A 96,730-nucleotide genomic window follows, 5' to 3' on the forward strand; every position below is an offset into this window, starting at 1 on the left:
GGGCGAGCTCGCCGTACGGCAGGTCGTCCAGCTCTCGCTCACCTTCGACCACCGGGTGTGCGACGGCGGCACAGCAGGCGGCTTCCTGCGGTACGTGGCGGACTGCGTGGAACAGCCGGCGGTCCTGCTGCGCACACTGTGACGACGAGGACGCCCGCACGGTCCGGGTGACGCCCATGCGTTCCCTGTGATCGTGAGGGCACGCATACTCGGTGGATGACCTCGCACGAGCCCTCCGGCGGCCGCGGCGCCGTCCCGGCACACGACGCGTACGACGCCGTCGTGCTCGCCGGGGGCGCCGCCCGGCGGCTCGGCGGCGCCGACAAGCCCGGTGTGCACGTCGGCGGCCGGGCGCTGCTCGACCGGGTGCTGACCGCCTGCGCCGACGCCCGCACGACCGTCGTCGTCGCCGGCTCCAGGCCCACCGCCCGGCCCGTGCTGTGGGCCCGCGAGGAGCCGCCCGGCGGGGGGCCCCTCGCCGCGCTCGGCGCCGGGCTGCACCACACCACCGCCGGGCAGACCGTGGTCCTCTCCGCCGACCTGCCGTTCCTCGGGGCGGCCACCGTGCGACGACTGCTGGGCGCACTGCACGCGAGCGACACCGAAGGCGTCCTGCTCACCGACGCCGACGGCCGCGACCAGCCCCTGGTGGCCGCCTACCGCACGCACGCGCTGCGCCGCGGACTGGCCGCGCTCGCCACCGAGCACGGCAGCCTCACCGGGCTGCCGCTGCGCCGGCTGACCGCCGCACTCCACCTCACCCGCGTCCCGGACCCCGTCGCTTCCTTCGACTGCGACACCTGGGACGACATCGCCGCCGCCAGGGCACGCATCAGGGAGCATGGGCACGTGTTGGATGAATGGATTTCCGCAGCCAAGGACGAGCTCGGCATCGACCTCGACGTCGACACCGGTGTCCTGCTCGACCTCGCCCGCGACGCCGCCCACGGGGTGGCCAGGCCCGCGGCGCCGCTGACCACCTTCCTCGTCGGCTACGCGGCCGCCCAGGCCGGCGGCGGCCCGGACGCCGTCGCCGAAGCCGCCCGCAGGGCCGAGGCACTCGCTCTGCGCTGGGCCGACGAGGCCGACGAGACGGACAAGACCGCGGGCGCCGAGCCCGACGTCGCTCCCGATGCCACCCCCGACACCCGCCCGGACGCCGGATGACCGCCCGCTCCGCCCGGCCCGGCGAGGACGTCGAGGACCTCGATGTCGAGGAGGTGCTCGCCCTGGTGAAGGAACCCGACCACCGCACCCCCGACCACCGCACCTCCGGCGACTCCGTACCCGCGCCGGCCCCGCAGGCTGCCGAACCCACCGTGCCGCACAAGCCCGACGCCCACCACAGGGCCACCCCCTGGCCCGAGGCCCGGTCCACCGCCGCCCGCGCCGCCCGGTCCGGCGCCCGCCGCCCCCTCGTCTCGGTCCCCCTCGAAGCCACCCTCGGCCTCACCCTGGCCGCCCCCCTCACCGCCCTCACCGACCTGCCCTCCTTCGACACCTCGGCGATGGACGGCTGGGCGGTCGCGGGACCCGGCCCCTGGGACGTACGGGACGAGGGCGTCCTGGCCGGACACGCCGAGCCCGAAGCCCTCACCGACGGCGAGGCCGTCCGTATCGCCACCGGCGCCCGCATCCCCCCGGACACCACCGCCGTGATCCGCAGCGAACACGGCCGCACCGACGACAAGGGCCGCCTGCACGCCACCCGGGAGGTGCAGCACGGCCAGGACATCCGTCCCCGCGGCCAGGAGTGCCGCACCGGCGACCAGCTCCTGCCCGTCGGCGCCCTCGTGACCCCCGCCGTCCTCGGCCTGGCCGCGGCCGCCGGCTACGACACCCTCACCGCCGTCCCCCGCCCTCGCGTCGAGGTCCTCGTCCTGGGCGACGAACTGCTCACCGAGGGACGGCCGCACGACGGCCTGATCCGGGACGCCCTCGGCCCGATGCTGCCGCCCTGGCTGCGTGCGCTGGGCGCCGAGGTGACCTCCGTACGAAGGCTCGGCGACGACGCAAAAGCCCTGCGCAAGGCCGTCACGGGCTCCGAGGCCGACCTGATCGTCACCACCGGCGGCACCGCCTCCGGCCCCGTCGACCACGTCCACCCGACCCTGCAGCGCATCGGCGCCGAACTCCTCGTGGACGGTGTGAAGGTACGGCCCGGCCACCCCATGCTGCTGGCCCGCACCAAGGAGAACCAGCACCTCGTCGGCCTGCCCGGCAACCCCCTCGCCGCCGTCTCCGGGCTGCTCACCCTCGCCGAACCCCTGCTGCGCACGCTCGCCGCACGCCCCGCCCCGGAGCCGTACGCCCTGCCGCTCCAGGACGGGGTCCACGGGCATCCGCACGACACCCGGCTCATCCCCATCGTGCTGCGCGGCGACAGCGCCGTACCGCTGCACTACAACGGTCCGGCCATGCTGCGCGGCATCGCCGCGGCCGACGCCCTCGCGGTCGTACCACCGGGCGGCGCCCGCCCGGGTCAGGAGCTGGAACTCCTCGACCTGCCCTGGGCGTCCGCCGGAATCGGGGTGTGTTTCACGTGAAACTGCCGGGCCATGACGCGATAGCCCGCCAGGCAGACGAACATCTCGTGACCCATCGGGTGAGACTGCCGAGGAAGGTGGTCGAACGGCCCATCCGCCAGGTCGCCAAACGGCTGTTACTGGCCCTGGCGGTCCTGGTCGCGACCGCCCTGATCGTCTACGCCGACCACGACGGCTACAACGACAACTCCGACCGCGCGGTCGACCTGCTCGACGCCTTCTACTACGCGACCGTCACCCTCTCCACCACCGGATACGGCGACATCACCCCGGTCAGCGACGCCGCCCGGTTCACCAACATCTTCGTCATCACGCCGCTGCGCGTGCTCTTCCTGATCATCCTGGTCGGCACCACGCTCGAAGTCCTCACCGAACGCACCCGGGAGGAATGGCGACTGAACCGCTGGAGGTCCACCTTGCGCGACCACACCGTCGTCGTCGGCTTCGGGACCAAGGGGCGCTCGGCCATCCAGACCGTGTGTGCGACGGGACTGAAGAAGGAGCAGGTCGTCGTGGTCGACCCCAGCTCCAAGGTGATCGAGGCGGCGACGGCCGAGGGCTACGTCGGTGTGGTCGGCGACGCGACGCGCAGCGAGGTGCTGAAGCGGGCCGAGGTGCACCGGGCGCGGCAGATCATCATCGCCACCCAGCGCGACGACACGGCCGTCCTGGTCACGCTGACGGCCCGGCAGCTCAACCGCGGGGCGAAGATCGTGGCCGCGGTGCGCGAGGAGGAGAACGCCCCGCTGCTCCAGCAGTCCGGCGCCGACGCGGTGATCACCAGCGCCAGCGCGGCCGGCCGCCTGCTCGGCCTGTCCGTGCTCAGTCCGGCGGCCGCCATGGTCATGGAGGACCTCATCCAGCAGGGCAGCGGGCTCGACATGATCGAGCGGCCGGTCGTGAAGGCCGAGGTGGGCAAGACACCGCGGGAGACCGAGGACCTGGTCGTGAGCGTCGTACGCGGGCACCGGGTGCTCGGATACGACGATCAGGCCGTCGGGACACTGCAGTTGACGGACCGGCTGATCACCATCGTGCGGGCCTCGCCCGGCGCACAGGTCGCACCCGACGTCCGGCCCCTGCGCCCGGAGTGATCACCCGGGGTGGCGGCGCCGCATCGTGACCGGCCCGAGGACCGGCACGCCCGCGCACCGCCGACGGCAGGGAGTAGCGTCCCCTTCATGCATGCGATCACGATTCCCGAACCTGGTGGGCCCGAGGCGCTGGTGTGGGACGAGGTCCCGGATCCGGTGGCCGGCGAGGGCGAGGTCCTGGTCGAGGTGGTGGCCAGCGCCGTCAACCGCGCCGACATCCTGCAGCGGCAGGGCTTCTACGACCCGCCGCCCGGCGCGTCCCGCCACCCCGGTCTGGAGTGCTCCGGCCGGGTCGCAGCCCTCGGCCCCGGAGTCTCCGGCTGGGCGGTCGGCGACGAGGTGTGCGCGCTGCTCGCGGGCGGCGGCTACGCCGAGAAGGTCGCCGTCCCGGCGGGACAGCTGCTGCCCGTCCCCAAGGGCGTCGACCTGAAGCAGGCGGCCGCGCTGCCCGAGGTGGTCTGCACCGTCTGGTCCAACGTCTTCATGGTCGCCCACCTGCGCCCCGGCGAGACGCTGCTCGTGCACGGCGGCTCCAGCGGCATCGGCACCATGGCCATCCAGCTCGCCAAGGCCGTCGGCGCCAAGGTCGCCGTCACGGCAGGCACCGAGGAGAAGCTGCAGCAGTGCGCCGCACTGGGCGCCGACATCCTGATCAACTATCGGGAGCAGGACTTCGTCGCCGAGGTCAAGAAGGCCACGGACGGCGCGGGCGCCGACGTCATCCTCGACAACATGGGCGCCAAGTACCTCGACCGCAACGTCCAGGCCCTCGCCGTCAACGGCCGTCTCGCGATCATCGGCATGCAGGGCGGCATCAAGGGCGAGCTGAACATCGCCATGCTCCTGAACAAGCGGGCCGCCGTCAGTGCCACCTCGCTGCGGGCCCGGCCGCTCACCGAGAAGGCGGCCATCGTCGCGGCCGTACGCGAGCACGTGTGGCCCCTGCTCGACGCCGGCCACGTCCGCCCCGTCGTCGACCGCGAACTCCCGATGGACGATGCACCGGCCGCCCACCGGGTCGTCGAGGAGAGCGGCCACGTGGGCAAGGTGCTGCTCGTCGTGCCCTGAATTCCCGCCTCCTCCGGACCGTCGTCATCCAAGAGACACGCCTCTACGCCCGCCGCATCCGCAGGCCGATGAAGGCGAGGCCCAGACCGAGGCCGATCAGGACCAGACCGCTGCCCAGGGGCAGGATTCGCAGGACGGGCTCGGTGGGCTGTTCGGCGGCTTGGTCGCGGGGGCGCTGCGCGGGCTTGGAGGGCACCAGGCCCGCCTCCGCGGGCGGCGACGCCGAGGCGGCCTGCCCCGTGTCCGCCTCGCCGTCCTGGGACGAGTCCTCGTCGCCCTCGTCCGAAGGGGCGGCCGCGGACTCGTCCGCCGTCTCCCGCCGCCCCGGCCGCTCCCGGCCCTCGCCCGCACGGCTTCCGGCGCGGGAGGGCTCCGGGGAGGCAGTGGAGGAGGGGGAAGCAGACGCCGAGGCAGTTCGGGTAGCAGCCGCAGGGGCTCCCTCAGCAGCCATGCGGCCGGCGTCGTGCGTCCCGTGCGTCGAAACGGCCCCGTGCGTCGAAACGCTCCCGTGTGTCGCCGCACCGCCGTAGGACGCAACAGCCCCGTACGACGCACCACCCCCGTGCGGAAACACCAGTACGCCCGCCCCCGCCCCCACCACCAGTCCGGCCCCCTTCAAAGCACGCAACCATGGATTCACGCCCCAAGCGTCACATTCGCCACTACTTCCGGCATTCCGGGTTCCGCCAAAAAACCGAACCCGCTGCGCAATCCGGGTATGTCGATTCGTCACGGGCTGCCGGCGCTCACGCTGACCGGGACGGGCCTCTGTGCGACGAACTGGCGATCAGGGCCGGTGCTGGCGGTCCGGGCAACCGGCGTCGAGGTACGGAACGCCGTCGAGGCGGAGCGCCGGCACGTGCTGCGGGCCTGGTTCGCGCGTCCCGTGCGTACTCGTGCAGCTCATCTGCCACACGGAGGCCGAGATCCGCCGGCTGGACTTCCCCCGGTTCTCGAGGACGGAAAGCCACGCGCCGTGAGGGAAACTCCCGCACTGTAAACGGTGGATCACCCTCCACAGGGGGCACCACGGTGATGAGATGCACACGTGCGAGAGAATGGCGGCATGGAGATGCCGAGGAACGACAGGTCACCGGAGAACCCCCAGATCCTGGTTGTGGGCCAGGACGGCATGGCGATCGGCGGCGGGGACGAGGACTCCCGCGAGATCCCGGTGACGGAGCAGGTCGAGCAGCCGGCCAAGGTGATGCGGATCGGCAGCATGATCAAGCAGCTCCTGGAGGAGGTGCGCGCCGCTCCCCTGGACGAGGCGAGCCGGGCCCGGCTCAAGGAGATCCACCGCAGCTCGGTGAAGGAGCTGGAGGACGGGCTGGCGCCGGAGCTGGTCGAGGAACTGGAGCGGATCTCGCTGCCCTTCACGGACGACGGAACGCCCAGCGACGCCGAACTGCGCATCGCGCAGGCCCAGTTGGTCGGCTGGCTGGAGGGCCTCTTCCACGGCATCCAGACCACGCTGTTCGCCCAGCAGATGGCCGCGCGGGCCCAGCTGGAGCAGATGCGGCGCGCGCTGCCGCCGGGCGTCGGCCACGAGCTGGGCGAGGACGGCCCCACGGCCGGCCGCTCGGGCGGACCGTACCTGTAGTCGCGCGGACGACCTGTAGTGACGTGGGCGAAAGGGCCCGGCGGCCGAAGCCGTCGGGCCCTTCGTCATGAGGGCGTCTGCGCGCCGGGGGTCAGGACGGGTTGCCCGTCGAGACGTCGAGCGTGATCTTGACCTTGTCCGGGTCGACGTCCGAGCCGGCCTCGGGAGTCTGGTCGATCACCGCGCCTTCGCCGTACGTGTTCTCGTTGTAGTCGTTGACCACCAGCGACCAGCCCGCGGCCTTCGCGCACTCCTTGACCGACTCGATGTACTTGAACCGGAAGTCGGGCACCTGGATCTTGTTCGCGTCGGTGTACGACTCCTGCGGCTCCGTGCACTCCGTCGAGTCGATCACCTTGGTGGTGTCCGGTCCGCGCCAGTCCGCCGCGTGCGTCGTCGTGGGGTCCGGGCTGCTGCCGCCGCTGCCCTCGCCGCCGCCTCCGCCGCCCCCACCGCCGTTGAGCGCCAGGGCCGCGATCAGGCCGCCGACGGCGATGATCGAGACAACGATCGTGCCGATGACCACCGACTTGTTGTTCTTGCCGCCGCCCGGGGGACCGGAGGGCCGCTGCTGGGGCGTGAGGTTGTACGGCGGTGGGGTCTGCGGCTGCGCATACGGGGACGGCGTCCGGTAGCCGCCCTGCTGCGGGTAGCCGTACGCCGGAGAAGGAGGCGGCGTCGGCGCGCTGTACGGATTCGGGGTCGGCGGCTGGGGCGCCTGGTACGGCGCCTGCACGGGGCCCGGCGGCGCCTGGGGCGCCTGAGGGACCGGCGGGAACACCGCGGAGCCGACGCCGGAGCCGCTCTGGGGGCGCGTGCCCGGCACGATGCTCGGCGGGGCGGCCTGCACGGACGCGGCCACCCGCAGGCACTCGTCGCGCATCGACTCGGAGCTCGGGAAACGCTCGTTCGGGTTCTTCTTCAGCGCGCGGGCAACCAGCGCGTCCACCGCGGGAGGCAGCGCCCGGTTGATCGACGAAGGAGCCACCGGCTCCTCCTGCACATGCGCGTACGCGATCGCCAGCGGCGAGTCCGCCTCGAACGGCAGCCGCCCGGTGACCAGTTGGAACAGCATGATGCCGACCGAGTAGAGATCGGACCGGGCGTCCACGCTCCGCCCCAGAGCCTGCTCCGGCGACAGGTACTGCGGAGTGCCGACGACCATGCCGGTCTGTGTCATGGACGTCACACCGGACTGCATGGCGCGCGCGATGCCGAAGTCCATCACCTTGACGACGCCGCGCTTGGTGACCATCACGTTGCCCGGCTTGATGTCCCGGTGGACCAGGCCCATCTCGTGGCTGATCTCCAGCGCCGCGAGAACGTCCGCGGTGATCTTCAACGCCTTGTCGGCGGGCATCGCGCCGAACTGCCGTACGTCCTCGTCGAGCACCGAGCCCAGCGGGCGGCCCTCGACGTACTCCATCACGATGTACGGCGTGGTCATGCCATCCAGGCTGTCCTCGCCGGTGTCGAAGACCGAGACGATATTGGTGTGCGTGAGCTTCGCCACGGCCTGGGCCTCGCGGCGGAAGCGCTCGCGGAAGGCCTGTTCGCGGCCGAGCTCGGTGTGCAGCGTCTTGATCGCGACCTGGCGGTCGAGCACGGAGTCGTAGGCCAGGTGCACGGAGGCCATGCCGCCCTCGCCGAGCAGGTCGCGCAGTTGATAGCGGCCGCCGGCGAGCGCCCGCCCCGCATACCAGCCCTGTGCGCCGTCCTGGCTCATGTTCCGCTTCCCCCGTGGGCCTTGAGGCGCCGTTGACTGCCGATGATCCAAAGTGCTATTCCCGGCCAAGTCTGCCCCAGGGCACTGACACGTCAAGCTCGGTGCCCGATCCGTGACCGTACGCGATAGAAGCGTCGCGCGAGCGTTACAGAGGCTGTACGGGCGGTACACAGAACTTGCACGGACTGGCGGGGTGACGGTTTGATGGCCGGTCCGTCCTGTGCCGGTTCCGGCCCCCTTCTCGGACCGGCGGCTTGCGTTGAGGCTGTAGCGTGGCCGACGGAGACCGTAACAACACCGCGCGCACCGCGGGCAGAAACGACGGCGAGGACTGATGGCACAGCAGCAGCGCGCCCAGGGCCCGTCCGACCCCGAGGCGACTGGCGGCGGTATGTCAGATGCGCCGGAAATGTGGGGGAACGGCGGATTGGTCGGGGACGGCCGGTACCGGCTGACCCGCAGACTCGGCCGGGGCGGCATGGCAGAGGTTTTCGCCGCGGAGGACGTGCGCCTCGGGCGCACCGTCGCGGTCAAGCTACTCCGTGCCGACCTCGCCGAGGACCCGGTCTCCAAGGCCCGCTTCACGCGCGAGGCCCAGTCGGTGGCCGGCCTCAACCACCACGCGATCGTCGCCGTGTACGACTCGGGCGAGGACACGGTGCCGGGCGGCTACGGCACCGGGGGCGCCCAGAGCGTCCCGTACATCGTGATGGAGATCGTCGAGGGCCGCACCATCCGCGACCTGCTGATCAACGCCGAGGCGCCCGGTCCCGAGCAGGCCCTGATCATCGTCTCCGGTGTGCTGGAGGCGCTCGCCTACTCGCACCAGCACGGCATCGTGCACCGCGACATCAAGCCGGCGAACGTGATCATCACGCACACCGGTGCGGTGAAGGTGATGGACTTCGGCATCGCCCGTGCCCTGCACGGCGCGCAGTCGACGATGACGCAGACCGGCATGGTCATGGGCACGCCGCAGTACCTCTCCCCGGAGCAGGCGCTCGGCAAGGCCGTCGACCACCGCTCCGACCTGTATGCGACGGGCTGCCTCCTCTACGAACTCCTCGCGCTGCGGCCCCCGTTCACGGGTGAGACCCCGCTGTCGGTGGTCTACCAGCACGTCCAGGACATCCCGACGCCGCCCTCCGAGGTCCTGGACACCGTGCCGCCGGAGCTCGACGGCCTCGTCATGCGCTCGCTCGCCAAGGAGCCGGACGACCGCTTCCAGACCGCCGAGGAGATGCGCGGCCTCGTCCAGTACGGGCTGCAGATGCTGTACGACCAGGGCGGCCACACCGGCACCTGGAACACCGGCCCGGTCGCCGTGCACGAGGGCCGGCACACGCCTGCGGCGGGCTTCGCCGGCACGACGGTGCTGCCGCACCCCGGCGGCTCCTCCGGTACGACGCAGATCCCGCAGCCGATCCTGCCCGCCGGCTACGGCGGCGGGGACGACGGCGGCTTCGAGGGGCGCGGCAACAAGGGCAGCGGCCGCGGCAAGCTGTGGATCCTCGCGGTGCTCGCGATCATCGCCATCGCGGCGGGTGTGGCGCTGGCGCTGAAGACCACCGGTGGCGGCAATGGCGGCGGCGGTACCACGCACTCGCCGACCACCTCGCAGAGCACCAAGGACGACACGGCCACCGAGTCCCCGACCGACCAGGCGACCGACCAGCCGACGGACACGTCCACGGACAACGGCACCGGCGCCGGCTCCGGGACCGGGAACTACACGCCGTCGCGCACGCCGTCGTACAGCCCGTCCCACACCCCGAGCAGCCGGCCGAGCACCCAGCCGACGGACCAGCCGACCACCGCGGACCCGACGGACGACTCGCCCCCGTCGACCCCGCCGTCGGTCCAACCGACGGACCCGGGGACGGACGCGGGCACCGGAAACGGCGGCACCACAGGGGTCACGTCGGGCGTCGGCGGCTGATCAGTCGCCCGGGCTCGCCCGAGGTGAAGTCTTCCCGTGACGTGGGTCACCGGGATAACGTGCCGTTGTTCCGGCCCCCTGCAAGGCTGTGACCAGGAGATGTTCCCGACTTTCGCGATTTACTTGGAAATCCAAGCAAAATTGCAGGTCAGGAGGGGTTTCACAGAAATGTGGAGCACTGGGTAACGTGCCTTTTGCAGGGCGCTCGCCGGGGCACCTGTCACGCCTGTCCCCGACCGGGCCGCACCCACCCCGTGCGCCCGTAGGGCTTCAGGCGAGCCGCACTGGCATCCCGGCGAACCCGGGATGCCGGACCGACGGAGGAGCACACGTGACCGTGGAGAGCACTGCCGCGCGCAAGCCGCGACGCAGCGCCGGTACCAAGAGCACGGCCGGCAAGACGACCACCGCAAGGAAATCGCCGAGCACCGACCCCGAGCTCGTACAGCTGCTGACGCCCGAGGGCGAGCGCGTCAAGCACGCAGAAAACGCTGTGTACGACGAGTACGTCGCCGGCATCACCCCCGATGAGCTCCGCGGCCTGTACCGCGACATGGTGCTCACCCGCCGGTTCGACGCCGAGGCCACCTCCCTGCAGCGCCAGGGCGAGCTGGGCCTGTGGGCCTCGCTGCTCGGCCAGGAGGCCGCCCAGATCGGATCGGGGCGGGCCACCCGCGAGGACGACTACGTCTTCCCGACCTACCGCGAGCACGGCGTCGCCTGGTGCCGCGGGGTCGATCCGACCAACCTGCTGGGCATGTTCCGCGGCGTGAACAACGGCGGCTGGGACCCCAACAGCAACAACTTCCACCTGTACACGATCGTCATCGGCTCCCAGACGCTGCATGCCACCGGCTACGCCATGGGCGTCGCCAAGGACGGCGCGGACAGCGCGGTGATCGCCTACTTCGGTGACGGCGCCTCCAGCCAGGGCGACGTGGCCGAGTCGTTCACCTTCTCCGCGGTCTACAACGCGCCCGTGGTGTTCTTCTGCCAGAACAACCAGTGGGCGATCTCCGAGCCGACCGAGAAGCAGACCCGCGTCCCGCTCTACCAGCGCGCGCAGGGCTACGGCTTCCCCGGCGTCCGGGTCGACGGCAACGACGTGCTGGCCTGCCTCGCGGTGACGAAGTGGGCCCTGGAGCGGGCCCGCCGCGGTGAGGGACCCACGCTCGTCGAGGCGTACACGTACCGCATGGGCGCCCACACCACCTCCGACGACCCGACGAAGTACCGGGCCGACGAGGAGCGCGAGGCCTGGGAGGCGAAGGACCCGATCCTGCGCCTCCGCCGGTACCTGGAGGCTTCAAACCACGCGGACGAGGGATTCTTCGCGGAACTCGAGGGCGAGAGCGAGGCGTTGGGCAAACGAGTGCGTGAGGCGGTCCGCGCCATGCCGGACCCGGACCACTTCGCCATCTTCGAGAACGTGTACGCGGACGGGCATGCGCTCGTCGACGAGGAGCGAGCCCAGTTCGCCGCCTACCAGGCGTCGTTCGCGGATGAGGGGGGCAACTGAGATGGCCGAAAAGATGGCTCTCGCCAAGGCGATCAACGAGTCGCTGCGCCGCGCCCTGGAGTCCGACCCCAAGGTCCTGATCATGGGTGAGGACGTCGGCAAGCTCGGCGGTGTCTTCCGTGTGACGGACGGCCTGCAGAAGGACTTCGGCGAGAGCCGGGTCGTCGACACCCCGCTCGCCGAGTCCGGAATCGTCGGTACGGCCATCGGTCTGGCCCTGCGCGGCTACCGTCCGGTCGTGGAGATCCAGTTCGACGGCTTCGTCTTCCCCGCCTACGACCAGATCGTCACGCAGCTCGCGAAGATGCACGCGCGCTCGCTCGGCAAGGTCAAGCTCCCGGTCGTCGTCCGCATCCCCTACGGCGGCGGCATCGGCGCGGTGGAGCACCACTCCGAGTCCCCCGAGGCGCTCTTCGCACATGTGGCGGGCCTGAAGGTGGTCTCTCCCTCGAACGCCTCGGATGCGTTCTGGATGATGCAGCAAGCCATCCAGTGCGACGACCCGGTGATCTTCTTCGAGCCCAAGCGCCGCTACTGGGACAAGGCCGAGGTCACGTGGTCCACCAGCGGCTCCGCCGCGGGCGAGGCCATCCCCGGTCCGCTGCACAAGGCCCAGGTCGTCCGTGAGGGCACCGACCTGACGCTCGTCGCGTACGGCCCGATGGTGAAGCTCTGCCTGGAGGTCGCCGCCGCGGCCGCCGAGGAGGGCAAGTCCCTCGAGGTCCTGGACCTGCGCTCGATCTCCCCGCTGGACTTCGACTCGATCCAGACGTCCGTGCAGAAGACGCGCCGCCTGGTCGTCGTCCACGAGGCGCCGGTGTTCCTCGGCTCGGGCGCGGAGATCGCCGCCCGCATCACGGAGCGCTGCTTCTACCACCTGGAGGCACCGGTCCTCAGGGTCGGCGGCTACCACGCCCCGTACCCGCCGGCCCGCCTGGAGGAGGAGTACCTGCCGGGCCTGGACCGGGTGCTCGACACCGTCGACCGCGCCCTGGCGTACTGAGGAGAGGGTCGTGACGACGATGACGGAAGCGTCCGTACGCGAGTTCAAGATGCCGGACGTCGGCGAGGGCCTCACCGAGGCCGAGATCCTCAAGTGGTACGTCCAGCCCGGCGACCAGGTCACCGACGGGCAGGTGGTGTGCGAGGTCGAGACCGCGAAGGCGGCGGTGGAGCTGCCCATCCCGTACGACGGGGTGGTCCGCGACCTGCACTTCCCCGAGGGCTCCACGGTGGACGTGGGCACGCCGATCATCGCTGTGGACGTGTCGGGAGGGGCCGCGGTGCCCGCCCCGGCCCAGGCCGCAGCTCCGGCTGCCCCCGTCGAGGAGAAGAAGCCGGAGGGCTCCGGCCGCCAGCCGGTCCTGGTGGGCTACGGCGTCGCCGCGTCCTCCACCAAGCGCCGCCCGCGCAAGGGCCCCGAGGTCGCGGTCCCGGAGGCCTCGACGGCGATCCACAAGGAGCTCAACGGCCATGGGCCGGCCGCCGCGGCCGCTTCGGCGGGTACGGCAGACAAGCCGCGCCCTCTGGCCAAGCCGCCGGTGCGCAAGCTGGCGAAGGACCTGGGTGTCGACCTCGCGACCGTGGTCCCGTCCGGCCCGGACGGCATCATCACGCGCGAGGACGTCCACGCGGCGGTGGCACCGCCGGCCGCTGAGCCGGTGACGGCTCCCGCTGTTTCCGCACCCCCGGCGCCGGTCCCGGTGTACGACACGGCCCGTGAGACCCGTGTCCCGGTCAAGGGCGTGCGCAAGGCGACGGCGGCGGCGATGGTGGGCTCGGCGTTCACGGCGCCGCATGTCACGGAGTTCGTGACGATCGACGTGACCCGCACGATGAAGCTGGTCGAGGAGCTGAAGCAGGACAAGGACCTGCAGGGACTGCGCGTCAACCCGCTGCTCCTGATCGCCAAGGCCCTCCTGGTCGCCATCAAGCGCAACCCGGAGATCAACGCGTCCTGGGACGAGGCGAACCAGGAGATCGTGCTCAAGCACTACGTCAACCTGGGCATCGCCGCGGCCACCCCGCGCGGCCTGATCGTCCCGAACATCAAGGACGCCCACGACAAGACGCTCCCGCAACTGGCCGAGGCCCTCGGCGAGCTGGTGTCGACGGCGAGGGAGGGCAGGACCTCCCCGGCGGCCATGCAGGGCGGCACGGTGACGATCACCAATGTCGGCGTCTTCGGCGTCGACACCGGCACCCCCATCCTCAACCCCGGCGAATCCGCGATCCTCGCCATCGGTGCGATCAAACTCCAGCCCTGGGTCCACAAGGGCAAGGTGAAACCACGTCAGGTCACGACGCTGGCCCTGAGCTTCGACCATCGCCTGGTGGACGGCGAGTTGGGCTCGAAGGTGCTGGCCGATGTGGCGGCGATCCTGGAGCAGCCGAAGCGGCTGATCACCTGGGCCTAGCCGCTCCGCCGGCTGTACCGATGTGCGGCTCCGCCGCGGGGCGGAGCCGCATGGTCGACAGCCCGGCGCCCTTTCGGGACGCCGGCGAACCGCGGCGGACTTCGCCGCCGGCCCGGCCCGGCTCGGCGGGCGCAGCCGTCAGGAGCCGTGTGCCCGTCCCGGGTGCGCGGCTCCTTCGGTCACAGGGGGCGGCGGCACAGCAGCGTGGCGATCTGTGGCCTTCCGCTCCCCTCGGGCTCCTGCACCACCCGTGCCGTGACGACCAGCCCGGCCCGCTCCAGGAGTTCCACGAGCTGTTCCGGTGGGAGCCGATGGGACTCGTACGAGACCGGATGCCCGCCGTAGGCCTGCGCCCGCCGGACACACTCGCCTGCTCCCACATGACCGGCCAGCATGAGCAGGCCACCGGGCCTGAGGGTCCGCTGGAACTCGCCGTAGACGAGCGGGAGCAGGTCCGGCGGGGTGTGGTGGGTGGAGTAGTAGGCGAGGATGCCGGCGACGGAGCCGTCCTCGATGTCCAGTGCCGTCATCGAGCCCACCGTGAAGGTCAGGCCGGGATGGTTCTGTCGGGCCAGTTCGATCATCCGCGGGGACAGGTCGACGCCGAAGGCGGACAGCCCCAGCCCGGCGAGGTGCGCCGTCACCAGGCCCGGGCCGCAGCCCAGGTCCGCGACGGGTCCGCCGCCGTCCTCCCGCACGGCCTCGGCGAACGCGGTCAGCAACGAGCGTGACAGCGGATCCAGTTCGGCTGGTCGCTTGACCTGCTTCAGGTAGTCGGCGGCGACGGTGTCGTAGGACTCCCGGACCGCGGTGAGGTAGGAGGGCTCGGTCATCCGGCGACTCTAGACGGGGCGAAGGGCCCCTCGCCGTCGGCGAGGGGCCCTCCCTGTTCCTGTCGTGATCCGGGTCAGCCGAGCTGCGCGAACCCGTAGGTCATCAGCTTCTTCGCGTCCGCCTCGCGCTGCGGGATGGACGTGGAGGAGAGGACGGTGCCGATGACCGTCCTGCCGCCCCGGGTGGCGGCGAAGACGAGGCAGTACCCCGCCTCGGGGCCGGAGCCGGTCTTCACGCCGATGGTGCCGCTGTAGCTGCTGAGGAGCCCGTTGGTGTTGGTCCACGGGTTCATCGTGCGGATGCTGCCCGTCTTGGTGACGGTCTTCGCCGTGTACGACTTCGTCTTCACGACCGCACGGAACGTGGAGTTCTTCATCGCACTGCTGGCGATCTTCGTCAGGTCGCGCGGCGTCGAGTAGTTGTTGCCATTCCCTATGCCGTCGAACGAGTCGAAGTGCGTGTTCGTCAGGTGCAGGTCCGACGCGGCCTTGTTCATCTTGCCGATGAACGACTTCACGCGCGCGTCCCGGGTGGTGCCCGAGCCGAACTTGTCGGCCAGCGCGTACGCGGCGTCGCAGCCGGACGGCAGCATCAGGCCGTACAGCAGCTGACGGACGGTCACCTTGTCGCCGACGATCAGGTGGGCCTGCGAGGCGTTGTTGGCGACGACGTAGTCGCTGTACGCCTTCTGGATCGTGACCTTGGCGTCGAGGTTCAGGTTCGGCTGCGCGAGCACGACCTTCGCGGTCATGATCTTCGTGGTGGAGCCGGTGGACCGCTTGGTGTCCGCTGCCTTCGTGTACAGCGTCTTGGCGTTCGCGTCGTTCATCACGTAGCCGCCCTTGGCGACGATCGTGGGCGCGGTGACGGCCTGCGCGGGCGCAGCGGTGAGGGCGGCGGTCGCGAGCATGGCGCCGGCCGTCACGGTGACGGCGGCGGCTCTGCGGACACGGCTGCCCGGAATGCCGGTAATCAAGTGTTTACCCCGATTGTGTCGAATGCCCCTGGCGTGCGGCCGAGTTGAGCGTGCAAGGAAGCTGGGGCCGCACGTGTGTGACACGTAAGTAGCACAGAAGGTTGTGTGGCTGCAGAGGCGGGTTCCCGTAAGCAGTAATCCGCCGACGGCGATCCGTCCGCATGGTGGACGAGCCCTCTCATGGGTACGTGTTGTATCTATCCTGTTCGCATGAGCAGCCCGGGGACCCTGACCGCCAAGCAACCACCCGCCGCCGACCGCGTCTACGCCCACGTCAAGCAGGGCGTCCTGGAGCGCCGCTACGAGGGTGGGAGCCTTCTCACCGAGGGTGAACTCGCCGAGGCCGTAGGGGTGTCCCGCACCCCGGTGCGCGAGGCGCTGCTGCGTCTTGAGGTGGAAGGGCTGATCAAGCTCTACCCGAAGAAGGGCGCCCTGGTCCAGCCCGTGTCCGCGCAGGAGATCGCGGACGTGGTGGAGACCCGGCTGCTGGTGGAGGAGCATGCGGCGCGCAAGGCCGTGCCCGCCCCCGCCGGACTCGTCGAGCGGCTGGAGGAACTGCTGGCGAAGCAGAAGGCGCAGGCCGCCGCCGGTGACCTCGCCGGGGCGGCCGTCACCGACCGCTGCTTCCACGCCGAGATCGTCCGCAGCGGGGGCAACGAGATCCTCTCCCGGCTCTACGACCAGCTCAGGGACCGGCAGTTGCGCATGGGCGTCGCCATCATGCACTCCCATCCCGACCGGATCGCCAAGAGCCTCGCCGAGCACGAGGAGATCCTTCAGGCGCTGCGCTCGGGGGACGCGGAGCAGGCGGTCGGGGTCGTGCACCGGCACGTCAGCTGGTTCTCGCACCTGGCGCGAGGTGAGGTCCGATGAGGTCCTCGTCCGCCACGACCACCCTGCCGGGTGACCCGCCGGGCGGCCGGCGCGCGATGGCCGTCTGGGGCATCGGCGTCTCCGTCTACTTCGTCGCCGTCATCTTCCGTACGTCCCTCGGGGTAGCCGGCCTCGACGCCGCCGACCGCTTCCACGTCAACGCCTCCGCGCTGTCGACCTTCTCGATCCTGCAACTCCTCGTCTACGCCGGCATGCAGATACCCGTCGGCCTGCTGGTGGACCGGCTCGGCACCAAGAAGGTGCTGACCATCGGGGTCGTGCTCTTCACGGCCGGTCAGCTCGGCTTCGCGTTCTCGCCCTCGTACGGCATGGCCCTCGCCTCGCGTGCGCTGCTCGGCTGCGGTGACGCGATGACGTTCATCAGCGTGCTGCGGCTGGGCACCCGCTGGTTCCCGGCGCGGCGCGGGCCGCTGGTCGCGCAGCTCGCGGGACTGGCCGGGATGGCGGGCAACCTGGTCTCCACACTGGTGCTGGCCCGGCTGCTGCACGGCGTCGGCTGGACGGCCGCCTTCGCGGGCAGCGCGCTGGCCGGAGTCGCCGTCCTCGTCCTGCTCCTGCTGTTCCTGAAGGACCACCCCGAGGGATACGAGCCGGAGCCGTTCCCGCACCAGGGCGCCGCGTACGTACGGCGGCAGATCGCGGCCTCCTGGCGGGAGCCGGGAACACGGCTCGGGCTGTGGGTGCACTTCACGACCCAGTTCCCGGCGATGGTGTTCCTGCTGCTGTGGGGGCTGCCCTTCCTGGTGCAGGCGCAGGGCCTGTCGCGGGCCACGGCCGGTGAACTCCTCACCCTGGTCGTCCTGTCGAACATGGTCGTGGGACTCGTCTACGGCCAGATCATCGCCCGGCACCACGCGGCGCGGCTGCCGCTTGCGCTCGGGACCGTGGCGGCCACGGCGGTGGTGTGGGCGGCGACGCTGGCCTACCCGGCCGACCGGGCGCCGATGTGGCTCCTGATCGTGCTGTGCACGGTGCTCGGCTCGTGCGGTCCGGCGTCGATGATCGGCTTCGACTTCGCCCGGCCGGCCAACCCGGCGGAGCGGCAGGGCACGGCTTCCGGGATCACCAACATGGGCGGCTTCGTCGCCTCGATGACGACACTGTTCGCGATCGGCGTGCTGCTGGACGCCACCGGCGACGACTACACGGTCGCGTTCTCCGCGGTGTTCGTGCTCCAGACGCTCGGGGTCAGCCAGATCCTGCGGCTGCGGGGGCGGGTCGCCCGGCGGGAGCGGGAGCGGCTGGTGGCGAGCCGGGTGGAGACGGTGCATGTGCCCGCGTGAAGCGGGCGGTTCACTGCGACGGACCTTCACAGCCCAGGTGTTGCCGTGTCATGGGCGTGTGACAGCGGTGTCGTGAAGCGAGGACGGACGTGACCCCGGGGGCCGGCGGTCCCTCATAGTCAGCGAGTGCATCGAACGCCTCGAACGCAGTCCTCGCTCTTGAAGGGAACCTCCTGATGAACCGCCGCCTGCGCAAGACCGCCCTCGTCACCGCCGCGATCACGGCCGGCCTGCTGATGACGGCTTGTCAGAACGGTTCCACCGGCAAGGGCAGCTCCGCGGACACCTCGGCGTCCACGACGGCCACGCCACAGGGGAGCTCGAAGACCTCGGGGACGTCCGGCCCCTCCGGCTCCTCGGGCACCGCCGGGAACGCGTCGAAGTCCCAGCAGGGCGTGAACGCAACCATCACCGGGGGCACGGTCAGCTATCTCGCCCCGGGCAAGTACCTCGTGGCCGTGCCCGGAAAGACCGACCGGGCGTTCTTCGTCGCCACCGACACCCAGGTCCACGGCGCCGGCACGATCTGCGGCGGCTCGCACTGCACCCTGGACCAGCTGGAGACGGCCACCAGGAAGGCGGCCGTCCCCGCCGATGTGACGATCAGGAAGGGCGTCGCCACGGTCGTCCGCGAACGTCACGGCGCAGGCAGTGGCACCGGCACCAAGGGCGTCAGCGGCACCTGGCTCGGCAACGTCGGCTATCTGGCGCCGGGCAAGTTCACCGTGTCCGACATGAAGGGCGTCGAGCAGGCGTTCTTCGTCGCCGACAGCACCAAGGTGTACGGCGCGGGCACCATCTGCGGCGCCCCGGGGTCGTCGGGGTCGTCGCGCTGCACCCTGGACCAGCTGGAGGCCGCCGCCAAGAAGGGTGTCTCCGCGAAGGTCGTGATCAGCGGCGGTGTCGCCACGACCGTCACCGAGGACCGCTGATCACCGGATCCCCGGAGGCGCTACGGCGTCACCGTGAAGTTCCGCAGGATCGCCGCCGTGAGCTCCGGGTCACCCTCCGCCTTCACCCGGTCCGCGACCCCCTGCGGGGTCACCCGGCCGCAGGCCAGGCGTACGTACGTCTCCCAGTCGAGGGTGAGGGTGGCGGCGGGGCCGAGGGCGGGGGCGGTTTCGAGGGTGCCGCGGCCCTGGATGTCGACGCGGATGGTGCGCAGGAACTCGACCGGGCCGTGCACGTCGAAGACGATCGCCGAACTGCGCGGCGCGTCCGACTTCTCGGCCACGACAGCAGGCAGCTCGGCGAGGAGCACGTCACGGGCGATGTGCGCGCCGGGGGAGTCGAGGTTGCCGGGGCGGCCCAGGGCCGCCCTCAGGTCCTGCTCGTGCACCCAGACGTTGAACGCGTGGGCGCGCATGGACTCTTCGAGGGTGAGCTCGGTGCTGAGGTGCCCGCGCACCTTGGTGCCCGGGTCGCGCGACTCGTTGCGCAGCTGGCGGTTGCGGCGGATGATCACGTACTCCAGCTCGGACGTCATCTCCGGCGCCGTGTGGTGACGGCGGACGTCGACCTGCATCTCCATGTAGCGCTGGTGGTCGTTGGTGACGTGGAAGAGGTCGCGCGGCAGGGTGTGGATGGGGCGCGGGTCGCCGAGCATCTCGCAGTCCAGGCCGATGACATGGGAGACGACGTCACGGACCGACCACCCGGGGCACGGCGTCCGCCGGTTCCACTCCCCCTCCACAAGCGGTCCCACCAGCTCGGATATCGCTTCGATGGAGTGGGTCCAGGCGTCGGCGTAGGGCTGGAGGGTGGGATGCAGACTCACGGAACGGGACCCCTCGGTCGGTACACGGGCGGTTGGTGGCAGCGTTGCCAGCGGGAGGTGGCTGCACTCGGCGGGTGTCTTGAAACGCTAAGTTACGCTGCTGTGAGGCACCCCGGCAGTGCTTTCGTGTGACGATCGTAGGCCCGAGTGGACGGCTCGAATGCCAGGACGGTGGTAGTGTGCGCGCTTCTCTGATCCAGATCGCCGTAGACGAGGGCGAATCGGTCGAATCGCGTCGGCGGCGGGTGGCTTCGCTGGTACGGGAGCAGGCCGGGGCCGATCTGGTCGTGCTGCCGGAGCTGTGGACGACCGGCGCTTTCGCCTACGAGGAGTTCGGCACCGAGGCCGAGCCGCTCGAGGGGCCGACGTACGAGGCGATGGCGAAGGCCGCGAGCGACGCGGGCGTGTGGCTGCACGCGGGCTCGATCCCCGAGCGGGCTGCATCCGAAAGCGGCTCCGCCGCGGGTTCGGGGCCGCTCTACAACACTTCTCTCGTCTTCTCCCCCTCCGGTGATCTGGCCGCCGCCTACCGCAAGATCCACCGCTTCGGCTTCGACAAGGGCGAGGCCGTGCTGATGGGCGCGGGGCGGGAACTGGTGACGGTCCGTCTGCCCGAGACGACCGTGGGCGTCGCCACCTGCTACGACCTCCGTTTCCCCGAGCTCTTCCGCGGTCTCGTCGACGCCGGTGCCGAGACCCTGGTCGTCCCGGCGGGCTGGCCGGAGCGCCGCCGGGCGCACTGGACGCTGCTGGCCCAGGCGCGGGCGGTCGAGAACCAGGCGTTCGTGCTTGCCTGTGGAACGGCCGGGACGCATGCGGGAGTTCCGCAGGCGGGTCACTCGATCGTGGTGGATCCGTGGGGCGAGGTCCTCGCGGAGGCCGGGGCGGACGAGGAGATCCTCACCGTGGAGTTCGATCCGGCGAAGGTCGCGACGACGCGGGAGCAGTTCCCGGCCTTGAAGGACCGGGTCCTCTAGCCCCGGGCGGCCGCGGGCGTCAGTCGTCCTCCCGTTCCTTCTCCGCCAGGTGGATCACGCAGACCGTCACCGCGATCAGCAGCGCCGGGTCCGCGTCCTCCCGTACGACGTCGACGCCGTAGGTCTCCCGGATGTGCAGCCAGCGGCGGGAGACGACGGCGAGGAGTTCGCCGTCGTACTCGATGGCGAACTCGCGGTCGAGGATCTTGCCGCTGACGTCGAGTTCCGTGCCGTCGACCATGGAGACCCGGTAGTGGTGGCGCAGCAGGGACAGGCGTTTGCGCTTGATGCGGGCGAGGGCTTCGCCGTCCCGTTCGATCACCATGGTGTCCCGCAGGGCGAACATCTTCTGGTGGATGTCGATCAGGACGCGCCCCTGGGTGTCCTTCAGCTCGAAGGTGTCCCTCAGCCGCATGGCCTTGCCGTCGACGAGGAACACCTTGTTGCCGTGCTCGTCCTCGATCCAGTAGTCGTCACCGATGCCGAGGAGCCGGTCGCGTACGAGGAATCTCATACCGTCACCGATTCCCCGGTGGCCGGTCCGAAACGCCGCCGGTAGGCCGACGGACTGAGTCCCGTCTCGCGCCGCACGAGCGCGCGCAGGTTGGCGGCGGTCCCCAGGCCGCTCCGGGCGGCCACCACGTCCAGCCGCTCCTCCCCGCGCTCGATCAGCCGGCAGGCGAGCGCCACCCGCTCCCCCGTCAGCCAGGCCAGTGGAGTCGTACCGAGTTCCGCCCGGAAGCGGCGATGGAGCGTGGCGGGGGAGACGGCCGCGCGGGCCGCGAGACCGGCCACCGTCAGCGGCTCCCCCAACCGCTCCTGCGCCCACGCCAGCAGCGGGCCGAGCGACTCGTCCGGCACGTCCGGCACCGGCCGCTCCACGAACTGCCGCTGCCCGCCGTCCCGGTGGGCGGCGAAGACCAGCCGCCGCGAGACGGCGTTGGCGATCTCGGCGCCGTGGTCCCGGCGTACGAGGTGCAGGCCGAGGTCGAGGGCGGCCGCGCTGCCGGCCGCGGTGAGGACCTCGCCCTCGTCGACGAAGAGCACGTCCGGCTCCATGCGGACCTGTGGGTGCAGCTCGCGGAAGACGTCGGCCCACATCCAGTGCGTCGTGGCCCGGCGGCCGTCCAGCAGCCCGGCCTCCGCGAGGGCGAAGCTGCCGGTGCACAGGCTCAGGACGCGGGCGCCACGCGCATGCGTGCGGCGGATCGCGTCCAGTACGGCGGCGCCGCGCGGTACGACGTTGTCGGGGCGGCCTGGCACGACGAGCGTGTCCGCGTCGTCCACGGCGTCCAGGCCGGGCACCCCGGTCAGGGTGAAGAAGCCGTGGTTCATGCGCACCTCGGGGGTGGGCGTGCACAACGTCACCTCGTAGAGCGGGCCGGGGAGCCCCAGTTCGGGCCGCGGCAGCCCGAAGAGTTCGGTGGCGACGCCGACTTCGAAGGGGTTGGTGCCCTCATCGACGATCACGGCGACCTTGTGCGGGCGTGAGTGGGGACGGCGCTGCGAGGATCCTTGCGGCATATGCGATTTCTAGCACTCGTGCGACCGCCGGGCCACCGCCGACGATGACGTGCATGAGCAGCGAACCCATCTCCCTGGACCAGGCCCTCGCCTCCTTCACCGAGCGGTGGAGCCCGCGCATCGTCGCGGCTGTCAACGACTACGACGTACGCGTCGCGAAGGTCGAGGGCGAGCACGTGTGGCACGTCCACGAGCACACCGACGAGTTCTTCCTGGTACTGGACGGCGAACTCCACATCTTGCTGCGGGAGCCGGCCGGCGAGCGCACGGTGACGCTCCCCAAGGGCTCGGTCTTCACCGTCCCGCGCGGCACCGAACACAAGCCGTACGCGCGCGTGCCCAGCGAGATCCTGGTCTTCGAACCCACCGGCACCCTCTCGGTGGGCGACCGGCACGACGAGGTCCCCTCACACATGGACGCCACGACGGGCCACGCTCTGACCCGGCGGTCCTGAGGAATCGGCTGGGCCGACGGGGGCGGGTCCGTCCGCCTCGTCGCCGAGGGGACGGACCGCCTTCCGTCGGTCCTTGCGGGCACGGACGATCAGACGCCGTAACCGTCGGTGTAGCCGTCCCGCCGGTGGTGGTGGGTCCCCTCCTCGTCGATGACGGGCGTGGGTGGCACCACCACACGGCGGCGGCGGGCGATGCTGCTGAAGGTGCTGACGCCGATCAGTCCGACGATCATGAGGATGATGCCGACCAGGTCGAGGTTGACCCCCTGCATGTGCCAGTCGGTCGCGAACGTGAGGATGGCTCCCACGGCGATGAGGATGATGCATCCGCCGAGGCCCATGAGTTGTCGCCTCCCTGTGCGGTCCGGAGCTGCCGGTCTTCCGGCCGACTCCGGGTACCCGCAGGGCCGTTGCCCATGCGGAGCCCGCCGCTCACATCGCAGCGACCCTCGTCACGTCACGTCGACGTAGTCCTCCCGGCCGGAACTCCCACGCGGGGACCGGCGACCGGGAGCTACCCCTCCAGGAACGCCACCAGGGCGTTGGCCAGCAGATACGGGTCGTCCGCGCCGCACAGTTCGCGGGCGCTGTGCATCGACAGGATCGCCACGCCGATGTCGACGGTCTTGATGCCGTGCCGGGCCGCGGTGATCGGGCCGATCGTGGTGCCGCAGGGCATGGAGTTGTTGGAGACGAAGGACTGGAAGGGGACGTTCGCCTTCTCGCAGGCGGCGGCGAAGACCGCGCGGCCCGAACCGTCCGTGGCGTAGCGGTTGTTGACGTTGACCTTGAGGATCGGGCCGCCGTTGACCCGCGGGTGATGCGTCGGGTCGTGCCGCTCCGCGTAGTTGGGGTGCACCGCGTGACCGGTGTCCGACGACAGGCACACCGTGCCCGCGAAGGCTCTCGCCCGGTCCTCGAACGAGCCGCCGCGCGCGAACACCGAACGCTCCAGCACGCTGCCGAGCAGCGGCCCGTCCGCGCCCGTGTCCGACTGCGAGCCGTTCTCCTCGTGGTCGAAGGCGGCCAGCACCGGGATGTACGGCAGGTCCGCGCCGCCGGAGGACACCGCCGTCAGCGCGGCCACCGCCGCGTGCACGGACAGCAGGTTGTCCATGCGCGGTCCCGCGAGCAGCTCCTTGTCGCGGCCCAGGTAGGCGGACGGCTCCACGGAGTGCGTCATCAGGTCCCAGCCGGTGACCTCGCCCGTAGGCAGCCCCGCGGTCTCCTCCAGGAAGGCGATCAGGTCACCGTCGCGCACATCGCTGCCCAGACCCCAGATGGGCGTCAAATGGCGCTGCTTGTCGAGCTTGAGGCCCTCCGCCGACACCGAACGGTCCAGGTGGATGGCGAGCTGGGGCACCCTCAGCAGCGGGCGGTCGACGTTCACCAGCCGCGTCGACCCATTGCGCAGTGTCAGCCGGCCGGCCAGGCCCAGGTCGCGGTCCAGCCAGGAGTTGAGCAGCGGCCCGCCGTAGATCTCCACCGCCACCTGGCGCCAGCCGTGCGCCCCGGTGTCGGGCAGCGGCTTGACCCGCAGGTTCGGGGAGTCGGTGTGTGCGCCGACGATACGGAACGGCGTGTGGGGCGCCGCGCCCTCGGGGACGTACCAGGCCACGATCGCGCCGCCGCGCAGCACATACCTGCCGCCGCTCGTCCCGTCCCAGGCGTCCGTCTCCGCGACCTGCCGGAACCCTGCCTTCTCCAGCCGCTCGGCGGCGCTCGCCACCGCGTGGTACGGCGACGGGCTGGCCGTCAGGAAGGACATGAGGTCGTCGGTGTGGCCGCGGTCGAAGCGGTGGGGTTCGCTCATGGGGTTCACCTTAACGACGTACGAGGGCCCACTCCTCGCGATGAGGAGCGGGCCCTCGTGAGGGCGATGTGGAGTTCTGGCTACCCAGAACCGGAGAGGTTAGAACGCCGCCTCGTCCAGCTCCATCAGGTCCAACTCGACGTTCTCGGCGAGCTTGCGGGCGCCCGTGACCCCCGGCAGGACGTTGGCCGCGAAGAACTTTGCCGCCGCGATCTTGCCCGTGTAGAACGCCTTGTCCTTGGCGGAGGCCGTCGGAAGCTTCTCGGCGGCGACCGCGGCACCCTTGAGCAGCAGGTATCCGACGACCACGTCACCGGAGGCCAGCAGCAGGCGGGTGGTGTTCAGGCCCACCTTGTAGATGTTCTTGACGTCCTGCTCGGTGGCCGCGAGGTCCGTCAGCATCAGGCCGACGATGGCCTCCAGCTCGACGGCGGCCTTCGCGAGGTGCTCGCGGGCGCCGGCCAGCTCCTCGCCGCCCTCGCCGAGCGCCAGGAACTTCTTGATCTCCTCCGCGAGGGAGTTCAGCGCCGCGCCCTGGTTGCGGACGATCTTCCGGAAGAAGTAGTCCTGGCCCTGGATCGCGGTGGTGCCCTCGTACAGGGTGTCGATCTTGGCGTCCCGGATGTACTGCTCGATCGGGTACTCCTGCAGGAAGCCGGAGCCGCCGAAGGTCTGCAGCGACTGCGCGAGCTGCTCGTAGCCCTTCTCGGAGCCGTAGCCCTTGACGATCGGCAGCAGCAGGTCGTTCAGGGCCTCCAGCGCCTTGGTGTCCTCGCCCGCAGCTTCCTTGACCTGGATCTCGTCCTGGAGGGAGGCCGTGTAGAGCACCAGGGCGCGCATGCCCTCGGCGTACGCCTTCTGCGTCATCAGCGAGCGGCGGACGTCCGGGTGGTGCGTGATGGTGACCTTGGGCGCGGTCTTGTCCATGAAGTTCGCCAGGTCGGGGCCCTGGACGCGCTCCTTGGCGTACTCCAGCGCGTTCAGGTAGCCCGTCGACAGCGTGGAGATCGCCTTCGTGCCGACCATCATGCGGGCGAACTCGATGATGCGGAACATCTGGCGGATGCCGTCGTGCTTGTCGCCGATCAGCCAGCCCTTGGCGGGGTGCTGGTCGCCGAAGGTCATCTCGCAGGTGTTGGAGGCCTTCAGGCCCATCTTGTGCTCGACGTTCGTCGCGTACACGCCGTTGCGCTCGCCCAGCTCGCCGGTCTCGAAGTCGAAGAGGTACTTCGGGACGAGGAAGAGGGACAGGCCCTTGGTGCCGGGGCCGGCGCCCTCGGGGCGGGCGAGGACGTAGTGGAGGATGTTCTCCTCCATGTCGTGCTCACCGGAGGTGATGAAGCGCTTCACGCCCTCGATGTGCCAGGAGCCGTCCTCCTGCTGGATCGCCTTGGTGCGGCCGGCGCCGACGTCGGAGCCCGCGTCGGGCTCGGTGAGGACCATCGTGGAGCCCCACTGCTTCTCCACGGCGACCTTGGCTATGTGCTTCTGGACCTCGTTGCCCTCCTCGAAGAGGATGCCGGCGAACGCGGGGCCCGAGGAGTACATCCAGACGGCCGGGTTGGCGCCCAGGATCAGCTCGGCGAAGGCCCAGATCAGGGAGCGGGGCGAGGTGGTGCCGCCGATCTCCTCGGGCAGGCCGAGGCGCCAGTACTCGGAGTCCATGAAGGCCTTGTAGCTCTTCTTGAAGGACGCCGGGACCGGGGCGGTGTTCGTCTCCGGGTCGAAGACGGGCGGGTTGCGGTCGGCGTCCGCGAAGGACTCCGCCAGCTCGTTCTCCGCGAGGCGGGTCAGCTCCTCGAGGATGCTCTTGGCGGTGTCGACGTCCGTCTCCTCGAACGGGCCGGTGCCGTACAGCTTGTCCCGACCGAGGACTTCGAAGAGGTTGAACTCGATGTCGCGCAGATTCGACTTGTAGTGCCCCATGGCGACGGCTCCGTTAGAGAAATCGGCGAGGCACCGGGTGTAGCTCCTCGCGCTAGTTCACGTACCAACAAGTAGCTACGATGATGCTACCCGCCGGTAATAAGAAGCAACCCCGAATGGGTTTCTGTGACTCAGTACTCTTGCGTCCATGTACGGCTACGACCAGAACGTGGGTGCGGGGGCGCAGCAGCAGTATGCCCAGCCGCAGCAGGGCCCCGGCGGTTACGGGCAGCAGCCACCGCTGTATCCCGAGCCGTCCCCGCCGTCGCTGGCGGACGCGGTACGGGCCTTCACCACCGGCCAGCTGTCCGCGGAGGACTTCCAGCAGGTCTTCGCCACGTCGAAGGTCTACTGCCCGCGCGGCGACAACCCCGGGTTCCTCGCCCTGCACAACACCCAGCAGCCGGTGATCCCGATGTTCACCTCGCTCAAGGAGCTGCGCCGGTACGCGGGCAAGGAGTCCAAGTACTTCGTGATCACGGGGGCCGAGGTCATCGATCTGCTCCCCACCGGCTACGGCTTCGTCCTCGACATGGAGGGCGAGCACCGCATGGTCTTCGACGCGAAGGCCGTGGAGCAGATGGTCGAGTTCGCGATGCGCAGGATGTACGGCTGACACCTGTCTGCCGGAGCCCGGAGGGAATGCCCTCCGGGCTTTCTCTGTTACGGGTGGCAGAAAGTTCAATGCTCAACTAAACTGGCCGCACAAGGAGGTACCGACATGCCTGCAGTGACCGTCGAGAACCCGCTGACCCTGCCCCGCGTGGCCGCTCCGGCCGAAGCCGTGGCCCGTCCCGTGCTCGCTGTCACGACCGCGCCGAGCGGTTTCGAGGGCGAGGGCTTCCCGGTGCGCCGGGCGTTCGCCGGGATCAACTACAAGTACCTCGACCCGTTCATCATGATGGACCAGATGGGCGAGGTGGAGTACGCGCCGGGCGAGCCCAAGGGCACCCCCTGGCACCCGCACCGCGGCTTCGAGACCGTCACCTACATCATCGACGGGATCTTCGACCACCAGGACTCGCAGGGCGGTGGCGGCACCATCACCAACGGCGACACCCAGTGGATGACCGCGGGCTCGGGCCTGCTGCACATCGAGGCCCCGCCGGAGTCCCTCGTCATGTCCGGTGGGCTCTTCCACGGTCTGCAGCTGTGGGTGAACCTGCCGGCCAGGGACAAGATGATGGCCCCCCGCTACCAGGACATCCGCGGCGGAAACGTTCAGCTGCTGACGACCCCGGACGGCGGCGCGCTTCTGCGGGTCATCGCGGGTGAGCTCGACGGCCACCAGGGCCCCGGCATCACACACACCCCGATCACGATGATCCACGCGACGCTGGCGCCGGGTGCGGAGCTCACCCTGCCCTGGCGCGAGGACTTCAACGGCCTCGCGTACGTCCTCGCCGGCCGGGGCGCGGTCGGTGCCGAGCGCCGGCCGATCGAGCTGGGCCAGACCGCCGTCTTCGGTGCGGGCTCCACGCTGACCGTCCGCGCGGACGAGAAGCAGGACTCGCACACCCCGGACCTGGAGGTCGTCCTCCTGGGCGGACAGCCCATACGGGAGCCCATGGCCCACTACGGCCCGTTCGTCATGAACACCCGCGAGGAACTCCAGCAGGCCTTCGAGGACTTCCAGAAGGGCCGACTGGGCACCATCCCGGCCGTGCACGGGATGACCGAGGGCGGCCTGTAAGGCTCGCTGGGACCGTGCGCGGGCGGACCACCGGGATCTCACCCGGGTGGGCCGTCCGCGCAGGACACGGCACCGGCGGGCGTGATCCGCTGGACGGGTGCAGCTTCTCCCGACCCCGTTCGGCGGCTCGCCGCCTGGTCAGGGCCCTCAACCGGTCCGTCGCCGCCGGGCTCACCTGTGTCGCGGTCGTGGCCGTCGTCGGCGGAGCCCTGTACATCGTCGTCGCCGCGTTCATCGGCACCGGTGACCGGATCGTCGCCTCACTGAAGGACGCGGCCCAGGGCGTCGCCGATCATTTCGGGGCCGCGGGAACCTCCCTGGACGACCTCGCCACGAACGCCAGGAAACTCCTCACCGCGCTGTTCCTCGTCTTCTTCCTGCGGGACTCGCACAAGGCCGCCGACCTGATCCGGGGCATCGCCTCCGGGAAGAGCGGCGACACGCAGGAGGCCATGGCCCGCCGCGCCTACGAGGCCGTCGAGGGCTTCATACGCGGCACCAGCTTCATCACGCTCATCGACGCCTTCCTCTCCGGTGCCATCGCCGTACTGGTCGCGCTCGCCCACCGCGGGTTCGTGATCGCGCTGTGGGTGCTCGGGGTCGTCCTCGCCGTGCAGGTGCTGGAGGGGCATGTGCTCACGCCCATGATCCAGAGCCGGACCGTGCAGATGCACCCGGCGGTGGTCATGGTGGCGATCACGGCGGGGGCCTCCGTCGCCGGAGTGCTCGGGATGCTGCTCGCCGTGCCGCTCACCGCCGCCGCCTACGGCGTCGTACACGAACTGCGGGCCAGGTATCAGGTGCCCGAGCCGTCCGACTCGTAGAGCTCGAACCAGATGCTCTTGCCCTCGCCCTGCGGATCCACGCCCCATGCGTCCGCGAGCAGCTCGATGAGCATCAACCCGCGCCCCGATGAGGCCAGTTCGCCGGGGCGACGCTTGTGCGGGAGGGCGTCGCTGGTGTCCGTGACGGTGATGCGCATCCGGCGGCCGCCGTGCTCGCCCCGCACCTCCGCCAGCAGCAGCGCGTCGGCGTCGGTGTGCACGAGGACGTTGGTGAGCATCTCGGAGACCAGCAGCACCGCCGAGTCGACCTGGTCCGACGAGGGCCAGTCGTGCAGCAGCTCCCGCAGGTGCTGCCGGGCCACCGCCACCCGCTCCGGTTCCGCCTGTGCGACGGACAGCATGGTGCGGCGGACCTTCGGCGGCACGAGCAGCGTCTCGCCGAAGCCCTCCTCGGGCCGGGACAGCAGCAGTACGGCTATGTCGTCCTCGCGCCGGTCCGCGAGGGGGCCGGTGGTGTGGTGGGAGGAAGGGCCGTGGACCCCCTGGACCAGGGCGTCGGCCAGTTCCTCCAGGTCGCCCTTGTGGTCCTCCAGGATCGCGCGGATCCGCTGCCAGCCGCTCTCCAGGTCGTGCCCGCCGGTCTCGATCAGACCGTCGGTGCAGATCAGCATGGTCTCGCCGGGTTCGAGGATGATCCGGGTGGTCGGGTAGTCGGCGTCCGGGTCGATGCCGAGCGGCAGACCGCCCGCCGTCGGACGGGCCAGCACCGTGCCGTCCGCCATCCGGATCGCCGGGTCCGGGTGCCCGGCGCGAGCGATGTCTAGGGTCCCGGTCGCCGGGTCGGCCTCGACGTACAGACAGGTCGCGAAGCGCAGGTCCGCCAGGTCGTCCTCGTCGGGGGCGCCGGGTCGGGTGGCGCCGTCCGACAGGCCGTGCAGGAAGCGGGAGGCGCGGGAGAGCACCGCGTCGGGGCGGTGGCCCTCGGAGGCGTAGGCGCGCAGGGCGATACGGAGCTGGCCCATCAGACCGGCCGCCCGCACGTCATGGCCCTGGACGTCGCCGATGACCAGGGCGATCCGACCTCCCCCAGTGGGGGGACCCCCAGGCAGCGGAATCATGTCGTACCAGTCGCCGCCGACCTGGAGGCCGCCGCCGGTGGGGACATAGCGGGCGGCGACGCTCATGCCCGGTATCTGCGGGCCGAGGGTCGGCAGCATCGAGCGCTGCAGACCGTCGGTCAGTGCGCGCTCGGTCTCGGCCGCGCCCGCCCGGGACAGCGCCTGGGCGAGCATGCGGGCCACCGTTGTCAGCACCGACCGCTCGTCCGGATTGAAGGTGACCGGGTAGGCGAAGGCCGCCATCCAGGCGCCCATCGTGCGGCCCGCCACGGTCAGCGGCAGGAACGCCCAGGAATGGCGATTGAAGGACGCGGCGAGCGGCCAGGCGGCCGGGTAGCGCGACTTGTACTGCTCGGGGGTGGAGAGGTAGACGGCACGGCCGGTGCGGACCACCTCGGCGGCCGGGTAGTCCGTGTCCAGGGACATGTGGGAGAAGGGGCCGTCGTCGTTGGGCTGGTGTCCGTGGTGGCCGATGATCGTCAGCCGGTCACCCTCGACGCCGAACACCGCGAGCCCGTCCGGGGTGAACCCCGGCATCGACAGGCCCGCCGCGACCCGCAGCACCTCTTCCGTGGACCGCGCCTCGGCCAGCGCCCGGCCCGCGTCCAGCAGGAACGCCTCCCTGGAGCGCCGCCAGTCGCCGGTGACGGCGCTGCGTCCGGCCGGCGTGCCCGGGGTCGGCTCGGTGACCTCCTGAAGGGTGCCGATCAGCTGGAACGACTTCTTCTCGGGGTCGAAGGACGGCTTGGAGCGGGAGCGCACGACACGGATCACCCGGCCGTGCTCGTCCATGATCCGGATCCGCACCTCGGCGAGCGTGCCCTCGGCGACGGCGAGCCCGACGACGGCGATGATCTCGTTCCAGTCGACCGGATGGAGCCGGGCCCGGGCCTTGGCCTCCGTGAGAGTGGTCTGCTCGGCGGGCAGGCCCAGCAGCCGAGCCGCTTCGGCGTCGACCGTGACGAGTTCGGTGGCGGTGTCCCAGTGCCACAGACCGGTCGCGAGGGCGGCGAGAACCTCCCCCACGGCGGGCAGAGGCTCACCAGTGCGCATTGCCCCACTTTATGGAGTGGTGATCGAGGAGTGCCACCGATTGCCCACTCTTAATGGTGGGGAGCCGATCTTGGGGTGCCCGGTACCCTGGGGGTTGTTTCACGTGAAACACCCTGAAACACAGCCCCCGATCCGCGAAGACTGGATGAACGACGATGCATCGGTACAGGTCCCACACCTGCGGCGAGCTCCGCTCCTCTGACGTCGGCACCGACGTCCGGCTGAGTGGCTGGCTGCACAATCGGCGCGACCTGGGCGGCATCCTCTTCATCGATCTGCGCGATCACTACGGCATCACGCAGCTCGTCGCCCGTCCTGGCACCCCGGCGTACGAGGCCCTCGACAAGCTGACCAAGGAGTCGACGGTCCGCGTCGACGGCAAGGTCGTCTCCCGGGGCACCGAGAACGTCAACCCCGACCTGCCGACCGGTGAGATCGAGGTCGAGGTCGGCGAGGTCGAGCTGCTCGGCGCGGCCGCCCCGCTCCCGTTCACGATCAACACCGAGGACGGGGTCAACGAGGAGCGGCGCCTGGAGTACCGCTTCCTGGATCTGCGTCGCGAGCGCATGCACAAGAACATCATGCTGCGGTCGTCGGTGATCGCCTCGATCCGCTCGAAGATGGTCGCCCTCGGCTTCAACGAGATGGCGACGCCGATCCTGTCGGCGACCTCCCCCGAGGGCGCGCGTGACTTCGTGGTGCCCTCCCGCCTCAACCCGGGCAAGTTCTACGCCCTGCCGCAGGCGCCGCAGCAGTTCAAGCAGCTGCTGATGATCTCCGGCTTCGACCGCTACTTCCAGATCGCGCCCTGCTTCCGTGACGAGGACGCGCGTGCGGACCGTTCGCCGGGCGAGTTCTACCAGCTCGACGTCGAGATGAGCTTCGTCGAGCAGGAGGACGTCTTCCAGCCGATCGAGCAGCTGATGACGGAGCTGTTCGAGGAGTTCGGCGGCGGCCGCCATGTCACCTCGCCCTTCCCGCGGATCCCGTTCCGCGAGGCGATGCTGAAGTACGGCTCCGACAAGCCGGACCTGCGGGCCCAGCTGGAGCTCGTCGACATCACCGACATCTTCGAGGGCTCGGAGTTCAAGGCCTTCGCCGGCAAGCACGTGCGTGCGCTGCCGGTGCCGGACGTCTCCGCGCAGCCCCGGAAGTTCTTCGACCAGCTCGGTGACTTCGCGGTCTCCCAGGGTGCCAAGGGCCTGGCCTGGGTGCGCGTGGCCGAGGACGGTTCGCTGTCCGGCCCGATCGCGAAGTTCCTCACCGAGGAGAACGTCGCCGAGCTGACCAAGCGCCTGTCGCTGGCCGCCGGTCACGCCGTGTTCTTCGGCGCGGGCGAGTTCGACGAGGTCTCCAAGATCATGGGCGCGGTCCGCGTCGAGGCCGCCAAGCGTGCCGGGCACTTCGAGGAGGGCGTCTTCCGGTTCTGCTGGATCGTCGACTTCCCGATGTACGAGAAGGACGAGGACACCGGCGCGATCGACTTCTCGCACAACCCCTTCTCCATGCCGCAGGGCGGTCTGGAGGCCCTTCAGACGCAGGACCCGCTGGACATCCTCGGCTGGCAGTACGACATCGTCTGCAACGGCGTCGAGCTGTCCTCCGGTGCGATCCGGAACCACGAGCCGGAGATCATGCTCAAGGCCTTCGAGATCGCGGGCTACGACCGTGACACCGTCGAGGAGAAGTTCGCCGGCATGCTGCGCGCCTTCCGCTTCGGTGCCCCGCCGCACGGCGGCATCGCCCCCGGCGTCGACCGCATCGTCATGCTGCTGGCCGACGAGCCGAACATCCGCGAGACGATCGCCTTCCCGCTCAACGGCAACGCCCAGGACCTGATGATGGGCGCGCCGACGGAGCTGGAGGAGGCGCGGCTGAAGGAGCTGCACCTGTCGGTGCGCAAGCCGCAGCCGAAGTAGCAGGCGGTGAGGAAGGGCTCGAAACCGACGCCGGTTTCGAGCCCTTTCGCTTGCGCACCCTTTGCCGCCCGGCGGCGGAGTACGCGCGGGTGACGCGGACGGCGCAGGAGGGCTGCGGCACTAGGTGTCGTACGAGCCGTCCCAGGGCGAGGTGAAGAACAGGCGGTCCGGGTGGAGCTCGGCCCAGCCGCCCTCCTCGTCCTGGCCGGTCACCAGGCCGAACAGCACGCCGTCCACGGTGAGTTGGAACGGCCGTATCGCGATGTCCGTGTAGGAGCGCCGGGGCAGGCTGCGCAGCAGTTTCGCCAGGTGCACCCGGGCGCGGGTGAGCACCGAGTCGTCACCGTGCGGGTTGCGCTGCTGCTCGGCCCAGGTGCCGGCACACCAGATCTCCGAGTCGCGGTACTCGCCCTCGGCGTCGAAGGTGTGGAGCACCGCGAAGAGACGTTTTTCGTTTTCCCAGCCGTCGTCCGGACGGTACCCGCGCGGAAAGGCGTACGTGACCGTTCCCAGGAACTGGCCGTCCGCATAGCGGCCGATGGCCTCGGCCCGGCCGTGCGGTTCGTAGGAGATCGGTATGACCTCGGGGACTGCCATGGCGCACACCCTACGTATGTGGCGTGGCAATATCCCCCAGTCGTCGATGAGGACACCATTGGCCTCGCCGAAGATTCACGAGACGTCGGTCGATCTCCACAGAACGGAACGGAACCGCCCTGCTCGGGGTCGCGCCACGCAAAGGGCCCGGCACCGTTCGGTCCCGGGCCCTTCTGGTCTTGTGCGGTTACGCGGGCTCGCCGCCGAAGCGCTCCTTGTACGTCTCCAGGTCCTCGTCCGTCAGCTTGGCGAACAGGACCGGCGGGACCGTGAAGGGCGTGCCGGCGGGGACCGCGGTGAGGGACTTCGCCTCGGTCGGGGAGACCCAGGTTGCACGCTTTTGATCAGATGCAGTCTCCGGGAGGGCGAAGGCCTGGCGCATGGCGGCCGAGGTCGTCGGGATGAAGGGTTCCGAGACCACCGCGTAGAGGTGGATCAGGTTCATCGCGGTGCGCAGGGTCAGGGCCGCGCCGTCCTGGTTCGTCTTGATCTCCAGCCAGGGGGCCTTCTCCTCCAGGTAGGAGTTGCCCGCGGACCACAGGGCGCGCAGGGCCGCGGCCGCCTTGCGGAACTGGAGGGCCTCCAGCTGGGACTCGTACTCCGCGAGGAGCTCCGCGATCTGCTCGCCCAGCTTCCGCTCCGCCTCCCCCGGCTCACCGCCCGCCGGGACCTCCTCGCCGAAGCGCTTCTTGGAGAACGACAGCACGCGGTTGACGAAGTTGCCGAGGGTGTCGGCCAGGTCCTTGTTCACCGTGGCCGTGAAGTGCTCCCAGGTGAAGGACGAGTCGTCCGACTCAGGAGCGTTGGCGATCAGGAAGTAGCGCCAGTAGTCCGCCGGGAGGATGTCCAGGGCCTGGTCGGTGAAGACGCCCCGCTTCTGGGACGTGGAGAACTTCCCGCCGTAGTACGTCAGCCAGTTGAAGGCCTTGACGTAGTCGACCTTCTTCCACGGCTCGCGGACGCCGAGTTCGGTGGCCGGGAACATCACGGTGTGGAAGGGGACGTTGTCCTTCGCCATGAACTCCGTGTAGCGGACGTCGTTGTCGACGTCGTACCACCACGACTTCCAGTCGCGGGTCGAGGGGTCCTGGTCCGACCACTCCTTCGTCGCGCCGATGTACTCGATCGGGGCGTCGAACCAGACGTAGAAGACCTTGCCCTCCGCGGCCAGCTCCGGCCAGGTGTCGGCCGGGACCGGGACGCCCCAGTCCAGGTCGCGGGTGATCGCGCGGTCGTGCAGGCCCTCGGTCAGCCACTTGTGGGCGATGGAGGAGGCCAGCTGCGGCCAGTCCTTGTCGTGGCGGGCGACCCACTCGCGCACCTCGTTCTCCAGCTTGGACTGGAGGAGGAAGAGGTGCTTGGTCTCGCGGACCTCCAGGTCCGTGGAGCCCGAGATCGCCGAGCGCGGGTTGATCAGGTCGGTCGGGTCCAGTACGCGGGTGCAGTTCTCGCACTGGTCGCCGCGGGCCTTGTCGTAGCCGCAGTGCGGGCAGGTGCCCTCGACGTAGCGGTCCGGCAGGAAGCGGCCGTCGGCGGGCGAGTACACCTGGCGGATCGCGCGCTCTTCGATGAAGCCGTTCTCGTTGAGGCGGCGGGCGAAGTGCTGGGTGATCTCGACGTTCTGCGGGGAGGAGCTGCGGCCGAAGTAGTCGAAGGCGAGCGCGAAGCCGTCGTAGACCGCCTTCTGGGCGTCGTGCGCCTGGGCGCAGAACTCGTCCACCGGGAGGCCCTGCTCCTTGGCCGCCAGCTCGGCGGGGGTGCCGTGCTCGTCCGTCGCGCAGATGTACAGGACGTCGTGGCCGCGCTGGCGGAGGTAGCGGGAGTACACGTCCGCCGGGAGCATGGACCCCACCATGTTGCCCAGGTGCTTGATTCCGTTGATGTACGGAAGGGCGCTGGTGATGAGGTGTCGAGCCATCGGGGGCTGCTCCCAGGTCGGTTTCTTGTGGCTTTGCGAACCTTGAAATCGTAGCCGACATGGGTGTGCCGCCCGCCTCCCGTTTTACCGGGTGAGAAGCGGGCGGCACCGGGACGAGGTGTTACGGGCGCCAGTCGATCAGTACGCCGTCGTAGAGCTCCGCGTCCGTGAGCTCCAGGGGGGTCGGGCCCGCGTGGAAGAAGGCCGTGTTGTCGGTCTTCAGTTTGCGGAGGTAGTCGAAGGCCTTGTTGTCGTGGTCGCCGAACGCGACGAAGGAGAAGAACACCGAGGGGTGGGTCTTCGCGGCGTCGGTGAGGGCCTGGGTGGCGGGGGTCTTGGCGTCCGGGGCGCCGTCCGTCTGGAAGATCACCAGGGCGGGGGTCTTCGCGTCGGGGGTGTGGGCGTCGTAGTGGGCGAGGACCGCTTCCACGGCCGCGTGGTAGCTGGTACGGCCCATGCGGCCGAGGCCGGCGTGGGCGTCGTCGATGGCGGTCTCGGGGGAGGCCTGGGTGAGGTCGGTGGTGCCGTCGACCTCGGTGGAGAAGAAGACGACGTGGACGGAGGCCTTCTCGCTGCCGGCGGGGTCGAGGTGCTCGGCGAGGGCGAGGGTCTGGTCGGCCAGGGCCTGGGCGGAGCCGTCCTTGTAGTACGGGCGCATGCTCGCGGAGCGGTCGAGTACGAGGTAGACCTTGGCGCGGGCGGTTGTCAGGCCGGCCTTTGCCAGGGCGGCGGCGGGGGCGAGATTCCCGACCGCGGGGTCGGCTGCCGACTGCGCCTGGGGTTCGGGCTGCGCCTCGACCGCGGCCTCGGGCTGCGCCTCGGCCGTGGGCTCGGCCTCAGGCTGTGCCTCAGCCTCGGGCTCGGTTGCTTCCGCCTCGGCTTCGCCTTCGGCGGGGGTGTTCCCACCCGCACCACCCGTACCACTTTCGTCGTCGGCTGCCGGTGGCCCCTGTGGGGCCTCGTCGCCGTCGGCGGCCGCGGGCTCGTCCGCCTCGGCTGCGGGCTCGGGGGTCTGCCGCGGCGCCTCGGCTTCGGCCTCCGTGACTGGCTCGGGGGTGGCTTCCGCCTCCGGCTCGGGGGTGGCTTCCGCCTCCGGCTCGGGTTCTGCTGGCTCCAGGGTCTGCTCCGGGGCCTCGGGCTCCGCGACCGGCGTGGGCTCGGGCTCTGCCTCGGCCTCTGCTTCCTGCTCGGCCTCCGCCTTCGCGGTCTCCTCCGGTGCCGGGGTCGGCTCCGGAGCCTCGGCGGCTACCGGCTCCTCGGCCTCGGGCTCAGTCTCCGCCTCCGGCTCGGGGATCGTCTCGATCACCGGCTCGGGGGCGGCCTCCGCCACCGGCTCCGGTTCCGGGGCAGCCTCAGTGGCCGGTTCCGGCTGCTCGGACAGCTCGGGCTCGGCCTCCGCCGCCGGGTTCTCGGGCTCCGGGGTCGCCCGGTCCAGCGGCTCCGACGGCCTCGGAACCGTGACGTTGTCGAAGGCCGCCGAGACCAGTTCGTGCTCGTCCTGGTCCTCCGTGGACGACGAACGCGGCTCCGGGACCTGGGCAGACGGGGTCGGCTGCGGCTCGGGGGAGGGGGCCGGGACCGTTGGTTCCGGAGTGTGCGAAGGGGTGAGGTCCGCACCCTCTGCTTCGGCGGCACGCCCCTTGCGTGACCTGCCGAACGCGTTCCGCAGGAGAGTGAGAATGCCCATGTGCGCAACCCTTCGCGTGAGTTGATCCCGTCAATCCCTGGCCAGGACGGACACGTAAGGTTAGCGGCCCCAGATAGCGATCTTGGGCAGGGGCAAGGGACAGTATGGCCACGCGTGTCAACCACGCGTCAACGCGGACGCCTTGTGTTCCAGCCACTCCCGGTACGCCGGTGCCCGGTGGGCCGATTCCCCGTACGTCTCCTCCAGTGCGGGCAGGGCGCCGTCCAGGTCGGTTTCCGTGCGGGCCGCCAGGCGGAGGCGGACATGGGCACCCCGCTTCGGCTCATCCGCGCCGGTGGAGCGTGACGTCCACGAGCAGTGCGCGGTGGTCGGTGTCGGTCAGGGCCAGGAAGTGGGCGCTGCTCGTCGAGAAGTCCCGGGAGATGAGTACGTGGTCGATCTGGGTGCCGAAGGTCGGGGCCGTGCGGGCGGGCCAGGTGGGTGTGCGGGCGTGGCCCGCGAGGCGGGCGGCGTCGCGCAGGCCGGTGTCGAGGATGCGGCGGAAGGCGGCGTGGTCCTGGGAGGCGTTGAAGTCGCCGGCCAGGATCATGGGCGTACGGGCGGCGGCGGCAGCGTCCCGCAGCCGTCCGAGCTCCCTGCGCCAGAGGTCGACCTGGCCGGGCAGCGGCGGCATGGGGTGGGCCAGTTGGAGCCGTACGGCATGTCCGCGCACATCGGCGACGGCACCGGGCATGCCCATGGTCCCGGTCACGCCCGACGTGCCCTTGAGCGGATAGCGGCTGAGGATGATCGAGCCGTGGCTGCCGCCGGCCGCCACGGCCTGCCGGTACGGGTAGTCGGCGCCGAAGTCCCGCTTCAGCCGGGCCTGGCAGGTGTACTCGCACTCCTCCACGAACACGAGGTCCGGCTTGTGGCGCCGGATCTCGGGGACGAGGGAGCCCGTCCCGCGCCCGAACTCGACGTTCGAGGTCAGCACCTTGAACTCGGCGACGGGGACGCCGCCGGGCTCGTCGGTCTTCCCGTACGGCTCGATGAACCACGCCAGCAGGCCGAGGACGGCGAGCGCCCAGGCCATGCCGAGGCGCCGGCGGCCGAGCAGCGCGAGGAGCAGGGCCAGCCCGGCGGGGGCGAGAAGCCAGGGCAGGAAGGCGAGGACCTGGGGGACCGGGGTGAAGCCGTCGCTGTCGGCGGCCCGGCAGCCGACGACCACGCTCACCGCGGCCAGCAGCAGCCCCGCGCACCACGACGCGAAACGCCGCCCGGCCCGCCGTACCGGCTCGCCCTCGCGCGCAGCCGTCCACTCGGCAGCCGCAGTGTCCAAGTCCGGGCCCTCCGCTCACGAGTGGGATGCCCGAATCATCCCCCGGCGGAGTCGACGCGCGCCAGGAAACTCTCCAGCGCCGCGTTGAACTCCTTCGGCCGCTCCAGGTTCGGCATGTGGGCCGTGCCCTCGATGACGTGGAGGATCGAGTCGGGGAGTGCCGCGTGCATCGCCTCGGCGTCGGCGACCGGGGTGTAGGTGTCGTCGGCGCCCACGACCACCAGGGCCGGGACCGTGACGGTGGTGAGCAGCTCGCGGTAGTCGGGGCGGGCGGCGCGGGCGCGCAGGGCGGCTGCGGCGGACTCGGGGCGGGTGGCCGTCATCATGCGGTGGACGTGGGCTTTGACCTCGGCGGAGGCGTACGGCGCGACCATCTTCTCCAGCACCTCGTCGGCGTATCCGCGCATGCCCTCCCGCAGCAGGCGGTCCGCCATGGCGTGCCGCACCTCGACGCCCTCGGGTGTCTCCGGCGCCGGGAAGGTGTCGGCGAGGACCAGGCCGCGCACGCGGCCGGGGAACTGCCGGTAGAAGTCCATGACGATCTGGCCGCCCATGGAGAGCCCGGCGAGCACGCACGACTCCACGCCCAGCTCGTCCAGCAGTGCCGCGAGGTCCTGTGCGAACTGCTCGAAGCGCGTGACCTGCGGAGATGCGGGGGCGGCGCCGTAGCCGCGCAGGTCGGGGGCGATCATCCGGCGGGAACCGGAGAACGCCTCCAGCTGCGGGCTCCACATCGTGTGGTCGAACGGGTGGCCGTGGACGAGGACCAGCGGGATCGGCATGGCTTCGACCCTAGGGCGGGCCAACTTCTCAGTGCAATAAGATCTTTGCCCTCGGTGCAATGCCGGGAACGGCAACAACAGGGGGCCCAGTGGACGCGTACCGGCGGATAGCCGACCGCATAGCCGACGACATCGCCGCCGGACGGCTCCGGCCGGGCGAACGGCTGCCTCCGCAGCGGAAGTTCGCCCGTCGGCACGGGATCGCGGCCTCCACGGCGGAGCGGGCGTACGGCGAGCTGGTGCGGCGGGGCCTGGTCGTCGGCGAGGTCGGCCGGGGCACCTTCGTACGGGCCGCCCGGACCGGACCCGCCGGGCGGGCGCTCACCGAACCGGCGACCGCCGCCCCGGTGAACATGGAGCTCAACTACCCTTCCGCGCCCGGCCAGTCGAAGCTGCTCGCCCCCGCCCTCGCGCCGATGCTGCGGCCCGACGTCCTCACCGAGGCCCTGCGCCCGGCCCCCGCCGCCGGGACCGCGCAGGCCCGCGAGGCGGTGGCGGCCCTGCTCACCACCCCCGGCTGGCGCCCGGCCCCCGACCGGCTGCTCTTCACCGGCAACGCCCGCCAGGCCGTCGCCGCCGCCCTCGCCTCCCTCGTCCGGCCGGGCGGCCGGGTGGGGGTCGAGGAGCTGACGTATCCGCTGGTCAAGGAGATCGCGGGCCGGCTGGGCGTCCGGCTGGTCGCGCTGGCCACGGATGAGGGCGGGCTGCGTCCGGAGTCGGTCGCGGCCGCGCACCGGGCCGCTCCCCTGTCGGCGCTGTACGTCCAGCCGACCCTGCACAACCCGACGTCCGTGACGACGGGTGAGACACGGCGGCGCCAACTCGCCGAGGTCGTCACCGACTTGGACGTCCCCGTCGTGGAGGACCGCATCTGGTCCTTCCTCGCCGACCCGGGCGAGGCCCTCGACCCGCTCGCCGCATACGCCCCTCGCCTCACCCATGTCGTCGACGGCCTCTCCAAGCGGGTCGCGCCCGGGCTCACGGCCGGTTTTCTCGTCGTACCGGCGCATCGGGTGGAGGCGGTGGCGGCGGCCGTGCGGTCCGGGGGGTGGAGTGCCGGACGGTTCGCGCTGGAGGCGGGTGTGCGGTGGATCGGGGACGGGACGGTGGAGCGGCTGGTGGCGGCCAAGCGGGAGGATGCGGCGGGCAGGCAGCGGCTGGTTGCCGAGCAGCTGGAGGGGTTTCGGGTGCGGTGTGATCCGCGGGCGTATTTCGCCTGGTGGGAACTGCCGGCGCCGTGGCGCGCGGATACTTTCACGGCCGCGGCCGCCGCGCACGGGGTCGCCGTCACGCCGGGGACCGCCTTTGTGGTCGACCCCAAACGGACCCCGGATGCGGTCAGGCTTGGTCTGGCGTCTGCTGCTTTGCCTGATCTGGAGCGGGCGCTGCAGGTGCTTGCCGGCCTGGCTCTAAGGGCTCCGCTGTAGGTCCGATTCGTCTGCGGGTGCGTTGTGGCTGGTCGCGCCCCCCGGCGGAGCCGCAGATCGATGCTGCCCCGGGCCCCTCTGGGGCGCGGTCGAGCTGCTCCGGAAGCGGCCCATGAGCCAAGCCGCCAGGGCGACCGTCAGGCCCAGAGTGATCAGGAGCCAGCACGCCTGGCGGAGGGTTGCCGTCAGGGCGTCGTAGACGGCGGCCGCGGCCGGCTGCTGGGTCTCGTCGGGGAGGTCGGCGAGGGTGAGGTGGCGGCCGACGGTGACGGCGAGGGCGAGCAGGGCACCGCCGAGTGCCGTGCCGAGGGCCGTCGCGGTGACCGCGCGGCGGCGGCAGGCGGCGACGGAGATCCCGGTCACGGCGAAGACGACGGCCGCCACGGGCAGCCAGAAACCGGCGACTTCCAGCACGTGGAATCCCTTCCGCAGGCGGTCCAGTTCCTGGGCCGGGAGCACCGCCACCTCGGTGTGCTCGACCGGGATACGGTTCGCCAACGGGACGTGTTCCACGGCGAGTTGACGCTTGACCTGGGCGGTGAGGGGGGCGAGGTCGACGGTGACGTCGCGGTCGCTCTCGTCGTGCAGGGCGCGCAGCACCGCGTCGTGGACCGCCCGGTTCCCGGAGTCCCAGGCCAGCCGGAAGGCCTCGGTACCGGTGAAGGAGTGCACCGCGTCGTGCACGAAGGGGCGCACGGTGCCCCGCAGCCGCCGTACGTCCCCCCGGTCGTCGACCTGCGCCATGATCCCGGCGCCGACGGTGTCCGCGACCGCGTCCCGCACGGCGGGGTCCCCGGCCAGCGGCGCCATCGCCGTGACGTAGCGGCTGGTGTCGGTCAGGTCGTACGCCGCCCAGGCCGCGAGCGTGCCGCACGGCGCGAGCAGACACGCGAGGGCGATCAGTGCCGCCGACAGGGCGTGCCGCAGACGCTCGGGTCGCTTGGGGGCCACTGCTCCAGACAACGGCCCGGGGGCGGGGCGCGCGAGCGGGGCGCCCCCATATGGGTTCCGTCCGGTGCGCCGCACGCCGGAGCCGGTCCGGCGGATCAGCCCGGCGTCGCGTGCAGCCGGCCCGATCCGCCGGGAAAGCCCTCGTGCCGGTCAGCGGATCCGGTTTCCGACGGCGTCCTCGCGCGTGTAGTAGCGGTAGAAGAACACCAGGAAGATGCCCGCCGTGACGACCACGCCCAGGGCCACCGAGCGGTAGACCGACTCTCCGGTCTGGCTGTAGAGGAAGGCGACCGCGGCGCCCGCGAAGCCGGACTTCACCAGTGAGTGCAGTTCACGCTTGAGCAGCGGTGCGAACGTCGCGACGGCGATGCACAGCACGATGAACACGGCCGCCGTGACGAAGCCGAACAGGATGTTCCAGCCGGTGACGGGGCCGCCGTCGCGCCGGTTGGCCGCGGCCCAGAAGCCGTAGACGAGCCCGAGGGCCACGGGGATGCCGTACCGCGCCAGGGTGTGGACCCGCTCGTCGAAGAGGTCGGGTGTGCGAGTGGGCCGGGCCGCGCGGTTCAGCCTGACCTTGCCCATCATTCCGCCGGACGTGGGTGCCGCGTGAGCCATGAGAGCACTCCTCTCTCTCCTCGCCCCTGCCTACCAGAGCACACCTGGAGACAGGGCCTGGCAAGTCGGTGGGCGGGGGCAGTTCCGGGGTGCGGTTCAGCCGGGCAGGGGCGAGGGACGTTTTTGCGCGATCTTGACCGGGATTGGATCTCCCTTTTCCACGGCTTGGCGGGTCCGCTACCGGGCGTTCCTAGACTCCGGGAAGCAACGCACGCGCTTGCAAACAATGGGGGACTCATGGGGGACGGCTTCCACGTCGACCCGGACATGCTGCTCAAGTACGCGGCACAGGCCGAGCAACACCTCGACGACCTGCCACGGGTGGCCTCCGCGCTCGCCCACATCACCGTGCCGGGCGGTGCGTTCGGCAAGCTGCCGGACTCCGACGAGCTGCATTCCGCCTATCTGGAACACGCGGCCGCCGCCGAGCACAACGTGCAGGACCTCGTCTCTGTGCTGGCGGACGTGGCCAAGGGGCTCCGGGACGTGGGCGGCCAGTATCTGAGCAACGAGTACGACCTCGGCCAGGGGATGGACGGCATCGGCGCATGAGCGACACGGCAGCCGCCTACGCCTGGACGAAGAACGAACCCGCGCCGCTCCCTCCGCTGGAGGATGTCGGGCCCAGCCAGGAACACGGCCTGGACGCCGGCATCGACGACCTCGTCCGGGGCGTCCTGGAGGCGACCGGCATGCTCGACGAGCTGGAGAAGGTCACCGGCATGCCGGCGCAGCTGCATGCCGCCGCGCAGAGCTGGCACGGCCAGGCGAAGGCGCTCCAGTCGCTGGCCGACACCCTGCGCCTGGGCGCCGCGAAGCTCCCCGAGCACTGGGAGGGGGACGCTTCGGAGTCCTTCGGTCGCGGCATGGGGGCGTACGTCGACGCCATCGACCGGACCGCCGAGGACATGGGCCGGACCGCGGAGATCCTCAACAGCGCCGCGAAGGAGTGCAAGCTCGCCGAGGACACCGTCGTGGCCATCATCCGCGAGGCGATCGAGATGATCGCCATGACGGTGGCCGCGGGACTCATCACCGACCTGCTGACGGCGGGCCTCGCCACCGCCGTGGACGCGCTCGCGGTGGACGCCGAGGTCGCCGTCTACGTGGAGCGGGTGGAGCAGGTCTCCTCGAAGCTCGGCACGGCCCTGCGGGACCTGATGAAGGCCGTGAAGGACATGCGGGCCGGGGAGGCGAAGTTCAAGGACGTGCTCAAGGCCGCCAAGGGCGTCCGCAAGATGTCCGGCTGGCGCGGCATGGGCGGTGAGGGCACGCACAAGGGTCTGGTGTGGGCCGCGCACCACGAAGGGATGAAGCAGCTCAAGGAGCATGTCTTCAAGCCCCTCTTCGGCGAGGTCCCCGGGCTCACCGGGGACCCGGCCGGGCCCGTCAAGGAGGCGGTCCACAGCGACACCGTGAAGGAGGCCCAGGCGCGGGACCGGCAGCTCGAACAGGATCAGCCCTACCGGGTGAACAAGCGCAGCATCGAAGAGGACTTCGGATGACAGAACGGGACGTGCGCCGTCAGGAGTACGCCGCCCGGTGCCTGCCCAGCGGTGAGCGGCTCCAGCGTGCCTACCTGGCCGGGCTGGATCCGCTGGCGCCGGAGCGGGTGCCGCGCCGCCACCGTCCGCCGCGTGCGCGGGGCGGGCTGCTCGCGGCGGTCGGTGTGCTGGCGACGCCGGTGCAGGAACTGGCCGACAAGCTGCACGAGTGGATGTGGCGCGGCTTCGGCGTCTGGCGGCTGGTACGCGGCCGGGTGTGGCAGGGCGGCTGGCAGAGCGACGCGGGCCGCTTCGTGATCGCCGTGCGGGCGGCCGACGGACGCGGACTCTACGAGAACGACAGCTTCCTGCTGACCTTCACCGACCGCAGAGTGCTGCTGCTCAGCTCTGCCTTGTCGCCTGAGCGCGAGGCCCCCGAACTCCTCGCGGAGTATCCGCGACAGGCGCTCGCCCTGCGCAGCGAGCCGCATCCCGCTCGCCACCGCAACCGCGTCGACCTCGCCTTCCCGGACGGCTCCTGGGTCGCGCTCGCGATCGGCAGCCGGGACCAGGTCGACGACGTACGACAGCACCTCGCGACAGGCAGCCCGGCGCCCGGTTTTCGGTCCTGAGACCCACCTTTGCACCCGCAGCGGTTACGGTGCTGCCGTAAGTGATCGACGGGGGAGGGGGAGGGAACGATGCCCGGAACCGTGCTGTTGCTCGCCGCATCCCCGGCGGGCAAGGGGTGCTTGGTGGACGCGGCGTCCGTGCTTCCCGTCCTCGCGGCCGTCCCGCCCGCCGTCCTGTCCGGCACGGACACCGCGAACGTCGTCGAGCTTGCCGACCCGCTGGAACCGCAGGCCGTGCTCACCCGGTTGCGGGCCGCCGCGGGGGCCCCGGGGCCGCTCACCGTCTTCGTGACCGGGCAGCTGCAACTCGACCGCCGTCAGCGGCTGCCGCACCTGGCGCTGGCCCGTACGACGCCTGCGACGGTGCGCTACACCGGGCTGCCGTGGCACTGGATCCGGGAGGAACTGCGGCTGCGGGCGGCCGGTTCCACCACGCTGTTCCTTGATCTGCATGCGGACGCCGAGGCCTGGGAGTGGCTGCGGAGCGCTCCGCTCGACTGCGGGGCCAACAACGCCGTTTACGGCCGCGTAGCACCTCCGCCGTCGCGGCGGGCGGTGGCGGTACCCGCGTATATGAAGGCCGTGGCGACGATTTTGCGCAGTGGGCTGCGGCCTCCTGCGGAGCAGTTGCATCAGCAGGCCTTGGCCCGGGTGGGCGTGGAGGGCCATGCGGACCTGGTGCTGGGCGCGCCCAGCGTGGGTGGTCCCGTACCTGGGGGCTTCGCCCCCAGACCCCCGTATCGGCCTGAACGGCCTCGTCCTCAACCGCCGGACGGGCTGAGTGATGCCGACCGGCGGCAGCACAGTGAGGCCGCCGATCCCCACTCCGCCATCTCCGCCGCCGTCCAAGCAGGCCGCCACTCCGAGGCCTACGCCCTCGCCGCCCGCTACGAGCAGGCCGCCGTACACGCGTACGGGTCCGGGTCCGAGGAGGCGTTGCACTGGGCCGAGGTGCGGGCGGATCTGGCGATGTTCGCCGGGGATCCGGTGCGCAGCTGCCGGACCTGGCTCGGGGTGGCCGGCGCGCGGCTGGCGGCGGGGCAGGCGGCGGACGCGCCCGCCGTGGAGGCGGCCGTGGACCGGGCGCATCACCAGTGGGGGCAGGTCCGGGACGCGGCCGCGGCGCGGGAACTGGGGGCGTCGCTCGCCGAGTTGCGCTCGCGGGTGCCGGGGCGCAAGCAGGGTGCGCTGGACCATGTGCAGCGGCAGTTGCGGCAGTTGCAGACCCAGGGCTGACCAGGCCCTACATCTCGGCGGTGGCGAACAGCTCCAGGTGTCCGCACTTGGGGCAGCGGTACGCCTCTATCTGCCGCCGGGGCCGGCCCATCCGCTTGGCGCCCCCGAAGGGCCCCCGCTCCAACGCGCCCTCGATCCAGCGCGCGTAACCTCGCGCGCCCTGGCCTTCGTCCTCGATGAAGCCGTCCATCAGGCCGAGGGTGCCGCAATAGGTGCACTTGTAGTTGTTCACGCGGCGAGTGTAGGAGCGCGATCACCACGTGAAACACGCGAGCTAGGTGAGATACGCGAGCGCGCCCGACACCAGCGTCCGTACGCCCGGTGTGACCGTCGACAGATCCGGTGCGAAGTGCGGGCTGTGGTTGCTCGGGACCGCGAGGAACTTCTCCATCAGGTCGGTGCCGGGCGCCGCGTCCCACACGGCGCCCGGCGTGGTCGTGACGAACCAGTAGGAGTACGGGACCCCGCCGTGCGCCAGGTGCGGGAAGTCCTCGCTGCCCATCACCGGGCCGAAGTCCAGCACCGTCCCGGCCCCGAGCACCTCCTCGTGCACGGCGGCGATCCGTCGGTCGGTGTCGGCGTCGTTCGTGGTGACCGGGAAGGTCGCGCCCACCGTGACCTCCGGCTCCCGCGGGCAGCCGGCGGCCAGCGCCTCGCCCGCCGCGATGCGCCGGATGGCCGCGATCATCCGCTCGCGCACCTCGTCGGACTGGGTGCGCAGGGTCAGGGCGATGCGCGCCTCGGACGGGATGATGTTGTGCCGGGTGCCGCCCTCGATGCGACCGACGGTCAGTACGGCGGACTCGCGGGCTGCGATCTCCCGGGAGACGACCGTCTGGAGGCGGGTGACGAGGTAGGCGGCGGTGACGACGGGGTCGACCGTCGTCTCGGGGCGGGAGCCGTGGCCGCCGCGGCCGTGCAGGACGATGTCGATGTCCGTCGACGCCGACATGATCAGGCCCGGTGAGTGGGCGTAGAAGCCGACGGGGCCGGGCGCCGCGTGCTGGCCGAGCAGGACGTCCGGGCGCGGGAAGCGCTCGTACAGGCCGTCCGAGATCATCCCCTGGGCGCCCTGGCCGGTCTCCTCGGCGGGCTGCCCCACCACCAGCAGGGTGCCGGACCAGGTGTCGCGCCCGGCGGCCAGCGCCGCGGCCGCGCCCGCCAGCCAGGTCACATGCAGGTCGTGCCCGCAGGCGTGCATCACGCCGGGTGTGGCGGAGGCGTACGGCAGGCCCGTCTCCTCCTGCACCGGCAGCGCGTCCATGTCGGCGCGCAGCAGGACCGTCGGGCCCTCGCCGTTGCGCAGGACGCCTGCGACTCCGGTGCCGCCGACGCCCTCGGCGGTCTCGTAACCCGCCTTGGTGAGCCGCTCGGCCAGCTTGGCGGCCGTGCGGTGCTCCTGGAGCGACAGTTCGGGGTGGCGGTGCAGGTCCCGGTAGAAGTCCTCCAGGTCGCGGACCGGGAGATCGGCGGTGAGGTCCAGCGCGGTGCGGGCGGCGGGAGACGGCATGGGGGCAGCGTAGGCCCCGCCGGGCCCCGGCGGGGCGGGGTGCCCGACATCGCGGCGGCCCGTGCACGCAGTGCGGCCGCCGACGCGAAGGGGGGAGTGTGCGTCGGCGGCCGCGGGCGGGGGGTGCCCGGTGAAGAGCCTGGCAGGCGGAGAGTTGATCGGCACCTCTGTTCATGGGGGCAATCAATTCCGCGGGCCCGTCGTCCGTCGGTCGGGTGCCGGTCAGGCGTACGGGTCGAAGGCGATGCCGCTCGGCTTGGCCTTGTTCAGGTGGTCGGCGAACCTCGAGTCCTGGAGCGGGAAGTTGGCGCTGCCCCAGTCGGAGGCGTTCAGCTTGTCGCGCAGGCCGGACGCCAGGTCGGACCAGCTGAGCAGGTTCTCCTGGTGCCAGGCCCCGGTGTCGTTCTCCGCAGTCTCGCCCCACTTGGCGAAGCGGAAGGCGTGGGTGGACGCGCCGTCCTTGTGGTAGACGGCCTCGACGCGCTGCCCGCTCATCGGGACGTCGGCGATCGGGTGGGTGCTGAAACCGCCGTGCCGGGAGGCGGACAGATACGCCGGGGTGGACGCCCCGTCCTGGACCCAGACGACCATGCACTCCCAGTCGTGGCGGTGGCCTGTGCCCGGGGAGGCCTCGTCCTTCTCGAAGTAGCCGGCGTAGATGATCCCGCACCAGCCGTTGTTGCACTTGGACCGCGAGTAGGTGTCGGCGTGCCCGAGGTGGCCGGAGCGGCACTCGCCGGTGACGGACCCGGTGGGCTTCAGGCCGCCGTTGAGGCTGCCGCTCGGGTCGATCGCGGCGGCCGGGTAGCAGCTGTCCTTGTCGTAGTCGTAGACCGGCTCGAAGTTCTTCTCGTACGAGGTCGCGTTCTCGGGCAGGTTCTGCAGCACACCTGCAGAGGCGCTGCCCGCCAGGGCGAGGGTGAGTGCGGCGGCGCTGCCGGTGACGGCGGCGGCCCTGGCGAGGCGGCGGGACCTGGCGCTGCCGGCTGCTGGGGACATGGGGGCTCCAGTCGACGGTCCGTTCGTTCCGGACATGACATTCGGATGCGGGACGAAGACTGGTGCAGGTCGAGAGTTCAATGGAAGGGCTTTCCATCAAACTCGAGGCGGCCTTTCACCGAACTGATCAACGCCGGACAGGGCGCGGTCGCCGACCGAACGGGAGGTTCGGGGCGAAGTCGTACGACGGGCCCGGCGGCGCTCGGAGATGACAGCGCGGACACGGCGATCACCGCGACCAGGGCGGACGAGACGAACGCCGACAGGCCGAGATGGCGAAGGACGCTGGCGTACACGGGCTGTTGTTCTCCTCGGTCGTGCTCTGTCGTGGCCTCGCTGAAGTGGGGACCGGCCGATGCCATGACCGAGGTTCGCAACCGGAACGTTGATCGGCACGTCGCTCTTGTCACGGCAATCAATTGAGGTGAACCGGTTCCTCGTCATTTGTCCGGACGTTAGGTTGTCGTCTCTCCGGGCGCATACGAAAGCCCTACGAGAGCCGCACGACAGCCGCCAGTGGTACAGAGGGGAGCGCGCCATGGGACGACCCGAAAGACCCGTGGATCCCGAGGCCGGTCCCGTCCAACGCCTCGCGCATCAACTGCGCGAGCTGCGCAGGGCCGCAGGCAACCCCTCGTACCGGGCGATGGCCCGGACCGCCGGGTTCTCCGCGACGACGCTGTCGCAGGCCGCGGCCGGAGAGCGCTTGCCCTCGCTCGCCGCCGTCCGCGGGTACGCGTGCGCATGCGGGGCGGATCCCGCGGAGTGGGAGGACCGCTGGAAGGCGGCCGAGGCCGAGGCGGCGGGGACGGCGCGCGAGGAGGACCGGGAGGTGCCGGCGCCGTACCGGGGTCTCACCCGGTTCGAACCGGACGACCGGCAGCTCTTCTTCGGCCGGGACCGGCTGGTCGACGAGCTGAACCGGCTGGTGTGCGACCACCGGTTCGCGGTGCTGTTCGGGGCTTCGGGCAGTGGCAAGTCGTCGCTGCTCAGGGCCGGTCTGATCCCGCGGCTCAGGGACGAGATCGCGGATCGAGGCCGGCCGGCGGTACTGCGCGTCCTCACTCCCGGAGACCGGCCCGCGCAGACCTACGGCCATCTGCTCACGCCCGCCGAGGGCGACCCCGAGAGCTGGGTGGTGGTCGACCAGTTCGAGGAGGTCTTCACCCTGTGCCGGGACCGCGCCGAGCGCGCCCGCTTCCTCGACCTGCTGCTCGCCGCCCGCGACCCGGACCGCCGGCTGAAGGTCCTCATCGCCGTACGCGCCGACTTCTACGCCCGGTGCGCCGAGCACCGCGACCTGGCGGACGCCCTGTCCGGCGCCGGACTCCTGGTCGGCCCGATGACCGCCGACGAACTGCGGGACGCGGTGGTCAGACCGGCGCAGGCGGTCGGGTATCGGGTGGAGCGGGAACTGACCGCGAAGATCGTCGAGGAGGTCCTGGACCAGCCCGGCGGCCTGCCGATGCTCTCGCACGCCCTGCTGGAGACCTGGCGCCGGCGCAAGGGCCGGATGCTGACCCTGGCCGCGTACGAGGCGGCCGGCGGGGTGCGCGGCGCGATCGCGGCGAGCACCGAGGAGGTGTACGGGCAGCTCACCCCACCGCAGCGGGGCGCCGCCCGCCACCTGCTGCTGCGCATGATCGAGCCGGGTCGCGGCACCGCCGACACCCGCCGCCCCCTCACCCGCTCCGAACTGGACGAGTGGGCCGACCCCGACGTCCCCGTGGTGGTGGAACGGCTGGCCCGGGCGCGGCTGCTGACCGCCGACGAGGAGGGCGTCCACCTCGCCCACGAGGCACTGATCACCTGCTGGCCGCGGCTGCAGGACTGGATCGAGCAGGACCGCGAGCGGCTGCTGAGGCACCGGGCGCTGACCGAGGACGCCCGCACCTGGCTGGAGCACGACCGCGACCCCGGCGCCCTGTACCGGGGCAGCCGGCTCGAACGCGCCGAGGAGCACTTCCCGGATCCCGCGCAGGAGCCTTCGCTGACCGCGACGGAGCGGGAGTTCCTGACCGCCGCGTGCACGGCCCGCGACACGGAACGCCTGGCCGCCGCCCGCTCCACCCGTAGGGCCCGCGCCGTGGTCGGCGTGCTCTCGGCCGTCCTCGCCATCGCCCTGGTCGCCGGCCTGTCCGCCTGGACGCAGAGCCGGGACAACGAGCGTCGGCGCACCGAGGACGCGGCCCGCCGGATCGCCTCCGTGTCGGACGGTCTGCGGACGACCGACCCGCACACCGCCCAGCTGCTCGGCGTCGCCGCCTGGCGCATGGCCCGCCTGCCGGAGACCCGCGGGGCGCTGCTGGGCGCGCTCGGGCAGGCGGAGGCGGACACCTTCAGCGACCCGGCGACGGGTGACGGGGTCGCGCGCCACCTGACGGATTCCGGCCGTACGCTGCTCAGCGTCGTCGGCCGCACCTGGCGCACCTGGGACGTGGCACACCACCGGCGCATCGCCTCCGGACGGCTGCCCGCGGGCGGCACCGTGCAGGCGGCGAGCCCCGACGGACGGCTGCTGGCGGTCGCCCAGGACCACGGGGTACGGCTGTGGGACACGACCGCCCGGCGATGGCGCGCCGACCGGCTGGCGGCGCATGCCGTCGTCGATTTCAGCGGCGGCGACTACGTCGTGACCGACATGGACGACTCCACGGTCCAGCTGCGCTCGGCCGCGGACGGCAGCCTGCGGTACCGGACGCAGGCGGCGGACTCGAACGTGGTCGCGGTGAGCGCCGACGGCCGGCTGCTCGCGGTCTGCCCCCTCGGCGGCAGGTCACCGCAGGTACGGGACCTGAGCAGCGGGCGCACCGTGCACGGGCAGTGGGAGCAGGAGAGCGGAGCCTGCGGTGAGGACCGGTCGGCCCTGGTCCTGGGCGGCGGCGAGCGAAGTGCGAGGGGCCTCTCCCCGGCCGAAGGCGCAGGGAGGCTCGCCGCGGTGACCTCGACGGGGGTCCGCGTCTGGGACCTGGGGTCCGGGAAACGGCTGGCCGACCTGGCGGACACCGGGGTGAAGTCCCTCTCCTTCACCAAGGACGGCAGACTCCTGGCGACCGTCGACGGCCAGGAGGTCAGGGTGTGGCGGCCGGAGGCCGACGCCCCGCTCTTCCGGCGCTCCCTGAACAACCAGCACCTGTACGGCTCTCTGGCCTGGGACGACAAGCAGTCCGTGCTGCGCTATCTGGAGGGCGGCACCGTGCACTCGCTGTGGATCCCGGCCGCCGTCACCACCGACTGGCAGGACACCCCGCAGGACAACGTGCTGCTCAGCCCCGACGGACGCACCCTCGCCACCGCCGAACGCACCGGCTCCCACTACACCGTCCGGCTCCGCGCCACCGCCGACGGCCGGCTGCTGCACACCCTGCCCGCCCCGCCCGTCCCCGTCTCCCGCGGCCCCTCCTCCCCGGTGGTCCCTGAGTACACGTTCTCCCTGCTGGCCTTCTCTCCCGACAGCAGGACGCTGGCGTACACCGTCGCGGCCCCCGGCAGCGAGGTCTCCACGCAGCGCCTCACGGTCTGGGACCTCACCGGGCGCCGGGTCCGTACGACGCTCGACCTCGCGACCGGGACATCGGCCGGTGCGGTGGTGACCATCGCCCTGGGCCGGGACGCCCGCACGCTCTACGCCGCCCGCACACCCGGCGTCGGCACCCGCACCGACGAGATCTGGGACCTGGTGCGCCACCGCCGGACGGCTGTCCTCAGGTCGCTGTCCAGCACCCACCTGGCCGTCGACCGCGACGGCAGCGTCCTGGCCGGTGACAACCGCGTCGCCACCCTGCCCGCCGGCCGCGTCACGGGCCGGAACCTGGTCCAGGGCGAGGACATCGGCGCACTCGCCTTCGCCGCGGACGGCTCGCTGCTGGCCGCGGGCGACCAGACGGGCCGGGTGGCGCTGTGGGACCGCAAGGTGCGACAGCGGTCGGGGATCCTGCCCAGTGTCTTCGCCACCCTCCCCGAGAACATCGGCGACGCCGTCTTCGGCGACACCTCGGAGGCGGTCAGCGCCCTCGCGGTCAGCCCCGACGGCGGGACACTCGCGGTCGGCGGCGAGGCGGGCAGCCTCCAGCTGTGGGACATCGCCACCCAGCAGCCGCTGGGCTCCCCCCTGACGACGTCCGGCGAGCAGATCGACACGGTCGCCTTCAGCGCCGACGGCCGCACGGTGTACGCGGGCAGCGCCCACGTCCCACTGCAGCGGTACCCCATCGATCCGGCGCGGGCGGTGGAGACGGTGTGCGCGCGAACGGGCGGGAACGGCCTGACCCGGGCCCAGTGGCGGACGTATCTGCCGGGCGTGGCATACCGGAAGGTGTGCGGGCAGTGAAATCCGGTGACCGAGGGCCGGCGTTCCACTGGGCCCCGTTGACCGCTAACCCCGGTGGTGGACCTGCTGCACCTGGTCGGCCGGCCTCGCGTCGGCCGCCTTGGCCGGGCCCGCGTTGGCTGCCAGGACCAGGGCGGCCACTGCGGCGACGGCTGCTGCGAACCCTCGGGCGTAACGCTCGGAGATGTGTCGGAGCACGGCAACCTCTCAACAGCGTCTCAACAGTGTTGTATTAAACGTGCTTAAGACGCCGTTTAACGTAGAGGTCGACGGGGGCCAACGGCAAGAGGTTCAGGGGGAGTTGTCGTGTCGGACCGTGACGATCCGGTGACCATCGGTCGCAGAGTCCAGCAGTTGCGGTCCGAACGCGGGCTCACCCAACGGCAGTTGGCGGAGCCCGCCTACACCCCCGCCTACATCTCCACCCTGGAGGCCGGCCGGGTCCGTCCCTCCGCAGAGGCGCTCAGGCACATCGCCGAGCGCCTCGGGATCGCCTACGACGAGCTGGTCACCGGCCGTCCGGCCCGTCTCGCCACCGACCTGCGCCTCGGGCTGACCGAGGCACAGCGCACGCTCGCCGGCGGCGAGGCCGGGCAGGCGGCCGAGCAGTACGCCGGGCTGCTCGCCGAGGCCGAGCGCCACGAACTCGTCGACGTCCAGGCGGTCGCCCTGCTGGGCCTCGGCGAGTGCGCGCTGGACACCGGAGAGCTGGAGGCCGCCCGGCAGTACTTCGAGCGCTCCGAGCGCGCACTCGCCGACGTACCGCTGCCCGCCCGGATACCCGCCCTGCGCGGGAGGGCCGTCTCCCACTACCTGGCCGGTGAACTCCGTTACGCCGTCTACCTGCTGGAGTCCGCCCTCGACGAGCTGAACCGCAGCGGACTGCACGATCCCGATGCGCTGCTCCTCCTCTACGCCAGTGTCATCGGCCCCTACATGGACATGGGCGCCCAGGCCCGCGCCGCCCAGGCCGCCGAGTTCGCGCTCGCCCTCGCCCCGCGCTCCGGAGACCCCGCGCTCGTCGCCCGTATGCACCGCTCGGTGGCCCGCACCCTGCTCGCCGAGGGCCGTATCGCCGAGGCCGACGCCTCCCTGGCCAAGGCCGCCGAGCTGTACCGCACCCTCCAGATCCGCACCGAACTCGCCAACTGCCACTGGATGCGCGGCTACGTGTACGCCCAGAACGGCGAACTCGACCGCGCCGAGAGCGAGTTGAGGCAGGCCCTCGACATGCTCTCCGCGGGGCGCGCCGCCCTCTACAGCAGCCAGGTCGCCGTCGAGCTCGCCGACGTACTGCACCGGCGCGGCAAGTCCGACGAGGCCGCGGCCCTTCTGCAGAACCTGCTCAGCGACGCTCTCGGCCCCGAGCGCGGCGCCCTGCACTCCGCCGCGGCCCACCGGCTGCTCGGCATCATCGCCGAGGACGCCGGTGACACGGAGGCCGCCGAGGAGCACTACGTCCGCGCCCTGAGCATGCTGGAGCGGGCGGGCGCGGCCGGAGACCTGGCCGACCTGTGCCGGCTGCTCGGCGATCTGCTGCGCCGCACCGGGCGGGTGGAGGCGGCCCTGGACGCGTACCGCACGGGCCTCGGCCACCGTACGGCCCCCGGCACCACCACCCTCGGCCCCGCACCCGCACAGCCTCCTCTGTGACCCCGGCCAGGGGGTGCCTTGCCTGCTCGGCGGGCCGACGGCGTTTCACCAGCTGGGGCAGGGGTAGTCGGGCAGCGCCCCCAGATGCAGGCCCCGCTGCGATCGGAGGAGGCGATGGCCGTGGACGCGGTAAGGGCCGTCGACGTGATCGCCGAAGTGGTGCGCGATGCCAGGCCCGGGGAGACGCCTGGCCGGTTGTGCGCGGTGGCGGTGAAGCTGCTGCCGGTCGTCGGCGCGAGCGTGTCGCTGCGCGGCAGCGGACTGCCCATCCGGCTCGCCGCGAGCAACTCCCTGGCCGCGTTTCTCGCTGAGGCCCAGACCACCCTCGGTGACGGCCCGTGGCTGTACGCCTACCGCGACGGTGCCCCCGTACTCGCCTGCGACCTGACCGCCGGCCGGGACCTGCACCGCTGGCCGGTGTTCGCCCGGCAGGCGGCGGCCGTCGGCGTCCGGGCCGTGTACTCGATGCCGCTGGGCAGCGACGACGGCCTGACCGTGGGCACGCTCGACCTCTACCGCGACACCCCGGGCGGCCTGACCGAGGAGGAGCTGCGCCGTGCGCAGCTCGTGGCCGCCGTCATGACGCTGGCCCTCACGGCCCTGCCGCGGGAGGAGAGCGGCAGCGGCGGCGAGGAGGCCTGGCTGGGCGGTCTGGCCACCGAACACGACGAGGTCTACCAGGCCATCGGCATGGTCATGGCGCAGCTCGGCGTCGACGCCGAGGAGGCCTCGGCCCGGCTGCGCGCCCGCGCCTTCGCGCAGGGCCGCACCGCCCTCGAAGTGGCGCACGACGTGGTCTCGCACCGGGAGCGACTGGACGGCGACTGAGCGACCCCGGGACCCCCGGGACCCCCGGGAACTATGATCACGGAATGGACCTTTTCGACAGCCGGATTCCCCGTCTGGAAAAACGAGTTGCCCGGATCGAGCACAAACTCGACCTCATCCTCGCCCACTTGGGGCTGACCGAGCCGGAACCGTGGTCGGACGAGGTGAACGCGCTGGTTCGGGACGGCAGGAAGATCCAGGCGATCAAGGTGTACCGGGAGGCGACGGGGGCGGGTCTGAAGGAGGCCAAGGAGGCCGTGGACAAGCTCGGTTAGACCTCGGCCATCGGCCGGGCGCCGGTCACACGCGCAGCCGCGGCTGCTTCCTGACATCGGCCAGCCGCTGCGCACCCACCTGTACGAAGGCCTTCGTGGTGTCGGCGGACACGTCGCCCGTCCCGCCGTGGGACAGGGCGATCGTGTCCTCGCCGACGCGGACCACGGCGACGTCGAGGGTGAGCAGGGTCTGTTCGCCGGTCGCCGTCGCACCGGTGATCGTGACCCGCAGCCCCTGCCGTTCGTCGCCGACCACCGGCAGTACGGCCTCGTCGACGCGGACGTTCTGGAGGGCGCCGCGCTCGGTCACCGCCGTGAACCTGGCGCAGGTCTTCGGCAAGGTCCGCATCCACGCCAGTGTCCGGGCCACGGCGGCGCGCTCCAGCGACAGCACCTGGTACCGCAGCTGCGTCTGGTCCATGGCGTCGTCGAGCCCGACCACGGCCCGTGTCCCGGTGGCGTCCGCACCGAACAGGTCGTCCGTGTACAGCGCCTCCAGGAGCTTGCGGCACTCGGGCACGTCGGCGTGGCTCTTGAGCACCCCGTCCCGCCAGGTCGCAGCCCCCTGCGTCGGGGCCCACGGCGCACCCAGATCCGCCTGGGTCACCAGCGCGGCCTGAGCCTGCGCCTCGGTGAGGGGCGGGGGCGCGGCGGGGGCGGACGGCTTCACACTGTGCACGGCACTGTGCGAAGCCGTGGGCGACTGCTCCTTCGCCCCCGGCTCCGGGCCCCCACCCACGATGAGGCCGCACGCACTCACGCTCACCATCGCCCCCGCGGACATCACGGCGGCGACGAGGACACGGGACGGGGTGCGGGTCATCGGACGCCTCCTGGCCACCTCAAGATCGGTACGTCTCCAAGGGACCACCGCACAGGACACCCCACCAGCGCGCCGGGCCGTCCGGGTTACGCGCCGCGTAAAAACCGTTCGCCCCCGTCCCCGCCCCCGCGTTACCGTCCTCCCATGCAGCGCGACCGGTCGTTCCTCACGATGACGCCGGAGAGTGTCCCGGCGCGCTGATCCATGGACTGGATGTCCGAAGCCCCGGGGCGAGTGCCCCGGGGCTTCGTCGTGGGTCGCTCGCCCTCCCCCGTCGCGAGGAGAGAGACCATGTACGACCACCGTCGGCTCGGCCGTGAGTTGGAGCTGTTCGACACCGACCCGCTGATGGGCGCGGGGCTGCCGTACTGGCTGCCCGACGGCGCGGTCGTGCGGCACGCCCTGGAGGAGTACATCCGCGACCAGGAACGCGCGGCCGGCTACCGCCACGTGTACTCGCCCGTCCTCGGCAAGCGTGAGCTGTACGAGATCTCGGGGCACTGGAACCACTACAGCGACGACATGTTCCCGCCGATGGATCTGGGCGGTGAGGAGGTCGTCATGCGGCCGAGCCTGTGCCCCCATCACGCCCTCATCTACCGGTCCCGGTCGCACAGCTACCGCGAACTACCGCTCCGAATCGCCGAGTTGGGCGGCATGTACCGGTCCGAGCTGTCCGGGGTGCTCGGCGGCCTGACCCGCGTACGGTCCATCCAGCTCAACGACGCCCATATCTTCTGCACCCTGGAGCAGGCGGTCGGCGAGGCCCGCGATGCGCTGGAGCTGATCGGCCGCGCCTACGCCGACCTCGGCATCCGCGCATCCCGCCACCGGCTGTCCCTGCCGGGAGAGGGCGGCAAGTACGTCGCCGATCCGGAGCTGTGGAAGCGGGCCACCGGGTTGCTGGAGGAGGTGCTGGCGGGCGCCGGTGTCGCGTACGAGGCGGCGGAGGGCGAGGCCGCCTTCTACGGGCCCAAGATCGACGTCCAGGTCGTCGACTCCGCCGGCCGCGAGGCCACCCTCTCCACCGTCCAGATCGACTTCCACCAGCCCGAACGCTTCGATCTGCACTACATCGGCGCCGACGGCGCGAAGCACCGGCCGGTCATGGTCCACCGCAGCATCATCGGCAGCGTGGAGCGCGCGGTGGCGCAGATGATCGAGCAGCACGGCGGGGCCTTCCCGGCCTGGGTCGCACCCGTCCAGCTCGTCGTGCTGCCGGTGTCGCAGGCCCAGGAGAACCAGGCACACGACGTCGTACGACGGGCCGAGGCACGCGGGCTGCGCGCCGAGTTCGCCGGTCCCGAGCAGGGCAGCCTCGGCGCCCGCGTCCGGGCGGCGCGCCTGGTGCCGTACCAGGCGGTGATCGGCGAACGGGAGGCCGAAGGCGACCTGGCGGCCCTACGGCTGCGGGACGGCCGGCGTCCCGGGGCAGTCCCGGTGGAACGGCTGCTGGAACGGATCGGGGCGTGCGTCGACACCCGTGGCGCCGAACTGTGGGCGGCTGCGTAAGGTCACTCTCATAGCCCATGGCGCGAAGCCCGTGTCGTAGGAACGTGAGTCGTCGTAGTGAGAGGAGCACGGCCGTGACCGGTCAGCCCATCCCGGTGATCATCGACTGCGACACGGGTGTCGACGACGCCCTGGCCCTGCTGTTCGCCGTCCGCCACCCGGGGATCGACCTGCGTGCGGTCACCTGCGTCGCCGGCAACACGGACGTGGACGGCGTCGTCCGCAACACCCTCACCGTGCTGGAGCAGGCCGGCGCACCCGACATCCCCGTCGGCCGCGGAGCCGAGCGCCCGCTGATCGAGCCGGCGCGCTCGGCACGGCATGTGCACGGCTCCGACGGCATGGGCGACCTCGGGTTGCCCGCGCCCGCCCGCACCCCCGCCGACGTGGACGCCGTCACCCTGCTGCGCCGCGAGATCCTCGCCTCGCCGCGCCCGGTCACCCTCGTCCCCACCGCGCCCCTGACGAACATCGCCCTGCTGCTGCGCACCCACCCCGACGTCACTCGCAACATCGAGCGGATCGTGTTCATGGGCGGCGCGGCGGCCACCGGGAACGCCACGGCGGTGGCCGAGTTCAACGTCTGGCACGACCCGGAGGCGGCCGCCGTCCTGCTCACCGCCGGGGTGCCGATCACGATGTACGGCCTGGACGTCTTCACGCAGGTCGTCGTCCCCGGCGCCGATGTGCACCGGCTGCGCGCGAGCACCGAGCCCGGCACCCGGCTGGCCGGCGAACTCCTGGCCCACCGTCCGGCGCACCAGGGCGAGGCCCCGGAGGCGGAGGAGGCGGGCGGCCTCGGCGACGCGGGCGCGGTCTGCACGGTCGTCGACCCCGCGGGCATCGTCAGCCGTCTCCTCCCGGTCGAGGTCGCCCTCGCCCCGGGACCGACCCGCGGCCAGACGATCGTCGACCGCCGCCCCCGCCCCGGAGAGTCCGAGATCCACGAGGGCGTCCGCCGACAGGCGCTGGTGGACGTGGCACTTGAGGTCGACGTCGAGCGCTTCGTGAAGCTGTACCTGGAGACGGTGGAGCGTTAGCTGTACTGCCCTGCGAGGTCGGGGACGCGGGGCCACGGGGGTGTCGCTCACCCGCGCGTGCGGGGTGCCGCTCTCTTCGGGCCGGGAGCCGCACTCAGCGGCCCGATTGCCCGCAGCTCACCTTCCGTCCCGGACCTGGATACGGCGGCACGAACGCCCCGGAGCGGGGGTCTCCGGGGCGTTCGTCTCGGGAGTGGCTATCGAGGTGGCCGCCGGGCTGTCCGGCGGGGGCGGATCAGGAGCGGGCCGTGCGGCGGCGCCTGGTCATGACGACGATCGCACCGCCGGCGGCCAGGAGTGCCGCGGCGCCGCCGGCGATGAGGCCGGAGTTGCCGCCGCCGCCGGTCTCCGCGAGGCCGCCGCCGCTCGGGGCGGCCGCGGGGACCGTGGTCGACGCGGAGGCGACCGGGGTGTCGGTCGCGCCCGGCGCCGACTCGGAGGCGCTCGGGGCCGGGGTGGGGCTCTCGGCCGGCGTCGAGGGCTGCCCGGACGCCGGGGTCGAGGCCGGCGGGCTGGACGGCGGCTGCGACTCGGTGCTCGTGCAGTCCTTCGTGCCGCCGTTCCAGGAAGCGATCAGCTTGTCCTTGATGACCGGGTGGTCGGGGCCCTTGGGCAGATCGCCGTGGACGAAGCCGTCCTTCGCGTCGGTCCTGCCGTCGAACTTCACGGCGCCCCGGTAGAGGTCGATCTGCGCGAAGCAGCCCGCGTCCGGCACCGCGATGTCGAGGGAGTCGGTCTGCCCCTGCCTGACCGTCACCGAGTCGAAGTCGGCGAAGACCTGCTCGCCGGAGGTGGCGAAGGACGGGCCGTGCGCGAGGTAGGAGGCCAGGGAGGCCGTGCAGGTCGTGGCGTCGCCCGCGGTACGGACCCTGATGTGGACCTTGCCGTCGTCGGTGGGCTTCAGGGTCTGGTCGTCGACCTTGACCGAGTCGTAGAAGCTGCTGCCGTCCAGCGAGAACTGGCAGCGGTCCGTCTCCGTCCTGGTGCCGGCACCGGTGCCGGGCCGGTAGCCGTCGGCATGCTTCCAGCCGTCACCGCCGGGCGTGCCGGTGGCCCAGGCGCCCGAGGCCGCGGCGACGGTGGCGGCGCACAGGGCGAGCGAGGCGGCGCCCGTTCCCAGGAGGCGTCGCGCGGTGACACGTCTGGCCATGGACATGCAGGTCCCCATCTCGGCGTGTGCAGTCCCGGGCGCGGCGGCGCAGGGCAGCATGCCGCGCCCGGCCGCACCGGGGGTGAATGGTCTGAGGAACACCGGGCCCATTGGTCACATGCGCCACAGTGCGATCACATCGTGGATCTCTTGGCGGAACGCTGTCAACCTGCGGTAACCGGCGAGTAGTTCAATCGTCCATCACGATTTCGCCACAGATGGAACAGGCGGCTCCACTACCGTGGAGCCGCCCGATTCTCACCGCACGGTCGGGCTCGGGGCGGCGTTCTGGCCGGTCGAGGACTCGCCGGGCAGGACCGGCGGCTGGGTGGTGCTGTCCACCGGCGGGGTGAGGACGACCTCCGGCTGACCCGCGACCGGAGGCGGCGGAGTCAGGTCCGTGGCGGGCAGCTTCGGCGGGGTCGTCTCCTGGAAGAGGACCTGGTCGAAGTTGACCAGACCGGTCTGCTCCATGACCGTGATGTGGTCCAGGACCGTCGCGTTGGCCTGGTCGGCCAGGACGCGCACCACCGTGTTCTTGGTCGTCGAGCGGATCTTCGCGATCACGTTGAAGATCGAACCGTGCGTCACGCGCAAGATGTTGGCGAAGTCCGTGTCGAACTGCTTGCCCTGGTCCGCGGCGAGCGTGTTGACGAAGCCGACCTGCTGGGGGCTGGCCACGTTGGGGATCGTGATGTTCAGCATCGTGCTGATCTTGCGGCAGCTGGCGTCCAGCGCGGCGTGCCCGTCGATGAGGTGCTTGCTCGCGGTGATCACCGCCTGGCTCTGCCCCTTCTTCAGGCCCATCTGGCCCACGGGGTACTCCCACAGTCCGGCAGCGCGCACCTTGACCACGAAGTCCCGGTCGGCCTCCGTCAGCGGCCCCCACTGGGTCTGAGCGATGACTCTCGAACCGTCGCTCGACACCGTGTTGACTCCGAGCATCGCGGGATAGGCGAGCGCGGCCAGGGTCAGACTGAGGGCCCCGCCCACGAAGAGAGTTCCCGTCGCATTCCGCGAAAAGCGCACCGTGCCTCCTGCCCGGTCGGCGGTTCCCGCCGGTGGACGGCGGGAGTCGGACGGAGAGGAGTACGGATGGGGTTCGGCCGCGGAACCTTTTGGTTTGGTAAAATCCGGCGGGTGTGAGGCAGGTAACGGCCCGTGGACCCCGGCCGGTTGACGGAATGTTGACCATTTCACGGGAGAGACAAGGCGAACACCGGACCTAAATTCGCCCCATGCCCCCACAGCCCCGGAAAGCCCCGACGGCCCTTCCCGTCCTGCCCTACCGCAAGCCCACGAAGGGCCGCGACTACTGGGTCATCGACGACGTCCTGCCCGACGTGGACGCCGTACGGGAGCGCTGTCTCGCCAAGGACGACTGGGTCAAGGGATACCCGTACACCTCGGAGACCTGGCCGGGCCTGCGCACCATGCCGGGCCTGGAGCCCGCCGAACTCGCCCGCGTGGAACGCCTGGTGAAGAAGGCGACCGGCGCGAAGGAACTGTGGGTGCAGGAGGCGCCCGGTGGCGGCACCCTCAACCACAACTGCATCCAGGTCGTCGGCGAGGGCGAGAGCGAGCCGCGCCCGCACACCGACTCCCGTGCGCTGTGCCGCTACGCGGCGGTGCTGTACCTCAACCCCGGCGTCCCCAAGGACTGCGGGACCGCCTTCTACCGGCAGTCCCTGCCCGGCGGCCGGCTCGGCGGCAACGTCGTGCAGGCCCCGCACAACAACCTCGTCGAGGCCCTCGGAACGCGGTTCGTCCCGGGAGACCACTTCGAGGAGGACGTGCGCGTCCCGCACAAGTACAACCGTCTGCTTCTCTACAACGCCAACCTGGTGCACAGCGCGACGGGCTACTCCGGCAGCACGCTGGAGGAGAAGCGCATGACGGCGGTGTTCTTCTGGATGGCTTAGGGCCTGTCGTTCGGATCAGCTCGGCGTCGCGGGCCCTGGCACGCACTCCCCCACTGCCTCAAGGGCGTGGGGGACCCCCAGCCGCGTTGTCGTCACTCTCCCCCACTCTCGGCTTCGCTCGAGCGGGGGGACCCCCATGACCCCGCTCGGGGGAGCCGGGAAGCGCTGTTGGCTACGGCCGACCTGATCCCAACGACAGGCCCTAGCGGACGTACGGGTGCTCAGACGCGCCCCATGCCCCCGCTGCCGAAGGAGCCGCTGGAGCCCGGCAGCCAGCGTCGGCGGTGCTGGTCCTTGCCTGTCCTCGTTCCGGATGGGTGGAGCTCGTAGGGCATGAGTCGTTCCTTGCCCTCGGCGTGCGGCACCTCGTCGGGTTCCCGCATCTCGCGCATCTCCCGGACGGGGCCGCCGTCGGGGAGGTGGGGCTGCTCGTCCGGGTTGGGCCGCGGCAGTTCGCGGTCCCGGACCCTCATGCCGAACTGCACGGCCCAGATCAGTGCGCCGGCGATGATCAGGCCACCGGCAAAGGCGGCGATCACGTTGAGTACCTCACTCGACGTGGCCGCAACAACAAACGTCGCAGTACTCATGCCCTCATTATCGCCGAAAGGGGGCGATTGCGGAGGGTTTGTATTTCCGCAGCTCAGGAGCTCTTTCGGGGGCTGCGAAGCCGGGAGTGGGGGAGGCGGCCGTACCGGCTCACGTGCGAGGACTGCCCTCGTGCAGGCGCCGACCGACCCGGTCCGCGCGGAACGCGGCCCGCCGCCGGGGCCCGTATGGGAAAAGGGCCGAAGTGAGGTAGGTCTCTCGCGGGTTACGGATCGCTCAAGCCCTGGTGTCCGTGCGGTGAGCGCCGCACCATGGGCGCATGACACCGGCGCAGAGAGCCATGGACCAGCTGGCCGCGTGGCCCGACCTCAGCCCGTGCGAGGCCGGCTGCGGCACGGGCCGGGCGCTGCGTTCCGTACGCGACGAGATCGTGCACTTCCACTCCGAGCGGGACGTGGACCTGCACCTCACCACCCGCGCGATCCAGCGGCTCCACTACGACTTCGCCGAGTCGACCGCCATCCGCCTGGTGCCGGGCTCCCGCTGGGTCACCGTCCATCTCGACTGCGAGACCGACGTCGACCTGCTGCTCAGCCTGGTCAGCGTCGCCCTCAAGGCTCACTCCTCCCAACCGGGGCACCCGGCGCCGGCCCTGTGCAACTTCCACCGTGTGACGGTGCTGGCGCGCGACGAGGCCGATGGCGACGACGAGGCCGACGAGGTCGGATAGAAGCCGGGAGCAGGGCCCTGCACCGGACGTCCGCACAACGGAAACCCCCTCCACAACTGTCACAGGCATGTCATACGCTGCTCCCGGCAGCCGCGCCCCGCGCGTCACCGCCGTAGAGCGGTCATGTCCGGGTGCTGCGCGGCGCACTCATCTGCCCGGTCGCACCGGGTTTTCTTGTGGGGGTTCAACACTGTGCGTACGCGCAGCATCTCGACCGCGACAGCGCTTGCGGTCCTCTTCGGCTCGGCGGCGCTGAGCGTCGTCGCGGCGGGCACCGCCTCGGCGGCGACCGCCCATGTCACCTCGCCCGGCGGCATCGTCGCGGACGGCCCGCTGAAGCGGGTGTTCGTCGGTGACTCCTCCGCCGGAACCGTCGCGGTCACCGACTACTCCGGTGCCGTCCTCGGTTCGGTCGGCGGCGTCACCGGCGTCAGCGACCTGGCGGTCTCGGACGACGGGGCCACGGTCTACGCGGCCGCTCCGCAGATCCACGAGATCTGGGCCATCGACGCGGCCACCCTCGACGTCAAGTCCCGCTACACGGTCTCCACCAACTACGGCCCGCGGCACGTCGCCTTCAGCGGCGGCAAGGTGTGGTTCACGTACGGCGACCAGTGGGAGGGCAACCTCGGCTCGGTCGACCCGACGGTGGACCCGGCGAGCGGCACCGACCCGGTTACGCTGACGCAGTTCCCGGCCGGGGGCAGCATCTGGGGGCAGGGCCTGCTGGACACCGACCCGAGCCAGCCGGGCATCCTCGCCGTCGGCGAGACCGGACTGTCCACGGACTCGATGGCCGTGCTCGACGTGTCGAGCGGCAAGCCCGCACTGGTCGCCTACCACAACGGCGACTACACGCTGAACAACGGCATCGGGGACATCGACCTGGTCCCCGGCGGCACGCAGGTGCTGGTCAACGGCAAGGACCGGGACGCCTACGCGGACGGCAAGTTCAAGGCGGCCGGCTCCTACCCGGACGGCCAGCTCGCCGACGTCGCCCCGAACGGCCTGATCGCCCAGGTCAACGGCAGCAAGGTCGTCACGTACAAGCCGGGCGCCACCCTGCCGCTGCACACGTACGACCTCGGCACCTCCCGCACGGCCGCCCTCACCTGGGCGCCGGACCTCAGCAAGGTCTTCGCGCTGGTGGGCTCGGACGGCGGGAACGGCGGCTACAGCCTCAAGGTGCTCGGCGACCCGACGCTGAACAACCCCACCCTCACGCTCAACGCTCCCGCGACGGCGACCCGCGCCAGGCAGCTCACCGTCACCGGCAGGATCTCGGCCTCGGTCGCGCTGCCGGCCGGTGTGAAGCTGCAGGTCACCCGCACCGACCTGGAGTCCCCGAACGGCAAGGCGCTGCCCGCCGTAGCGGTCAGGGCGGACGGAACTTACTCCTTCAACGACACCCCGCCTGCCGGCGGCACCGTCACCTACAAGGCGACGTACGCGGGCGACGCCGACCACTCGGCGGCCGGCGCGAGCGACAAGGTCGCCGTCTCCCGCACCGCGACCTCGCTGAGCCTGAACAACAACGGCAAGGTGTACTCGTACGGCACCGACGTGAAGTTCACCGCGCACCTCGGTACGACGTACAAGAACCGCACGGTGGAGATCTGGGCCAACCCCTACGGCGGTGACAAGCCCAACAAGCTGCTGAAGACCGGCACGGTCGACGCCGGCGGCAACATCTCCGCGATCGTCGACATGACCCGCGACACCGACGTCACGGCGGTCTTCAAGGGCGACGCCCGCTACGCACCCAGGACGGTCAAGTCCACGGGCTACGCCAGGGTGAACGTTTCCACGGCCGTCACCAAGAACTACAAGAAGGCCGCGATCGGCTCGCACACGTACTACTGGTTCCACAAGAGCACCTCGCCGGTCGTCACGACGACCATGACGTACTACCCGGGCCGCAAGCAGCGCCTCGAACTCGAGGTCTACTACAACGGCAAGTGGTACGCGACCGAGGGCAGCCCGCAGTACTTCGCCCTCGGCTCGAACGGCAGGTCCGCGGTGAGCCTGGGCGCCCCGGGCCAGTCCGGCATCAAGGCCCGCGTCCGCGCGGCCTACATCAACAACTCCTCGGGCGACAACGTCAACTCGAACACGTACAGCGACTGGAAGTACCTGTACTTCACCAACTAGCCGACGGCTGCGTGAGGAGCGCCGGGCCGGTGGCGAACGCCATCACCCGGCGCTTTCGGCGTTCGCCAGTGCCTGCCGCAGCGGAAGCGCGGTGAACACGACGAAAATGCCGAACACGGTCATGGGCAACAGCCCGACAGGACGCAGAAAGGCCACCGGATCCGCCAGCACGGCATGCCATGCGCCGTCCCAGTTGCCGGCCAGATCCAGGACCATGACCGCGGCGGCGAGCAGCGGGCCGCCCGGGCGGGCCCGGACGATCAGCAGGGCGACCAGCGGATCCAGCAGCAGGAGCGCGTGGAACAGCAACTGGACGGGCAGCGGCGCGTAGCTGTAGGTGTGCAGCCCGCCCGTCGCCAGGAAGTACGCGTGCGCTCCCGTGCCTTCCAGGAAGCCGATGACGTACACCGCCGCCACACACCGGACCCATATCGGACGATCCCCCCATCGCATGGAGATCACCCTAACGACAACACGCTGCCCGGTCCCGCTGTCGATCGAGCCTGAGCTCGGCTCGCACGGGCCATAATCCGGACATGGCCGCACTGACCGACCTGCAGCGTCGCATCCTGACCGACGTGCTCGCCGTGGGCAGTGCCTACCCGCTCGTCCTCACGGGCGACTGCGCCGCGCAGGCGCACGGCCTGGTCGAGCACCTCAGCCGGGACCTGGACGTCGCCACCGAGAACCCCGAGGACATGGAGCAGATCGGTGCCTCTGTGCGGACCGGGCTGGAGGAACGGGGCTGGCAGGTGAGGGTGCTGGAGACGGATCCTCTCTCCGCACAGCTGATCGTCACCGACCCGGACAGTGGCGACGAGTGCGAGGTGGACGTCCTCAAGGAAGTCATGTGGCGGCCGCCCGTGCAGACCGAGTACGGCCCGGCCCTCTCCCTCGAGGACGTCGTCGGCACCAGGGTCTGGGCCCTGGCCGATCGGGGCCTCGCACGCGACCTCGTCGACGTCCGAGCCGCCGCGGACCGCTGGACCCACCCCGAACTCGAGGAACTCGGCCGCCGTCACGCCCGGGACACCTTCGACCTCACCGACCTTCAGGCGCGTCTGTCCGGCGCGGACTTGATGGACGACAGGGAGTTCGCCGTTTACGGGCTCGACCCGGGTGCGATCGTAGAACTCCGCCAGTGGGCCCAGGTATGGGCCGACGACATCGCGGAACGCCTCCTGGAAGGGAAGCCGCCGGAGGACGAGTGAGGCACGGAGATCGCTCGGCCCGCCTGTTCCGTTTCCGCTTGAAGGGCATCTCGAAAACTTCTGCGAACAGCCATGCCGACAGAACCGAGGCAGGCAGCCCCACCACCACCGTGAAACAGAACGTGGGCAGCCCCGCCGACACATGGTCCGGGGCAATTTTCCGCACCACGACCATGACGATCGGCAGATGGATGAGATAGAGGCTGTACGAGAAGTTGCCGAGACCGCGCATGGGCCGAGTGGCGAGGAGCCGCAGCAGAAAGGCAGGCCGCCCGGTGGCGATCGCCGCAAGGAACATCGCCATGGCGGGAGCGACGGCGAGATCCACCCAGAAGTAGTGATGCACCGTCCAGGCCGACCCCTTGACGGCGATCAGTGACAGGACCGGAACCGCCGCGAGAGCGGCAAGCCGGTGCCAGGGCATCCGCCGGGCCTTCTCGCGCGCAACGAGGACTGCCGCGCCGATCAGACCGGCGACGAACACGGGCACCAGATTCGGGGCCAGCCAGTTGTCGCCTTCGACCGGGGATGCGCTTGCCGCGAGCAGACCCCGTGCGACGACCAGCAGTGTCACACCGCCGACCAGGACCGCTGCCCCCAGTCGCCGCCGGAGAAAAAGCAGCAGCGGGAAGAGGAGGTAGAGCTCCGCCTCCACGGCGATCGACCAGAACGCACCGTTCGGCGTACGAGCCGTGAACATGTCCTGGAGCACCAGGCCGTACACGACGACTGTCCTGTAATTCGGCGGCCCATGGTGCGAGGCCCGCACCATGAAATGGGCGACTGCCACGCTCAGCACGAGCGCCGCCCAGTACGGCGGAAGGATCCGCCAGGCCCGCCGCCGCAGAAACCGGACGACGCCACCTTGATGCCAGCCGTTGCGCGCGGGCGAAAGCGCCAGCGAGAACCCGGACAGTACGAGAAAGAAGACGACGGCGAGCCGCCCGTACATCAGCCAGCCCAGCCAGAACGGACCCGAATTCCTGGGAAACCCCGGAAAGGCAAGCAACCAGCAGTGGAAAAGAACCACATACAGCGCAGCCAGACCACGGAGCCCGTCAAGCCCCGGCACATGACTGCCGGCGTTTGCTTCCCCCGTGCCGGCCACAGCTGTATTCCTGCTGTCGGGACGGATCGATTCCAATAAAATTGTTCGGCCCTTCCTTTCGGCGCCGTGATCTTTTCGTGCGCCTGGGTCGGCGCCACCTGGTGACTCGTACGTGGCACGGAGCCAGGAGGTTCAGCTCATTGCCCGAAGAAAACCGGCAATCCGGCCGACCCTCGCGGCAGCGTGCCGCTCCGCCACTCCAGTTGCGCCGGACAGTGGTGCAGGCCATGGCCGAAGCCCAGGTGGCTCTGGGGCCGGCGGGTGACGTCGAAGTGGTCGGGGCCGGGGAAGTGGCGTGGGTCGCGGGAGGCCGCGGCGAGGGAGGCCGCGGCAGCACGAGTTGGGCCGGGTGGGTGAGCAGGGCGTGCACCGTCCCCGAGATCAGGTCGACCGTCGTCTCGTGGCCAGCGACCAGAGCAGGAACGGCGATCGGCCGCCGGGACGCCCAGCAGGTCGCAGATCGCGGTGACGGGCAGCGGCAGCGCGTACCTGCCCACCAGATCGTCGTCGGTGCGCCAGGAGGAGTACCCGGATGTCGTTGCGCAGGCGGGGGTCGGTGAGCGGCCGCGTCCCGCGGCACGACCGGCCGGCACTCCCCGCTGCCCGGAACCAGGACACGGTGTACGGGCCCCTTGGCGCGGAGGGTCGCGGCGTTCCCTTTCCTGAGCGCGTTCCTGAGCGCGCTCCTGAGCGAAGGCGATGCCTCTCCTGAGCGGCGGTCACGCCTGCCACACCTGCGCCACCGACTCTGCCAGCGCCTTCGCCTGGGAGAATCCCGCGCGGGCCGCGTCCGGGACGCGTGCGTTCGCCGTCATGTTGCGGCCCATCGCCCGGCGTGCGTCGCGGTCCGGGCACATGAGGGACACGGCGGCCCCGTGGGCGGTGAGTTCGGCTGCCTGCCCGCGCGCGCCCGGGTGGGGGCCGACCGCGTTCGGGATCGGGACCACGGCGAGCACCCGACCGTATCCGCGGGCCAGTTGGAGGTTGGCCGTGGAGCGGCTGCCGCCGTCGATCCAGTGGCGGCCGGCCAGCGCGACCGGCGGCCAGACCAGCGGGACGGCACAGCTGGCGGCCACCGCGTCGACGAGCCCCACCTTCGCGTCCGCGTCGAAGGCCGCCACCTCCCCGGTCACGGCGTCGACCGCGGCGATCCGCAAGGCCCGCGCGGGCCAGTCCGTCGCTCCGCGCAGCAACTCCCGTACGGCGTCGTGCATGTCGGCCGCGGCTGGGGTGCGGGCGGCGAGCGCGGCGCGGCCGAGGCGTCGTATCGAGCGCTCGGGGTTCCGGGAGCCCAGGGCGGCCCGGAGGAAGCGGAGCGTCTGGGCGGCGGAGACGTCCAACTCGATGCGATCGGCGCCGAAGAGCTGGCGTTCGTACAGCTCGCGCGGGGGCTGACCACAGGCCAGCCGGGAGCCGAAGACCGCGCCGGCCGAGGTGCCGATCACCACGTCGGCCCGGTCGAGGTCGAGTCCGGCGTCCGCGAGTCCGGCGAGTACGCCGGTCAGCCAGGCGCCCCCGACGGGGCCTCCGCCGCCCAGTACCAGTGCCGTACCGCTTCCTCTTCCGCTCACGTCACACCCCGAGACAGTAAATGGGGACTGCTCCCCGTTTCGGTTTCCGACGATAACATCAGTTCCGGGGAGTGCTCCCCACTTATTCCTCCGGAGGGTGATGATGAGCGTCGGCGCGGGTCGTGGAACGGGACCGCAGCGGCGCGACGCGCGCCGGAACCGCGAGCTCCTGGTGGAGGCGGCCCACGAGGTGTTCACCGAGCAGGGGCTGCAGGCGCCGCTGGACGTGATCGCCCGCCGGGCGGGGATCGGCAACGCGACGCTCTACCGGCACTTCCCGACCCGTGCCGCCCTCATCGACGCCGTCTTCCGCGACCAGCTCGGCGAGACGGTCGCCGCGGGCGAGCTGGCCCGGACGGCCCCCGACACCTGGACCGGCCTCCACACCTACCTCCGGGCCGTCTTCCACACCCTGGCCGCCGACCGCGGCACCAACGACCTGATGACCACCCACGTCCAGGGCGTCGAGGCCCTGGACGACGTGCATGCACACAACCGGGAGACGCTGGAACTGCTGCTGGCGCGCGGGCGCGAGGAGGGCGCGATCCGCTCGGATGTCACCACGCAGGACGTCCTGTTCGCGCTGGCCGCGCTGGGCCGCGCCGTCCCGGCCCTGACCGCCGCGACCGCACCGGACACCTGGCGCCGCCCCCTCGCCCTGTTCCTCGACAGCCTGCGCCCGGCACCGGAGTCGCTCCCGGGATCCGCCCTTACCGCTGACCAACTCGCCGACGTACTGCGGGAATTGGGCCCGCACCGTGCGCCCTCCCGGTAGGTGGAAGACCGGTGAAGGCCCGCCGCCAGGCATGTCGATGTGGCGGTCGTCGCTCGTCGTCGGCGAGGATGCCCCGGTGAACGACCACATAGCACCCCCCGCTGCTGCTCCCGCCCCCACCCTGCAACCGGTCCGAGCGGCAGGTCTCGTCACCATGGCTGCTCTTGCCCTGGCCGGCCTCGGATGGGCGGCGCGGGGCGTATGGCAGATCCGGCTCGCGATGGCGGGGGAGCCGGCCTCCGGGCCGCCGGACCAGGGTGACGGGGTGCACCGTCCGCTGACCTCGCTGGAGGACTCGTACCACCTCGTCACCACGGTGTCCGGCTTCGCGGCGGCGGTCTGCGCGATCGCGTTCCTGGTGTGGACGGGGCGTGTCCGGGACAACGCGCGCGAGCTCTCCGGGACCAGGCAGCGCTACTCCGGGCTGTGGGTCTACCTCGGCTGGGTGGTGCCCGTCGTCAACCTGTGGTTCCCCCGCGGCATCATCGCGGACGCCTACCGCGCCGGCGCCCCCGGCGAGCGGCTGCCCCGCTCCCTGAACGTGTGGTGGGGCCTGTGGCTGATCGGCATGCTCAGCGGAGTCGGCCTCATGTACGGCGACGACACCGATGAGATCATCGCCCGCGCCTACACGCACGTGTGGCAGCTCCTGGCGTCCGACGCGGCGGTCGTCGGCGCGGCCGTGGCCGGCATCTTCGTCGTCCGCGCCGTCACCGCCGTACAGGAGCGGCATCCGGACCGGCCGTAGGGCAAAGCCAGATGGAAAAGAGCTGACCCTGGCCGGTCACGGCCAGGGTCACGGTGCGCGTGAAGCTCAGGTCAGCTGACGCACAGCAGACCGAGTACGCAGATCCCCGACGGGGAGGTCGCCGAGGACGTGTTGCCCGACTGGGACGTTCCCGAAGTGGTGGAGGACCCCGACGTTCCGGAGGACCCGGAGGACCCGGAGGTGCTCGACGTGCCCGAACCCGTGCTGCCCGTGGGCGTCGCGGACGGGGTCTTGCTCGTCGTCGTGCCGCCGGTGACGGGCTTCGTGTCGACGGAGGGCGTGTTCACGGTGGCCACGGAGCCCTGCTGGGCGGGCTTCGTCGCAGGCGTCGAGTGCGCGGCCGCGGTGTACGGCTGCGTCCGCGCCGAATCGGTGTGGGACGCGGTGACCCCGGAACGCTGCTGAGCCCCGCCGGACGCGGCGGAGCGGTCGGGCGTGGCGTCGGGCTTGCGGTGCTTGCCCGTGCCGGCCGGCGGGAGCTGGGCGTTCTGGTCCGCGGCCCCGCCCTCGGAGCCCATGCTGGACAGGTCCGTCGCCGTCGCCGCCTCGGAGCGGTGGCCGGAACCGTGGTCCATCGATGCGACGGTCAGGCCGCCGCCGACGAGTGCCACGGCGGTCGCGACCACGGCCTTGCGCTGGTTCTTCTTCCAGCGGGCCCGCTGCCTGCGCCGGGCGGCCCGTCCCTCCGACAGGGGTGTCGCGGCCGCGGCGCCGGTTTCGCCGTCACCGTGTGCGTCGGTCTCCGGGGGCTCTTCCACCTCCGGCCACATCGCCGTCGCGGCGGGCGCCGGGGCGGGGCGGCCGTGGGAGGTCACCGGTGCGATGTCGGGGGCGTAGGCACCGCAACCGGGGCACACCAGGGCGCCGTTGAGGTGCCGGCGGCATGAGGAGCAGTAGTCCATCCGCTGTCTTCCTGACCCTTCGCACGGGGAGATGCACCAAAGATGCATGGGGGTTCGAACGGGCTGCAACGGTAACGAGGGTTTCGAAAGACTGTGTGAGGTCTGTGTGCTTCTCCTGCGCGGATTCTCTGCACGTCTCGCACACCGCGGTCGAACGACCAGGTCAGCGCCGGAACTTCCAGGTGATGCGAGCGTTCGTGGCGCTGGTCACAGTCGCCGGGGACGCACCCTTCGGCCCCCGGAAAGGGGCCGGTCACGGGTGGGAGGTGCGGGCGCGGTTGCCGTGCTGAGCCTCTGTGGCCTATCGGCGAGTGAACCGCTCGAAGGCGTGGCTGAAGTACCAGGTGTCCTGCGCGATCCCGGAGCAGGAGTTGGAGCCGGCGGTGCCCACGCACCCGCCGTTGTCCCGCTGAAGCGCCCAGAAGGAAAGGGTGTTGATGCCCTTCGCTTCGGCCCACTGCTCGACCTTCACCGCGTCCTGGGTGGTGAACGTCTCCTGAGGCCCGAAGTCGTCGATGCCGGGCATCTCGGTGACACCGACCATGTGCCAGAGCTTGGCCTGGCTCTTCTCGGGGTGGAGCGCGGCGAGTTGCCCGACGAGCCCCGCCGCGGCGGTCTCGGTGTCGGCGGCCATGTCATGGGTGGCGCCGTCCCAGTAGTCGAACGTCATGATGTTGACGACGTCCACACGCGCGTGGTTGTCGACGGCGTTCTTGAGCAGGGCCACGCCGTTCGGCGCGAGCCCGGTGGTGGTCGTGGGCAGGGTGTAGGAGAACTGTACGCGCCGCCCGGTGCGTTCGGCCCACCGCTGCACCTGGGCGATGGCCTTGTTGCGGCGGTCGATCCCGGCGGTGTTGTTGATGGAGTCGGCCTCGACGTCGAGATCGATCCGCGAGATCCCGTACGTCGTCACCAGGCTCTCGTAGACCTTGGCGACGGCGTCGACGCTGGTGCAGCTGTCGGCGAGTTCGGTACCGGTGGTGTCGGCGCCGTAGCCGCCGAAGGACGGGACGACGTTGCCGCCGCGGGCCTGGATGGCCGCGATGTCGGCGCCGAAGGTCCCCTTCGAGACGGGCTGGGTGGTGTCGCCGTTCCAGTACGCGGTGCACGAACCGGCGGCATCCGTCTGCAGGAACGCCATGGTCAGGTACTTGTTGTCGGAGGCGGCGGCGAGTTGGGCCGGGCTCTGCCCGGTCCACGCCTCGAAGTACGGCGCGGCGACATGGGCGGGCATGGGCGCAACTGGCCGCGCGGGCACGGCATCCGCCGCGAACGCCCCACCTCCCCCGAGCGCGACGAGACCGGCCGACAGGCCGGTCACGGTGATGCAGGACAGCAACGCACGAAGAGCAGGACGCGGTCGTCTCATTGACGCTCCCAGGGGGACGGCGGAGAGGAAGGGGTGCGTGGGGGCGAACAGACGACCATATTTGGACTAGACCATTTGTCTGTCAAGGTTCTTTACAGTTACCTGACCCTTCTGGCGGCCATTGCTGGAGAGTTGCTGCTCGCTGGTTCGGGCACGTGGGGGACACGCCCATGGTGAGCCGTGTCCGGTGATTGGCATGGTCGTTGGAGCGAGCATGCGAAAGATCATCATGACCGCCACGCTGGCCGTGGCCGCTGTCGCCATGGCACTCCCTGCTCATGCGGACGACAAGTCGACCCCCCACTGGACCTTCGCGCCGGGCTCCGTCTGCGGGCTGGAAGGGGCAGAAGTGTCGGTGCTGCCGATTCTGACCGACTTCGTTCCCGTCCACTCCAACAACTGCCCGAACGGCAACGTGCTCGAGTACCCGACGATCTAGGTCGAACGGTCCCCTCCACCCAGGTGCCGGCCGATCCTCCGCCGGAGGCATCGTTCTGCAGGGGCCGACCCCGGCGCCGTAGGCGCAGCGGGGTCGGCCCAAGGGCGCCGGGAATTCGGCCCTGTCCCCTGCGTCGGGCGTTCAGGCCTGGCCGTAAAGGGTTGCCAGGTCGATCAGTTGGACGTCGGGGTCGGACTCGGCGATGGTGTGTGCTTTGTCGTTGAAGTGTGCTCCGCTGAAGCAGATGAGCCGGGTGCGGCTCGTGTCGTAGCGGCCGGCCTGGGCGATGAGGTCGCGGATGTGCCGGAGGCGGTCGAGGTGGGCCATGCCCATGGTGTCGTTCCACTTGGCCTCCCCGATGGCCAGCAGCGGAGGTCTGCCGGCGTCGGCGATGCCGGTCACCGCCACGTCGACCTCGTGGCCGACGCGGACCTTGGGGTCGTGGACCACGCCGTGCCCGACGCGGGCGGGCAGACCGCCCAGGAGTTCCGGGTCCGCGTGGTGGAGAGCCCAGTCGCGGCAGACCTGTTCGAAATGAGGTCCCAGGACGTTGCTGACGAAGCGTCGGCGGCCGGCCGCCAGACCCGTGCCGCACTGCCAGGACGTTCGAGCTGGTCCCAGACCGGGCGCATGATGGCGTGGTGGAAGCCGATCAGCGGCTCGGCGATTCGGTACGTGGGCCGGTTGTCGCGGAACACGTCGGCGTCACGGTGGAGCAGTCCCGCATCTTCGAGGACGTTGACGGGGTGCGCGATGTCGGTGGCCTTGCGTTCCAGACAGCCGGCCATGCCCCCGCGGGTGGCGTTGCCGTCGGCGACGGCGGCCAGGACGGACAGGTACAGGGCGGTGTCGCGGAGACCTGGTTCCTCGGCGAGCAGACAGCGGGCCTCGCGGAAGAGGGGGGTCTCGGGATTGAGGACGGTGCGGACGACCCAGTCGTCGAAGTCGTCCGGTCCCGCAGGAGTGTCTCCACGCGCGAACTCGCGCCGGTAGGCGGGCGTGCCGCCGACGACAGCGTTCACCTTCATGGCCAGGTGAGGGTCGGTGATGTCCCAGAACTCGGCCGCGAGGCGGTGGTCGAGCGGGCGGACGACCAACTCCAGTCCGGCCCGTCCGCGCAGCGGGGCGTTGCCCGACAGCAGCCGCCCCATGAAGGAGAGCGCCGAACCGCACAACAGCAGCCTGGTTCGGGAACCGGTGCGCTGGTCACGCAGCGGCCGCAGCGCCTCTTGGATGATCGAGGGCAGCTCCGGGTTGGCCTTGGCGAGGTACGGGAACTCGTCGATCACCACGGGTACGGGCCGCTCGGAGCCGAGAGCGAGCAGCGCATCGACGGCCTCCGCCCAGTTGGCGAAGTGGAAAGGGCTGGCGGGGCTGAGGTGTGTGGTCAGGGCGGCGCTGATCCGTCTCAGCGACTCGGCGTCGGTGGCCTCGGCCCTGAATACAGAAGTACGCCTCCATAAACTGTGCTCCTATATTCCGGGGGGCCGGGGTTCCCACGCCGGCCCGTCGTGCGCAGAGGCCCGATACACGCGCCGGATGAGGAGATTCCGTAGGAAGTTGAAGGGATGACAACCGGATGTCTTGACGTGGTCTCCACGGGCCCGTTGGCTTCTTGCTCACCCGGTGGTCCGCTCCTCCACTGCCCGGAAGGCACCTGCAAGTGATGGTTCACACCCCCCGCAGAACCGGCGTGCGTCGTTTCGCCGTCGTCCCCGTGTTCGCCGCCGCCTCGGCGCTCCTTCTCTCCTCGTGCGGTGTCGTCGACAGCGTCAGTGGGGGCAGCAGTTCCGCCAGTCCGAAGAAGGGTGACGACATCACGGTGGGGCTGTTGCTGCCCGACACCGACACCGCGCGGTTCGAGAAGTTCGACTACCCCCTGATCAAGGAGCGGGTCGCCTCCCTCACCCATGGCAAGGGCAAGGTCCGCTACGCCAACGCCGGTGCCGGCGTGGGCAAGCAGAGTAAGCAGTTCGGGGACATGATCGACGCCAAGGTCGACGTCATCCTGGTGGACGCGGTGGATGCCAAGGCCATCGCGCCCGATGTGCAGAAGGCCAAGGACGCCGGGATACCCGTGATCGCGTACGACCGGCTCGCACAAGGGCCGATCGACGCGTACATCTCTCACGACAACGAGCTCGTCGGGCAGGTGCAGGGCCGTGCCATCGCCGACGCGCTCGGCGAGAAGGCCGCCTCCAGCAAGGTCGTCATGATGAACGGCGACCCCGGCGATCCGAACACGGCCCTCGTCAAGGACGGCGCGCTCAGCGAGCTGAAGGGCCGGGTGAACATCGTCAAGTCGTACGACACCGACAAGTGGTCGCCCTCGGTCGCCAAGGCGAACATGACCAAGGCCATCCAGTCCGTCGGGCTCGGCAACATAGCAGCCGTCTACTCGGCCAACGACGGCATGGCGGGCGCCTCCATCGACGCGCTCAAGGCGGCGGGCGCCACCAAGATGCCGCTGGTCACCGGGCAGGACGCCAACCTGGACGCGGTGCAGCGGATCGTCGCGGGCGAGCAGACGATGACGGTGTACAAGTCGTTCCTGCTGGAGGCGACGGGCGCCGCGGAGATGGCGGTGGACAAGGTGCAGGGCAAGAACCTCGAGTTCGACGCGCTGACCCAGGACTCGGTCGACAGCCCCACCCAGAAGGCCATCCCGGCGATGCTGGTCTCCGTCGTCGCACTCACGAGGAACAACATCAGGTCCACGGTGATCAAGGACGGCGTCTACACCGTCAATGACATCTGCACCGCGAAGTACGCGGCGGACTGTGCGGCCATCGGCCTGAAGTAGCCCTCCGCACCGCCCGGGACGCCGGAGCGTCCCGGGCACCTTTCAGCGGCCGTTCCCCTTGGCGCCGCCGGCACCCTTGGCCCCGTTGCCGCCCCTGCCCGGAGACCGGCGGCGGCCCTGCTGGGCCGGGCGGCCGCGCCGGGCCCGCGGGGCGGGACCTCCCGTACGCGCCGGGCGGCTCTCGGGAGCGGCCGGCGGAGTGAGGACGACGGGTACGCCCGACGGGGCCTGGGCGCCGGTGATACGGCTCAGTTCCGCCTCGCCGGAGCGGACCCGGGTGGTCCGCGGGGTGATGCCGGCGTCGGCCATCAGACGGGACACCTCGCGGCGCTGGTGGGGCAGGACCAGCGTGACGACGGTGCCGGACTCGCCGGCGCGTGCCGTGCGGCCGCCCCGGTGCAGATAGTCCTTGTGGTCGCCGGGCGGGTCGACGTTGACGACGAGGTCGAGGTTGTCGACGTGGATGCCGCGGGCCGCCACGTTCGTGGCCACCAGCACGCTGACCTGGCCGTCCTTGAACTGGGCGAGGGTACGGGTGCGCTGGTTCTGCGACTTGCCGCCGTGCAGCGCCGCCGCGCGCACCCCGACGGCCAGCAGCTTCTTGGCCAGCCGGTCCGCCGCGTGCTTGGTGTCCAGGAACATGATCACGCGCCCGTCACGGGCGGCGATCTCGGTCGTGGTGGCGTGCTTGTCCTCGTCCTCCACGTGCAGCACATGGTGGTCCATCGTGGTGACGGCGCCCGCGGACGGGTCCACGGAGTGGACGACGGGGTCGTGGAGATACGTGCGGACGAGGCGGTCCACGTTGCGGTCCAGCGTCGCCGAGAACAGCAGTCGCTGGCCGCCCGGGCGTACCTGGTCGAGGAGCGCGGTCACCTGCGGCATGAAGCCCATGTCGGCCATCTGGTCGGCCTCGTCCAGGACGGTGATCGCGACCTGGTCCAGGCGGCAGTCGCCCCGGTCTATGAGGTCCTTGAGCCGGCCGGGTGTCGCCACGACGACCTCGGCCCCGGAGCGCAGGGCGCCCGCCTGGCGGCCGATCGACAGCCCGCCGACCACGGTCGCGAGCCGCAGCCGCAGCGCGCGGGCGTACGGCGTGAGCGCGTCGGTGACCTGCTGGGCCAGTTCCCTGGTGGGTACGAGGACGAGGGCCAGCGGCTGCCGGGGCTCCGCCCGCTGTCCTGCGGTCCGGGCCAGCAGGGCGAGACCGAAGGCGAGCGTCTTGCCCGAGCCGGTGCGCCCGCGGCCCAGGACGTCCCGGCCTGCGAGGGAGTTCGGCAGCGTCGCGGCCTGGATCGGGAACGGGGCGGTCACGCCCTCGGCGCCGAGTGTCGTCAACAGGCGCTCGGGCATGTCGAGTTCGGCGAAGTCCTCGACGGGCGGCAGCGCCGGGGTGACGGTGACGGGCAGCGCGAACTCGCCGCCGGACGCGGCGGGGCGGCCCCGGCCCGCCGTACGGGAACGGGTGGATCTCTTGTTCGTATGCGTACGAGCTGTGCGGTTCATGCGGAAGCCTCCTCGATGCGGCACGTATCGAGGAATGCCTCCGAGCGGACGGACCGCATGAGGATTCGCAAGAAGTAGCCGAAGAAACCGAAGGAACGGATCAAGAATTCGAAGTGAAGGGTGCGATGGAGAATGGAGCGGAGTGCGGGGAAAACGCAACGAGCCGGGGCCCGCACCCAAAGAGTGCGGGCCCCAGCCACGTGGTACGTACGCGTCAGCGTCAGGCGGGAAGGATGTTCTCGGCCTGCGGGCCCTTCTGGCCCTGCGTGACGTCGAAGGTCACCTTCTGGCCCTCGTGAAGCTCACGGAAGCCCTGGGTGGCGATGTTCGAGTAGTGGGCGAAGACGTCGGCGCCGCCGCCGTCCTGCTCGATGAAGCCGAATCCCTTTTCCGAGTTGAACCACTTCACGGTGCCGGATGCCATACGGAATCTCCCTCAACAAAAAAGAGTGCTCGCCGACGGAAGGTCGAAGAGCACTCAAAAGTCTCTGGTAACCAAAACTGCCATTTGGCACCGTAGCACAGGTGGTGGCCCGATGGTGGGGTATAACTCGGCCATGATCTATCACGTCGTGCCGAGCGCCGAGTGGAACGCGAGTCCCGACCGGCCCTACGCCCCTGCCTCCCTGGTCGAGGACGGTTTCGTCCACTGCTCCCCCGACGAGCCGACCACGCTCAAGATCGTCAACGCGTTCTACGGCAGCGCTCCCCGGCCGCTGCTCGCGCTGCTGCTCGACGAGGCCCGGCTGAGCGCGAAGTGCGTGTGGGAGGCGGCGGATCCCGCACCGCCGCCGGGAGTCGCCGAGAGCACCCTGTTCCCGCATGTGTTCGGGCCTCTCGACCGCGAGGCCGTGGAGCGCATCCTGGTGGTCCGGTGGGACGAGGAGGGCCGCGCGACGGGACTGGCGGACCTACCACCCGACGTACGTCCGTGACCAGCGCATCTGCCGTCCCGTTCAGGTTGCTTTCAGGCTCGGACGGGGCTCGGGCAACTCGTGGACTGCAAGCGCCAAAACTCTGGCAAAGGGGCCTGTGACGACGGCCGTTCGTCATGTCATCGTGCCTGCCATGAGCACAGATCACCTCACCTCCGACCGGCCCGTGCAGCCCTCGCCGCACGGGCAGCACACGGGTCGCGTACGGCATGCGGCGAGCAAGGTGCCGGAGGTGACCGTCTACTTCTGGATCATCAAGGTGCTGACCACCGGCATGGGCGAGACGGCCTCCGACTGGATGGCGCACGCGCTCGGCCCGGTCCCCGCGGTGGGCATCGGCGGCATCGCGTTCGTGGCCGCCCTGGTGGTGCAGTTCGCCGTTCGCCGGTACGTCGCCTGGATCTACTGGACGGCGATCGTGGCGGTCAGCGTGTTCGGCACGATGGCCGCCGACGTGCTGCATGTCGCCCTCGGGGTGCCGTATCTGATCTCGACGCCGTTCTTCATGGTGGCGCTGGCCGCCGTCTTCGTCCTCTGGTACCGCAGCGAGGGCACCCTCTCCATCCACAGCATCCACACCCGGCGCCGCGAGGCCTTCTACTGGGCGGCGGTCCTCGCCACCTTCGCCCTCGGCACCGCCGCGGGCGACCTCACGGCCACGATCGGCCTCGGCTACCTCGGCTCGGCCGTCGTCTACGCCGCCGCCATCGCCGTACCGGCCGTCGCCCACCGCTGGAGCGGCCTGAACGCGGTGACCGCCTTCTGGTCGGCGTACGTCATCACCCGTCCGCTCGGGGCCTCCGTCGCCGACTGGATGGCCATGGGCCACAACCGGGGCGGACTGGCCCTGGGCCTTGGCCCGGTCACCCTGTCCTGGACGGTCGCCATCCTCGGCTTCGTCGGCTACCTCGCCCTCTCGCGTACGGACGTCGGCGAGGCCACGGTCTGAGTCCGGCCGGCGCGTCGGTCGGGCCGTAGAACCGGTCAGGCGGTGGTTCACGGCGTGGCGCAGAACGACGCATGGGAATCGCGGGAGTTGAGCGGCTCGCGTGATGTCGGAAGTACTGGGGGCACACGAACGGCCCGGGTGCCGGACCCGGGCCGTTCATGCCGTGCAAGAGGTGTCAGCCGCGGCTGCTCGCCTTGGCGAGGGCCGGGACGAACTTGAGGGCGTCCACGGTGCCGACGCCGGTCGCCAGGTCGTAGCCGTTGACAGCCTTGTAGCCGGTCACGCCCTGGTAGCTGTTGTCGGTGCCGTCGTTGACGTCGACGATGCCGTTCGCCTTCGCGTTGTGGGCGTAGAGGCCGTACAGGGCCTGCTGGATGTTGCCCACCCGGTGGCCGGCCGCCTGGTCGGCGAGCGCGACGATGCCCGAGAAGATCGGGGTGGCCTCGCTGGTGCCGCCGGTGACGTCCCAGCCGACGGCGGTCGGGTCGTAGCTGGAGTAGATCCAGGCACCGCCGTTGACCGCGGCGGCCATCGAGATGTCCGGGGTGCCGCGGCGGGTGCCGACGACGTTCTTCACGCCGTTCTGGAAGGACGGGCGGGTGAACACGTGGGACTGGCCGCCACCGCCGGCGCCGAAGTCGTGCTCGGAGGCGTTGTAGACGCTGTCCGGCTTGACGCGGTCGCCCGCGTCGTTCAGGTGCAGCTCGGTGCCGCCGATCGAGGTGACCAGCGGGTCCGAGGAGGGCCAGGAGTTGACGCGCTTCTTGTAGTACGTCTTGCCGTCCGCCATGCTGTCGGTCGCGCCGCCGTCACCGGAGGCCGCCAGCACGGTCACCTTCTTGCGGTTCGCGTCCTGGAAGGCGTACCGCAGCTTCTTGATGCTGGAGAAGTCGCCCTGGTCGAAGCCGGGGAAGGTGTTCTCCGTGGCGCCGAAGCTCTGGCTGATGACGTCGCCGACACCGTGGTCGATCAGGTGCTTCTCGGCGTCCATCATCTCCGGCAGACCGGTGGTGCCCTCGGTCTCGGCGACCGCCGTCTCCACCAGGACGATCTTGGCCGCGGGTGCCACCGCGTGCGCCAGCTCGACGTCCAGGGTGGTCTCGCCGGCCCAGCCGGTCATGTCGGAGTTCTTGGGGTCGAAGGCGGGGACGTGGCCCCACTTGACCACCTTCACCTTGGTGCTGGGCAGGCCGAACTGGTGGCTGTAGACGTCGAGGTCGTGCTGGACGGTCGGGGAGCCGAACGAGTCGACGATGACGATGGTGCGGCCCTTGCCGGTGACGCCCTTGCGGTAGAGGGCGTTCAGGTCGTACGCCTTGCGGTACTGGAGCGGGGTGTAGCAGTTGATGTGCCACTTGGCCTGGCACTGCTCGCTGGTCAGCGGGCTGCTCACGCTGTGGACCAGGGTGTTCCCGGCGACGGCCGGTACCGCCAGGGTGTGCGGTACGGCGGCGGGTGCGGCGGTCCCCAGTGCGGTGACCGCGAGGGCGGCGACGGACGTGGCAGCCGCGACGCCCAGCCCGATACGGGCTATGTGCATGAATCCCCCTGGATTCGGAGTATCACGAAGTGGATTCGCGAAACGGGTTCGCGAAGGGCTCGGTCTCACGGGGTGATCCCGAAGTGGTCTCCGCGCATCCCATCGAACGAGTCATGCACAGTTCAAGACCGTTGAAGGGACGATGTCGAACCCTTTACCTCCCGATTGACCGGCAACTTTCCTGATTGGGCTTCAACTCTGCCGATTGACGGTCAGCTCTCCCGTTTGATCCACTCGCTGCCGCCCAGCGGGTAGTCGTAACCCGGGCGGCCCGCGTCGGCGCTGGTGCGGAACGCGGTGCCGGAGTTGTCGATGTGGACGGTGCCGCGGCGGCCGCCGCTGGACCAGTCCAGGGTGAGGTCCCAGCGGACGTCGTGGGCCTTGGTGTGGGCGACGACGTAGAAGACCTCCGGGTCGGACTCGCTGACCTTGTACGGGAAGTCGCGCTGGCCGCCCTTGACGGTGACCGTGGGGCTGCCGTTGTCGAGGTCGACGTCGAACGACTTGGTCTCGACGCCACCGCCGCAGCCGACGCCCATCGAGTAGTCGTTCCAGGCGAGCGGCGTGCCCTTGCTGAGGATGCGGACGTGCAGCGCCTCCAGGACGACGGTCTCCGCGCCGGTGCCCTGCACCGTGAGGGCGACCTCCTGCTCGCCCGAGGACACCGCCCCGTACGCGGCGGCCCAGCGCGGGGCGTCCTGCTCGCCGGCCGGCGGGCCGACCTGCGCGGGTTCGCTGTCGACCAGGAAGTACTGGCTGCACGGGTTGTCGTAGACGTAGGGGCGGGTGCCGACGGTGAGCGGGACGGCGCCGGTGGCGGAGCCGCCGGTGGACCCGTCCGGGCCCTTGCCGGACCCGGCCGTCCCGGACGCGGCGGGGGAGGCGGTGGCCGACGCGGACGGCTGGTGGTCCTTCGCGCTCGGGGACGAGGTGGCCGACGGCGTCCCGGTGTCCGCCGTGCCGCCGGTCGTGGCGCCCGCGCCGACCTCCTGCCGGTCCGCCGTGTTGTTCCCGCCGCCGAAGCCCGGGTGCACGGTGAGCGCGACGACTCCCAGTACGGCTGCCGCGGCGGCGGACGCCATCAGGACGGTACGGCGATGACGTGGACGGCCGGGCGGGGTGAGCGCGCGCGGTGCGACGACCACCGGCTCGTCGACGTCGTCGGCCCTGCCCTCGCCCTCCCGCTCGCTCTCGGGCGATGCCGCCGGGCCGGGGTCCACCGTCTCGACGGCTTCGCTCTGTTCCGCCCGGCGTCCTCGTGCCGCGTCCGCCAGGATCCAGCGCCGGTGCAGCTCCACCAGCTCCTGCGGCGTCGCCCGGCAGACCCTCGCCAGGCGCTCCACCGGCGCGTACTCGACCGGCACCGCGCTGCCGTTGCAGTAGCGGTGCAGCGTCGACGTACTCATGTGCAGCCGCTTGGCGAGCGTCCCGTAGCTGAGTCCCGACCGGTCCTTGAGCTCCCGCAGCAGCTGCGCGAACGCCTCCGTTCCATCGGCCCCTGTTGCCCCCGGCACCTGTTTCCCCATCCCCTCGTGTCCCAGTCCCGCGTTCCAGGCCTACTGCGTTCCCCCTGGTCAGAACGCGTTTCGGTGTTCCAGTGTCCCCAACTCCCCGTCATCCGTGGCAGTTGGGACGGATCACCTCACAAGCTTCGGTCATCCAATCACCACCGTCACCCGAACACCGAAGGGGCACAGCAACATGTCCGGTCTCCGCACCTCCCGCACCCGTCTGGCAGCCGCCGCCGCGACCGCCGTTCTCGCCGCACTCTCCCTGACCGCGTGCAACAACGGCACGGGCACCCACGACGAGGGCTCGGCGGCGTCCACCTCCACGGGCTCTTCGTCCGGTGGGGCCTCGTCGGGCGCGGACTCCAACTCCACGGGCTCGACCGGCTCCGCGGGATCGTCTTCGGGTTCCTCGGGCTCGACGGGTTCCACGGGCTCGACGGGCTCCTCCGGTGGCAAGTCCACCACCGGTTCCACCATCGGTTCGAAGTCCACCACCGGTGCCTCGGCGTCGAAGGCGCAGAGGTCCTCCAACAAGCCGGTGACCTGTGAGGGTTCCAACACCAGGACGGTCGCGGCTCCGCTGACCCGCCCGGTGAACCACATGCTGCTGACGGTGACCAACACGGGCAGCAGGACCTGCTTCCTCTATGGCTACCCGGCCGTGCAGTTCGGGCAGTCGCAGTCCGTGCCGCCGGTCATCGACGACTCGCAGCCGCAGGCCGTGGTCACGCTGGAGCCGGGTCAGTCCGGGTACGCCTCGGTGAACCTGTCCGCGACCGACGGCAGCGGCTCGCACGGCTACACCTCGAAGTCCCTGACGGTGTACTTCCAGAGCCGTTCCATGACCGGGAGTGTCGGCAAGGGCGCGCACCCGTCGCTGCCCGCGAAGGGCGTCTACGTCGACGACTCGCTGAAGGTCACGTACTGGCAGCAGTCGATGGACGACGCCGTCAACTGGTGACGTCGTAACCGCGACAAGGGCCCGGGTCGGTGACCCGGGCCCTTGTCGCGCGTATTACTTGGTGAAGGCCGCGACACCGTTCGGGGTGCCGAGGCCGGTCGGGCCGTCGTAACCCTTGCCCGCCTTGCACAGGTAGTCGCTGCAGGAGCCGTTGGCGCCGTCGGTGACGTCGTTCAGCTTGTCCGGGTGGGCGTAGGGGTACGCAGCCGGAACGTCATTGCCGGGAGTGCCCGCGAGGGCGTACACGCCGGCGATGAACGGCGAGGAGGCGCTGGTGCCGCCGTACACGTTCCAGCCACTGGCCTGGTAGGTGTCGTAGACGGCGAGCCCGGTGGCCGGGTCGGCGACGGCCGCCACGTCGGCGACGGCGCGCTTGGCGCAGCCGCTGTCCTTCTGCCAGGACGGCTTGGCGTCGAATGCCGAGCAGCCCGAGCCCGCTCCGTTGCCGCCGGCGGAGGTGCCCCACACGGACTCGGACCAGCCGCGGGTGCTGCTGTCCTTCTTGAGCGAGGTGCCGCCGACGGCGGTGACGTACTGCGAGGCGGCCGGGTACTCGACGCCGTAGCCGCTGTCACCGGAGCTGACGGTGATGGCGACACCGGGATGCTTGAAGTACTGGTCGTCCGAGGCGGTGTCCGCGGCCTCCTCGCTGCCGCCATAGCTGTTGGAGACGTACTTGGCGCCCTGCTTGACGGCCTGGTTCACGGCCGCGCCGAGGTCGTCCATGTTGGCGGACTTGGCCTCGACGAGCAGGATGTGGCACTGCGGGCAGGCCGCGCTGACCATGTCGACGTCGAGGGAGATCTCACCGGCCCAACCGGCGTCCGGCGCCGGGTAGTTGGTGCCGCCGTCCTGGTCGATCTTCTTGAAGCAGCCGTTGCTCGTGCTGCACTCCGGGAGGTTGTACTGGGAGCGGTAGGCCGCCAGGTCCTTCTCGGCGTTCGGGTCGTCGTTCGCGTCGACGATCGCGACCGTGGCGTCCTTGCCGCCGTCCTTGGGCAGGTTGTAGGCGGCCTGCAGATCGGCCGGTCCGAAGCCCTTCGGGGTGTCGTGACGGCCGAGCGACTTCTGCGTCCTGAGGTCGGTGCGGACCTCCGCCTGGCACGCCATGTAGCCCGGCTCGCTCGGCTGCGAACAGAGCCGGTGCGTGTGCACCGTGGTGGCGGCGGGCGCCGCGGTGGTTGTGTTCGCGAAGGCCGAAGACTGTGAGGCGACGGCCAGACCGCCGGTGATCAGAGCCGCTGCCGACAGCAGTGCGGGCGCGCCGCGGCGTATCAGGTTCCTTCTGCGGTGAGAACTCAATGAACTGCCCTCCGTGGGGGGATGGGGGGCTCCGTTTCGGCGGCCGGAAGCGCTGACAGCTGACTGATGTCACGTGCATGACAAGCGGTTTCCGTTGGGGGTGGCCGTGGGGAGCCGTGTTCCGGGCATTGTGTTGGGTGCCACCCCGGTCAGTGGTGGCTGCCCATGAGGTTATTGACAGTTTGCCGAAGAGAACAGCGCGGGTTGGTAAAACCTTCGTCCCCAACTGCACTGCGAAGGCAGGTACCTTGTGCAGCCATGGAGCTTGAAGACGGAACCATCAACGACCTGATGTCACTGGGCCTCGCCCGGTACGAGGCACGGGTCTACCTGGCACTCGTCAGGCGTGGTTCCTACACGGCCGCCGAGGTCGCCCGGGAGGCCGATGTGCCGCGCCAGCGCGTCTACGACGTGCTGGATGCGCTGGTACGGCGGCAGTTGGCCACCTCTCACCCCGGCCGCGTGACCACGTACTCCGCCGTCACACCCGAGCTGGCCCTCGCCCGGCTGATGGCGCGGCAACGCGAGTCCGTCGACCGCCTGGAGCGGGTCTCGCAGGGGCTCGCCGGTGTGCTGCAGCCACTGTGGTCCCAGGGGCGGGAGCACACCGATCCGCTGGACTACATCGAGATCCTGCGCGACCCGAAGGCGATCGCCGAGCGCTTCGCCGACATCCAGCGGCAGGCGCAGCACGAACTTCTCACCTTCTGCAAACCACCGTTCGTGGCGCCCGCGGACAACACCGAGGGCATCACGGTGGTCCGCCGGCTGCACCGCTCCGGCGGCACCGTCCGGGCGATCTACCTCGACGACGCCCTGGACGACCCCGAGACGGTGGAGCACGTACGGCGCTTCGCCGCCGCGGGGGAGGAGGCCCGCTTCGCCCCCGAACTGCCGCTGAAACTCGTCATAGCCGACGCCTCTTTCGTCCTGTGCGACATGCCGGATCCGGTGGCCGGCGCTGGCTCCACCACCACCCTCTTCATCGAACACCCGGCCCTCGCGGCCTGTCTGCGGCTGGCCTTCCACACCGTGTGGAAGGACGCCGCACCCGGGCCGTGATCACTGGAGCGCGAGGCGTCAGCGCATGCCTGCCGCGTCGAGCAGGGTGGTCACCGTGGGTGCGACGAGCCCCGGCAGGGTGTCCGCCCCGATGCCCGCGCGGGCGCTGGCGCCGTCGAAGACCAGGCTGAGCTGCCGGGCCAGCAGACCGGGATCGCTCGCCCCGCCCTGCTCGGCCTCGGCGCGGAAGAAGCCGGTCAGGTTCTCCTTGACCCGCTGGGCGACCCGGCTCGCCGGGTGGCCCTGATCCTTGAGCTCGATCTGTACGGCCAGATACCGGCAGCCCCGGAACTCGGGCGCGCCCGACTCCGACTCCACCTGCTCGAAGACGTGCAGGATCCGCTCCCGGGGCGGGCGGTCGTCGTCCGCCGCGGGCAGGAGTGTCGTCACGTAGGCGGCCGCGCGCTGCTCCAGGCTCGCCGCCAGCAGTTCGTCCTTGCTCTCGAACAGCTGGTACATGGAGCGCTTCGACACCCCTGCCGCCTTGCACAGGGCGTCCACGCCGATACCGACACCTTCTCGGTAGGTGAGCGTGGCCGCCGCGTCCAGCAGTCGCTCGCGGGGGCTCGGCTTCGCCTCGGTGGTCATGCTGCGAGGTTAACTCGATTCCGAGAGGAAGAAAACTGATCGGTTTCCAGGGTGGGCCTCAGGAGGCCTCGGAGCGCTTGGCCGGGGGCTGCCAGCCGCCCGTGACCTCCTTGACGGGCTTGTGGGGGAAGCGGCGCCGGGCGTACTCCTGGGCGTGGGAGCCCGGCAGGACGTAGAGGGTTTCCTTCTTGTCCTGGAGCGGTCGCAGCACGGTGTCCATGAAGTTCTTGCGGTCGTCCAGGTAGGGGCCGAGGACGTCCTCTCCGGCGGGGCAGACGGCGAGGCAGTAGCCGGACTTGTAGCCGGGCGGCGAGGACAGGCTCTGCCACATGGAGGCGCTCTCGGAGTCGGTGACCCGCGAGCGGTAGTCGGCGGCGTCCTCGCTGTCGGCCACGGTCTGCGCCCAGTCGGTGAACCCGCTCATGAACTCCCGGTAGTTGTGCGTGGTGCAGGCCAGGCCGTCGAAGGAGCCGTCCTTGGCGATGGCGCCGACCGGGCAGGCTGCGACGCACAACTTGCAGTCGATGCACGGGTTGTAGTCCAGAGCCTGCCCGTACTCGCTCACCTCCGCGTCCACCAGGACGGTCACGAGCAGCACGAAGCTGCCGAACCTCGGGTGGATGACATTGCGGTGCAGGCCCATCACGCCGAGCCCGGCGGCCACCGCGACCGTCTTGTGCGCCACCACCCAGATCCGCTCGCGGGGGAAGCGGTCCATCTCCTGCGGGAAGCCGACGGACGGATTGAGCGCGCGGTACCCGGCGTCCTGGAGCGCCCGGGTGACGCTGCGGGCCGCGTGGTTGGCCTGCTCGTCGGTCTGGTGGAACTCCTGGTTGGCCACGCTGCGGGCCGGGGAGCGGCAGTTGTCGCGGTTCATCCGGACCGCCATCGCTATCAGGGTGCGGGTGCCGGGCAGCGCGGACTGCGCGTGCTCGCGCTCGCCGGCCAGGTCCGGGTGGTCCAGGCTGACCGCGGCGGCGTCGTCCGCACCGGCCGCCAGGCACAGCTCGCGCAGCCAGGCCGCGTCGATCACCGCCGGCGGGCGCGCCCCGTCACCGGCCTGCCGCCGGGCGAGTACGGCCTGAACCGACGGGTGGCCGGCCAGCTTCGCCGGAAGCCTGGGAGCGGGGGTCGTCGGCTGCCCCTCGGTGTCGCGCGCGGCAGTCATCCGTGCTCCTCGTGATTCGGGTGCGATGCTCGCCCGTACGGCGAGAAACCGATCAGTTTCATCACCGTAAACCGATCGGTTTTCCCGTGCAAGCCCTCTCGTCGGCGGCTTGCGCCTGGAAACCGATCGGTTTACCTTAGATGGAAACCGATCGGTTTCGCATTCTCCGGAGGTAGTCATGACCGCATTGAAGGGCGCACACGTCTTCGTCACCGGCGGCAGCCGCGGCATAGGCAAGGCGCTGGTGGAAGAGCTGTACGCGCGCGGTGCCGGCAAGGTCTACGCCACCGCCCGCGATCCGCGCGGCGTGACCCATCCCGACGCCGTCCCGGTGGCGCTGGAGGTCACCGACCCGGCCTCCGTGGCGGCGGCCGCCGCGCAGGCCCAGGACGTCACCGTGCTGATCAACAACGCCGGCGCCGCGGTCGGCGCGTCCTTCCTCGGCTCGCCGGTGGACGACGTGCGCCGGGAGTTCGAGACCAACTTCTACGGCCCGCTGCTCGTGACCCGGGCCTTCGTGCCGGTCATCGAGCGCAACGGCGGCGGCCACATCCTGAACGTGCACTCGGTGCTCTCCTGGCTGGCCCTCGGCGGCTCCTACAGCGCCTCCAAGGCCGCCCTGTGGTCGCAGACGAACTCGCTGCGCCTGGAGCTGCAGCCGCGTGGCATCGGTGTCACCGGACTGCACGTGGGTTACGTGGACACGGACCTGGCGGCGGATGTCGACGCGCCCAAGTCCGATCCCCGTGAGGTCGCCGCACTCGCCCTCGACGGCATCGAGACGGGTGCGTACGAGGTGCTCGCCGACGACATCTCGCGGCAGGTCAAGGCCGGTCTGGCCGGGGACCTGGCGGGGCTGTACGCCCAGCTGGCGAAGTAAGCCCCTTCGCCCACAAGGAGTCGGTGAGATGCCCGCCCAGGAGTCACGTCCCACGATCCACATCCCCGGGACCACCAGTCACACCCTCGCCCCGCGCGCAGGCCTCGACGGCCGCGAGGGAACCCTGCGCTACCTCAAGGCGGGCACCGGCGCCCCGCTGGTCCTGCTGCACACCGTGCGCACGCAGGCCGAACACTTCCGTCTCCTCGTCCCGCTGATCGCGGACCACTACACCGTGTACGCCCTCGACCTGCCGGGGATGGGCCACTCCGAGATCGTGCCGGGTGCGTCGTACGACGAGCCGGCCATGCGCGCGGGCGTCGAGCGGCTCCTCACCGGACTCGACCTCCAGGACGTGACGTTGGTCGGGGAGTCCATGGGGGCGGTGCTCGCCCTGACCACGGCGGCCGATCTCCCGGGGCGCGTCCGGCGGGTCGTCGCGGTGAACACGTACGACTTCCGCGGCGGGATCGCCCGCTCCGGTCTCCTCGCCCGGGTGGTCGTCAGCGCGGTCCTCGCCCCCGGAGTGGGGCCGGTGATCGCCGGGGTGGAGCCCAGGACCGCTCTCCGCGCGATCCTTCAGGGCGGCCTCGGTGACAAGAGCGCGCTGCGCCCGGACTACGTGGACGAGCTCCTGCGGGTGGGCGGACGTCCCGGCTACCCGACCGTCGCGCGGGCCGTGTACCAGGCCCTGCCCAGTCTCATCGCGGCCCGCTCGCGCTATCCCGAGGTCAAGTCGCCCGTCCATCTCGTCTACGGGGAGAAGGACTGGTCCCGGCCCTCGGACCGGGAGGCCAACCGGCAGCTGCTGCCGGCCGCCGGGTTCACGCAGGTGCCGAAGGCCGGGCACTTCATCGCCCTGGAACGGCCCGACGTACTCGCCGACCTGCTGAACGCGGCGGCGTGACCGCTCCGGGACCGGCTCAGCTCCATTCGCCGAGTGCGGCTCGGGCTGCGCTCGGGCCCGCCTGGCTTTCGCCGACGTCCGGGTGGGTCCGGGTGATGCCGTCGTCGGGTCCCGGGTGCCCTCGGCTCCCCTCGCCCGACGAGCCCCCGGCATCGACCCCCTGCGTGTGATCCGCTGATGTGGGCGAAGCGGCCGCGGGTGTTATTGAATGAGCTGTGCGGTCAGGATCTCGGGGCCCTGTCGCCCGGGTTCTGATACGTCCCCGGCGCTGTGCCGGGGCCGGCGAGCGAGCTGAGAGAGTCGCATGGACTCCACCCCCTCCCCTTCGTCCGCGTCGCCGTTCGACATGGTCAGCGGCGCCTTGGGGCGGTACATGCCGGGCAAGGGAGCGGCGGCCGCCGGTTCCGCCGATCAGCAGGACGACGGCGCCGCCCGCCCACGTCCCGCCGCCGATCCGGCCCCCGGCCGTCCGGAGCAGATCCTCGGCGCGGTCAGCCTGGACCGGGACCTGAGAATCACCCGCTGCAATCTGGACGCCCCCGTCTTCGCAGGGGTGGAGGCCGCGACCGGGAAACCCTTCGTCGATCTGCTGCCCCCCTGGGACGTACCGACGGTCACGCGGCGGCTCCGGCAGGTCCTCGAGACCGGCGAGCCGCACGTCGCCCGGGTCCAGCGCCTGCGGCGCGGCGACGGGTCGGAGCTGGTGGTCTCGATGAGCATCCTGGCCGCCGCGGCGCCCCAGGAGGGTCTGACCGTCTCCCTGATCGCCATGGCCAGGAGGCTGCACCTGTACGCCGCCGAGACCGCGATCGGCACCTCCCTGGACGTCGGCGAGACCGCCCAGTCACTGGCGGAGTCCCTGCTGGCCTGGGGAGACGTGACCGCCATCGACCTCGACTTCGCCGTCTGGACGGGCGAGGTGGTCACGGGGCAGCCGCAGGACCGCATCCGGCTGCGGCGGGCGGCCCTGGTGCCGGACCGGGCCTGGCCCGACGGCTATCTGACCCCGGGCGACGACCTTCCCGGCGATGCGAGCCGCCTGCTGTCCCAGGCGATACGGCATGACGACGCCGCGCCGGCCCTCGTCATACCCGACCGGAAAGCGATCGAGCGGGTGCTCGGCAGTCCGCGGCTGGTCCGTGCCCTGGTGCCCGGCGACGAGGCGGCGGCCGTGGCATGCGTACCGCTCGTCCTGGACGGCGCGCCGCCCGTCGTCCTGGGGGTGGCGGAGGTCTGGCGGCGGGCGGACCGCCCCTTCGAGGACAGCGAGCTGTTCGACCTTCAGGAACTGGTGGCCAGGACCTCCCACCACGTCGACCTGGCCCGTCAGCACCAGCGCGAGCACACCCAGGTGCTGGCGCTGCAGTGCCGGCTGCTGCCCCGGTCCGGCGGCGACACCATCGAGACCGCCAGCATCTACCAGCCCGCCACCCCCGACAGCGCGGGCGTCGGCGGTGACTGGGTGAACAGCTTTCCGCTGCCGGACGGCCGTACCGCGCTGGTGGTCGGTGACGTCGTCGGACACGGCCTGGGAGCCGCCGCGACCATGGGACAGCTGAGCATGGAGGCCCGCGCGCTGCTGTCCGCGGGGCTGGCGCCCGACGAGGTGCTGGAGCACCTGGACGAGACCGTGTCACTGCTGGACGACGCCGAGTCCGGGCTGGCGGCCGGCTACAGCGCCCTCGGCTCGACCTGCTGCATCGCCGTCTACGACCCGGTCAGCCACCATGTGGCCCTGGCCAGCGCCGGCCACCTCCCCCCGGTCCTGATGCCTCCGGGCGGACCCGCCCGCCCGGTCGCCGTGAGCCCCCATCCCGGGCTGGGTGCCGAGTTCGCGCTGCGGGAGCCGTACGAGGTGCACGCGTTCGCCGCACCCCCGGGCTCACTGCTCGCCCTCTACACCGACGGCCTGGTGGAGGATCCCGCCCTGTCGATCGACGAGGGCATCACCAGGCTGGCGGACGCCGTGGCCACGGTGCACCCCTGGGACGCCCTGCAGCAGGCCGCCCGGCGCGTGGTCTCGGCGCTCGCGCCCGTGCACCGGCGCGACGACGTGACCCTGCTGCTCGCCCGCATGATCGGCTACCGCAAGGGGGACACCGCGACCTGGCGGCTGCCCGCCCGGGTCGACGCGGCTGCCCGGGCCCGCGTGCTGGTCTCCGCGCTGCTGGGGCAGTGGCGCATCAGGGACGAGACCCAGGACAGGGTGCTGCTGGTGGTCGACGAGCTGGTCGCCAACGCGGTCCGCTACGCCGGCGGACCCCTCACGGTTCGGCTGATCAGGACCGGCCACGGGCTGCTGTGCGAGGTGGGCGACACCGGCAACGGCAGGCCGCGGCTGGGCCGGGGCGGGCTCCTCGACGACGGCGGTCGCGGCCTGCACGTCGTACACGGCCTCACCACCCGGTGGGGCGTGCGCTGGACCGACAACGGCAAGGTGGTCTGGGCGTCGGTCGAGAGGTGACGCGGCTACAGCCACTCGCCTTCCAGGGCGGTGGCCGTCAGGCCCGGGGCCGCCGCGTACAGGACGGCACGGCTGCCCGGTTCCTGCCCGGCGTCGTATGCCCTGCGCATGATGTCGAACACGGCGGCGCCTCCGCGGTTGCCGCTGGTGTAGCTGTCCCGGCTGTACTCCAGCAGCCCGGACGGCCACCCGTCGGGCATCGTCTGCTCCATGTACTCCAGCACGCGCGTCCCGCCGGGGTGCGCGAGCAGCACGTCGGGGTGCCAGGAGTCGGGGTCGTCCTGGTAGCGCAGGCGCAGCCACTCCCACATCGCGGTGACCGTCTCCTGCACGGCGCGCGGCCCGCGCCGGTCCATCACGAAGTGGGTGCCGTCCTGACGGGTCTCCAGGCGGTGCAGGTCCTGGGTGCCGGGCAGGGTGTGGTTCCAGGAGGCGTCCAGCCGCAGCGTCGACTCGGGCCTGGGGCGGCCCGTGACCACCGCGGCGACCGCGGTGTCCGCGAACAGGAGACGGACGATCAAGGACTCCAGGGTGTCGTCCGCGGGCTGGTACGTCGTGCTCAGCGCCTCCGCGATCACGACCAGGACCACCCGGTCGGGGTCCGCGGCCACGAGATCCGCCGCCAGCGCCAGCGAACGAGTCCCTGCTATACAGGCCCACTGTGTGGCCGGCAGCAGCAGCACGTCGTCCCGGAGCGGGAGCTTGTTGGCCAGCGACACGTCCAGCCCCGGCAGCGCCGGGGTGGTGGAGTGACTGGTGATCAGACAGTCGACGTCCGTGGTGTCCAGGCCCGCGATCTGCAGGGCCCCGCGCGCCGCACGCTCCCCGCAGGACTGCACGGCCGCCCAGGCCGGCGCGGTGCGCTCCTGGACGGTCTGCGGCGCGGGTATCGCCTCCAGGGCGGCGATCACGCGGTCCACGTCCTGCTCGGTGAACCCGTCACCGGCCAGCGCTTGACGGGCCGGCCCGATGCCGGCAGCCGGCAGGCCGCCCCCGCTGCCGGGCGCGACGGCGGCCTCCAACGGCAGCATCCACCCGCGGGATTCGATGCCCGTACTGGCCGCGATGCCCTCGATCCTCGGCGCCCACGCCGCGTCCGGGTGGCGACCGCGCACTTCCTCCACGATCTGGCTGGTCTGCACGGTGTGCTCACCGTGTATCACGGCAGGCGGGCACAGGTAAGCGGCCATGAGGGACACCTCTCTACGGGGGATGGGACGAGGCAGAACGCCACGAACGCTGTGTCATGGGCCACTTAGACAGGTTGTGCTCAAGTAAATGGCGCCGCGCTCCACTTCGGGCTCTTTGAGCCGCTTCGAGGATGGACGCCAAATGGGCATTTGCGCTGTGATCTGGACAACTCGGATGGTTATTGGTGAGCGTGAGACGGCGCACATGTACGGGGGGTTGCCTGCTCTTCGATCAGATCCGCGGCCCGGCGGGTGCCGCCCTCGGCGCGGACCTCGGACCACAGCCATGCCGAGCGCGCGGCGACCTGCGGATCGCCGATGAGTTCCATCAGGGCGGTACGCAGCGTCGCCGCCGTGACGTCCGCGGCGTCGACCCGGCGGGCGACGCCCAGTTCGACGAGCCGGTCGGCGTGCAGGGACTGGCCGGGGCCGTTCGGCACCGCGATCATCGGCACACCGCTGCACAGGCCCTGGCTGCTGCTGTCCATCCCGGTGTGCGTCACCCACACGTCCGCCTGCTCGAGAACGGTCAACGGCGAGGCCCACGGCCGCACTTCGAAGTTACGGGGAATCCGCTCGCCCAGATCGTCGGCACTGCCCGTCTGCAGCACCACATGCCATCCCGGGAGATCCGTGAACGCGGCCGCGCACTGGTGGTAGATCTCCTGTGCCGCGTGGTACGCCGAGCCGGCCAGCGACACCAGCAGCACCTTCTTCGCCCCGGCCGGCCGCGTCCAGCCGTCCTGCTCCCGCTCGGCGCCGAAGCACGGGCCGACGAACGTCACCGCCTCGGCGTCGACCCGTTCCGCAAGCGGCTGCATGGCGCGCGGGATCATGGCCAGCACCCGCTTCGGGTGGCCGGTGAACTCCTCCACGTTCGAGGTCACCGCACCGCACCGGGCCAGCCAGTCCGCGAACCGCGCCCGGTAGGCGGGGCCTCCGGGCAGCTGGGCGTACGCCGCGCCGATCTCCTCCTGGGCGCCCTCCCAGGCCACATGCCCCGCGGCCAGCTGGACGACGCTGCGGCCCTGCGCCTCGGCCAGTGCACGGCCCGCGTAAGCGCCGACGTCATAGAGGTAGAGATCGGCGGGATCGTCGTCGTACACGGCGTGCAGTTGCGGCAGCACGGCCATCGCCTCGTCGAGGAAGCGGGAGGCGGACGCGATGGGATCCCGCGGCCAGTCGTGGCCGGCGACCGGGAGAGTGGACGTGACACCGATCGGCTCGGCGCCGGTGGAGGCGACCAGCTCGGCGAGGGGGCCGGCGTTGGCATACGTCACGCGATGACCGCGTGCCACAAGCTCACGGATGATCTCCAGACTGGGCAGCACATGCCCGACCAGAGGCGTACCGACCATGGCGATATGAGCAGAACGGGGCATGTCCGGACTTCCTTGGATAGAGGGCTATGACACAGCAACGCCCGGAAGCCCGCCTGGGCAACGCCGTACCGGGAGTTCCCAGGTGCGGGCATGCCTGATTGCCCGTCGCGGTGCGGCGGTCATGTGGTTGAACATGAGGTGTGCGATTCGATTCCGTTCCCATGCCGGCGAGCGTCGAGGCCCGGCCTCGGGACAGCCGTGGCTATCCGGTACCCGCCATCACCCCGTGGGAGGGCGGCGAACCCCAGTTCGCGCTCACCGACTACGGGCGCAGCGCCGAGTGCGCGCGACGGCGGCTGTGTTCCGTGTGCAACACCCTGATGCCCAAGGGGCCGGTGTGGCGGGTGGTCGGCGCCGCGGAGAGCTCGGCGATCCGCGAGGCGCTCGCTGCCGGGCGGCCGTACCGCAACATGGCGGCGACGCTGGAAGCTCCGGGGCACCGCGCCTGCATGCTCTACGCCTCGATGGTCTGCCCGTATCTGGCGCGCCCCAACGCGCGGCGGGGGCTGACAGCGGAAAACCCGGACGACATGACCGCGCATGTCGTCCGGGGTGCCGTTCGTGGTGAGCTGGGTGCCGTGGTGGGCTTCGGGGACTACGAGTTCGCCGTCACCTCGGCCCAGGTACTGTTCCGCTTTCTCGATGTGGTCGAGTACCTGCCGCATGACACGGCCGAACAGCATCTGGAGGAGCTACGGGCCGAACTCGTCCGCTCCGGTGGCCGGTTGGGCGGCGGTCAGCCGCGGTAGGCCGGCAGGCCGGTGTGCCCGGTGGCCTTGACCGGGGTGCCGAAGCCGTGGGCGGTCTTGGTGACCGTGTAGGTACCGGTCGGGGCACGGAAGGCGATGGTCTTGCCGTCGGGCGACCAGGTGGGCTCGGTGTAGTCGGTGGTGGCGTGCGGGGTGATGTCCTTGGCGGCGTTGGTGCCGGCGCTCAGGTCGTCGACGAAGAGGTGGTCGTGCCCGCCGACGGAGCGCACGAAGACGACCTCCTCCGCGTCGGGGGCGAGCGCGGGCTCGGAGCCCCTGGTCAGCGCACCGCCCTGCTGACGCAGGTAGTCGTCACGGATGTAGACCTCGCCGGTGCGGGTGTTCTCGTAGACGGAAGTGCCGTAGGTCCCGCCGACGTTGGGCCAGGTGTTGCCGGTCTGCGGCAGCGCGCCTGCCTCCGGGTCGTCGCTGTTCAGGCTGATCCTGGCCGGCGTGCCGTGGTCGGCGGTGGCCTTGACGCGCTCCAGGACGGTGCTGCCGTGGACCTTGGCCGAGAAGATGATGTTGTTCTTCGCGGGGATGCCGTTCGCCCGGTCGGCCGCGGTGACCTGCCACGTGGGGTGGGACCAGGTCTGCCCGCCCGGGTTGGCGGCGACGGTCACACGGTGACTGCCGTCGGGGTCGGAGACCTCCAGGTTGCCGTGGCCGTCGATGAAGGCGGCCTTGGTGCCGCGCGGGTTCCAGGCCAGGTCACGGACGACGGTGCCGAAGTCGATCGACTTGCCGTTGACCCAGACATGGCGGGTGCCGTCGCTGATGGTGAGACCTCTGGGCACGGTGAGCGTGTGGGCGGACGCGGACGCGGCGACCAGCGCGGCGCTGCCCCTGGCGTCGCGGCCGGAGGACGGAGCGGCCATCGCGGTCGCGGCCGCGCCACTCAGGGCGAGCAGCGCGGCGACACCCGCCGTGATGACGGCTGCGGTGCTCCGACGGTTACGAGCGGACATCGAGGTTCCCCCAGGAATGTGATTGACGGTGCGACGAGAGTCTCGCGGGAGCCGCCCGCCGTCCCCGGGACCCGAACGGCCCGCTCGGCTTGCCGCCCTTCGCGATCAGAAGGAGTCTTCCCACGGCCCATGACGAAGCTGTGCGCTCGCCGTCACAACTGTGCAATAGCGATCACGGCGGCGGGCCTGCCCGCCGGGCAGCCACAAGGCGTTCCCCCGCCGATCGGCGGGGGTGGAGCAGCCGACTGCGGGATGGGCAAGGAAGAAGAAATGCAAAATGATTCTTGCGGGCAATTCCAGCCTCGCTCGCCAGCGGCTCATCGCGATGTGTTCGCATTCTGCGAAGTCTGAATTCGCCATTCTTGCAGGTGTTGCGAACCGAACGTTTCAGTCATCGTTTCCACCCTTGAAATCCCCAAAACCAGCAGTTCAGGGGAGTGGTGTGAGTCTTTGTGTGATGTATGGAATGGCGCTTTGTGGCCAGTGGGTGAGTACCGTCACACCGCCCCACTAAACCCGCCAAGCATTCCCGTCGTCAGGCAGGTCAAGAACTTCTGTTCGTTGCTCCACGCGACTTCGGAAGAGCCGGAAAGGATGCTTCGTGACTGCTCAGGTCGTTGATTACGCGTGAGCGGGTGGCAGCCAGGGGTTTCCGGCGAAGAGGTCGCGGAGCACGGTCAGGGGGTTGAGGTCGTG

85 protein-coding genes and 5 pseudogenes (1 of these 90 running past the window's edge) are annotated in these 96,730 nt (G+C 70.9%); 46 read left to right on the plus strand and 44 right to left on the minus strand.

The window, feature by feature from the left end; translation table 11 throughout:
• The 5 genes from AB0N07_RS10500 to AB0N07_RS10520 all read left to right on the plus strand — a co-directional run.
• Positions 1-142, plus strand: the 3' portion of a protein-coding gene (locus tag AB0N07_RS10500; protein WP_365833831.1) for a dihydrolipoamide acetyltransferase family protein. The gene continues 1,151 nt to the left of window position 1, outside the view; only the last 142 of its 1,293 coding nucleotides appear in the window; the start codon falls outside the window, past its left edge; its stop codon occupies positions 140-142.
• 74 nt (positions 143-216) lie between these two features.
• Positions 217-1,167 carry an NTP transferase domain-containing protein gene (locus AB0N07_RS10505; RefSeq protein ID WP_365833832.1) on the plus strand — a complete coding sequence of 317 codons (951 nt, stop codon included), beginning with the start codon at positions 217-219 and terminating at the stop codon, positions 1,165-1,167.
• Complete coding sequence (locus AB0N07_RS10510; protein WP_365833833.1) at positions 1,164-2,546, plus strand: molybdopterin molybdotransferase MoeA; 1,383 nt, start codon at positions 1,164-1,166, stop codon at positions 2,544-2,546. Before AB0N07_RS10505 ends, AB0N07_RS10510 begins: the two co-directional genes overlap by 4 nt.
• The gene (locus AB0N07_RS10515) at positions 2,543-3,640 is read left to right on the plus strand and encodes a potassium channel family protein (protein WP_365833834.1); all 1,098 of its coding nucleotides are present in this window, start codon (positions 2,543-2,545) and stop codon (positions 3,638-3,640) included. The genes AB0N07_RS10510 and AB0N07_RS10515 overlap by 4 nt, the downstream gene beginning before the upstream one ends.
• A gap of 87 nt (positions 3,641-3,727) precedes the next feature.
• The gene (locus AB0N07_RS10520) at positions 3,728-4,708 is read left to right on the plus strand and encodes an NAD(P)H-quinone oxidoreductase (protein ID WP_365833835.1); all 981 of its coding nucleotides are present in this window, start codon (positions 3,728-3,730) and stop codon (positions 4,706-4,708) included.
• A 43-nt stretch (positions 4,709-4,751) separates the two neighbouring features.
• On the opposite strand, the gene AB0N07_RS10525 is transcribed toward AB0N07_RS10520, so the two are convergent.
• A complete protein-coding gene (locus AB0N07_RS10525; protein WP_365833836.1) occupies positions 4,752-5,159 on the minus strand; it encodes a hypothetical protein in 408 nt (135 codons plus the stop codon).
• 615 nt (positions 5,160-5,774) lie between these two features.
• Here AB0N07_RS10525 and AB0N07_RS10530 point away from each other — a divergent pair.
• Positions 5,775-6,311 (plus strand): bacterial proteasome activator family protein, encoded by a 537-nt coding sequence (locus tag AB0N07_RS10530; RefSeq protein ID WP_365833837.1) that lies wholly within the window; start codon positions 5,775-5,777, stop codon positions 6,309-6,311.
• 91 nt (positions 6,312-6,402) lie between these two features.
• Here AB0N07_RS10530 and AB0N07_RS10535 read toward each other — a convergent pair whose 3' ends face one another.
• Positions 6,403-8,037, minus strand: a complete 1,635-nt coding sequence (locus AB0N07_RS10535; protein WP_365833838.1) for a protein kinase — start codon at positions 8,035-8,037, stop codon at positions 6,403-6,405.
• Between the two features lie 334 nt (positions 8,038-8,371).
• Between AB0N07_RS10535 and AB0N07_RS10540 the strand changes: the two genes are divergently transcribed.
• The 4 genes from AB0N07_RS10540 to AB0N07_RS10555 all read left to right on the plus strand — a co-directional run bounded on the left by AB0N07_RS10540 (position 8,372) and on the right by AB0N07_RS10555 (position 13,912).
• Positions 8,372-9,976: a protein kinase gene (locus tag AB0N07_RS10540; protein ID WP_365833839.1), complete on the plus strand. Its 1,605-nt coding sequence runs from the start codon at positions 8,372-8,374 to the stop codon at positions 9,974-9,976.
• 331 nt (positions 9,977-10,307) lie between these two features.
• Positions 10,308-11,495, plus strand: coding sequence for a pyruvate dehydrogenase (acetyl-transferring) E1 component subunit alpha (pdhA, locus tag AB0N07_RS10545; protein ID WP_365833840.1), 1,188 nt, complete (start codon positions 10,308-10,310; stop codon positions 11,493-11,495).
• Position 11,496: 1 nt separating this feature from the next.
• Entirely contained in the window at positions 11,497-12,498 is a 1,002-nt protein-coding gene (locus tag AB0N07_RS10550) for an alpha-ketoacid dehydrogenase subunit beta (RefSeq protein WP_365833841.1), read from the plus strand.
• Between the two features lie 10 nt (positions 12,499-12,508).
• Positions 12,509-13,912 carry a dihydrolipoamide acetyltransferase family protein gene (locus tag AB0N07_RS10555; protein WP_365833842.1) on the plus strand — a complete coding sequence of 468 codons (1,404 nt, stop codon included), beginning with the start codon at positions 12,509-12,511 and terminating at the stop codon, positions 13,910-13,912.
• 179 nt (positions 13,913-14,091) lie between these two features.
• Here AB0N07_RS10555 and AB0N07_RS10560 read toward each other — a convergent pair whose 3' ends face one another.
• Positions 14,092-14,745 carry a methyltransferase domain-containing protein gene (locus AB0N07_RS10560; protein WP_365833843.1) on the minus strand — a complete coding sequence of 218 codons (654 nt, stop codon included), beginning with the start codon at positions 14,743-14,745 and terminating at the stop codon, positions 14,092-14,094.
• Positions 14,746-14,819: 74 nt separating this feature from the next.
• The gene (locus AB0N07_RS10565; protein ID WP_365833844.1) at positions 14,820-15,722 is read right to left on the minus strand and encodes a D-alanyl-D-alanine carboxypeptidase; all 903 of its coding nucleotides are present in this window, start codon (positions 15,720-15,722) and stop codon (positions 14,820-14,822) included.
• A 210-nt stretch (positions 15,723-15,932) separates the two neighbouring features.
• Here AB0N07_RS10565 and AB0N07_RS10570 point away from each other — a divergent pair, with 210 nt between their 5' ends.
• The 3 genes from AB0N07_RS10570 to AB0N07_RS10580 all read left to right on the plus strand — a co-directional run bounded on the left by AB0N07_RS10570 (position 15,933) and on the right by AB0N07_RS10580 (position 18,831).
• On the plus strand, positions 15,933-16,595 hold the full coding sequence (locus AB0N07_RS10570) for a GntR family transcriptional regulator (protein ID WP_365833845.1): 663 nt from the start codon (positions 15,933-15,935) through the stop codon (positions 16,593-16,595).
• A complete protein-coding gene (locus AB0N07_RS10575) occupies positions 16,592-17,899 on the plus strand; it encodes an MFS transporter (RefSeq protein ID WP_365833846.1) in 1,308 nt (435 codons plus the stop codon). The genes AB0N07_RS10570 and AB0N07_RS10575 overlap by 4 nt, the downstream gene beginning before the upstream one ends.
• 176 nt (positions 17,900-18,075) lie before the next feature.
• Complete coding sequence (locus tag AB0N07_RS10580) at positions 18,076-18,831, plus strand: hypothetical protein (RefSeq protein WP_365833847.1); 756 nt, start codon at positions 18,076-18,078, stop codon at positions 18,829-18,831.
• Between the two features lie 20 nt (positions 18,832-18,851).
• Here the strand turns inward: AB0N07_RS10580 and AB0N07_RS10585 are convergent, their stop codons facing one another.
• Positions 18,852-19,676 carry a maleylpyruvate isomerase family mycothiol-dependent enzyme gene (locus AB0N07_RS10585; RefSeq protein WP_365833849.1) on the minus strand — a complete coding sequence of 275 codons (825 nt, stop codon included), beginning with the start codon at positions 19,674-19,676 and terminating at the stop codon, positions 18,852-18,854.
• A gap of 179 nt (positions 19,677-19,855) precedes the next feature.
• Here AB0N07_RS10585 and AB0N07_RS10590 point away from each other — a divergent pair, with 179 nt between their 5' ends.
• On the plus strand, positions 19,856-20,653 hold the full coding sequence (locus AB0N07_RS10590; protein ID WP_365833850.1) for a carbon-nitrogen family hydrolase: 798 nt from the start codon (positions 19,856-19,858) through the stop codon (positions 20,651-20,653).
• Between the two features lie 19 nt (positions 20,654-20,672).
• Here AB0N07_RS10590 and AB0N07_RS10595 read toward each other — a convergent pair whose 3' ends face one another.
• Together AB0N07_RS10595 and AB0N07_RS10600 are read right to left on the minus strand one after the other, a co-directional pair.
• Positions 20,673-21,167: an LURP-one-related family protein gene (locus tag AB0N07_RS10595; RefSeq protein WP_365833851.1), complete on the minus strand. Its 495-nt coding sequence runs from the start codon at positions 21,165-21,167 to the stop codon at positions 20,673-20,675.
• Positions 21,164-22,177 carry a helix-turn-helix domain-containing protein gene (locus tag AB0N07_RS10600; protein ID WP_365833853.1) on the minus strand — a complete coding sequence of 338 codons (1,014 nt, stop codon included), beginning with the start codon at positions 22,175-22,177 and terminating at the stop codon, positions 21,164-21,166. The genes AB0N07_RS10595 and AB0N07_RS10600 overlap by 4 nt, the downstream gene beginning before the upstream one ends.
• Positions 22,178-22,230: 53 nt before the next feature.
• On the opposite strand from AB0N07_RS10600, the gene AB0N07_RS10605 reads away from it, so the two are divergent.
• Entirely contained in the window at positions 22,231-22,632 is a 402-nt protein-coding gene (locus AB0N07_RS10605) for a cupin domain-containing protein (protein ID WP_365833854.1), read from the plus strand.
• Positions 22,633-22,721: 89 nt separating this feature from the next.
• Here the strand turns inward: AB0N07_RS10605 and AB0N07_RS10610 are convergent, their stop codons facing one another.
• From AB0N07_RS10610 to AB0N07_RS10620, 3 genes are all read right to left on the minus strand, one after another.
• Positions 22,722-22,973, minus strand: coding sequence for a DUF6458 family protein (locus AB0N07_RS10610; protein WP_365833855.1), 252 nt, complete (start codon positions 22,971-22,973; stop codon positions 22,722-22,724).
• A gap of 173 nt (positions 22,974-23,146) precedes the next feature.
• Complete coding sequence (locus tag AB0N07_RS10615) at positions 23,147-24,445, minus strand: M18 family aminopeptidase (RefSeq protein ID WP_365833857.1); 1,299 nt, start codon at positions 24,443-24,445, stop codon at positions 23,147-23,149.
• A 99-nt stretch (positions 24,446-24,544) separates the two neighbouring features.
• On the minus strand, positions 24,545-26,371 hold the full coding sequence (locus tag AB0N07_RS10620) for an acyl-CoA dehydrogenase (protein WP_365833858.1): 1,827 nt from the start codon (positions 26,369-26,371) through the stop codon (positions 24,545-24,547).
• A 148-nt stretch (positions 26,372-26,519) separates the two neighbouring features.
• Here AB0N07_RS10620 and AB0N07_RS10625 point away from each other — a divergent pair, with 148 nt between their 5' ends.
• The 3 genes from AB0N07_RS10625 to AB0N07_RS10635 all read left to right on the plus strand — a co-directional run bounded on the left by AB0N07_RS10625 (position 26,520) and on the right by AB0N07_RS10635 (position 28,888).
• A complete protein-coding gene (locus tag AB0N07_RS10625; protein WP_275779204.1) occupies positions 26,520-26,987 on the plus strand; it encodes an SseB family protein in 468 nt (155 codons plus the stop codon).
• A gap of 105 nt (positions 26,988-27,092) precedes the next feature.
• Positions 27,093-28,064: a pirin family protein gene (locus AB0N07_RS10630; RefSeq protein WP_365833859.1), complete on the plus strand. Its 972-nt coding sequence runs from the start codon at positions 27,093-27,095 to the stop codon at positions 28,062-28,064.
• A 14-nt stretch (positions 28,065-28,078) separates the two neighbouring features.
• Positions 28,079-28,888 carry an AI-2E family transporter gene (locus AB0N07_RS10635; protein ID WP_365833860.1) on the plus strand — a complete coding sequence of 270 codons (810 nt, stop codon included), beginning with the start codon at positions 28,079-28,081 and terminating at the stop codon, positions 28,886-28,888.
• Here the strand turns inward: AB0N07_RS10635 and AB0N07_RS10640 are convergent.
• Positions 28,861-31,020, minus strand: a complete 2,160-nt coding sequence (locus AB0N07_RS10640) for a SpoIIE family protein phosphatase (protein ID WP_365833861.1) — start codon at positions 31,018-31,020, stop codon at positions 28,861-28,863. The genes AB0N07_RS10635 and AB0N07_RS10640 overlap by 28 nt on opposite strands.
• A gap of 155 nt (positions 31,021-31,175) precedes the next feature.
• Here AB0N07_RS10640 and aspS point away from each other — a divergent pair, with 155 nt between their 5' ends.
• Entirely contained in the window at positions 31,176-32,939 is a 1,764-nt protein-coding gene (gene aspS, locus AB0N07_RS10645; protein WP_365833862.1) for an aspartate--tRNA ligase, read from the plus strand.
• A 120-nt stretch (positions 32,940-33,059) separates the two neighbouring features.
• Here aspS and AB0N07_RS10650 read toward each other — a convergent pair whose 3' ends face one another.
• From AB0N07_RS10650 to AB0N07_RS10675, 6 genes and pseudogenes are all read right to left on the minus strand, one after another.
• Complete coding sequence (locus AB0N07_RS10650) at positions 33,060-33,536, minus strand: hypothetical protein (RefSeq protein WP_365833863.1); 477 nt, start codon at positions 33,534-33,536, stop codon at positions 33,060-33,062.
• Positions 33,537-33,723: 187 nt separating this feature from the next.
• Positions 33,724-35,454, minus strand: coding sequence for a methionine--tRNA ligase (metG, locus tag AB0N07_RS10655; RefSeq protein WP_365833864.1), 1,731 nt, complete (start codon positions 35,452-35,454; stop codon positions 33,724-33,726).
• A 121-nt stretch (positions 35,455-35,575) separates the two neighbouring features.
• Positions 35,576-37,141, minus strand: a complete 1,566-nt coding sequence (locus tag AB0N07_RS10660) for a VWA domain-containing protein (protein ID WP_365833865.1) — start codon at positions 37,139-37,141, stop codon at positions 35,576-35,578.
• A 117-nt stretch (positions 37,142-37,258) separates the two neighbouring features.
• Positions 37,259-37,405, minus strand: a pseudogene (locus AB0N07_RS10665) (LysR family transcriptional regulator); the annotation flags it as partial.
• A gap of 19 nt (positions 37,406-37,424) precedes the next feature.
• Positions 37,425-38,423 (minus strand): endonuclease/exonuclease/phosphatase family protein, encoded by a 999-nt coding sequence (locus tag AB0N07_RS10670; protein WP_365833866.1) that lies wholly within the window; start codon positions 38,421-38,423, stop codon positions 37,425-37,427.
• A gap of 35 nt (positions 38,424-38,458) precedes the next feature.
• Positions 38,459-39,205, minus strand: a complete 747-nt coding sequence (locus AB0N07_RS10675; RefSeq protein WP_365833867.1) for an alpha/beta hydrolase — start codon at positions 39,203-39,205, stop codon at positions 38,459-38,461.
• A gap of 89 nt (positions 39,206-39,294) precedes the next feature.
• Here AB0N07_RS10675 and AB0N07_RS10680 point away from each other — a divergent pair, with 89 nt between their 5' ends.
• Complete coding sequence (locus tag AB0N07_RS10680) at positions 39,295-40,632, plus strand: PLP-dependent aminotransferase family protein (protein ID WP_365833868.1); 1,338 nt, start codon at positions 39,295-39,297, stop codon at positions 40,630-40,632.
• On the opposite strand, the gene AB0N07_RS10685 is transcribed toward AB0N07_RS10680, so the two are convergent.
• Together AB0N07_RS10685 and AB0N07_RS10690 are read right to left on the minus strand one after the other, a co-directional pair.
• Positions 40,615-41,583, minus strand: coding sequence for a hypothetical protein (locus AB0N07_RS10685; protein ID WP_365833869.1), 969 nt, complete (start codon positions 41,581-41,583; stop codon positions 40,615-40,617). The genes AB0N07_RS10680 and AB0N07_RS10685 overlap by 18 nt on opposite strands.
• A 150-nt stretch (positions 41,584-41,733) precedes the next feature.
• A complete protein-coding gene (locus AB0N07_RS10690) occupies positions 41,734-42,201 on the minus strand; it encodes a hypothetical protein (protein ID WP_365833870.1) in 468 nt (155 codons plus the stop codon).
• 237 nt (positions 42,202-42,438) lie between these two features.
• Here AB0N07_RS10690 and AB0N07_RS10695 point away from each other — a divergent pair, with 237 nt between their 5' ends.
• From AB0N07_RS10695 to AB0N07_RS10710, 4 genes are all read left to right on the plus strand, one after another.
• The gene (locus tag AB0N07_RS10695; protein ID WP_365833871.1) at positions 42,439-42,753 is read left to right on the plus strand and encodes a hypothetical protein; all 315 of its coding nucleotides are present in this window, start codon (positions 42,439-42,441) and stop codon (positions 42,751-42,753) included.
• Positions 42,750-43,706, plus strand: coding sequence for a PPE domain-containing protein (locus AB0N07_RS10700; RefSeq protein WP_365833872.1), 957 nt, complete (start codon positions 42,750-42,752; stop codon positions 43,704-43,706). The genes AB0N07_RS10695 and AB0N07_RS10700 overlap by 4 nt, the downstream gene beginning before the upstream one ends.
• The gene (locus tag AB0N07_RS10705; RefSeq protein WP_365833873.1) at positions 43,703-44,317 is read left to right on the plus strand and encodes a hypothetical protein; all 615 of its coding nucleotides are present in this window, start codon (positions 43,703-43,705) and stop codon (positions 44,315-44,317) included. Before AB0N07_RS10700 ends, AB0N07_RS10705 begins: the two co-directional genes overlap by 4 nt.
• A gap of 69 nt (positions 44,318-44,386) precedes the next feature.
• A complete protein-coding gene (locus AB0N07_RS10710; protein WP_365833874.1) occupies positions 44,387-45,553 on the plus strand; it encodes a hypothetical protein in 1,167 nt (388 codons plus the stop codon).
• Positions 45,554-45,560: 7 nt separating this feature from the next.
• Here the strand turns inward: AB0N07_RS10710 and AB0N07_RS10715 are convergent, their stop codons facing one another.
• From AB0N07_RS10715 to AB0N07_RS10725, 3 genes are all read right to left on the minus strand, one after another.
• Positions 45,561-45,785: a hypothetical protein gene (locus AB0N07_RS10715; protein ID WP_365833875.1), complete on the minus strand. Its 225-nt coding sequence runs from the start codon at positions 45,783-45,785 to the stop codon at positions 45,561-45,563.
• 42 nt (positions 45,786-45,827) lie between these two features.
• A complete protein-coding gene (locus tag AB0N07_RS10720; RefSeq protein ID WP_365833876.1) occupies positions 45,828-47,063 on the minus strand; it encodes an amidohydrolase in 1,236 nt (411 codons plus the stop codon).
• 222 nt (positions 47,064-47,285) lie between these two features.
• Positions 47,286-48,062 (minus strand): NPP1 family protein, encoded by a 777-nt coding sequence (locus tag AB0N07_RS10725; RefSeq protein WP_365833877.1) that lies wholly within the window; start codon positions 48,060-48,062, stop codon positions 47,286-47,288.
• A gap of 538 nt (positions 48,063-48,600) precedes the next feature.
• Between AB0N07_RS10725 and AB0N07_RS10730 the strand changes: the two genes are divergently transcribed.
• The gene (locus AB0N07_RS10730; RefSeq protein WP_365833878.1) at positions 48,601-52,392 is read left to right on the plus strand and encodes a hypothetical protein; all 3,792 of its coding nucleotides are present in this window, start codon (positions 48,601-48,603) and stop codon (positions 52,390-52,392) included.
• Between the two features lie 45 nt (positions 52,393-52,437).
• Here the strand turns inward: AB0N07_RS10730 and AB0N07_RS10735 are convergent, their stop codons facing one another.
• A complete protein-coding gene (locus tag AB0N07_RS10735; RefSeq protein WP_365833879.1) occupies positions 52,438-52,590 on the minus strand; it encodes a hypothetical protein in 153 nt (50 codons plus the stop codon).
• A gap of 108 nt (positions 52,591-52,698) precedes the next feature.
• On the opposite strand from AB0N07_RS10735, the gene AB0N07_RS10740 reads away from it, so the two are divergent.
• The 3 genes from AB0N07_RS10740 to AB0N07_RS10750 all read left to right on the plus strand — a co-directional run bounded on the left by AB0N07_RS10740 (position 52,699) and on the right by AB0N07_RS10750 (position 55,148).
• The gene (locus tag AB0N07_RS10740; protein WP_365833880.1) at positions 52,699-54,045 is read left to right on the plus strand and encodes a tetratricopeptide repeat protein; all 1,347 of its coding nucleotides are present in this window, start codon (positions 52,699-52,701) and stop codon (positions 54,043-54,045) included.
• A 120-nt stretch (positions 54,046-54,165) separates the two neighbouring features.
• The gene (locus AB0N07_RS10745; protein ID WP_365833881.1) at positions 54,166-54,873 is read left to right on the plus strand and encodes a GAF and ANTAR domain-containing protein; all 708 of its coding nucleotides are present in this window, start codon (positions 54,166-54,168) and stop codon (positions 54,871-54,873) included.
• Positions 54,874-54,917: 44 nt separating this feature from the next.
• Positions 54,918-55,148 carry a ribosomal protein L7/L12 gene (locus tag AB0N07_RS10750; RefSeq protein ID WP_365833882.1) on the plus strand — a complete coding sequence of 77 codons (231 nt, stop codon included), beginning with the start codon at positions 54,918-54,920 and terminating at the stop codon, positions 55,146-55,148.
• 25 nt (positions 55,149-55,173) lie between these two features.
• Here the strand turns inward: AB0N07_RS10750 and AB0N07_RS10755 are convergent, their stop codons facing one another.
• Positions 55,174-55,971, minus strand: a complete 798-nt coding sequence (locus AB0N07_RS10755) for a hypothetical protein (RefSeq protein ID WP_365833883.1) — start codon at positions 55,969-55,971, stop codon at positions 55,174-55,176.
• 291 nt (positions 55,972-56,262) lie between these two features.
• Between AB0N07_RS10755 and thrS the strand changes: the two genes are divergently transcribed.
• Together thrS and AB0N07_RS10765 are read left to right on the plus strand one after the other, a co-directional pair.
• Positions 56,263-57,483, plus strand: a complete 1,221-nt coding sequence (gene thrS, locus AB0N07_RS10760; protein ID WP_365833884.1) for a threonine--tRNA ligase — start codon at positions 56,263-56,265, stop codon at positions 57,481-57,483.
• A gap of 74 nt (positions 57,484-57,557) precedes the next feature.
• Positions 57,558-58,523: a nucleoside hydrolase gene (locus AB0N07_RS10765; protein ID WP_365833885.1), complete on the plus strand. Its 966-nt coding sequence runs from the start codon at positions 57,558-57,560 to the stop codon at positions 58,521-58,523.
• 235 nt (positions 58,524-58,758) lie between these two features.
• On the opposite strand, the gene AB0N07_RS10770 is transcribed toward AB0N07_RS10765, so the two are convergent.
• Positions 58,759-59,679 carry an LAETG motif-containing sortase-dependent surface protein gene (locus AB0N07_RS10770; protein WP_365833886.1) on the minus strand — a complete coding sequence of 307 codons (921 nt, stop codon included), beginning with the start codon at positions 59,677-59,679 and terminating at the stop codon, positions 58,759-58,761.
• A gap of 252 nt (positions 59,680-59,931) precedes the next feature.
• The gene (locus AB0N07_RS10775; RefSeq protein WP_365833923.1) at positions 59,932-60,666 is read right to left on the minus strand and encodes a DUF4142 domain-containing protein; all 735 of its coding nucleotides are present in this window, start codon (positions 60,664-60,666) and stop codon (positions 59,932-59,934) included.
• A 245-nt stretch (positions 60,667-60,911) separates the two neighbouring features.
• Between AB0N07_RS10775 and AB0N07_RS10780 the strand changes: the two genes are divergently transcribed.
• Positions 60,912-61,595, plus strand: a complete 684-nt coding sequence (locus AB0N07_RS10780) for a DUF6445 family protein (RefSeq protein ID WP_365833887.1) — start codon at positions 60,912-60,914, stop codon at positions 61,593-61,595.
• A 221-nt stretch (positions 61,596-61,816) separates the two neighbouring features.
• Here AB0N07_RS10780 and AB0N07_RS10785 read toward each other — a convergent pair whose 3' ends face one another.
• Positions 61,817-62,185 carry a DUF6479 family protein gene (locus AB0N07_RS10785; protein ID WP_365833888.1) on the minus strand — a complete coding sequence of 123 codons (369 nt, stop codon included), beginning with the start codon at positions 62,183-62,185 and terminating at the stop codon, positions 61,817-61,819.
• Positions 62,186-62,463: 278 nt separating this feature from the next.
• Between AB0N07_RS10785 and AB0N07_RS10790 the strand changes: the two genes are divergently transcribed.
• Together AB0N07_RS10790 and AB0N07_RS10795 are read left to right on the plus strand one after the other, a co-directional pair.
• Positions 62,464-62,874: a luciferase family protein gene (locus AB0N07_RS10790; RefSeq protein ID WP_365833889.1), complete on the plus strand. Its 411-nt coding sequence runs from the start codon at positions 62,464-62,466 to the stop codon at positions 62,872-62,874.
• A 192-nt stretch (positions 62,875-63,066) separates the two neighbouring features.
• Positions 63,067-65,025 carry an Ig-like domain repeat protein gene (locus AB0N07_RS10795; protein ID WP_365833890.1) on the plus strand — a complete coding sequence of 653 codons (1,959 nt, stop codon included), beginning with the start codon at positions 63,067-63,069 and terminating at the stop codon, positions 65,023-65,025.
• Between the two features lie 42 nt (positions 65,026-65,067).
• Here the strand turns inward: AB0N07_RS10795 and AB0N07_RS10800 are convergent, their stop codons facing one another.
• Positions 65,068-65,442: a hypothetical protein gene (locus AB0N07_RS10800; protein WP_365833891.1), complete on the minus strand. Its 375-nt coding sequence runs from the start codon at positions 65,440-65,442 to the stop codon at positions 65,068-65,070.
• Positions 65,443-65,561: 119 nt separating this feature from the next.
• Here AB0N07_RS10800 and AB0N07_RS10805 point away from each other — a divergent pair, with 119 nt between their 5' ends.
• On the plus strand, positions 65,562-66,236 hold the full coding sequence (locus tag AB0N07_RS10805; protein WP_365833892.1) for a nucleotidyl transferase AbiEii/AbiGii toxin family protein: 675 nt from the start codon (positions 65,562-65,564) through the stop codon (positions 66,234-66,236).
• Positions 66,237-66,321: 85 nt separating this feature from the next.
• Here the strand turns inward: AB0N07_RS10805 and AB0N07_RS10810 are convergent.
• The 3 genes and pseudogenes from AB0N07_RS10810 to AB0N07_RS10820 form a co-directional block, all read right to left on the minus strand.
• Positions 66,322-67,344 (minus strand): annotated as a pseudogene (locus AB0N07_RS10810) (acyltransferase); the annotation flags it as partial.
• 137 nt (positions 67,345-67,481) lie between these two features.
• Positions 67,482-67,993, minus strand: a pseudogene (locus AB0N07_RS10815) (hypothetical protein); the annotation flags it as partial.
• Between the two features lie 70 nt (positions 67,994-68,063).
• Positions 68,064-68,915: a patatin-like phospholipase family protein gene (locus tag AB0N07_RS10820; protein ID WP_365833893.1), complete on the minus strand. Its 852-nt coding sequence runs from the start codon at positions 68,913-68,915 to the stop codon at positions 68,064-68,066.
• Between the two features lie 103 nt (positions 68,916-69,018).
• Here AB0N07_RS10820 and AB0N07_RS10825 point away from each other — a divergent pair, with 103 nt between their 5' ends.
• Both AB0N07_RS10825 and AB0N07_RS10830 read left to right on the plus strand, forming a co-directional pair.
• Positions 69,019-69,690 (plus strand): TetR/AcrR family transcriptional regulator, encoded by a 672-nt coding sequence (locus AB0N07_RS10825; protein WP_365833894.1) that lies wholly within the window; start codon positions 69,019-69,021, stop codon positions 69,688-69,690.
• 154 nt (positions 69,691-69,844) lie between these two features.
• On the plus strand, positions 69,845-70,438 hold the full coding sequence (locus AB0N07_RS10830; RefSeq protein ID WP_365833895.1) for a DUF4328 domain-containing protein: 594 nt from the start codon (positions 69,845-69,847) through the stop codon (positions 70,436-70,438).
• A gap of 71 nt (positions 70,439-70,509) precedes the next feature.
• Here AB0N07_RS10830 and AB0N07_RS10835 read toward each other — a convergent pair whose 3' ends face one another.
• A complete protein-coding gene (locus tag AB0N07_RS10835; RefSeq protein WP_365833897.1) occupies positions 70,510-71,361 on the minus strand; it encodes a hypothetical protein in 852 nt (283 codons plus the stop codon).
• 310 nt (positions 71,362-71,671) lie between these two features.
• A pseudogene (locus AB0N07_RS10840) lies at positions 71,672-72,730 on the minus strand (chitinase); the annotation flags it as partial.
• 214 nt (positions 72,731-72,944) lie between these two features.
• Between AB0N07_RS10840 and AB0N07_RS10845 the strand changes: the two are divergent.
• Positions 72,945-73,169: a hypothetical protein gene (locus AB0N07_RS10845; protein WP_365833898.1), complete on the plus strand. Its 225-nt coding sequence runs from the start codon at positions 72,945-72,947 to the stop codon at positions 73,167-73,169.
• A gap of 141 nt (positions 73,170-73,310) precedes the next feature.
• Here the strand turns inward: AB0N07_RS10845 and AB0N07_RS10850 are convergent.
• Positions 73,311-74,602: pseudogene (locus AB0N07_RS10850) on the minus strand (ATP-binding protein); the annotation flags it as partial.
• Positions 74,603-74,835: 233 nt separating this feature from the next.
• Here AB0N07_RS10850 and AB0N07_RS10855 point away from each other — a divergent pair.
• Positions 74,836-75,972: a substrate-binding domain-containing protein gene (locus AB0N07_RS10855; protein WP_365833899.1), complete on the plus strand. Its 1,137-nt coding sequence runs from the start codon at positions 74,836-74,838 to the stop codon at positions 75,970-75,972.
• A 42-nt stretch (positions 75,973-76,014) separates the two neighbouring features.
• Here AB0N07_RS10855 and AB0N07_RS10860 read toward each other — a convergent pair whose 3' ends face one another.
• On the minus strand, positions 76,015-77,478 hold the full coding sequence (locus AB0N07_RS10860; protein WP_365833900.1) for a DEAD/DEAH box helicase: 1,464 nt from the start codon (positions 77,476-77,478) through the stop codon (positions 76,015-76,017).
• Positions 77,479-77,698: 220 nt separating this feature from the next.
• The gene (locus AB0N07_RS10865; RefSeq protein WP_351473368.1) at positions 77,699-77,902 is read right to left on the minus strand and encodes a cold-shock protein; all 204 of its coding nucleotides are present in this window, start codon (positions 77,900-77,902) and stop codon (positions 77,699-77,701) included.
• A gap of 133 nt (positions 77,903-78,035) precedes the next feature.
• On the opposite strand from AB0N07_RS10865, the gene AB0N07_RS10870 reads away from it, so the two are divergent.
• The gene (locus tag AB0N07_RS10870; protein ID WP_365833901.1) at positions 78,036-78,413 is read left to right on the plus strand and encodes a DUF952 domain-containing protein; all 378 of its coding nucleotides are present in this window, start codon (positions 78,036-78,038) and stop codon (positions 78,411-78,413) included.
• Positions 78,414-78,546: 133 nt separating this feature from the next.
• Positions 78,547-79,362 carry a hypothetical protein gene (locus tag AB0N07_RS10875; RefSeq protein WP_365833902.1) on the plus strand — a complete coding sequence of 272 codons (816 nt, stop codon included), beginning with the start codon at positions 78,547-78,549 and terminating at the stop codon, positions 79,360-79,362.
• Positions 79,363-79,537: 175 nt separating this feature from the next.
• Here AB0N07_RS10875 and AB0N07_RS10880 read toward each other — a convergent pair whose 3' ends face one another.
• On the minus strand, positions 79,538-80,902 hold the full coding sequence (locus AB0N07_RS10880; protein ID WP_365833903.1) for a S53 family peptidase: 1,365 nt from the start codon (positions 80,900-80,902) through the stop codon (positions 79,538-79,540).
• 212 nt (positions 80,903-81,114) lie between these two features.
• On the minus strand, positions 81,115-82,416 hold the full coding sequence (locus AB0N07_RS10885; protein WP_365833904.1) for a helix-turn-helix transcriptional regulator: 1,302 nt from the start codon (positions 82,414-82,416) through the stop codon (positions 81,115-81,117).
• 187 nt (positions 82,417-82,603) lie between these two features.
• Here AB0N07_RS10885 and AB0N07_RS10890 point away from each other — a divergent pair, with 187 nt between their 5' ends.
• On the plus strand, positions 82,604-83,374 hold the full coding sequence (locus AB0N07_RS10890; protein ID WP_365833905.1) for a DUF4232 domain-containing protein: 771 nt from the start codon (positions 82,604-82,606) through the stop codon (positions 83,372-83,374).
• Positions 83,375-83,428: 54 nt separating this feature from the next.
• Here the strand turns inward: AB0N07_RS10890 and AB0N07_RS10895 are convergent, their stop codons facing one another.
• The gene (locus AB0N07_RS10895; RefSeq protein ID WP_365833906.1) at positions 83,429-84,676 is read right to left on the minus strand and encodes a S53 family peptidase; all 1,248 of its coding nucleotides are present in this window, start codon (positions 84,674-84,676) and stop codon (positions 83,429-83,431) included.
• 258 nt (positions 84,677-84,934) lie between these two features.
• Between AB0N07_RS10895 and AB0N07_RS10900 the strand changes: the two genes are divergently transcribed.
• Positions 84,935-85,738, plus strand: coding sequence for a helix-turn-helix domain-containing protein (locus tag AB0N07_RS10900; RefSeq protein ID WP_365833907.1), 804 nt, complete (start codon positions 84,935-84,937; stop codon positions 85,736-85,738).
• An 18-nt stretch (positions 85,739-85,756) separates the two neighbouring features.
• On the opposite strand, the gene AB0N07_RS10905 is transcribed toward AB0N07_RS10900, so the two are convergent.
• On the minus strand, positions 85,757-86,326 hold the full coding sequence (locus tag AB0N07_RS10905; RefSeq protein WP_365833908.1) for a TetR/AcrR family transcriptional regulator: 570 nt from the start codon (positions 86,324-86,326) through the stop codon (positions 85,757-85,759).
• A 58-nt stretch (positions 86,327-86,384) separates the two neighbouring features.
• The gene (locus AB0N07_RS10910; RefSeq protein ID WP_365833909.1) at positions 86,385-87,494 is read right to left on the minus strand and encodes a 4Fe-4S binding protein; all 1,110 of its coding nucleotides are present in this window, start codon (positions 87,492-87,494) and stop codon (positions 86,385-86,387) included.
• Between the two features lie 178 nt (positions 87,495-87,672).
• Between AB0N07_RS10910 and AB0N07_RS10915 the strand changes: the two genes are divergently transcribed.
• From AB0N07_RS10915 to AB0N07_RS10925, 3 genes are all read left to right on the plus strand, one after another.
• Complete coding sequence (locus tag AB0N07_RS10915; protein WP_365833910.1) at positions 87,673-88,374, plus strand: SDR family oxidoreductase; 702 nt, start codon at positions 87,673-87,675, stop codon at positions 88,372-88,374.
• Positions 88,375-88,402: 28 nt separating this feature from the next.
• Entirely contained in the window at positions 88,403-89,281 is an 879-nt protein-coding gene (locus AB0N07_RS10920; RefSeq protein WP_365833911.1) for an alpha/beta hydrolase, read from the plus strand.
• Between the two features lie 304 nt (positions 89,282-89,585).
• The gene (locus tag AB0N07_RS10925) at positions 89,586-91,745 is read left to right on the plus strand and encodes a SpoIIE family protein phosphatase (protein ID WP_365833912.1); all 2,160 of its coding nucleotides are present in this window, start codon (positions 89,586-89,588) and stop codon (positions 91,743-91,745) included.
• Between the two features lie 5 nt (positions 91,746-91,750).
• Here the strand turns inward: AB0N07_RS10925 and AB0N07_RS10930 are convergent, their stop codons facing one another.
• Positions 91,751-92,935: a type III polyketide synthase gene (locus AB0N07_RS10930; protein WP_365833913.1), complete on the minus strand. Its 1,185-nt coding sequence runs from the start codon at positions 92,933-92,935 to the stop codon at positions 91,751-91,753.
• A gap of 179 nt (positions 92,936-93,114) precedes the next feature.
• The gene (locus tag AB0N07_RS10935; RefSeq protein WP_365833914.1) at positions 93,115-94,317 is read right to left on the minus strand and encodes a macrolide family glycosyltransferase; all 1,203 of its coding nucleotides are present in this window, start codon (positions 94,315-94,317) and stop codon (positions 93,115-93,117) included.
• A gap of 161 nt (positions 94,318-94,478) precedes the next feature.
• On the opposite strand from AB0N07_RS10935, the gene AB0N07_RS10940 reads away from it, so the two are divergent.
• Positions 94,479-95,066, plus strand: coding sequence for a hypothetical protein (locus tag AB0N07_RS10940; protein ID WP_365833915.1), 588 nt, complete (start codon positions 94,479-94,481; stop codon positions 95,064-95,066).
• Here the strand turns inward: AB0N07_RS10940 and AB0N07_RS10945 are convergent.
• Positions 95,054-96,034, minus strand: a complete 981-nt coding sequence (locus AB0N07_RS10945) for a hypothetical protein (protein ID WP_365833916.1) — start codon at positions 96,032-96,034, stop codon at positions 95,054-95,056. The genes AB0N07_RS10940 and AB0N07_RS10945 overlap by 13 nt on opposite strands.
• Positions 96,035-96,730: the final 696 nt, after the last annotated feature.

Source organism: Streptomyces sp. NPDC051172 (genome assembly GCF_040682555.1).
Taxonomy (GTDB): domain Bacteria; phylum Actinomycetota; class Actinomycetes; order Streptomycetales; family Streptomycetaceae; genus Streptomyces.

Bases quoted from the DNA above. Each gene is read 5' to 3' on its own strand.
- AB0N07_RS10505 (WP_365833832.1), top strand. From the start codon at position 217: ATGACCTCGCACGAGCCCTCCGGCGGCCGCGGCGCCGTCCCGGCACAC.
- AB0N07_RS10510 (WP_365833833.1), top strand. From the start codon at position 1,164: ATGACCGCCCGCTCCGCCCGGCCCGGCGAGGACGTCGAGGACCTCGAT.
- AB0N07_RS10520 (WP_365833835.1), top strand. From the start codon at position 3,728: ATGCATGCGATCACGATTCCCGAACCTGGTGGGCCCGAGGCGCTGGTG.
- AB0N07_RS10525 (WP_365833836.1), bottom strand. From the start codon at position 5,159: ATGGCTGCTGAGGGAGCCCCTGCGGCTGCTACCCGAACTGCCTCGGCG.
- AB0N07_RS10530 (WP_365833837.1), top strand. From the start codon at position 5,775: ATGGAGATGCCGAGGAACGACAGGTCACCGGAGAACCCCCAGATCCTG.
- AB0N07_RS10535 (WP_365833838.1), bottom strand. From the start codon at position 8,037: ATGAGCCAGGACGGCGCACAGGGCTGGTATGCGGGGCGGGCGCTCGCC.
- AB0N07_RS10540 (WP_365833839.1), top strand. From the start codon at position 8,372: ATGGCACAGCAGCAGCGCGCCCAGGGCCCGTCCGACCCCGAGGCGACT.
- AB0N07_RS10550 (WP_365833841.1), top strand. From the start codon at position 11,497: ATGGCCGAAAAGATGGCTCTCGCCAAGGCGATCAACGAGTCGCTGCGC.
- AB0N07_RS10560 (WP_365833843.1), bottom strand. From the start codon at position 14,745: ATGACCGAGCCCTCCTACCTCACCGCGGTCCGGGAGTCCTACGACACC.
- AB0N07_RS10570 (WP_365833845.1), top strand. From the start codon at position 15,933: ATGAGCAGCCCGGGGACCCTGACCGCCAAGCAACCACCCGCCGCCGAC.
- AB0N07_RS10575 (WP_365833846.1), top strand. From the start codon at position 16,592: ATGAGGTCCTCGTCCGCCACGACCACCCTGCCGGGTGACCCGCCGGGC.
- AB0N07_RS10580 (WP_365833847.1), top strand. From the start codon at position 18,076: ATGAACCGCCGCCTGCGCAAGACCGCCCTCGTCACCGCCGCGATCACG.
- AB0N07_RS10595 (WP_365833851.1), bottom strand. From the start codon at position 21,167: ATGAGATTCCTCGTACGCGACCGGCTCCTCGGCATCGGTGACGACTAC.
- AB0N07_RS10600 (WP_365833853.1), bottom strand. From the start codon at position 22,177: ATGCCGCAAGGATCCTCGCAGCGCCGTCCCCACTCACGCCCGCACAAG.
- AB0N07_RS10605 (WP_365833854.1), top strand. From the start codon at position 22,231: ATGAGCAGCGAACCCATCTCCCTGGACCAGGCCCTCGCCTCCTTCACC.
- AB0N07_RS10610 (WP_365833855.1), bottom strand. From the start codon at position 22,973: ATGGGCCTCGGCGGATGCATCATCCTCATCGCCGTGGGAGCCATCCTC.
- AB0N07_RS10615 (WP_365833857.1), bottom strand. From the start codon at position 24,445: ATGAGCGAACCCCACCGCTTCGACCGCGGCCACACCGACGACCTCATG.
- AB0N07_RS10620 (WP_365833858.1), bottom strand. From the start codon at position 26,371: ATGGGGCACTACAAGTCGAATCTGCGCGACATCGAGTTCAACCTCTTC.
- AB0N07_RS10625 (WP_275779204.1), top strand. From the start codon at position 26,520: ATGTACGGCTACGACCAGAACGTGGGTGCGGGGGCGCAGCAGCAGTAT.
- AB0N07_RS10630 (WP_365833859.1), top strand. From the start codon at position 27,093: ATGCCTGCAGTGACCGTCGAGAACCCGCTGACCCTGCCCCGCGTGGCC.
- AB0N07_RS10640 (WP_365833861.1), bottom strand. From the start codon at position 31,020: ATGCGCACTGGTGAGCCTCTGCCCGCCGTGGGGGAGGTTCTCGCCGCC.
- aspS (WP_365833862.1), top strand. From the start codon at position 31,176: ATGCATCGGTACAGGTCCCACACCTGCGGCGAGCTCCGCTCCTCTGAC.
- AB0N07_RS10650 (WP_365833863.1), bottom strand. From the start codon at position 33,536: ATGGCAGTCCCCGAGGTCATACCGATCTCCTACGAACCGCACGGCCGG.
- metG (WP_365833864.1), bottom strand. From the start codon at position 35,454: ATGGCTCGACACCTCATCACCAGCGCCCTTCCGTACATCAACGGAATC.
- AB0N07_RS10660 (WP_365833865.1), bottom strand. From the start codon at position 37,141: ATGGGCATTCTCACTCTCCTGCGGAACGCGTTCGGCAGGTCACGCAAG.
- AB0N07_RS10675 (WP_365833867.1), bottom strand. From the start codon at position 39,205: ATGCCGATCCCGCTGGTCCTCGTCCACGGCCACCCGTTCGACCACACG.
- AB0N07_RS10690 (WP_365833870.1), bottom strand. From the start codon at position 42,201: ATGGCTCACGCGGCACCCACGTCCGGCGGAATGATGGGCAAGGTCAGG.
- AB0N07_RS10695 (WP_365833871.1), top strand. From the start codon at position 42,439: ATGGGGGACGGCTTCCACGTCGACCCGGACATGCTGCTCAAGTACGCG.
- AB0N07_RS10700 (WP_365833872.1), top strand. From the start codon at position 42,750: ATGAGCGACACGGCAGCCGCCTACGCCTGGACGAAGAACGAACCCGCG.
- AB0N07_RS10705 (WP_365833873.1), top strand. From the start codon at position 43,703: ATGACAGAACGGGACGTGCGCCGTCAGGAGTACGCCGCCCGGTGCCTG.
- AB0N07_RS10710 (WP_365833874.1), top strand. From the start codon at position 44,387: ATGCCCGGAACCGTGCTGTTGCTCGCCGCATCCCCGGCGGGCAAGGGG.
- AB0N07_RS10720 (WP_365833876.1), bottom strand. From the start codon at position 47,063: ATGCCGTCTCCCGCCGCCCGCACCGCGCTGGACCTCACCGCCGATCTC.
- AB0N07_RS10725 (WP_365833877.1), bottom strand. From the start codon at position 48,062: ATGTCCCCAGCAGCCGGCAGCGCCAGGTCCCGCCGCCTCGCCAGGGCC.
- AB0N07_RS10730 (WP_365833878.1), top strand. From the start codon at position 48,601: ATGGGACGACCCGAAAGACCCGTGGATCCCGAGGCCGGTCCCGTCCAA.
- AB0N07_RS10750 (WP_365833882.1), top strand. From the start codon at position 54,918: ATGGACCTTTTCGACAGCCGGATTCCCCGTCTGGAAAAACGAGTTGCC.
- AB0N07_RS10755 (WP_365833883.1), bottom strand. From the start codon at position 55,971: ATGACCCGCACCCCGTCCCGTGTCCTCGTCGCCGCCGTGATGTCCGCG.
- thrS (WP_365833884.1), top strand. From the start codon at position 56,263: ATGTACGACCACCGTCGGCTCGGCCGTGAGTTGGAGCTGTTCGACACC.
- AB0N07_RS10770 (WP_365833886.1), bottom strand. From the start codon at position 59,679: ATGTCCATGGCCAGACGTGTCACCGCGCGACGCCTCCTGGGAACGGGC.
- AB0N07_RS10780 (WP_365833887.1), top strand. From the start codon at position 60,912: ATGCCCCCACAGCCCCGGAAAGCCCCGACGGCCCTTCCCGTCCTGCCC.
- AB0N07_RS10785 (WP_365833888.1), bottom strand. From the start codon at position 62,185: ATGAGTACTGCGACGTTTGTTGTTGCGGCCACGTCGAGTGAGGTACTC.
- AB0N07_RS10790 (WP_365833889.1), top strand. From the start codon at position 62,464: ATGACACCGGCGCAGAGAGCCATGGACCAGCTGGCCGCGTGGCCCGAC.
- AB0N07_RS10805 (WP_365833892.1), top strand. From the start codon at position 65,562: ATGGCCGCACTGACCGACCTGCAGCGTCGCATCCTGACCGACGTGCTC.
- AB0N07_RS10825 (WP_365833894.1), top strand. From the start codon at position 69,019: ATGAGCGTCGGCGCGGGTCGTGGAACGGGACCGCAGCGGCGCGACGCG.
- AB0N07_RS10830 (WP_365833895.1), top strand. From the start codon at position 69,845: ATGGCTGCTCTTGCCCTGGCCGGCCTCGGATGGGCGGCGCGGGGCGTA.
- AB0N07_RS10835 (WP_365833897.1), bottom strand. From the start codon at position 71,361: ATGGACTACTGCTCCTCATGCCGCCGGCACCTCAACGGCGCCCTGGTG.
- AB0N07_RS10845 (WP_365833898.1), top strand. From the start codon at position 72,945: ATGCGAAAGATCATCATGACCGCCACGCTGGCCGTGGCCGCTGTCGCC.
- AB0N07_RS10855 (WP_365833899.1), top strand. From the start codon at position 74,836: ATGGTTCACACCCCCCGCAGAACCGGCGTGCGTCGTTTCGCCGTCGTC.
- AB0N07_RS10860 (WP_365833900.1), bottom strand. From the start codon at position 77,478: ATGAACCGCACAGCTCGTACGCATACGAACAAGAGATCCACCCGTTCC.
- AB0N07_RS10865 (WP_351473368.1), bottom strand. From the start codon at position 77,902: ATGGCATCCGGCACCGTGAAGTGGTTCAACTCGGAAAAGGGATTCGGC.
- AB0N07_RS10870 (WP_365833901.1), top strand. From the start codon at position 78,036: ATGATCTATCACGTCGTGCCGAGCGCCGAGTGGAACGCGAGTCCCGAC.
- AB0N07_RS10875 (WP_365833902.1), top strand. From the start codon at position 78,547: ATGAGCACAGATCACCTCACCTCCGACCGGCCCGTGCAGCCCTCGCCG.
- AB0N07_RS10880 (WP_365833903.1), bottom strand. From the start codon at position 80,902: ATGCACATAGCCCGTATCGGGCTGGGCGTCGCGGCTGCCACGTCCGTC.
- AB0N07_RS10890 (WP_365833905.1), top strand. From the start codon at position 82,604: ATGTCCGGTCTCCGCACCTCCCGCACCCGTCTGGCAGCCGCCGCCGCG.
- AB0N07_RS10900 (WP_365833907.1), top strand. From the start codon at position 84,935: ATGGAGCTTGAAGACGGAACCATCAACGACCTGATGTCACTGGGCCTC.
- AB0N07_RS10905 (WP_365833908.1), bottom strand. From the start codon at position 86,326: ATGACCACCGAGGCGAAGCCGAGCCCCCGCGAGCGACTGCTGGACGCG.
- AB0N07_RS10910 (WP_365833909.1), bottom strand. From the start codon at position 87,494: ATGACTGCCGCGCGCGACACCGAGGGGCAGCCGACGACCCCCGCTCCC.
- AB0N07_RS10915 (WP_365833910.1), top strand. From the start codon at position 87,673: ATGACCGCATTGAAGGGCGCACACGTCTTCGTCACCGGCGGCAGCCGC.
- AB0N07_RS10920 (WP_365833911.1), top strand. From the start codon at position 88,403: ATGCCCGCCCAGGAGTCACGTCCCACGATCCACATCCCCGGGACCACC.
- AB0N07_RS10925 (WP_365833912.1), top strand. From the start codon at position 89,586: ATGGACTCCACCCCCTCCCCTTCGTCCGCGTCGCCGTTCGACATGGTC.
- AB0N07_RS10930 (WP_365833913.1), bottom strand. From the start codon at position 92,935: ATGGCCGCTTACCTGTGCCCGCCTGCCGTGATACACGGTGAGCACACC.
- AB0N07_RS10935 (WP_365833914.1), bottom strand. From the start codon at position 94,317: ATGCCCCGTTCTGCTCATATCGCCATGGTCGGTACGCCTCTGGTCGGG.
- AB0N07_RS10940 (WP_365833915.1), top strand. From the start codon at position 94,479: ATGCCGGCGAGCGTCGAGGCCCGGCCTCGGGACAGCCGTGGCTATCCG.
- AB0N07_RS10945 (WP_365833916.1), bottom strand. From the start codon at position 96,034: ATGTCCGCTCGTAACCGTCGGAGCACCGCAGCCGTCATCACGGCGGGT.